Genomic DNA, 112519 nt, shown 5'->3' on the forward strand with positions numbered 1-112519 from the left:
AATATGCCTGGCGGCGATAGCGCGGCGGTCCCACCTGACCCCATGCCGAACTCAGCAGTGAAACGCCGTAGCGCCGATGGTAGTGTGGGGTCTCCCCATGTGAGAGTAGGGAACTGCCAGGCTTTAAATACAGTAGAAATCCTCAGCGAGAGCTGGGGGTTTTTGCGTTTTAAAAGGGATATCCTATGGATTTCAAGATGCACCGCGACGGCAAGGGAGCGAATCCGCAGGGGCATAGCGAACGATGTGACCGGGATGAGTGAGTGCAGCCAACAAAGAGGCAACTTGAAAGATAACGGGTATATTATTTATTTACTTATTCCCTTTAAGAAACAAATAGTTTATTTAGTAGTCTTAAATAATTAAAATATGTTGTAGTAATAGCAGGCATAAAAAAATAATTTAAATGGCTTTTTGAACTGATGGGAAAAAATGAATCATGTTATCCTAAGGTTAGTCGAGCATGACAAAAATCTCTATATATTCATAAACATCATTGAGCCGGTTATTAACAGACTTTAATGAGTTCGAATATCTGTTGAGTATTACCATGAAAGAGATCAGTTAATAACATCGATAGAGATCGCTATTTACCCCACTCATAGAACCTGCTAATAAACTATATTGACTGATCTCCATCAGTCAACGTTGAACACACTTTACGCATTGATTCACCCTTTAATTCGACTTTAATACTCCCGTGAACCAGTCTGTCCAGGATCGCATCAGCGTGTGTGGCATCACCTATCATTTGATACCATTTCTCAATAGGAAGTTGGCTTACCAGCAACACTGAGCCCCGTTGATAGAACTGATCGACTATCTCCAGTAGGTCACTGCGTTGATCTGAGGTCAGTACCTCCAGACCCCAGTCATCCAGGATTAACAACTGACTACGGCTCAGTTTATTTAACAGCCGGGGATAGCTTCCATCACCATGGCATTGTCTGCAAAGCTCCAGCAAGCCCTTTAAGCGGTAGTAATACACGACATATCCCTGGCGGCAGTAATGCCGCCCCAGCGCACAGGCAAGATACGTTTTCCCGCTTCCCGTTGCCCCTGTCAGCAGCAGATTCTGGCAGTGTTTTAACCAGTGCCCTTGTGACAAGCTTCTGACCTGCGATTTTTCCAGCCCCCGGCTGGCTCTGTAATCCAACGCTTCCAGTTCTCCCCGAAGCCGGAAGTGCGCCTGCTTGATGAGCCTGTCGGCTTTCTGGTTTTCACGGTGAGTCAGTTCCTCCTCAACAAGCAACAATAGACGTTCTTCGAAGCCCAGTTCGTTATACGAAGAAGGCAACGAAACTTGCTGGCGCAGGGCATCACGAAAACCGGAGAGCCTAAGACAAGTGAGATGTTCATAAAGGGTATTCATCAGGCATTTCCTTTATCAGTGGTAATAATGGCTGCCACGCACATTATCGTGGTCAAGTTCAGCAAGGGGATCCGAGGCCGGTGTTGGCACAATGGCGTGTTTATCCAGTCCTTTTTCGAGAATGGATTTGAGTCCTTTCAGCCGATAAATTCCCGTGGCCTGCGCACGCTGGCAGGCCTTGTCGAGACGGGCATAGCCATAACGTTTGTATAATCCTATCACGCCAAGCACATAACGATATCCTTGCTCCGGATGGGAGCGGGTCTCCAGAATATGGGTCACATAGGCTTTGACGTGCTCTCCTGCCATGGAAGCCCATTCAATCAGGCTTTCTGGCGTCCATTTCCCCTGATGGCGGTGGGCCGCTGGCATATGTTTTTCCTGGGTGCTGTAACCAGAGTGGCGTTGCCGGGGATGGATGGCGACGACCTCGCCATGATGATACAAAGTGACCAATTCGTTGCTGATATGCGCTTCCAGTTGTTCCCGCATCAGCTGATAGGGGACAGAGTAATAATGTCTATCGATATCAATATGATAATCAACATGTACCCGGACTTTTTTCACCTGCGTGTACTGATAAGATTGTTGGGGTAAAGGATTTAGCGCAGGTTTATCCAGTTGCTCGAACAATGCCTTGCGGGAGTCTTTGCGTTTTTGCATCGGCTTTTGGTTCAGGTTTTCAAGCAGTTCGGTGATGCGCTGGTTCAGTGCCTGAAGCGTGAAGAACGTCTCATAGCGAAGTTTGCCCATGATCCAACGCTCAACCACCTGAACCGCCGACTCCACTTTTGCTTTGTCTTTGGGTTTGGCCGGTCTGGCCGGTATCACCGCAACCTGATAGTGAGCCAGCATCTGCTGGTAAGTCGGATTGATATCCGGATCATAACGGCAAGCCCGGGAAGTACTGCTCTTCAGATTGTCAGGGACAACCATAACAGGTGTCCCCCCGAGGTAATCAAAGCAGCGAACGTGGCTCATGACCCAGTCTTCCAACGTCTGGCTCCAGGTGGCTTCCGCATAGGTGTAACTGGACGCCCCGAGTGTGGCGACAAAGACCTGGGCCTGACGATATTCGCCAGTGTCAGGGTTGATAACGGGCAGCGTAGGGCCGCAATAATCAATGAATAACTTTTCCCCGGCTTTATGCACCTGACGCATAGAGAGCGATAGGGTTTTTGTCCAGGCTTTATACAGTCGGCAATAGTGGTTATAGCTGTAATGCCCGCCCGGATGGCGTTCGGCATACTCTTCCCACAGGAGTTGCAGGGTGACGGTTTTGGCCGACAGCGCTTTATGCACCTCTGCCCAGTCCGGCAACGTGTACTTCCTGAGCTGGACTTTCGTTTTTAAAAACTCACGCTTGAGCGTGGCGTCATTCCAGTGCGCAGGTAACGGCCACTGGGTGATCCCCAGCTGAGCAGCGCGGTTGGCATAGCGTGAGACGACGGAAGGCGAAATAGCCAGGCTTGGTGCAATCTGCCGGTGAGTGAGTTCAGCACCGTATTTCAGGCGGAGTATCTCTTTCAGTTTTCTCATAGTGATAGTCGGCGTTGGCATAGTCATCCTGGAGGTCAGTTGAAATAGCCTCAGGATAGGTGAAAGACAACCTATGAGCAGGGAGAAAATCCCATTAATGGAGCTCACCCAATAACATTGGAGCACAAAAGTGATCTCCATCGATGTTATTAGGTGATCTCGTTGGATGGTATTAGATGATCTTGATGAATGTTATTGGGTGATCTGCTTGGATGAAAATACCCATCTGTTTTAGAGTCTGTAATTTGAATTGTGTAATTACCTATTTTTTCTCTTTCCATTCTTATTATTAGCATCTGATTCAAATTAGCTTCTTATTATAAGAAAAGTTCATATTCTAGTATTGAAGATAAATCTTATAACTCAATATTAATAATAAGAATATTTTATCAATTAGTCTTGTTGCTTTTTTAGAATGTATTGTTTTTAATATTGATAGCTTGTAATTTGACTTCTTATAATTTTGCCTTTTTGTTTTGGTTTTCCTCATTTCTACTGAAAATATCATTGATTTTTAATATGTTTCATTCCATTTTTAATTTAATTTACCTTATTGTTTTTTTATATAAAAAATATAATTTAAAGTATTTTCTGTTATAAATACTGAAAATTTATTAACTATTATCATGTTGAACATTGTTGTAAGACCAAAAATGAAATAATTTCAGCTTACTTGTAAATCCTCGACATTTTGTTAATACTTAGTTAGATTTAGCTATCTAGAAGTCTAAGCGTGTAAATGGATAAAAAATCGAGGTTATAGCATGCCAATTTGTATACCGGATGAATTACCCGCAGTGAATTTTTTACGAAACGAGAATGTGTTCGTGATGACATCTACTCGTGCAAATATTCAAAATATACGTCCACTAAAGGTATTGCTGCTTAACCTGATGCCAAAGAAAATTGAGACTGAAAATCAATTTTTAAGATTACTATCCAATACGCCTTTACAGGTAGATATCCAGCTATTGAGAATAGATAACCGAAAGTGCAGGAATACGCCTGCTGAACATTTGAATAACTTTTATTGTGATTTCGAGCAGATAAAACACCAAAACTTTGATGGTTTAATTGTCACTGGAGCGCCATTGGGATTAGTTGAATTCGAAGATGTGGCATATTGGAAACAGATTGAAAGAATAATTAGTTGGGCAAAGGAACATGTCACTTCTACCTTATTTATTTGTTGGGCTGTGCAAGCCGCTTTGAATATTTTGTACGGCTTACCGAAGCTTACCAGAGAAGTAAAACTATCAGGTGTTTATTATCATTCTACTTTGGAGCCTTTAGCATTATTGACTCGCGGCTTTGATGAATCTTTTTTTGCGCCTCATTCTCGCTATGCAGATTTTCCTGAGCAGGTTATTCGTGAACATACTGATCTGGATATTCTTTGCAGTTCTGAGGAGGCGGGTGTGTATTTACTGGCGAGTAAAGATAAGCGCATGGTATTTGTTACTGGTCACCCGGAATATGATGCTGGAACGTTGGCTAGTGAATATTTACGCGATTTGGCAGCAGGTTTGGAACCCAAGATCCCAATAAATTATTTTCCAGATAATAATCCAGAAAGAAAACCACTGGCATCATGGCGTAGTCACGGGCATTTATTATTTTCCAACTGGCTAAATTATTATGTGTACCAGATCACGCCATATGATCTTACCTACATGAATCCAACATTGGATTAATATCTTTATAAATGGCTGAAATTCAGCCATTTAACCCTTCTGATTTTTTCTACTTTCCTGTTATTAACACCTATCAAAATATCGCACTTTTTGTAGTTTATCTTATATAACAAAAACTTAACCAAATGATCTTATAATTTATGGAATTAATTTCTCTAATTTAAAATTGGTAATTTGCAATATAACTAATTGTTTTTCATAGAATAAAAATAAATTTTTTAAAAAATGGAAATCGTTTTTGATTTATTTTAAATTTCTATTACTCTTATTCAGGTGTGGTTTAAAATGAGGATGAATGAATGACGCAGCAAACTTTAGCGACTGAATTATCGTTTATTAAACGATTTGGAGCAGCAGAGCAGGAGGTTTTGATACCTGAGGCGGTAGATTTTCTGAAAGATCTGGTTGTTCGGTTTACTGATGTACGGAAAAAATTGTTAGTCGATCGGGATATTTGGCAGAAGAAAATTGATGATGGTGAATTGCCTGATTTTATTTCGGAAACCAGTTCCATTCGTGAAAGTGAATGGGAAATTCAAAATATTCCAGCGGATCTCCGTGATCGTAGAGTAGAAATCACTGGACCAGTAGAACGGAAAATGGTTATCAACGCTTTGAATGCTAATGTAAAAGTTTTCATGGCGGATTTCGAAGATTCCTTAGCGCCAGCTTGGGATAAGGTGATTGAAGGGCAAATCAACCTGCGTGATGCGGTTAATGGCACAATTTCTTACGTTAATGAGCAGGGTAAACAGTACCAGTTGCAATCAGATCCCGCTGTTCTGATCGCACGGGTAAGAGGGCTTCATTTACCGGAAAAACATGTTATCTATCAGAATGAGCCCATTGCCGGTGGATTGTTTGATTTTGCGCTCTATTTTTACCACAACTATAAGCAATTGCTGGCAAAGAGGAGCGGCCCCTATTTCTACTTGCCAAAGATTCAGTCTTACCACGAAGCTCAGTGGTGGAGTGATGTATTCAGTTTTGCAGAAGATCGTTTTGAGTTACCGAGAGGCACAATCAAAGCAACAGTATTGATTGAAACTCTGCCGGCTGTATTTCAGATGGATGAGATTCTTTATCATCTTCGGCATCATATCGTCGGCCTTAATTGTGGCCGTTGGGATTATATTTTCAGCTACATTAAAACACTGAAAAATCATAGTGATCGGGTTCTGCCTGATCGTCAGTCTGTCACAATGGATCAACTTTTCCTCAGTGCTTATTCCCGTTTGCTGATCAAAACCTGCCATAAGCGCGGAGCATTTGCGATGGGGGGAATGGCTGCTTTTATCCCCAGTAAAGATATTGAACGCAACAATTGGGTACTAGATAAAGTCCGGGCGGATAAAGAGCTGGAAGCACGCAATGGTCATGATGGTACATGGATTGCCCACCCAGGTCTTGCCGACACGGTAATGGAAGTTTTCGATAGGGTCTTGGCAGAGCGGCAAAACCAGTTAGATATTTTCCGTGAAGAAGATGCACCGATTACCGCAGCTCAATTACTGGAACCTTGCCCAGGCGATCGTACTGAAGAAGGTATGCGGGCCAATATCCGTGTAGCGGTTCAATACATTGAAGCGTGGATTTCAGGAAATGGCTGCGTTCCTATTTATGGTTTGATGGAAGATGCTGCGACAGCCGAAATTTCCCGGACATCCATTTGGCAATGGATTTATCACGAAAAATCATTATCTAACGGTAAAAAAGTGACAAAAAGTTTGTTCAAGCAGATGTTGGCAGAGGAAATGGAGGTTATTAAGCAAGAAGTTGGAGAAACACGTTTCAGTCAAGGGCGATTTAGCGATGCGGCCAAGTTGATGGAGCGCATTACAACTCAGGACGAGCTGATAGATTTCCTGACGTTGCCGGGATATCAATTGCTTGATTAGAGTCCATCCCATTAGGGCTACTGAGAGAAGTTTGAGCAACGAATAATAACAAAACACCATATCCGATTAATTTAATAAAGATAGGAAGTAGAAGTTATGACAATCTCCAGAACTCAACAAATCGCTCAGCTGGAACAAGAATGGAAAAGTGACCGTTGGAATGGAATTATCCGTCCGTACAGTGCGGAAGATGTGGTTAAATTACGTGGTTCGGTTAATCCAGAACATACATTGGCACAGCTTGGTGCTAAAAAACTGTGGGAATTGCTGCATGGCATGGCAAAGAAAGGCTATGTCAACTCATTAGGTGCATTGACGGGTGGGCAGGCATTACAGCAGGCAAAAGCGGGTATTGAGGCGGTTTATCTTTCTGGTTGGCAGGTTGCGGCTGATGCTAACACTGCATCCAGTATGTATCCTGATCAGTCCCTGTATCCGGTGGATTCAGTCCCGGCGGTGGTAAAACGCATTAATAACAGTTTCCGCCGGGCAGATCAGATTCAGTGGGCAAATGGTATTGGTACTGATCATCAGGAATATATCGATTATTTTCTGCCAATTGTGGCGGATGCGGAAGCAGGATTTGGTGGTGTTCTGAATGCTTTTGAATTGATGAAAGCTATGATTGAAGCGGGTGCTGCGGCTGTTCACTTTGAAGATCAACTGGCAGCGGTGAAAAAATGTGGTCATATGGGCGGTAAAGTTCTGGTTCCGACACAAGAGGCGATTCAAAAATTGGTTGCTGCGCGTTTGGCGGCGGATGTTTCTGGCGTACCTACCCTGTTGATTGCTCGTACCGATGCTGATGCAGCCGATCTGTTAACCTCTGACAGTGACACTTATGACAGTGAATTCATTACTGACGAACGGACTGTTGAAGGGTTCTTCCGCACCAAAGCGGGTATCGATCAAGCGATTAGTCGCGGTTTGGCTTATGCGCCGTATGCTGACTTGATATGGTGTGAAACATCAACACCTGATATTGAAATGGCCCGTCGTTTTGCTGAGGCGATTCATGCTAAATATCCCGGTAAATTGTTAGCTTACAACTGTTCTCCATCGTTCAATTGGAAAAAGAATCTGGATGATAAGACTATTGCGCGTTTCCAGGATGAACTGTCAGCAATGGGTTATAAATTCCAATTTATTACTCTGGCGGGTATCCACAGTATGTGGTTCAACATGTTCGACTTGGCGCATGCTTACGCGCAGGGTGAAGGGATGAAACATTATGTGGAGAAAGTACAGGAAAGAGAGTTTGAATCAATTAACCGTGGTTATACTTTCTCTTCTCATCAACAGGAGGTTGGCACAGGTTATTTCGATAAAGTCACAACGATTATTCAAGGGGGAACATCGTCAGTAACCGCATTGACAGGTTCCACAGAAGAGCAGCAGTTCTGATTGTTGTATTTCTGATCCTATTCAGCCTGCTTATTGCAGGCTGAATATATTGAGGAGTTGCGATGGAGATAGATTCAGCACATTTGATAGCACAAACCATTTTACAGGGATTCGATGCACAATATGGTCGCTTTCTGGAAGTGACTTCAGGCGCACAACAACGCTTTGAACAGGCCGACTGGCACGCTGTACAGAAAGCTATGAAAAAGCGTATCAATCTTTATGATCATCATGTTGGGCTGGTGGTTGAGCAGCTTAAATGTATACATGGTGCTTTTGGATATGATGAAGAGTACATTACCAAGGTAAAGGTTGTTTATACCGGTTTATTACCGGATTATCCCCGGTTTGAAATTGCCGAGAGTTTTTTTAATTCTGTTTATTGCCGTCTATTTGAGCATCGCAATTTGACACCGGATAAATTATTTATTTTTACCTCACAGCCTGCACGTAGATTTCGGGATATTCCTCGGCCATTATCGCGTGACTTTTTCCCTAATGATAATCTTGCGTTAATGTTACGGACAATTCTTAATGATCTGCCGCTGCGTTTACCTTGGGAAAATCTGGAAAGAGATATTTATTATATTACAGACTATCTACAACAGATATTTCCAGTCGGAGAATTATTACAGGCAACTTTTCAGATAGCTAATGAACTGTTTTATCGTAACAAAGCGGCTTGGTTAGTCGGTAAGATCCGCATGGGCGGTCAAGTTTATCCTTTCTTATTGCCGATCCATCATAACGAATCTGGGGGGATCTTTATCGATACCTGCCTGACTGATTATGCTGATGCTAGCATTGTATTTGGTTTCGCCCGTTCCTATTTTATGGTTTATGCGCCTTTGCCTGCGGCTTTGGTTGAATGGTTGAGAGAAATTCTGCCTGCCAAATCAACGTCTGAACTTTATATGGCAATCGGCTGCCAGAAGCATGGTAAGACAGAATATTATCGGGAATATCTAGCGTTTATTACCTTCTCCAAAGAGCAACTTATAATTGCTCCCGGTGTTAAAGGGATGGTGATGTTAGTGTTTACTTCGCCTTCATTTGATCGCGTCTTCAAGGTGATTAAAGATAGATTTGCGCCGCAGAAAGAGGTGACTCAGGAGCGGGTACAGGAGTGTTACCGTCTGGTCAAGGAGCATGATCGTGTGGGGAGGATGGCCGACACACAGGAGTTTGAAAATTTCGTTATTGATAAAGCCCGCATCAGTCCTGAACTAATGGCAGAGTTGCAGAAAGAAGTGCCAGAAAAGCTAGAAGATTTGGGTGATAAAATCCTGATTAAACATCTATATATGGAACGGCGGATGACACCGCTGAATATCTATATGGAACAGGTGGAAGAGCAGAAGCTGAAAGATGTCATCGAAGAGTACGGTAATGCGATTAAACAACTTGCAGCAGCGAATATTTTCCCTGGAGATATGCTGTTTAAAAACTTTGGTGTGACACGGCATGGACGAGTAGTGTTCTACGACTATGATGAAATCTGTTATATGACAGAAGTTAATTTTCGAGACATACCGCCACCGCGTTATCCAGAAGATGAGCTTGCCGGTGAACCGTGGTATAGCGTGGCGCCAAATGATGTTTTTCCTGAAGAATTCCGACATTTTCTTTGCACTGACAGTCGTATTCGCTGTTATTTTGAAGAGATGCATAGTGATTTATTTAAAGCAGACTATTGGCGGGCGTTACAGGAACGGATTAGAAGTGGTCATGTGGAAGATGTGTTTGCGTATCGCCGCAAACAGCGGTTCAGTCAACGTACTGAAATAGAAACTTACTCTATTGTCAAAGTTTCAGCCTGATTTTATTGGGAATTGGCGATTGCTGTCAGTAACCGCCATTTTCACCAATAGTTAATATTATTATCCTCATTAAATTATTTTTCTAAATTAAATATAAATTAATTCCTATTTGTTTTTATTGTGTGGGATGTGAATATTTCTAATAAAAATAAACCTGGGATTCTATATGAAATATATTTCTTATTAGGAAGGCATAATTGGAATGTGAGTTAAAAGCATATATTTAATAATTTCTTTAAGAAATAAAAATAGATCCACTTATTTGTGGAGGTTCTATAATTTTATAGAGTTTGGGAATCAAGGATTTTTAGCCACGGCTAGCGGTTGTAAAAAGAATTGATATTTTTGACTCTAAATTAAATACATGAAAATTCTCATATAACACACATATAACTTCTTGGAAGTATTTAAGGATATAATAATGGCTAGTGTAATTTTATACGGTGATAAAATCCATATTAAAAATAACTATCTTGGAAATGGTGGTTATCTGGATACTAATGGTTATGCAACCGCGCAAGGCGCAAAATATAACGTATACACGGCTACTTCGCCGACTCGTGCTCCGGGTACCGGTACGGGTACATGGCAAATTTTGTCTGCGAGCGGAAAAGGCGTAGGGGAAGAGATTTACAGTGGTGATATCGTGTTTCTTTTCAATCTTTACCAGAATAATGGGGGATATCTCGGTACTAATGGTTATGCGCCATCACCTGAACTCTATAATATTTATACATCGGATAAAGCAGCACGTCCGGTTGAGACCCTGACATGGTACATTTTTTCAGATACAACCAATGGATATGATGGTAAAGTTCGTGAAAGTGATGTTATCCGTTTTCTGAATGGTTATAATAGCGTACGTGGAGGATTTCTTGATACTTGTTTCAATGCTACTGCTGCTGGTGCATTATATAATGTATATACTTCACGTCTTTCTAATCGAGGTAACGGAACAGGCACTTGGAATTTATCAAAAGCGATTTAATCAGGATGATACTCATCGATTAGTGTTCTATTAACTAATTCTCCTATATATAAGAGTCCGGGAATATAATTATTTTCGGATTCTTTATCTCATTTTCTATTGATATTATGTCTAAACTAGTTAAATAATTTTGTTGCTATTCTATTATATTGCCGCTAATATTTTTAGCGGAATGGTAAATTAAATTTATTGGTCTGAAAAGACAGGGCACGAAAAAATCAATGCCCTGAGAATCATATGATAATTTAAGAAAAAGAATTAACGAATCCCGCCATATTCTTTACTGATCTCTTTTGCTGCCCGGATCACTAAAGCACCAAGTTCAGTGATGCGATCATCAGTGATCCGTGAGACTGGGCCAGAAATAGAAATAGCGGCAAAGGCTTGATGATGCTCATCATAAATACAGGCAGCAATACAGCGCAGACCTAAAGCATGTTCTTCATCATCGAACGAATACCCTTGTTTACGTGCCTGCTCCAGATTTTCTTTTAAACCCGAAGGAGTTGTCTTGGTATGTTGCGTATAAGAATGTAGCCCTTTTTTATGCAGTAATTGAACCAGTTGGTTATCTGATAATGTTGAAAGGAATGCTTTACCCGCTCCGGAAGCATGCATAGGCAACTTACCGCCGATAGGGGCGGACATTCTCATCAACGCATTACATTGTACTTGATCGACAATAACCGCTTCATATTCACTGTGATCAAGAATCGCCAAATTAACGGTTTCACCGGAATCTTCCATCAAACGGCGGAGGATCGGGTGAATGAGTGCCAATAAATTTCGGCTCTGTAAGAAACTGCTGCCGATAATAAAAGTGTGTGAACCGATAACCCACAGCCCTAAATCGCCAATCTGACGGACAAAACCGTGCTGTTGCAAGGTGGTCAGAAGACGGTGAGTGGTAGAATTTGGTAATCCGGCTTGTTGGGCTAAATCAGTCAGGGCGATACCGCCGGGTGAATCGGAAATATATTCCAAAAGAGTCAGACCGCGACTTAATGACTGTACTTGCCCATTAGCAACAGCATTATTCGCCGTAATCTTAGTTTTTTTTGTTTTTTTACTGGTAACGGCAGTGCTCATCGAAATACCCTCTGAATAATAAGATGGAATTCATTTTCATTTCTCATTATGGACGATAAACCTGAAAAACACTCATCCGATGTGTGGAAAATGCCACCTATCATTGAGATTTAAAGAAATTTCAAAATCTTGCCCAGAATCTATAGGTAACGCTGGCTTAGGACTTTTAGCAAATATGAGCCGGATGTACAGGAGTGGCGAATGGTCAGTAATCGCATACTTTAGTTACCTGTTGATCGCTACTTTTCCGGGTTTGCATTTCTTATCGCTTCGTGGGTTTATGTGTACTAGATCAAATTTTGACTTATATACCCGTTATCTTTCAAGTTGCCTCTTTGTTGGCTGCACTCGCTCACCCCGGTCACATAGTTCGCTATGCTCCCGGGGATTTACTCCCTTGCCGTCGCGATGCATCTTGAAATCCATAGGGTATACAGAGATATGTTACATCGCATCTACTCTTTTTATCATTTCTATTGCAACAGCCATAGGTATGAATAGTTTGTTCTTTGTCTGAGGAAATTCTTCAAAACCTACGTTCATATACAGTTTTTTGGCTATGTTGTTCTTAGCATCGACGATAATCATCGGGATGGGAATAGATTTTGACGACTCTATAGCTTTTCGAATTGCATCTATAAGCAAGATTTCACTAAATCCTTGGCGTTGAAATGGTTTATTTACAGCCAGTCGACCAATAAGTGCGCAATGTAGTGTTGAAGGGTACTTTTTCGATATTTTTTCTGGTAGTTCGTCTAGTTCTACCGTGCATAGAGCCAGGGAATAGTATCCCTTTATTTGAGATCCATTTTGACTACTTATAAGGACGAATGTTCTTGATAAGTCCTTTTTATCATGCTGTCCCGATACTGCTTTCAAGTAGTTGTTTAGCGCAGGTTCACCACAATCAAAATTACTTCTATCGTGTTTGTTTTTATTTAAACATTCTATCTTCATCTGTTATTGTTTCCTTATGTCTACGAGCAGCACGAAGGAAACGTTCATTTACCTTGACCGGTTTTTCCAATGCATGGACAAACGCCAATGCATCTTCTTGACACAATTGAATACGCATATTTTGTTCAATAAGTCTTTTTGCCTCTGCTACAGCAGCATTGGCAATAAAGCTATTCAAACTTGCATACCCTGATAATGATAACGCTCTTTCGAGTAACTCTTTGGTCTCTGAACTCACCCTTGTGGTGATTCTTTCATTTGCTAACGTGGCCATAAGCCTTACTCCTACCGCATTGCGGTTATTAGTTCTTTAGTTATTAGTTCACTATAGATATCCACTACTCGCTTACATTGTTTATTCGGAGCTAGGGGAACATATTATTTGGTGGAATGCTAAGCTTCCTCCATTGATGAATTTAATATCGATTTTAACAAAAGTCAATATGTGTGCCAAAATGATGTCACATTGTGAGACTAAACAAGCCATATCAATATAGAACAAAAATCATCAAAATTCGGGCATGCAGAGTTGTTAAAGAGTGGTACGAAACTACATTTAGCTGTTGTACTAGCTCAGACTTGAGCTAACAGCTATCAAGAATGGATGTCAGATTAAGTTTGGTCTGGTGTAGTTTATGATAGTTAATTCATTATAAATGCACAATATTATTAAAATAGAAATGGTTTCCTATCTGTAACTGACATTATTGGTTCAGTACGATATAAACTGGAATTTCTGTTATCTAGGTAATCTTCGTGGAGTAGAATAATAAAATATTTTTAGGAATTGACTCATTATATTAATGGTATTTTCTTGAAAAGAATATGTAAATAATACCTTGATGAATTTATAGGAAATATGATTTTTATCTAACTATTTTTTGATTATATAATTACAAAAGAGCGTCTGTTATTGTCAAAAATAATGTTTTATATTGTTTTAAATTAGTCTGAGTTATTTGGATTGATTTTCTATATTTTCATTTTAATTATAAAAATATGAGAAAATATTATTAATTATATCAAGAATAATATTTTGTTACTATTTTGTCGGAATGGGAGAGTTTAATGAAACGCATTTTTTTGATTATCTGTTTTTTGGCAACTTTAATTGTTGCGATTATTCAGGGTATCGGTTTGGTACTTCCTGATAAAGTCCCTGTTGAATATTTTAAAGAAAGTGGATTCAAGAATGTGATGAGAATGCTTGGTGTTATTGCTGCGGAACCTCATCCTGCGGCTTCAACACAGCAAGCGTTAGTTCGGGCTTACCTGATTAACGAAATGAATGATATGGGATATAGCGTCACTGAACAGACATTTTATTACACGGCGGATGATTTGGCCTCTCGGCAGAAGAGAATGTATTCAAACTTCAATAGTCAACAACGCCGAGCTTTTGATAAAGAGTTTGCCAGGATAAATACAGGCAACTTTGCAAAACAAGTGGGGGAACAATCAGAATTAACTGGAACGAATCTTATCGCAAAGTTGGAGGTTCCTTCGCCAGAAGGAACTTTATTATTCGTTTCACATTATGACAGTGTTAGAACTGCGCCAGGAGCCAGTGATAATGGTATAGCCGTCGCCTCGGTACTCCAATTAATGCGGGATCTTGCTAAAAGAACGGATATAAAAAATAACGTTATATTCTTATTCTCTGATGCTGAAGAGTTGGGATTACTCGGTGCGCATCACTTTGTTAAGAATATTAATGAGATCGCTACTCAACCAATAGATGTTGTTTTTAATTTTGATGCTCGGGGAAATAATGGCGTGCCACTCTTATTTGAGACATCGGCAAAAAATCTTGCTCTTGTTTCAGAATGGAATCGGAATGCTTATAAGCCAGTAGCTTTTTCATTTAGTCCCATCGTGTATCAAATGTTGCAGAATAACACAGATTTTAGTGTCTTTCTGAATAGAGGGTTTACCGGGATGAATTTTGCTACGATCTTGGGTTATGAGCATTACCACCGTATGAGTGATACTGTTGAGAATCTTAACCTTGGAACTTTGTGGCGATATCAGCGAACGATTCGGGATTTGGGAGCGCATTTCGCGGTAAAAGATGAGATTAACTTGTTTAAAGAAAGTGTAGATGCAGTTTACTTTCCTGTGCCCTATATTGGGCTTATTATCATATCTATATTTTCCGCTTTCGTTACAGGTATTTTAACATTTTTACTCTCTATCTCATTAGCGATAAGAAATATATGGTTTTCATCTTCACGCCGAACTGTATCAAATATCCAGAGCATTTTAAGGATACTTGCTGGATTATTTAGCCTTGTCGCAGCATTAGTTGTACCCACAGCATCTTATCTTATTACATTACCTGTTTTGCTGTTTTTATTAACGGATTTGATGTTGAGGGAGTTCAATAAATTTAGCGTTGCGTTGATTTTATTAATTATCTGTACTTACATTACATGTATTCTCTATGTTCCAATTATATACCTTGTTTCTGTCGGATTACATGCTCCTGTAGTGGGGAGTGCGCTCGCTATTCTGCCAATGCTTATTTTGGGATTTGGTATAGCCAGTCTTTGGAAGCGAATAACTTAATTCTATAAAATTAGTCGTTATAATTAAAGTTAATATAAAACCAGTCATAGAGTAAGAGAGCAGAATGGCTGGTTAATTTCATAAACTAAATAGTGGTAATGATATAATTCATTGGTATTAATAATTTTGCCATGTAAAGTATCTAAGGAAGTAATATAAATAGATTTGTGAAAATAATGTTGGTAAATAATTTTTTGAATATATTTTCAAATTGATTCATGAATAAATTTCATTTTTTTTATGTGTTATTTAAACTAAGATTATCTCTTATTACTATTAACTGTTTGTTGTTTTATGTGGTTATAGCTTTCTATCAATATTGTTTCATGTAAATTCAATACATTTAAAATTGATATTTTATTATTGATTTATAAATTATTTATTAATATTTAAATGGTATGATTTACATTTGAAACTAAATTTTTCTAATGTGTAAAATAATTTTTCCAGCAAATAATTTATAAAATAATATATGTTCCTTGCTTTATCTATAGCCTGTTACTAAGAAAGTATAAGGGGCTTTTATATTGGTTAATAAAAAATTAGAAAATCACTAATAACCCGGCGATATGGACAAGCATTTGACACTTATCGCATTGAAAATAAAACTTTTTTGGCGGATTTATCGCCAATGCCAGTCACCGGAGCGTGATGTAGTTATTGGGAGCATATAGATATGAAAAATAATATTAATGGTAATCATTTTAAAGTGGCTGGCAATTTTCTCTGTAATTATAAAGTTTATCAGGGAGATAGTAATGGCAGAGTTGTTATATTGTTACCTGCTATTGGTGTGGAAATCAGGAAATATGACGCTTTAATACAACAACTGGTAAAAGAGGGGTTTCAGGTTGTCACTGCTGATATGCCAGGTTATGGAGACAATCAACCTAAACCAAGTCGAAAAAATGACTATAACTATTCCGATCTGTTGCAGGATTATCTTCCGGCAATGTTAGACAAGGCTGTTGAATTAAATAGACATAAAATTCCTATTGTCTTTGGTCACAGTCTTGGAGGACATATTGCGACGCTCTTTGCCAGATCAACTAACAGGTCATTTTCTCTGTTTTGTGTGGCAACCGGGAACGTATGGTATAAGAATTGGCAGGGAATGGGGAGGGTACAGATAATAACAGCAGCTATTATTTTTAACATTCTGACTGCGTTATATGGTTATCTCCCTGGGAAAAAGATTGGTTTTGGCATAAGAGAAGCTAAGGGGTTAATGCGGGACTGGTCCAAAACTGCTTGTACGGGAAATTATGATCATGTCCGTGCTTATAAGGGGAAGGAGAATAAAAATTTATCCAAGGCTATTTATATCTGTTTTAAAGGAGATAATTGGGCTCCGTTAAAGTCTACTCAGGTATTAGCAAGTCTTATACCTAATGCAGAAGTTAGGGAAATAACTTTGTCTCTCAAAGGTAATCCTCACAGTGCCTGGATTAAACAGCCAGGAGACATTATTGCAATCATGAAAAGAGAAATAATGGAGAATAGCGATGATTAATACATTGAAAATTCTGCGTTGGGAATTTCTAGGATTGTTCTTTATCAGTTTATTTCTGACCTGGCAGCTTGAAAGTTATATAAATTGGTGGCAATTTATTTTGTTATTTTTTCTGATTGATATTATTGGCTACTACCCAGGGCGGATCTGGAGTTTACTGAATAAAAAAGAAATTCCTCCTGCTGCTTTTTATACCTTTTATAATATTTGCCATAATTTATTCACACTCAGTGTGATTAGTTTGCTCTGGATCTGGTTCTTTAAGGACAATTACAGCGTTATTGCACTGTTTGTTCATATCTGCCTGGATCGAGGTGTACTGGGAAATTTTCCTAAGTTATCTATTAATATATTTAAGCAGCCCACTGTTCATTGAAGTAAATCATTATAGAGAGATAACTTATTTGGGGAGGCATTTATATTATGAATTTAATTAAACAGGCATCGGAAGTAGAAATGCGGGCAAAAGATTGGGGCTTGGATGAATGGTTCACTGAACAGATAAATGTTGAACAAAGAAAAAGAACCCATTATGCCAATGATCCTAAATTAACCTATTTGCCGGGTGATTTACGGGAGTCTCTGATCAGGGAACTTTCTTTTAAATCGATTTCGGAATATGAAGCAACGAAAGCATTATTGTTACTTGCAGATAAGGCTCCTGACAATATCAACTTTGATTATATGCTGACTCAGATATTTGATGAAGGTAGACATGCTAAATTATTCAGAGAACATCTGGTCAGAATAGGCTTTGCGGATATCGACAATGTGGCCGGAAAAATGGAAAGCCTCTTACGAGGAAAAATGACTAATATGTTGGAAACATTGAGAACTTATTTCGATGAGTGGGTGGTGTTGAAAAATGACTACATTGCAGGCGTGTTAATCATTACGGTTGTTCTGGAAGGCGTGCTTGCGCCAACGTCAGAGCTCAGCGAAATCAAGTGGCGCCCTTTTGATATTGTCGCCGCCGAGACACAGGCCAGAGCCAATGCTGATGAATTAAGACATCTGACAGTGTGTGCAAATATCGTCAAGATGGCACTCGAAAATGATAGTTCTCTAAAGCAATCGGCTCTTGAGTGTATAGAAGAAGGGCTGGCGTTATGGAACCAGGTATCTGTTGATGACTTGTTTGTGGAGCGTGAAATGTTCTATCAACGGGGTATGCAGCACCACTTGCGCTTGATTGAAGGTTATGAATTAGTGCCTGGAATGTTGTTGTCCGATTCTACGGTGGAATCTCGTCTTGAGCTATCTCATTCCTTGGTTGAACAGATGCAGCAGTCACGCCTTAAATACATGGGCTTAGTGTAGATATTGGCCTTATTCAGCAGGTTGTTTGAATAGGTTAAGGAGAATTAAAAATGACAAATATTGTTGAAGAACTCAGGAAGAATAGCGGGAAATACCAACATTTGACACCAGATAGATTGAAAAGATTGTTATTGGGTTCTGAAGCCGCTTCACAATGCCTACGTTTGATGGCTCAATCCAATATGGATGGGCTTCATCAAGTCGGTAATACTATCCGTGAAGCCTCTGCATGGCTTCCCGCTGTTGGTATTGCCTTAACAATGCATAATCATATTGTACTGGCTTGCAGTAAATTTCCTGACATATTCGAAGACAGCAACGTATTATTGAATGAAGTTATGGCATCAAAAGCGTTGGTTGCTTCCGCTTTTGCAGAAGGTGTGCCTGGAACGAATATTTTTATACCATCGCTTAAAATGCATTCTAAAGAGGGAAAGTTGTTTGTTAATGGTTCTAAGAAACCTTGTTCCTTATCTTCGATTGCTGACTATTATGTGTTATCGGTCTGCGATACTGATAATAATAATGATATGAGGATAGTATTGGTTTCTAAATCGGATCAGAATTTTAAGGTTATTCCTTTCTGGCGACTGGGGATTATGGCTGAAAGTGATAATCAAGAAGTTAAATTTTCGGATACCGAAGTTTCATTAAAACGACTTTCTCATTATAAAGGGATTGAACAACAGATGCTGCTTTCCTGCGGTTTATCACTATTTAATTATTTTGCCGCAAATACTTATTCTGGAATTCTTGATGGGCTGACTCGTTTTATTCCTGAGAAAGTAGTAGAACAGCAACCAATTAAATATACCCTGACCCAAGCTGATTATAAGATTAATGTTATTCTCGGTCAGATGATGATTATTGCCTTTTATGCTAGCCAGGATGAAAATGCCGTCCATAAGATTCTCGCGTTACGTTATACCTTGGAAAAGATCCTTGAGGAAACTGCCAGTTTCATATTCCGATGTTGCGGTGGGATTAAGGTAATGACAACACCGGAAATTATGAATTTCTATTTGGCAGTACAGTTATTTAAATTTCATCCGATAGGAGAATTCCAAATGATTAACCAGATCATGCAGCAAACTTAATTACTTCTAGAATCACCTATTTATCACTCAAGGATTTTCCCATGCTGTTTACAGCATGACTTTGTGCACCTAAAAAAAGAGAGAAAACTATGTTTGTTAATCAATATCGTGAGAGTTTATTGAATTCTGTGGGCCTTGAATTGGATATCAAGTCTGCTCAAGATAACCAGCTTACATTATCGGATGGCCGGGTTGTTAAGGATTTTTTGGCTCAATATGGTGCTCTGCCATTTGGACATAATCCTGATTTCGCTATCGCTGAAATTGACAGATTCACTAAAGATAAAGAGCCTATTTTCTTTCAGCCCAATATTCACAAAAAGGTACGGCTATTGGCTGAAATGCTTGCAGAGCAAATAGATAAGGAAAAATATACCCACTGTACTTTTACTAACAGTGGTGCTGAAACAGTAGAAGCTGCGATTAAATTTACCCGTCTGTTTACTGGCAGAAAGCGTATTCTGAGTTTGCATCGCAGTTTTCACGGTAAAACCTATTCGGCATTATCCGCTACGGGATCAAATCGATTTAAAGCCGATTTCATTTACGATGATAAATTATATGAGCAGGTTGATAGCGAAGATTTAGATGAAATAAAAAGAAAGCTGGAGGGCCGGGAATTTGCTGCATTTATCATTGAACCGGTGCAAGGAGAAGGTGGAATGAAAGTGATTCCACCAGATACGTTGTCCAGTATTTTGGCACTGTGTAAAGACAATGGCACATTGTCAGTATTTGACGAAGTTCAGACGGGTATCGGTAGGCTTGGGGCATTTTGCGCGGCCACGCTCTATGCTTTGAAACCGGATGTTATCCTGTTTTCTAAAGCGCTGGGGGCAGGTATCTCGCCGATTGGTGCGATGTTGTATTCAGATGAGCTTTATTTATCCGAGTTCGACAGGAAACATAGCTCCACTTTTGCCAATAACGTTCTAGCCGCAACGATGGGGATTGCTGTTATCGAGCATCTGACTAAAGATGATGGTAAGGCGTTAACCCATATTCAAGAAGTCAGCCGTTATGTTGATGAATGTCTTGAACAATTGTCTGCTAAACACCCGGAGCATTTTTACTGGCAAGGGGCTGGGTTGATGCGTGGTCTTGAAATACAGGACAGCAAAGCGGCTTCCAACATATTTATCAATTTCAGTCAAAGAAGCGGGGGCCTGGCTTATATCATTTGTAGTTTCTTGTTGAAACATTATGGTCTTTTCACCATGCCGTTAATGTCTCGTCCTTGTTCTGTACGTTTTGAGCCACCGCTTAACGTTTCCAAAGAGGATATTAAGACGTTTTTCACGGCTTTTGATGAGATATGTCAACTGGTTGAGAATGGACGATATGACATTCTTTTTTCACACTTGATAGACATACCGGTTGCGGAGCTTCCACCCGCTTCGGTGAGTTATCCCATTTCAAAAAATAACAACTTGGCCCAGATTAAAGCGCCTATCCCTGGATTGATTGAGGGTAAGAAATTCGCTTTCTTGATTCATACCACTTCGGTCAATGAGCTCGCTCATTCTTATTGCTTGTCAATAAAGGAGAATTACACGCTGGAGCAGCAGAAACAGCTCGGTAATTGGATCACGCAGGTTTCCTCGATTGATTTTAATCCGGATATCGCGGTTGAGTTTGGTGTCGAGAGTTCAACGGCATATGCCAATGGCATGCTCCTTTTCTCCCCCATCAGTCCCGAAGATATGATGGCATTGTCGGCGAAAGAACGGGCGGTATTGATGAAGGAATATCTTGATGTGGCAGAGAAAAATGGCGCTGAAATTGTTGGCTTAGGTGCTTATACCTCGGTTATTACTAATGGTGGTAATAGCTTGGTGAATAATCGGCAGGGTCGGATATTGACTAATGGCAACTCTCTGACGGCGGTGGCGGTGATTGAGGGGATACGCTCAATGTTGACTGAGAATGCATCCCGGCAAACATTGGCGGTAGTGGGCGCCAGAGGCTCCGTAGGCAGGCTTTCAGTCATTGGTTTAGCTCATAACTTTGGCCGGATTATCTTGGTTAGCCGCCCCAATAAAGCACGCGTATTGCTCTCTGAACTGACCAAGGCGCTTCTCTCCGCAGTGTTAAGGACTCATGATGTTATCCAGCCAGATTCGGTCATGGATAAGATGAGAAAATGGCTTGTTAAACAAAATCCGGGGGTGACAGATGCACAAATATTACATCAGCAAGTTCTTGAAGTTGTTGGTACCTTTGGTTTGGAAGCGATAGAGAGTTATGAACATTCTTTGAGTCAGGCTGATTTTATTGTTTCGGCAACGAGTGAAGGTAAGCCTTTCTTGAATACACATTACTTGAAAGATTCTGCCATCGTTTTTGATGCGGCCAGACCTTTCGATTTCATTCGTGATGGCAACCGTCAAATTTACGAGGGGGGATTGGTCTATCAGCCTGAGAAAGTGGCTTATAGCGATTGCAACGTGATCGATGTACCTGCGGGGGTAAATCTCGCCTGTTTATCAGAAACTATCGCTGTAGCGCTTGAAGGGGTAAGTGTTCATCAAAGCATCGGTAAATCTATTGATTATAATGATGCATTGGCGATTCGGGATATTGCGAGGAAGCATGGGTTCATCCCTGTCCAGTATTCCCGAAATAATCAAGGTGAGCGTTATGAGCATGTTGCTTGATGCTCCCCAGATTATTGCTACCGGGAACGCTCAAGATGTTCTTGGCAACAGTCATCTTAGAAAAGTGCTTTGCTATGCAAAGCACCCGTTGAGTAGCCTGTTGTTCAATAGTGAAACATATTGGTTTATTAATCAAAAGGGGGCTATTGGTTTCTTTCAGGACAAAAATCTGCATATGTGTGTAGGCGGTATTTTGGCTCCTGGCGAAGAACGAGCTGCACTTTTGCACTCTTTTCTCAACTTCACCAGAGAAAAGCGGGCTTTCCCGGTTTTTCTGCACGGTGATGAGAGCGATTTTGTGTTGTTGAAAAATAATGGTTTTTCTGTGAACCAGCTTGGCGCGAGTTATTCATTGAGCCTTGATGGATATGATATGAAAGGTAAACGGTTTCAGCAGCTTAGAAATAAAATCAGTAAATCCAGAAGAGCGGGGATTTCCGTTCGAGAGATCTGCTCGCAAGAGGAATATTATCGATTTAAACCACAACTAGAACATATTAATCAGCTTTGGCTGAAAGAAAAACACGCGAAGGCCCTGAAAAAATTGGTGATTGATTTCAATACGGTGGAAGTGAGTTCAGGCCAGCACAGAGTCTATATTGCAACACAGGGAGAACAAATTCAGGCATATATTGTTTATAGCTACACTTGGGGGGAGACATCGGGATGGTTTCATAATCTATCTCGAAAAAAACCGGATATACCCGACGGCACTATGCAATTTATTAATGAAACGGCGATTAATGACTTCCTGAAAGAGGGCGTAGTTTCCTACCTTCATTTGGGCTTCACGCCTTTGGTGGAGTTCGGCGAGGAAGGATACTTCAATGACTCGGCAATCTTTTATAAAGTTGCCAAATGGTTGTCATCAAAAGGTGGAATTGTTTATCCTGCTGCTTCTCAACGTCAATATAAAATGAGTTGGCGTCCGTCGTTAATTGAACCGGAATATATTGCTTTCCCCAGAGGAAAGGCCATGAAAGCATTATGGTCAACATTGCGAACGACTAATAGTATCTAAATTATAGAAAGTCTTCTTTTAATGTTGGGCAACAGGTGATCAGTGGGGGATGAGAATACTGAGCTGATCACCTGTCATAGTTAATATCTCTTGATTATTGATATATTTTCTATGGTGAACCTATTTTTACTGAGCTTATATATCTAAAATTATTTTTTTCTTTATAGGTTGTTTATACCTTATTTTTCTTTCTATTTTCGGCTTTCCGTTAATTATTTTATAATTTCACATTCATTGTTATTATATATTGACAGTAAAGATTTTGTATCAACTTTACTGTTATTTGTGATTGGAAAATTATCAATATTGATGAATTCACTAGGTATCATATAAGAAGGTAAACTGTTTTTAAGCAGGTTAACTAAATTTTCCTTATCAAGGATTGTTTTGAATTTACAAAAAGCAACCAGGCGAACAATAGAACCATCTTCTTTTTTTAATGGCAAAACAACAGCACTATCAACAATGGTAAGATTCATCAGCCTTTCTTCAATTTCATGTAGTTCAATGCGATAGCCATTTAGTTTTATTTGGTTATCTTTCCTGCCAAAGCAATACCAGATATTGTCAATTAATTTGCCGATATCTCCAGTTCGGAAACTTCTCATTCCATGTTGATTAATTGTCAATCTATTATTATCTTCCGCTTTAGCGCCAATATATTTTCTCATAACATGAGTGCCAGAGATAACAATTTCGTCATTTTCTAATGTCAGAATAGAGCCTGATCTTGACTCGCCAATTGGCAATAATTCCATATCAGAATGGAGGTGTTGATCATTAATTTCAATTAATGTTGTTGCTACGGTAGCTTCCGTGGGACCATAAGTATTATAGATAATTGAAGATGGAAATCTTTTCCTTAAATGTTTAACGAGATTTTTACTTAGAATTTCCCCACAAAATAGAAAATGTTTTAAATTTTTTAAGAAGGAATAATTAAAATTCTGCGATAGTAATTGCTTATAGGAAAAAGAGGGGGTTGAAACCCACACCGTTGGCTGATAATGGTTTAAAACCGGATAAAATTTTTCAGAATCAGTCGTTGTTTCTTGAGAAATGCAAAGACATGTGCCGCCGTATACCAATGTACCAAATGTTTCATACATGGATAAATCAAAATTAAATAGCGCTTGATTCATGAAAACAGGTTTTTCACCAAGCTTGAAATCATTGTACATCCATCGCATAAGATCATAAACGCTTTCACGTCCAATAACGACGCCTTTAGGTTTTCCTGTGCTACCGGATGTGAACATGATATAGGCAACATTATCTTCATCAAACTCAATATAATCAACGTTTGTTGTTTTGAATTGATTGTTAATCACATCGTAGTAATAAGGAGTGTTGGATAGTGATGCAATTTCTAATAAGCGTTGTATTGGATAAATTATATCGATTGGAATAAATGGGATCTTATAGGTTATACATGCATAAATTGAAACTAAAAAATTAGCTTCTTTGTGTCCGTATAAGATCAAAGGGGTGTTGCGATTTAAATTTAATTCTAAATATTTGGAATGCCATTTTTTAATCTCATGATATAAATCACGCCAATATATGACTTGATCTGAACCCACTATGGCGGGATTGTTTGGATGAGAAGGCGATATTATTTTATCGTTGATTAATAAATCAAAATTTGATTCGCTATATTCGTCAAGATATTTCATTTTATAAAACTGTATCCACTAAATATATATAAAGAAAAACAAATTAAAGTTAACGTTGTCAGTCTGCCAAAGAAAGAGATGATCTTTGTATTTAGGATATTAGCGATATTTTCTTTATCTCTGGTGTAATTAATTAAGCAGTTATGCATTACTGAGTAAGAACCAAATAAAGCACCACTTATAATGTAATTAAGTTCTAGTCCATTCCAAATACCCATACAAAATAATGTGATAAAAATACTGATATTCTGGGCAAAAAGTCTATGATGTTTGAAAAAGTCTTTTTCCATTAGCATCTTATATAATGGCATAAAGATGACGTCTCTTAACCATTCAGATAAACTAATATGAAATCTACGCCAAAAGTCCTGTGGATTTTTGGCTAAAATTGGATAATGAAAATTAATAGGTAAGTTTATTCCAAATAGCTTGCCGGCGCCACAAGCCATATTGGTATAACCTGCAAAGTCAAAATATAAGTAAAAACTATAACTTATAGCAACTACTAAGTATGATTCAATAGTGTCTTTATTAATATAGTCAGATAAAAATACGTTATAGATAATGGCGGCGAATAAAAATTTCTGAACTACACCATATAATATTTGTCCAGCACCGGCAAACCATTTTTCTAAAGAGACTGGCACTTGTAATTCAAGTAAATCACGTTTGAAGCTGTTCCATCTATACATAGGGCCAGCCAGCCAAACTAATGGTAAGAATAAATAAGCAAAATATTCATAAATTACTATTTTCTGTTGCTTGCTAGAGAATAAAATGACATCAATAGCCCTAAATGTAAAAAAGGATAAACCGATAACACTGAGTAGATGACTAAATTCCAAATTTAATTTAACTAAAAATAAAGGTGAAATTATTAGCAGAGAAGATACTAATTTATTAATTATATTCTTTTTGAAAATTAAAGTTATTAAATAGAAATAAACAGATAATGCTATAGGTATATAAATTTTATATCTAAAAATAATACACCAGCAAATAATAGAAAGTACACTTAATGCAATTTTAGAGTTTATTTTTTTATTAAAAAATAGAAAAAATAAAGAAAAAACAAATGAGGCTGAAAATAGATAAATGAAAAAATTAAAATTTGCAAACATGTTTTCTTATGCCTTTTTTATTCTAAAATTGCTGATATTCATATTTTACTTTAACTTCACTGCTACCATTGACGATAGAATCAGAATGATAAAATAAGGTAAGCATTAGAAAAAGATATAATAAAAAAGCCTTTATAAAATATTTCATTTCGCAAAATGTTCCACAATAGCTTTATCAGTTAATAACCAACCATATTCCCCCATATGCATAATATCCGTTAATACTCCTGGCTGATATTGCTCTTCAATAAGATTTAAATATCCCATACCATGAGATTTTATTTTCTCTGATATAATATTTTCAACGGGTTTAAAATCGTTTGTATCTGTGTATACATAAGGGTTTAATGGCTGCATAATAAACAGAGCATCGACATTATATTTCGCTAATAAATTCAATATATTGTCAAAGGCGTTCATTTCTTTACTGTAATTGATGCCATTAGGAAATGCTTTTTTACTTTTTTTATCTTTTACATATTTTTCATAGTATTTTTTATTTACCCATTGCGTCTCCTTGCTCATATTGTTAAGTTCAATATTTTTAGCATCATTAGCTAGATCTAGCCATTGAACTTCGGTATTGGCAATTTTAAATTGTTTTTTCATTAAAGGATCTTTATGAAGGACATAAATATTGTCAGCTTTAATTTTATGATTGTCGGTTATTATATTTTTGATGTTTATTCTTGCCTCTGCTATATAGTTTAAAACATTTGCAACTGATGACACTATTATATTGTCTTTATGAATCAACTTTAATTGGGTAGCGTTTAAATTTTCAAAGTTATCTTTGTTTTCATTGAGATAGCTAGAAAATATATTTTTTGCATTTTCATCATTTGCGAGTTTATTTGCGATATAGGATGGAAAGTGATAATTGTATGCTTGTGGTAACAAGTCTGTTTTTTCAAACCATCCTGGCGACAGAATAATGACTATTCTGCTATCTTTATTTAAATATTCTTGATAAGCTGATAAATAACCGTAAATTGCTAATAATTCAAAATGTGCTTTACCAATACCTATTGTGGGAATATTTAAATTTTTTGTTAAGAAATTATATGGAATGAATTGATGCGCTCTGTTTGTTAATTCAGAAGATCCAAATAAAATCACATGATTATTTTTAAATCCATATTTAAGTGATTTTTCTTTTGAGAAATCAATAGTATTGTGTTGATCTGTAATCGTAGGTATATAATTATTCGATTTATTATCGTCTTTAATATATTTGTATTCTACTATTTTTGAAGTGAAATTATTAATAAATAATATAATAGATGAAAAAATAATTGCTGCGAATAATAACGCCGCGATATTAATGGATATCTTTTTTAACATCATTTTAAGTTGTTTAAATAGTGGATAATTGACTCAGGGGTTTCGAGAATAGATTCAGCATCAGTTGCTGATATGTAGCAATCGAATTCCTCTTGTAATGCCAGGATGAGATCGACTGTAGTAATTGAATCTATTAAATTTTGCTTCAAAAGTTCATCATCTAACTCAACATTTTTTCTGGCAATTTTGTTGACTATCGATAATACTTGCTGTTCAAGTTCCATATATTATCCTTTTATACCCGTCATCTTTCAAGCTGCCTCTTTGTTGGCTGCACTCGCTCACCCCGGTCACATAGTTATCTATGCTCCCAGGGATTCACTCCCTTGCCGTCGCGATGCATCTTGAAATCCATAGGGTATATACCAAGATTGTATTTGTATGATTTTTTATAATAGATACTGCCTGATGGCTAGAAAAAATAATAGCTACCGCACAAGCTAAAGTATATTTGCTTGCTAATGTAACTGTTATTCCTTCAGTTCATTTGATTGATTTTACATATGTTATTCAACAGTATGGGATATCAATACCTCAGTTTTAATCGTGATGCATACTAATTGATAGTCCTTTTTTTATCAAGATAATATGATTGTTCTGCGTACAATTTTCTAATAAGTGAGAAAATAATATTTTGTTAAAAAATATCCTATGATTTACTATCCCTCAATATAATTAAATATGTAATTAAAAATGTTAACTAATTCACACTAGAATTTTCAGCAGAAAGCTATTTAAAAATAAATAGTAAAATCAAAAGAAAATTTTTATGATTTTGCCAGCATGAAGTAAAAATAATAATGAAGAAAGCGGGAGTCTCGCTATTATGAAAAACAGATATTCCTACACAATGAATTTGTAAGTCAAATAATGGACTTATCGTAATATCCCCCTCAGCCTTTTAACTGAGAAGGATATCAAGTACCTGAAAAACTATACTTATTCAAACAAACGCTGATGAAGCGTTTGAACAATTTGTTCTGCATCTTTGCCTTGAACAAGCAAACACAGGTTATGGTTACTGGCACCATGACTGATCATACGAAGATTGAATCTTTCCAGCACACTAAAAACCTTTTTTCCTAATCCATTGGTTTGAGAAAGCTGATTACCAATAATTGCCACCAGCGCCAGATCTTCTTCCACTTCAACCCGACACAGCGTCGAAAGCTCCGTCATCAGTGCATTGGTCAGCAGGCTGCCATTTGTGCTAGTGGAGCCAGTGGTGTCGAGTGTTAATGCCACATTAACTTCGGAGGTGGTGATCAAATCCACTGAAATATTATGACGTGACAGAATGGTAAATATTTCAGCCAAAAATCCCTGTGCGTGGAGCATTTTCAGGCTGTGTAGTGTCAATAACGTCTGTTTCTGGCGCAGGGTAATAGCGCGGAACTGTGGTGGGGCTTCTGTGGTATCACAAACCAGCGTACCGCCGGCCTGTGGTTTTTTGCTAGAGCCGACAAATACTGGAATGCCACAGCGAATAGCAGGAAACAGTGTTGCCGGATGTAGGATTTTGGCGCCAAATGTTGCCATCTCCGCCGCTTCATCAAAGGCAATCTTATCAATTCGTTGGGCAGTTGGAACGACTCGCGGGTCAGTGGTATAAATGCCCGGAACATCTGTCCAGATATCAACGCGTTTCAGGCCAAGGGCTTCTCCCAAGAGTGCCGCAGTATAATCGCTGCCACCGCGCCCCAGTGTAGTGGTACGGCCGTTCTCTTCACGACCAATAAAACCTTGGGTGACAACCAGGCTATTTTTCAGATGTGGTAAGAGATGTTCCGTTGCCAACGATTGAAGTTGTTCATGGTTTGGTTCTGCATGGCCAAAACTATCGTCGGTATACATCACTTTGCGTATATCAAACCATTCGGCATTTTTCCCTCGCTGGCGAAGCAATTCGGTAAACAATCGTGTGGACATCAGTTCACCGTGGCTGACTAATTCATCTGTCAGAGCCGCAGAGGTTGCCAGAGATGCGGCTTTAGCAAGGGTTTTAATATTTTCCAGTAGACGATCAATCTCTTGACGAATCGTATCGGATTCATGCAAACGATCAATAATTGCGTATTGAATGGAGTGGATCTGTTTCAAGTAGTCAGCCCGCTTATCTGCATCGCAGCCTTCCGCTAATGTAACTAATAAGTTTGTTATACCGGCAGAAGCAGACAGCACAACCACACGTACTGCTTTATTTGCCAGTACGATATCTGCACTGTTATTCATGGCATCGAAATTTGCCACGCTGGTACCACCAAATTTTGCGACTACATGCCCGCCAATTTCTGGGCATTGGGATGAAACAGCACTCATTGCGATAACCTTCTGTTAACTGGATAGTCTTTTAGAAATATCGGGTTAACGGGTTTGAGTCAACGGAGTGAAGAGTGACATCAATATCTTTCATGACGCGATGAGAATCATAAAATAAATTGAGGATAGTAGAGAGAGGTGATTGTTTTTTGTACGCCCCGGTAGATGGAACTAGAAAAACTTAATCGTTTTGACCAATATCAGCGATTAAAGGAAAAGAGGCTCGAATCACAGAATTACAGGTTACAATCTTTCTTTAACTCCCAATTAATTACAGTCAGTTGATAGAGAGCATAGCTATGAAAAATATCAATCCTAGTCAAACCTCAGCTTGGAAAGCGTTAGAACAACATTTTGCGCAGATAAAGGATATTCACCTACGTGAATTGTTTGAACAGGAGCCAAATCGTTTTGCTAAGTTCTCAGCGACATTCGATGACCAGATCCTGGTAGATTTTTCAAAAAATCGCATCACAACGGAGACATTAGAAAAATTACAGGCACTTGCTAAAGAGACGGATGTTGCCGGGGCGATTCGCGGTATGTTTTCGGGTGAGAAAATTAACCGTACGGAAGATCGCGCTGTACTGCATATTGCGCTACGTAATCGTAGCAACACCCCGATTGTGGTTGATGGGGAAGATGTTATGCAGCAGGTCAACGCGGTGTTGGCAAAAATGAAAGATTTCAGTGAACGCGTAATTAATGGCGAATGGAAAGGTTATACCGGTAGGGTGATTACTGATGTTGTGAATATCGGTATCGGTGGTTCAGATCTTGGCCCTTATATGGTGACGGAAGCGCTGAAACCTTATAAGAATCACTTGAATATGCATTTTGTTTCTAATGTTGATGGAACCCATATTGCGGAAACCTTGAAAGTACTTAACCCGGAAACGACGCTGTTTCTCATTGCTTCCAAGACGTTCACTACTCAGGAAACGATGACCAATGCTCACTCTGCCCGTGACTGGTTCTTAAAAAGTGCGGGTGATGAAGGACATATTGCAAAGCATTTTGCGGCGCTTTCCACAAATGGACAGGAAGTTAAGCAATTTGGTATTGATACCAAAAATATGTTTGAGTTTTGGGATTGGGTTGGTGGTCGTTATTCGTTGTGGTCAGCGATTGGTTTGTCTATTGCACTCTCTGTTGGGTTTGAAAATTTTGAACAATTGCTTAGTGGTGCACATGCAATGGATCAGCATGTTGCCAATACCCCATTTGAGCAGAATATTCCTGTATTGCTGGCGTTAATTGGTATTTGGTACAACAATTTCTTTGGCGCAGAAACTGAAGCGATTCTGCCATACGATCAGTACATGCATCGCTTTGCTGCCTATTTTCAGCAAGGCAATATGGAATCCAATGGTAAATATGTCGATCGCAATGGTCATCCAGTGGATTACCAAACCGGCCCAATCATCTGGGGAGAACCTGGAACAAATGGTCAGCACGCGTTTTATCAGCTTATCCATCAGGGAACTAAACTGATCCCTTGCGATTTTATTGCGCCAGCCATCAGCCATAACCCATTGAGTGACCATCACAGCAAATTGTTATCTAACTTTTTTGCTCAGACAGAAGCATTAGCCTTTGGTAAATCTCGTGAGCAGGTGGATGCTGAATTTGTCGCCAGTGGTAAAACGGCGGTTGAAGTTGAACATGTTGCACCATTTAAAGTGTTTGAAGGAAATCGCCCGACTAATTCTATTCTGTTACGTGAAATGACCCCATTTAGCTTGGGGGTGTTGATTGCTATGTATGAACACAAAATATTTGTGCAAGGGGCGATTCTCAACATCTTTACTTTTGACCAGTGGGGAGTTGAATTGGGTAAACAATTGGCTAACCGTATTTTGCCAGAACTTAAGGATGATAATAGGGTTGTCAGCCACGATAGTTCAACAAATGGGTTGATTAATCATTTTAAAGCATGGCGTTAGTCACTTATTCTGAGTCAGAAAGTTAATTGATATGAGCGAATTATGTTCATCATAATTCGCTTATTTTTGGTCAACAATATTTATATACCTAATAGATTTCGAGTTGCAGCGAGGCGGCAAGTGAACGAATCCCCAGGAGCATAGATAACTATGTGACTGGGGTGAGTGAAAGTAGCCAACAAAGCAGCAGCTTGAAAGATGAAGGGTATAGAATTTGTTATAACTTTTTATTCTGTATACCTGCAACGTGGTATTCTCTGCGGTTATCAATTGTACTGTCGGATAAAAGAAATTTGTCCTAATGGAAAAGCGTATGTCAACTGACTCAATATTAACAACGGTGCCTATTCAGTGGCTTTCGGTGGATTCGCCCGTTTTGCCTGATGAGGTTTTAGACTGGTTGATGGAGTTGGGCTCAATGACCCGCCGTTTTGAGCAATACTGCAACTGTGTTCGTATCATACCATTCAGAGAATGTTTTATTACCGAGGAACAACTTTCTGATGAAAATGAGCGTTTGCTAACGGGTCAAAGATATTGGCTGCGTGAGATCGTACTGTGCGGTGATAATATCCCTTGGCTATTGGGGCGGACGTTAATCCCTGAAGCAACATTAACCGGTCCTGATGAAAGTTTGGTTGATTTAGGAACAGTCCCACTGGGGCGATATCTTTTTAGTGGTAATAAATTGACGCGGGACTATATTCATGTAGGGCAGCAGGGGAACCGTTGGGCAAGACGATCATTGCTGAGGTTATCAGGCAAGCCATTATTATTAACCGAAGTCTTTTTACCTGAATCACCTGTGTATAAAAGGTAAAATTTAAAAGGGGGAAACAGAAGTGGCGGGAAGTATGGCGCAAAGTAAATGGCAGGCCTATTGCCGTTTAGTGCGCATTGATAAACCTATAGGTGCATTATTGTTGTTGTGGCCGACTTTCTGGGCTTTATGGATAGCTGGGAAAGGGATTCCAGATATGCACATATTATTGGTCTTTACTGCCGGTGTGTTTCTGATGCGTGCGGCAGGGTGTGCAATCAATGATTTTGCTGACAGAAAATTTGATGGTTATGTTGAACGCACAAAAACACGTCCCCTGCCGAGTGGTGCTATTAGTGAGAAAGAGAGCAAGATCCTATTTGTCGTACTGGCGCTGGTTTCTTTCGGGTTGGTGCTGACCCTGAATAAAATGGCTATCTGGTTGTCAGTCGTTGGGTTGGCTCTGGCTTGGCTTTACCCCTTTGTTAAACGGTTTAGTCATCTTCCTCAGTTTGTACTGGGGGCCGCTTACGGTTGGGCTGTTCCTATGGGATTTGCGGCAGTTAGTGAGTCCTTACCACTAGAGTGTTGGTTGTTATTCCTGGTTAATATCTTCTGGTCGGTTATTTATGATACACAGTATGCGATGATCGATCGAAATGATGATCTAAAAATTGGCGTGAAGTCCACCGCCATTCTGTTTGGTCGTTTCGACAAGTTGATTATTGGGTTATTGCAACTCGCTATGTTACTGGTGCTGGTGCTGGTGGGTTATATGATGAATCTGGGCGGTATCTACTATTGGTCACTGTTGCTTGCGGGCACTTTATTTATTTATCAGCAGAAACTGATCGCTGGTCGGGAAAGAGAGCTTTGTTTCCAGGCATTCCTCAATAATAACTACGTTGGTCTGGTACTATTCCTTGGCATCTTCTTCAGCTATGTCTGAAACATCTGGTGATAATGTGAATAACAACCATTATCACCAGTATTTAAGAAGATTATCCTTCCTTAGCACTCTCGTCGGTATCGTTATGCTCTGGTGGCAAACTGACGCTCTCGATAGTAAGACGAATCTCAGGTGACATCAGTTCACCTAATACCTGATACAGCTCCTGGGTATTTGCTGTAATCGCATTACCACTGTCACTGATATAACCTTCTTCACGTAGTGTATGGACTGACGTAGTAAATACCGCCTTATCAAAGAATTCAGGTGCGTTGATGCCATGCAATACCGACAAACGTTGCGCTAACATCCGACTCTCTTTTTCCAGCACTCCCCGACTGATTACTGGATTGGCGTTCAGTAAAGAGAGTGTGATGGCGTAACGTTGCAATGTTTCACGGATGCCCGCTGCCAGCAATTGCAGGGGGCGGATACGTGCTGGATTAAGTACCAGCATGCCATGCTCCTTGTTACAGATAAGGCACTGGCGGGTCAGTTCGTTGATCAGCGTATTAACCACTTCTGGCAGCTCTGTTTTGCTATAACGCATAAATAGCTCGGCTTTAAGGAGTGGATAAATGATCGCGACCTGGCTTAACAGCGCTTCGCGGCTGATACGGCGATGATGAATAACGATGCAGGCAATCAGTGATGGCAGTACTAATAGATGTTGAATATTGTTGCGGTAGTAGGTCATCAAAACTGCACGATCACGTGGCAGAATGATAATGTCACCCATACTGTCTTTGTCTACCTCGAACTTATCCATTTGCAGAGCGTGTTCTAGCAACTCCTCCGCGGTTTTCTTTGGTACGGTGACATCAGCAGCGTAGGGTGCATTGTGCATGAGCTGTATATAACAATCCAGTTGCTCAAGCAGTTGCTCACGAGTAAGTGCTCGCTGACGTGACGAAAGCAGGGCAGTTGAACACAAATTAATTGCGTTAGCCGCCGCTGTGTTGTTGATGTTTACCATAATCTTCTCAGACAGTTGACTGACTGTCGGATTGAACCATTCGGGGCGATGGAATTCTATTGGATCAATAGAATCGCGCCAGTTAGGAACATGGTTGTTAAGGTATTGGATCAACGGGATGGGTTCGCCAAAGTTGACGTAGCCTTGCCCCAGATTACGAAGTTTGCGCAAACCACGTATCATCTGGAAAAAGCCCTCTTTCTCTTTGGTTGCACCACGCAGCTCTTTGGCATAGGTGGCAACTTCCATCACATGCTCGTAGCCGATATAAATCGGAATAATGGTAATTGGGCGTGATTCTCCTCTCAACAGCGCCTGTAACGTCATGGACAGCGTACCCGTTTTGGGATCGAGTAAGCGACCTGTCCTGGAGCGACCGCCTTCCATAAAGTATTCAACAGAATAACCTCGGGCAAATAACTCACCTAGATATTCCCGGAATATCGTGGCGTAGAGCTTATTACCCTTAAATGTGCGGCGGATAAAAAATGCACCAAGGCGGCGGAATATTGGCCCTGCTGGCCAAAAATTTAGGTTGATGCCAGCGGCAATATGGGGCGGTACCAAGCCCTGATGGTAGAGCACGTAGGAGAGCAGCAAATAATCCATGTGGCTACGGTGGCAGGGCGCATAAACCAGTTCGTGACCATCCTGTGCCAGACGGCGGATGCGTTCAGCATTGTGAACATTGATCCCTTGATACAGACGGTTCCAAGTCCAACCCAGTACACGACCTGACAGCCGTAACGTTTCATAAGAGAAATTCGCAGCAATCTCTTCCATCATGTTAATGGCATTCTGTCGGGCTTTCTCATGTGAGATTTTCTTGGTACGGGCCTCATCAGAGACTGACTTTTCTATTGCTTTTGAAGCCAGCAATTTGTTAAACAGCTCTTGCCGAACCGGCAGGCGTGGGCCAACGGCTGCTAAGCGTTGACGTGAATAGTGCATTCGTGCCACACGAGCCAGCTTATGGGCAATAGTCTTGTCAGTACCATGCTCAGTTGCCATATAGCGTAGAGATACTGTGTTTGAAAAGCGCACAAAACTATCTCGGCCTAGCCAGAGAATGGCAAAGAATTTTTGGATACCATTGAGTAGCCGCAAATGTGGTGTGCTCTGCCCTTCGCGCCCGGGGGAACGGCCGAACATGACAGAAACTGGCAGCATTTGAATATCCAGATTGGGATTATTGCGATGCAGATCCAGATAAGCATGGAAAATTTTTACGGATTCCTGCTTTGGTGCACAATAGCGGAATACACGTGGACCATTATCGATAAATACATAGCTGGGAAGTTCAGTGTCACCAATCTCCAGTAAATTTAATGGGTCCGGCAGATCCTGCTCAAGACATTGCTGACGTAATGCCAGTAAGTCTGCTTTGGAGTGATACGGTAGCACGTACAGAATCGGGCGTGTCGTATCGAGCCGCAATTCAGTAATCGGATCTGTAGGAATAAGTTTGCTCTTTACCAGTATTTTTAGTGGTAAATTCAATAATTTATAATATATTTTACGCCAACTTGACATAAATATCTTGAAGCCTCTTGTTAGCAACACGTTGCCAGCATATCAGAAACGGGTGTTGAGATCTGTTGTGTTAAGACAATAATAAGAGTGGAAAGTGTCAAATAACCTCATATTTGGTGTGAATAATTTATGGCGAATCAATCCAAGGGCTTGACCCGTATCATTAAAGCAATCGTATATTCGGTGAAGGGTATTAGGGCGACATGGCAAAATGAAGCGGCTTTCCGTCAGGAAATAATTTTAGCGATATTGGCTATGATGGTTGCATTTTATCTGGATATCGGCGCTATTGAACGCATTTTACTGATTGGTTCAGTGATGCTGGTGTTGATTATGGAAATCCTGAATAGTGCTATTGAAGCAGTTGTTGACCGTATTGGCAGTGAGTTCCATGAATTGTCCGGTCGGGCGAAAGATATGGGATCGGCGGCTGTCTTTCTGACAATGATGCTGTCGTTAATTGTCTGGGGGACCATCCTTTGGCGCTATTTTATGGTCTGATTTGGTTTAATAATTAGGTATTATATTATAATTGGCTAATTTTCTGCCTTAGTAGGTTCCCAATCGTTATTTAGCTGTATATACTTACATATTGACTGTATAAACAAACAGGGGACGAAATGAAAGCACTTACCGCAAGGCAGCAGCAAGTTTATGACTTGGTGCGTGACCATATTTCGCAAACAGGTATGCCGCCAACGCGTGCTGAAATTGCAGCACGTCTTGGCTTTCGTTCGCCTAACGCGGCTGAAGAGCATTTAAAAGCATTGGCTCGTAAAGGGGTGATAGAGATTGTTGCAGGGGCATCTAGGGGAATCCGTTTGCTGTTGGAAGAATCTGGTTTACCGTTAATTGGCCGTGTAGCCGCAGGTGAACCACTGTTAGCACAGGAGCATATTGAAAGTCATTATCAGGTTGATCCTGCATTGTTTAAGCCAAGTGCAGATTTCCTGTTGCGGGTCAGCGGAATGTCTATGAAAGATGTTGGGATTATGGATGGTGATCTGCTGGCTGTGCATAAAACACAAGATGTTCGTAATGGGCAGATTATTGTTGCCCGCATTGAAGATGAAGTGACGGTAAAACGTTTTAAACAGACTGGAAATAAAGTTGAATTGTTGGCAGAAAACCCAGAATTTAAGCCAATTGTGGTGGATTTGCGTGAGCAGAGCCTGACAATTGAAGGATTGGCGGTTGGGGTGATTCGTAACGCCAACTGGTCCTGATAGTAAAATATCAAATTGTTGTTTTTGGAATTGTTAAAGAATTGCAATATTCCGGCAGAATCATGTTGTTGAATTTATCGTTGTGATTATCTTAAACGTGATTCTGCGGTTGTTTATTTCAGTCTGACTCTGTACCAAAAGTAAGTATCTACTTACTATACCTCATGAATTTCAAAATGCTTCGCGACGGCAAGGGAGCGAATCCCCGGGAGCATAGCGAACGATGTGACCGGGGTGAATGAGTGCAGCCAACAAAGAGGCAACTTGAAAGATAACGGATATATCTATTTCTTTTTACTTCCTTCAATTCTGTGGTCATGCTGGCATTCATCTCGTTTAATACAGGATTCGATCTCTTCACAAGGTGAACATAAGCCATGCGCTTCGATGATGGTATGGCGTAAACTGAACCCGGCTGTTTTTGCTAACTGTTGGATGGCGGATTCAACGGTTCCACCATCTCGCTCTGTAACAGAACCACAACGGTCACAAATAAACATTGCTGAAGTGTGGCTTGGCTGTTCAATATGGTGACATAGGACATAACTGTTGGTGGATTCTATTTTATGAATAAACCCCTGTTCCAACAGAAATTCCAGTGCCCGATATACGGTAGGCGGTTTGGCCTGTGGTTCTGCTTCCCGTAGCAAATCCAGTAAATCATAAGCACTGATTGCCCCGGGTTGCTCTGAAATGAGACGCAGAACCTCAAGCCGCTGCGGAGTAAAGCGGACTCCACGAGCCTGGCAAATAACTTCGGCCTGTTCCAGTAACTTTTTTTGATTAATCAGTTTCATTACGCCTCTTACAACCAGTACGATGATAATATTGTGATGTTATCATGTTTCTTCAATAGAAAATATTATCCAGAAAAGTTCATTGTGATTGTCCCCTGATGGAGTTAATTTGGCTAAATTGGTACTCAGTAGCAAAAATAATGTTTTCTTGAAGTTTATGATAATACAGACAAGAATTATCGTATATGACAGATAATTTTCGGAAAGGAAGCATTTGTGATGAAAGAGCTTTTACAAAATCAGCCTCATTATAGACAGTTCCCCGTTAAAGGCTATCAGGTAATGAGGCATATTATCTCTGAAAAAAGAAAGTTGCCTTTTCTAAGTGCATTATATGCGTTGATTAATATTTTATTTGTAATGGCAGTATGTACGGGTATTGTATTATCTGTAGCAATTGTTTTATTTATAATAGGTAATGTATCTGTCCCTGATACGGACTATTTACTTCTGGCACAAGTAGGCGGTATAGCATTATTTGGCGTAATGTTACTCTCGGTTATTATTTATCGCATTGTTAAGCGCCCAGAATGGGAACAACGGCGTTATTATCAACAAGCAGGTTTATCTCTTTTACCAGAAGATAAGCGTCAGGTATTACGACTAAATATTGTTAGTGACTATTGGCTAGGTTTTTGGAGTGAAACTCTAGAGCATTATCCTCTACAGTCACGGGTTGCCCATGATAGCTATCGTTACTGTCTACTTCCATTATCTCCGACTCAGGAACATCAATCCCAACTATACAGCGACTGGGGAATTATTGATGAAGAAGGGTATATGAAAATGCTAACAGGTTTGTGGGAGGGGATACATTCAAAACATTTTGCTATTGATGCTGCTCTTAGTGATGGGAAAATGTTTAAAGTGCTTGCCAAATTAGTTGAAGTAACACCTGACTATATTCATAAATGTGCCAAACCTATTAATAAACGCCCACCGGCATTAGTGTGGGGATTTGATTTGTGGCTTGCAATTGTTTTAAGTCGTAACTGTTTTTGTGCCGGTTATATCAGTGAAGAAGTAGCATGGAAAAATATGCTGAAAACTGCTGATTATATTTATGAAATCTTCGGTAGTTTTGATGAGTTTTATACAAATTTTCGGCTAGGCAATGCTTACTGGAGTAATGATTTTGATCGGTCTAAAGAGCGGCTGGAACAATTTAATTATTATAAGTCACATTGTGACTGGCCAATTGCTAGTTTGCCGTGGCCTGAACCAAAAGGCGTTATTATGGAAAGGCAGATGATGACAGGTTTTTCTGCATTGGTAGAAGATGTTTTACGCAGTAACATGGAAGAACAACAAAGTTATGAATTTGATATTACTGAGCTGTCAGCGTCTCGTGTACTCCATTAATATTTACATGAAACATTTCCCCTTGAAGAACATTTCAAGGGGAAGCAAATAATTAATAATAGGAAATAATGGTGTAAAGTGAGAGAACGGATTTTTTCATTATGGTATCTATTATTTCTAAAGGTAACATAATTTACCCCGTTTCCTGAAATCACCTGTTTCAAATGAAACGGGGCCAATATTTGCTTTATTAGTTAATGGGTTAAATCAAACTAATAAATTTTCTCTCTATATCCTTAATGGCTGCACATCCTGCCAGCTTCATGCTAAGTTTCAGCTCATCCTTCAGTAGGTTTAAAATAGAAGTTACGCCTGGTGCTCCACCCAATGCCAGCGCATACAAAATGGGCCTACCGATAGCGACAGCTTTGGCACCCAATGCGAGCGCTTTAAACACATGGGTACCACGGCGGATGCCTCCGTCTAGATAGACTGGAATTTTAGATCCAACAGCTTCAACAATGTGTGGTAATGAAGCAATTGCTGCCGGGACAGTATCCAACTGCCGGCCACCGTGATTAGAAACTTGAATCGCTGCGGCACCGTGGTTAACACACTCTTTAGCATTTTCGGCAGATTGAATACCTTTCACGATGATTGGAAGGCCTGATTCTTTAGCGAGAAACTCCAAATCATTGAAATTAAGATCCCGTTTAAATAGCGCTGTAATCTCTGATAAGGTTGCCCCTGCGGGAACGCCTGGAATATTAGGAAATGGTAATGAATGTGGGAAAACAAATTTATTACGTTTATCGGTTTCTCTATTACCACTCCACTCTAAATCGACCGTAAAGACGATTGCGGTTGCCCCCATCGCTTTGGCTCGGCGTATCATTTCGCGGTTAATGCCCATATCTTTGGTAAAATAAATTTGGAACCATTTGGGGCCATTACTCACTTTCGCTATCTCTTCAAGAGGTGAATTAGCTAGAGTTTGTGCAGTAAACAGGGTACCGGCAGCGGCAGCGCCTCTCGCTGTTCCCAATTCAGCGGTAGTATGAGATAGCCCATGTGCTGCCATTGGGGGAATGAAAATAGGCATATCCACTTTACTGCCGAGCAATTCGGTTGTTGTGTCAGGCTCTTTTACTCCTGCGAGATAGCGGGGAATAATTTGGAAATCGTCAAAGGCTCTGGTGTTTTCACGTAGAGTCCATTCATCACCTGAACCGCTGCTGATATAGCCAAATTGGGGCGCTGGAATCAATTTACGTGCTTCTTCTTCCAAGTCATAAAGATTAATAATATCAAGGGATTTTTCTGCACTATTTGTTTTATAGGCTCTTGTCGGTTTTATGTTAGCAGTTGCGGCGTTGGCTGAGGATGCAGCGGATAGTGTACTGGCAGCAGCAAGACTTAATCCTCCAACTATGACGTCTCTTCTTGATGGCATATAATTTTCCCTTACTTAGTAGGTTTAATAAGTATTGACAATAGAATTTGTCCACATATTAAGAATAGACCTATTTTGAATAATTCAAGCTAATAAATCCTCAATAATGTTTTTATAAGCTGATCGATCCTATTGGAACTGTCGGTTTTTTGTTGTGAGAGGAGCATCACAAAACTCAGATTAAAATATGATGGCTTATTTTCTCTGCTTACCTGAATTTTTGGGGAATGGTTCAAATAGAGGGACTTTCGGATGCTGAATGTAAATGAATAGTTTAGGTATAAATTTGGCTTCAGGCATTGATCTATTAACGACATCAACTATAATAAAATAATTAATTTCTCTAAGTTATAAAAATATTTCATCATTCTTTATCAGAAAAAGACTATTATTGAAATGCGATCTGAAAATTATATACGATGATCAAGTAGATATTTTGATTTTCATTAATTCAAAGTTTTATTTAATGAAAAAATAAGTTTTTTCCTTAAGGAGAACTCATGAGTAATAAAAATGACTTTAAAGCTTTTTCTATTAGTCAGGATGCTAATGTTGTTTCTCAAGGAGAATATGAAGAAAGTCAGGAATTGAATACGGGAATTCCCCCTAATATTATTTCCATTGGTTTATTAAATAAGGTTTTGCGTCAGTCGTCAACGATATCATCGGTGGTGGCTAATTTTATCTCTACACAATGTAGTGATGATGTTTTGGATGATGGCGATATAGACAAGCTCACCACCCAATTAAATATCGCTTTAGAGCAAAAAGCTTTAACAGAGATTCCAAGTGCTTCATTAACACAAAAAGGTGTTATTCAACTTACAGATGTACTTGGTGATAGTAATACTCTGGCAGTCACGCAAAAGCTTGTCCAGGAAATGATAACTTCGTTAAGTGAAAGTATTAATAGCAGAGTACCTAATATCCGGCAGGTGAATGGTAAGGAGTTGTCTGAGGATATTGATTTGGATGCCGTGGATATCGGGGTATACACAAAAGAAGAAGTAGACAATGAAGTTAATGCCAAAGGTAATAGGAATAGTGCCAGTAAAGCGATTAATGGTTGGTGGAGATGTGGAGATACAGGCGTTATCTATCAATGGGGGCGTACTAAGGTCATTGATGCTGGCTATATAGAACGTATTCAATTACCAATTAGTTTTTCCAATACGCATTACGCCGTCAATATTAATGCTATTCAAAGTAAAATGGGTTTTATGGGGGCATCTGTTGGCTATGTAAATGTAATTGATAATTCATCTTTCGATTTATTAAATTCTTGGGTAAATGCCAAATGGGATAGCCCATTCTTTTGGATAGCGATAGGATATTAATTATGTATTATTATAGTGCAAAAACAAATGCTTTCTATCCGGTAGAATTGGAACAAAATTATATTGCTGCTGGTTCACTGCCGGATGATATTATAGAAGTCAGTAATGATATTTATCAGGAATATGCTGCTAATAATGCGCCAGAAGGAAAACACCGTGTAGCAAATAAAAACGGTTTGCCGGAATGGACAGATATTCCTCCGCCAACGAAAGATGAATTACGGCAATATGCTAAACTCCAAAAACAACAACTCATCGCTGAGGCAACAAATCAAATTGCACCATTGCAAGATGCTGTTGATTTAGGTATTGCGACTGAGGAAGAGAAAATAGCTTTATTGGCATGGAAAGAATATAGGGTCATGATCAATCGGATAGATGTTTCGCAGGCAGCGGATATTGATTGGCCGGAGAAACCTGAGGAATAAATAAACGCAATTTTTTAATCTACTCTCCCCAAAAAATTGACTTGTTTGATTTTTTTGGGGATATCCGGTTTTAAACTTAATTCTTAATTATCTTCTGTAAATTAACTTTATTTTGGTTGTTTAATGATTTTTTATTATGTTATTTCATGTGAAATTATAATCTATACCCTATGGATTTCAAGATGCATCGCGGCGGCAAGGGAGCGAATCCCCGGGAGCATAGATAGCTATGTGACCGGGGTGAGTGAGTGCAGCTAACAAAGAGGCAACTTGAAAGATGACGGGTATAGTCATGATTATATTCCCTCAGTCTGTTGTTTTATTGGAACAGGCAGTAATTCTGTCATCCATGCACATCCACTCTTTTATTTCTCTTTTAGAATAATTTTTATTTTTTAAATATTATTTCTTTTATAATATAATTTCCTTAATAGAGGAAAATAAATGTATACTATACTCGCTCATGAAGCCGCTGCTACTGAACTGGCTACATTGCCATCTCAGCTACGTGGTAGGATGTTTAGGTTGATAGAACGCCTGGCAATTGAAGGTAATACTCTCAGGATGCCACATAGCCGAGTTATCGGCGGTGGTATATTTGAACTAAGGGTAGGAGATAAAGACATTGCCCGGTCACTGTATGCGTTTGTAAGAGGTCAGAATATCTATCTGCTACATGCATTCGTGAAGAAGACTGAGAAAACCCCGGCAGCAGCCATCAAGACAGCCCATGCGAGGCTTAAGGAGTTCAAATGAAACCAGTATCACTGAACGAATTGAAGGAGTTGATGTTGAATGACGCGGAGTCTATCGCTGCGTATAAGGAAGCCGACAAGGAATTAGAACTGATACAGATATTGTTTGAGATGCGTGAACGTTCTGGCATGTCAAAGACTGAGCTGGCAGAGAAAATCGGTATCAAACCATCAGGTATCAATAGGCTTGAAAAAAATCCTCTTGGCGCAAGTATGAAGACTTTGGAGCGTTATGCAGCAGCGTGTGGCGCGGTTATTAACTTCAACGTTCAATATCAGTAAAAAGAATGGGACTTTGGTCCCGTTTATCCCTTAAAGCCGAAATAATTATACTAAAGTAGTAAACGTACTCTGGGCTTTCCCCAAAATATTCCTGATAGCAAATTGTACGGTTCTACCTTAAATCACCTGCGATACTTCTTAACGTCAATTGTCAACGATACTTAATAGTGTCATCAGTACGGGGACGTTTCTCTATGCTATAGTAGGCCATAATTTAATATCATTCTCCGCATTATATCTCCCTATTTATGGGGTACTGAGAATGTCAAAATAATCTAAAAAGTATAGCAATGCACCAAAGTAAAGAAATTCAAAAAACGTTTAAATTCAGCGAGAAAGATAAAGAAACGGTTAAATATAGTTCTAACCGTTTCTCTGTAGCTCCCATGTTAGACTGGACAGATCGTCACTGCCGTTATTTCCATCGTTTATTAAGTCAGCAAACGCTGTTATATACCGAAATGGTGACGACCGGGGCGATTATTCATGGTAAAGGCGATTACCTGGCATACAGCGAACAAGAACATCCGATAGCATTACAACTGGGTGGTAGTGATCCGCAGGCGTTGGCGCATTGTGCGAAGATTGCACAGGAACGTGGCTATGATGAAATTAATCTAAACGTCGGTTGTCCCTCTGATCGGGTGCAAAATGGTCGTTTTGGTGCTTGTCTGATGGGGGAAGCTGAACTGGTCGCTGATTGCGTTAAAGCCATGCAGGATGTGGTAAATGTGCCAGTGACAGTTAAAACCCGTATCGGTATTGATGAACAGGACAGTTACCAATTCCTATGTGATTTTATTGATGTTGTTGTGCAACGCAGTGGTTGCAATATATTTACCATTCATGCCCGTAAAGCTTGGCTTTCTGGTTTGAGCCCAAAAGAAAACCGTGAGATTCCACCGCTGGATTACCCACGAGTTTATCAATTGAAAAAGGATTTCCCTCAATTAACGATTGCTATTAATGGCGGTATTAAATCGTTGGAAGAAGCGAAACAGCATCTACAACATGTAGATGGAATTATGATTGGGCGTGAGGCTTATCAAAACCCGTCTATTCTGGCACAGGTTGATCATGAATTATTTGATACTTCAATTCCAGTGGTTGATACCGTTTCAGTGGTCAGAGCACTTTATCCTTATATAGAGCAAGAATTATCAAAAGGAACATATCTGGGGCATATTACCCGCCATATTTTAGGTATTTTTCAGGGGATTCCGGGAGCGCGTCAGTGGCGTCGTCATCTTAGTGAGAATGCACATAAACCGGGCGCTGATATTTCTGTTGTGGAACAAGCGTTAACTATGGTGACTGAGCGGATGTAATACCCGCTCGTTTTACGGTTAAAGGCACAGTCATATATGAGAATTGAGCACTAAAATATTTATGGATACTGCGTGATTTTTTGCCGTGCTTTAATCTGTTTTTTCGGGTTAGCTTTCCATTATCGGACAAAAACAGATATCCATATATTTTTTCAAAATATTGTGATGCTGTTCGAATAAATTAAATTTGCCATATTGGAGTCTGAGATACGGTTTTCCAGTAATAATATCCTAATTTCTGTGACTCTTGCTGATAGTAAGTACATAACAACGAGTGTGTTAGGTGTTATCCAACGCAAAATGTGTGCACATTAGCCATTCCTATTTTTCCGATAATGATATATTGTGATCATTAATGGTAGGCAAGAACTAAGATATTCAACAGTTATTGATTGCTTAATAGATATTAAATAACTATCGAATAGTAAGGTAACTAACAATAACCTGTAAAGAAGAGGCGTTATTCAAGATGAAGTTTGTATGTTTGGGTAATGTTAGAATACAAACAAGAGAACACTGGTGTTAGTGAAACCATTGAGTCGTTACACCAGAGCGGAGAACTACCCTTGTGGAGGTTAGGTGTTTATGGATAGTTTAAGATATGAGAAATTCAGTCATTTCGATCATGATGACACCTTTTTTGACTCATTAAGAGAAAGTTATATTGAATTTCCAGATTGGTTAAATAAGAAAGCTAGAAATAATGAATCAGCTTATGTATTGTATGATGATACGGATAAAATATACCCGTTATCTTTCAAGTTGCCTCTTTGTTGGCTGCACTCACTCACCCCGGTCACATCGTTATCTATGCTCCCGGGGATTCGCTCCCTTGCCGTCGCGATCCATCTTGAAATCCATTGGGTATAGAAGGATTTCTTTATTTAAAACTTGAAGATAATGTTTCAGATATCGATCCTATTTTACCTGGTAATACTCATCTTAAAATAGGTACATTTAAGTTTGAATCAAAAGGAACGTTGCATGGACAGCGTTTTATAAAAAAGGCATTCGATACAGCAATAGCGTCTAAGGTTGATAACATCTATGTGACTGTTTTTGAAAAACATGAATACCTTATCCGTTGATAGTTAATAAAGCAAAAAATAAATATTTATTATCTATATATCCAGAATTTCATACGCGACTTTTTCCTGATTCACGGCTTTTAACCGAGTCGCCTAATATTGTTCAGGATGTTTCACACACTAATAGCATTCATAAAATATATATATGTGCAATGCAAGATGTCCTTCATATGAAGAGAGGGGATATTATTGTTATATATAGAACGGCTGATAAACAAGGGCCAGCACGATATAGATCTGTGATTAATTCACTTTGCATTGTTGAAGAAGTCAGGGTTATTAATGAGTTCTCAACGCTAGAAACCTTAGTTAATAACCCGCTTATTTTACCGTTAAGGGATCAGTAAACTTGATCCTTGCGTTGCCCGGCTTTCTAGAATCTGATGTGCCCTTGTCGCTTCACTTAGCGGGAACTTCTGATCTTCTGGTACGTCCACATTAATTTTGCCGCTGGCAATCAGATCAAATAATTCTTTGCTCGCTTCACCCAACTCTTCACGTGTTGAAATATAGCCGGCGATAGAAGGGCGGGTAACAAACAGTGAGCCTTTCTGATTTAAAATCCCCAAATCGACACCGGTAACTGGTCCGGATGCATTGCCAAAGCTCACCATTAACCCGTGGCGTTTCAGGCAATCCAGTGAATTCAGCCAGGTCGATTTACCAACAGAATCATAAACTACACCGACTTTTTCACCGTTGGTGATTTCGTAAATTCGTTCGACAATATTTTCACGGTTATAGTTAATAACCTGCCATGCACCGGCATCTTTAGCGCGTTGTGCTTTCTCATCAGAGCCGACTGTTCCAATCAGTTTTGCACCCAAAGCTTTTGCCCATTGGCAGGCAATTAGCCCAACGCCACCCGCGGCGGCATGAAATAAAAAGGGTTCGCCTGACTGGATTTTGTAGGTACGGCGTAGAAGATAGTAGACTGTTAGACCTTTCAGAAAAGAAGCAGCAGCTTGTTCGAAGGAGATTCTATCCGGCAGAACAGCGACTTTGTTTTCCGCGACATTGTGCACTTCACTGTAAGCGCCTAAAGTTGATTGCGCATAAACTACACGGTCATCCACTTTTATGGTAGTCACAGCGGAACCCACTTTGGTCACTACGCCTGCGGCCTCAGTGCCTAGGCCGCTTGGTAATTGTGCCGGTGGGTATAGCCCGCTACGAATATAAGTGTCGATGTAATTGATTCCAATCGCTCTATTTTCTACTTGTACTTCATCGTCAGCAGGAGCTCTGGGGGTGAATTCACAATATTGCAGGACTTCGGGACCGCCAATAGAGGAAAATTCGATATGTTTTGCCATGACTCAACCTCATCAATGTAAGGGAAATGTGTGCACGTAGTAGTTGAACTCATTGTGAACAGGCTTTAGTGTGCTAGAAATAATTACAAACTATATGTAATTACTCAAGGCACTTCATAGCGTATACTCATGCGCTGTTGCAGATTTATCAGTAGATTATTGCGGGATTCATGGCGGGAAAAAAATCAACTCACAACAAAATGGCTGAACCAAAAGATCGCCAAATGGAAGGGCTGAAACTTCCGCCACACTCTTTGGAAGCAGAGCAGTCTGTGTTAGGTGGCTTAATGCTAGATAACGAACGGTGGGATAATGTTTCCGAACGTGTTACTAGCAATGATTTTTTCAGCCGCCCACATCGGCGCATTTTTGCTGAAATGCAGCGGTTGCTGGAGATGGGCAACCCCATCGACCTGATTACATTATCGGAATCCCTTGAGCAGAGTGGGGAACTGAATAATGTAGGGGGTTTTGCTTATCTGGCCGAATTGTCCAAAAATACGCCAAGCGCGGCTAACATTAATGCTTATGCGAATATTGTCCGCGAACGTGCTGTTGTCCGCGAGATGATCGCTGTCGCAAACGAAATTGCAGATGCGGGTTATGATCCCCAAGGCAGGAGCAGTGAAGAATTATTGGATCTAGCCGAATCGCGGGTGTTCCAGATCGCTGAAAATCGTGCCAGTAAAGATGAAGGGCCGAAAGGAATAGAACAGATCCTTGAAGAAACCGTCGAGCGGATTGAGCAACTCTATCAACGCCCTCATGATGGTGTAACCGGTGTTTCAACCGGTTATCAGGATCTGGATAAGAAAACCGCAGGCTTACAAAAATCAGACTTGATTATTGTGGCTGCTCGTCCTTCGATGGGTAAAACCACTTTTGCCATGAACCTGTGTGAAAACGCAGCCATGATGCAGGATAAGCCGGTTTTGATTTTTAGTCTTGAGATGCCCGGTAACCAGATCATGATGCGTATGCTGGCATCCCTTTCACGGGTGGATCAAACCCGTATTCGTACCGGTCAGCTTGATGATGAAGATTGGGCGCGGATCTCCAGTACAATGGGCATATTGCTGGAAAAACGCAATATGTATATTGATGATTCGTCTGGCCTGACACCTACCGAAGTCCGTTCCCGGGCTCGGCGCGTCTTTCGCGAAAATGGTGGATTGAGCCTGATCATGATCGACTACCTGCAATTAATGCGGGTTCCGGCCTTATCCGATAATCGTACTTTGGAAATTGCGGAGATTTCCCGTTCATTAAAAGCCTTGGCTAAAGAGCTTCAAGTGCCGGTGGTTGCACTTTCTCAGCTCAACCGTAGCCTTGAACAACGGGCAGATAAGCGCCCGGTTAACTCTGACTTACGTGAATCCGGCTCTATTGAGCAGGATGCCGACCTCATTATGTTTATCTATCGTGACGAGGTTTACCATGAGAATAGCGACATGAAAGGTGTGGCTGAAATCATTCTGGGTAAGCAACGTAACGGCCCAATCGGTACAGTTCGCCTCACGTTTAATGGTCAGTGGTCGCGGTTTGATAACTATGCCGGGCCAAGTTATGACGACGAATAAGTATTAACTACCAAAGAATAATAAATTTAAGGAATAGAATGAAAGCGGCAACCGCAGTTATTGACCGCCGCGCTCTGCGACATAACTTGCAACGGGTAAGGGAGCTTGCTCCTAAAAGCAATCTGATTGCAGTTGTGAAAGCAAACGCTTATGGCCACGGTTTACTGGAGACAGCACATACGCTGGACGATGCCGATTGTTTCGGTGTAGCGCGAATTGGTGAAGCATTGACGTTGCGTCATGGTGGTATCGTCAAACCGATTCTGTTATTGGAAGGATGCTTTGATGCGACTGACCTGCCAGTATTGGTTGCTAACCATATTGAAACTGTGGTTCACAGTGTTGAACAGTTGGAAGCACTGGAACAAGCTAAGTTATCTCATCCGGTAAAAGTATGGATGAAACTGGATAGCGGGATGCATCGCTTAGGTGTAAGGCCGGAAGATGCGGAAGAATTTTATCAACGGCTAAGTCGTTGTCAAAATGTACAGCAGCCTGTCAATATTGTCAGCCATTTTGGCCGGGCTGATGAGCCAACGGTAGATACCACTTGCCAGCAGATAGCCTGTTTTCAGGCTTTCTGTGCTGGCAAACCGGGAGAAAAATCTATTGATGCATCGGGAGGTATCCTGTTGTGGCCGGAAGTCCATCAAGATTGGGTGCGTCCTGGGCTGATGATGTATGGTGTGTCGCCATTGTCTGATAAAACGGCCGTGGATTTTAACTTGATCCCAGCAATGACTTTAAAGTCGAGCTTAATTGCTGTTCGTAAGCATAAAGCTGGCGAGTCGGTTGGCTATGGAGGGACCTGGGTCAGTGAACGTGATACTTGTCTTGGCGTTGTGGCTATCGGTTATGGTGATGGTTATCCGCGCAGTGCGCCTTCAGGAACGCCAATACATATTAATGGCCGTGAAGTGCCGATTGCTGGCCGTGTTTCAATGGATATGATCTCTGTTGATTTGGGGCCAGATGCGACAGATAAAGTGGGTGATGAAGCGGTCCTCTGGGGAGATGTGCTGCCGGTGGAGCGGATTGCTGAACGCACCGGTATCATTACTTATGAGCTGGTGACTAAACTCACTTCCAGAGTGGTAATGGAATACCTGGACGAATGATGTTGTAGGTTATATTGTTTATTAACTAACTGACTGATAAGGAGTAGAGCCTGATGTTCCAGAATGTTGATGTTTATGCTGGTGATCCTATTCTTTCGATGGCTGAAAAGTTTACAAAAGATCCTCGTGCGGAAAAAATTAATCTGAGTATTGGGCTGTATTACGATGAGCAGGGTGTGACTCCGCAATTGCAGGCAGTGGCTACCGCAGAAGAACAGCTTAGAGCGTTGTCACAGACGGCTTCTCTTTATCTGCCGATGGAGGGATTGGAATCATATCGTCTTGCGGTTCAGGAACTGTTATTTGGTAAAGATCATCCGGTGTTGAAACAGCGGATAGTGGCAACGATTCAATCATTGGGCGGTTCTGGCGCCCTTAAAATTGGTGCTGATTTTCTGCGTCGTTATTTCCCTGATTCAGAAGTGTGGTGCAGTGATCCAACTTGGGAAAACCACGCCGCTATTTTTGCGGGAGCTGGTATCAAGGTGAACTATTACCCTTATTTTGATACACAGACTAAAGGGGTAAAATTCAATGAAATGCTGGAAACATTCAGGAAGTTGCCGGCAAAAAGCATTATTGTGATGCACCCTTGTTGCCATAACCCAACCGGATCGGATCTGACCTATGATCAATGGGATCAGGTTGTTCAGATTGTTAAAGAGAGAGAACTCTTGCCATTCCTTGATATTGCTTATCAGGGGTTTGGGGATGGTATGGAAAAAGATGCTTATGCCATTCGTGCTATGGCGACAGCCGGTTTGCCTTGTCTGGTGAGTAACTCTTTCTCCAAGATATTTTCTATGTATGGTGAGCGTGTGGGTGGTTTGTCTGTTATTTGTGATGATGAACAGACCAAAGAGCGGGTATTGGGGCAGTTAAAAGCGGGTGTACGTCGCGTCTACTCTACCCCACCGAATTTTGGTGCGCAGGTTGTGGCGAAAGTACTGACTGATCCTGCTTTGAAAGCGCAATGGTTGACAGAAGTTGAACACATGCGCTTGCGTATTTTGGAAATGCGTACGGTGCTGGTGGATGCTCTGAAAACGGCATTACCAGAGAAAAACTTTGAGTATTTTATGAAACAGCGCGGAATGTTCAGTTATACCGGTTTTAGCCAGAAACAGGTGGATCGCTTGCGTCAAGAATTTGCTGTTTATCTGGTTGGTAATGGTCGAGTCTGCATGGCGGGTGTTAACCATCGTAATGTTGCACGTATTGCTGAGACATTTGCGGCAGTAAATAAGTAATAAATTCTAATATAAATAATCTGCTATTGATGATAATGATCGACAATTTTGTAGAATAACAGTCATCCCTTCTTAGAAGCGCACCATAATATGGTGCGCTTGCTTTTTGCTTCAACTAATTGAATTTTAATATTTTTATTCTTATGTTTTTTCAGCTCGCAATTATTAGTGAAACTAGTAACTGATATCACTAATCTTAAATAGCGTTTACTATTACATAAATAATGATAATCATTATTACTTGAGATAAATCTGTTTTTGCTCTAATTTTCTGTTTGCATATACAGTGATTCTGTGTGCTTTTTATTTGATAAAAGAGGAGAATACGATGGGTGAGGGAGATAGAAAGGACCATGACCATAATATGCAGATGGTAAGTAGTAAAGGAGGGGACGGAGAGGCTCTAGCTAATCATGACACAATGACTGTGACATCAGGTCGCAGTTCTGATCGAGGATGGGGAGGTGGCGGTGGAAACTCAGGAAATAATGAACGGGTTGACCGTACAGGAAAAAATAAGGGGGTGAATCTATCCTTGTTTCCAGAGGCACAGGTATCAGCGGCTATCGGTGCTCAGCCGATGAATATTGCTCTAATTGATGGGCTGTGGGGATTTACATTATTCCAAAAGCAGATAGCTGGCACTGTGAGTTCAATATTAGCACGATTGGCAAGTGTTGCATTGGACGCTGCACCCTATGCAGGACGTTTTGCTGGTGTGGCAGTAGGAGCTATGTGGCCGAAGAGTTTAGACGTACCTGAAGATGCAAAGTTTAAGGCAGAACGGCAGAGGATGATTATTCAGGCAATGCAAGCTAGTCAGGTTACAAAAATGCCAGTATCTAAGCTAGCTACAATGTCCAGTGTAGTCACTGATATTCAAGTACAGGATGTCATTGAGAAAGATAAGCAGACATTGGCAATTGTTATACCTTATGGATTTCAAGATGCATCGCGACGGCAAGGGAGCGAGTCCCCGGGAGCATAGCAAACTATGTGACCGGGGTGAGTGAGTGCAGCCAACAAAGAGGCAACTTGAAAGATGACGGGTATAGAACACCGACTAAAGCTGTGAATGTGCCTGTAGTTAAAGCGGAAAAAACTAAACGACAGAATGTTTTTACCGCAAAAGTGGTTCCGGGTATGCCTCCAGTGCATATCAGAATAAGTGATCCCCCAAGAAAAAATATATTTAGTAGAAAAGAAGTGACACCTGTAGCTAATGTGCCAGTCACATCATATACACCCACGCCGGTTAAAAATACGGTAGATGCAATTGTCCATTTTCCGGTGGGTTCAAATGCAGAGCCAGTGTATGTTTCAGTGACGACAGTACTGAAACCGGAAGAAATGAAAAAACAGGCCGCAGAAGCGAAGCGGCAGCAGGAAAAGTGGGAGAAAGAACATCCTGTTGAAGCGGCGGAACGGCGACTATATGAAGCAGAGCAGGTATTAAAACCACTTGATAAAATTTATCAGGAAAAGCTGAAGATATTAAATCAAGTAAAAAATACTCCGGAAGGAAAAGCGTTGGCAGATCCTGTAAAAAATCCACTTGTTTATACAAAGGATATTGAGATAGATGGGAAGAAACTTAAAGTAGAGATAAAAACGGATGACAAAAAAGGTTTGGATATTCTTTTAAAAGAAGGAGTAAAAGCATACATATCTGCTATGACGCTTTCAGATTTTAAGAAATTACAGGATATTAAAGATCCTAAAGAATCTCTAATACAAACGAGTGCAGCACTTTTAAAAGCAATATACTATGAACGTTTTGGTCGTCGGTTGCTAGACGCTTGGAAGAAAATAAATCCAGTGCAAAGGGAATTTAACATTGCAATGGAAAACCGTAAAAAAGCGGAACAAGCAAAAAGTGAGGCAGAAAAGAACCTGGATAAGGCCAGAAAGGAAGATAAGGACAGGAAAAGTAAAATAACTAAAGAGTATAGACATCGTTATCATGATGCTCCAGAAACGGAAGATATTAAAGGATTTAGTGATTTAAAGGAAACTCGTCCCAAAACACCACGGCAAGGAGGGGGAGGGCTAAGAAAGCGCTGGATCGGAGAAAAGGGCCGCAAGATTTATGAATGGGACTATCAAGAAGGTGAATTGGAAGGTTATAGAGCCAGTGATGGGCAGCACATCGGTTCTTTTGATCCCAATACGGGGAAACCATTAAAATCAGCTAATCCAAAACGAAACATAAAGAAATATTTGTGAGGTAGAAAAATGGGATTAAAGTTAAGACTTGAGTGGTTTGATAAAAAAACAGATTATCTTGTAGGGAAAGAAAACTCAAAGGATTTTGATGATGATGGTTCTATTATTGAAAAACTGGGTTTAGAGATTGATAAGACAATTAATCAAGGAGTTTTTGAGGTACGAGATGGATGGATTCAAGTTATTCAGCCTTATTTTGTTCATCATATTGACTTAAAAAAATATGATTATTTTGTTGGATTTGCTTACCGAGATAAATGGTAGTTATTTGTTCTGACTTAAACCTTACTAACGTAAGATGTCCAAAAAATCAGATAGATACCAAGAGCTGAGTTCTATATTTCACAGAACTCAGTTTTTTTAGTTTATTTTAATTTCGCGAAAGGAGCAATTTGGATATTAACGGATAATCATCAAGATAATAGAATGCTAGATAAATTAGGCTGTAACTATATCAATTCATTAATTAACTATAAATGAGAGGTTAATATATGCAGAGAACAATTCATCGTGTTAATATACAGATATAAATTACAGACTCGATAATCAAGCTTTGGTGAATTTAGCACTTTGCCAAAAATATTATCATCTGAGTGGGGTTCAGCTCTTGTTATTTATTGTGAAATAAATCAAATTTTCATGAAACGTGTTTCAAATGGTAAAAAACGATCCTGACTATTTCAAGGTATACCCAAACATTTGTTAGCTTCCAATAAGATTTTTCTTATTTCTTTGTTTTATTAAATCTATTTCTAGTATAAAACACTAGCCGATTCTTAATATGCTGGAGGAAGGGTTATTCCAGTAGAATTTAACTTGATGGTTATCACATAAAATAGGGTTGGTAATCCAGTCATATACTCTTACGATCGTTATCCCAACTTCATTGTAAAATAAAAAATCCTGCTTTACTGTTTTGCTTTTAACACATAAAACAAACGTGTGTTTAAGAACAAACAAGTGTCCAAAAATGACGAATCGGGAAAAACAAATATTGCAACTTCTGAGACGAGATCCATTAATTCCTCAGCAGGAAATTGCCGATATTTTAGGTATAAGTCGCTCGGGTGTTGCTGGTCATATTATGAATTTAATGAATAAGGGATATATAAAAGGGAAAGGTTATATTTTATCTGACCACAATTATGTGGTAGCGGTTGGCTCCATTAATATGGATGTTTGCGGTTATGCATCGAATAAACTCATTTATCAAGATTCTAACCCAGGAAAAATAAAATGTACCCCTGGTGGTGTAGGCAGAAATATTGCCCAAAATATCACGTTATTAGGTAAAGAATGTCATCTTATTTCTGTTGTTGGCGATGATTTCTATGGTAGCACTTTACTGGATCAGGCCAGATGCGCAGGCGTTAATATCGACTACTGCTATAAGCTTTATGGTGAAAATACCTCGACATATGTCTCCTTATTAGATGACAGTGGTGAGATGTTAGTCGCCATCAATGACATGCATATTTTGGAAAAACTGACGCCGTCATTGTTAGCGAATCATTGTGATCTTATTCAGCACGCCGGCGTACTGGTTATTGATTGCAATTTATCTGAAGAAACTTTGGTTTGGTTGTTGACTAATGCCGGAACAGTGCCGGTATTTGTGGATACAGTATCCGCATTTAAAGCACCTAAGATTAAAAACTGGCTTTCCTATATCCACACCTTAAAACCTAATTGTCTGGAAGCGGAAGCGCTGAGTGGAATGAAAATTACCCAACCTACCGATGTCCCGGCAGTGGCGCGGTGGTTTCACGATCAAGGTGTGCAGCGGTTAGTACTCAGCATGGGCGTAGAGGGTGTCTACTTTAGTGAAAGCGATGGTGTGGCCGGCTGGTCACTTCCCATCAATATCAAGATTGTCAATGTAACAGGTGCCGGAGATGCCATGATGGCTGGACTGGTGAACTGCTGGCTAGAAAATATGACGTTGGCGGAAAGTGTTCGCTTTGCTCAAGGATGCTCTGCACTCACACTTTCTTGCGAATTTACCAATAATCCAAATCTGTCAAATGGCAGTGTCCAAAAACTGTTGGAATTACAATTTTATGAAAAATCATGCTATTACCAATGAATATTTGGATATTTCCCCGGAAGTTACAGAGGCCTTAGAGAATAACCGGCCAGTTGTGGCGCTGGAATCTACCATTATTGCTCATGGAATGCCTTATCCACAAAATGTAAAGACTGCGCTACAAGTTGAGCAGAAAATTAGGGAAAATGGTGCTGTTCCTGCAACAATTGCTATTATCAATGGGATTATGAAAGCGGGTCTGTCGCATGAAGAAATAGAGTTTTTAGCTAGAGAAGGTGACAAGATAACTAAAGTCAGTCGTCGTGATTTACCCTTTGTTATCGCGGCAGGAAAAAATGGCGCGACGACGGTTGCTTCTACCATGATTATTGCTGCTATGGCCGGGATTAGAATCTTCGCTACTGGCGGTATTGGTGGTGTGCACCGTGGAGCGGAACAGACTTTTGATATTTCTGCCGATTTACAGGAATTAGCGAAAACCAGTGTCGCGGTAGTCTGTGCTGGCGCTAAATCTATTTTGGATCTTGGCCTGACAACAGAATATCTTGAAACTCACGGTGTACCATTAATTGGCTATCAGACTCATGTTTTGCCGGCGTTTTTCTGTCGTACCAGTCCATTTCCCGTCAATATTCGTTTGGATTCTCCAGAACAGATAGCTCAGGCGATGGCAGTAAAATGGGATACTGGATTACAGGGCGGTTTGGTGATTGCCAATCCTATCCCTGAGCCATACGCCATGCCGGAAGCGGAGATCAACGCTGCTATCGAACAGGCAGTACGCGAATCCATAGAACAGAGAGTAAATGGAAAAGCGTGTACGCCGTTTTTGTTATCCAGAGTGGCTGAATTAACTGGGGGTGATAGCCTGTCTGCCAATATGCAGTTGGTACTTAATAACGCTGAATTGGCAGCGAAAATTGCTTGTTGTTATTGGGAAAACCGTGGGTAAAACAACGGTGTTATGCTTTAAGTTCCATCCTCAAGTTGGTTAAATGGGGTCTACCTTGAAGGCTTGAGGAGTCGTCGCCAGAAGGAATAAAGGGGCTTAAATCGCCCCTGTTTGCAAATTATTTTTCTTTCTTCAATATAGGTTTCAGGAAACGCGCAGTATGTGATGTCTCACATTCGGCGACCTCTTCTGGTGTACCAGAAATTAGAATCTCACCACCACCGCTACCTCCTTCTGGGCCAAGATCCACGATCCAGTCAGCGGTTTTAATCACATCAAGGTTATGTTCAATAACCACAATGGTGTTCCCTTGATCGCGTAACTGATGCAGAACGGCTAATAGCTGCTGAATATCAGCAAAATGCAAACCTGTTGTTGGCTCATCGAGAATATATAACGTCTGCCCAGTTCCGCGTTTGGATAGTTCGCGTGCCAGTTTTACTCGCTGCGCTTCACCACCTGATAACGTTGTTGCTGACTGACCCAGACGGATGTAAGAAAGGCCAACGTCCATGAGGGTTTGCAGTTTACGGGCCAGAGCAGGAACTGCATCAAAGAATTCACGCGCTTCTTCGATCGTCATATTCAATACTTCATTGATATTCTTGCCCTTATATTTGACTTCCAGTGTTTCACGGTTATAACGTTTACCTTTGCACTGATCACAAGGGACATAAATATCAGGCAAGAAGTGCATTTCTACCTTAATAACGCCATCACCTTGGCAAGCTTCACAGCGTCCACCTTTAACGTTAAAACTGAATCGTCCAGGTGTATAACCACGGGTGCGTGATTCAGGTACGCCAGCGAATAGTTCCCGGACTGGTGTAAATATGCCGGTATAAGTTGCCGGGTTAGAGCGGGGAGTTCGGCCAATCGGGCTTTGGTCAATATCAATCACTTTATCGAAGTGCTCTAGCCCTTGAATATCGATATAAGGCGCAGGGGTGATATTGGTTGCGCCATTTAACTGGCGTTGGGCAATTGGAAACAGCGTATCATTGATTAACGTCGATTTACCGGAACCAGAAACCCCGGTAATACAAGTAAATAACCCAACTGGCAGATTGAACGTTACATTTTTCAGGTTATTACCTTTCGCTCCGATCAGTTTCAGCACCTTTTTCGGATCTGCCGGGATACGCTTCTCTGGGATGGTAATTTCACGCTCTCCACTCAGGAATTGACCTGTTAGTGAATCTTTGCTCACCATAATGTCTTTAACTGTGCCTTCCGCGACGATTTCACCGCCATGAACACCTGCACCGGGGCCGATATCAATGATATGGTCGGCAGCCCGGATGGCATCCTCATCATGTTCAACCACAATCACGGTATTTCCCAGATTGCGCAAGTGGATTAGCGTTTCCAGCAGGCGTTCATTATCCCGCTGGTGCAACCCGATAGAAGGTTCGTCAAGTACATACATTACTCCCACTAAACCTGCGCCAATCTGGCTGGCAAGGCGGATACGCTGAGCTTCGCCGCCGGACAGAGTTTCGGCAGAACGAGAGAGAGTCAGATAATTCAGACCGACATTAACCAAAAATTTCAGGCGGTCGCGGATCTCTTTCAATACTTTTTCAGCAATTTGTGCACGTTGACCGCTGAGTTTAATATTTTGAAAAAAATCCATCGCATGGCCGATACTAAAATCTGAGATCTCCGGCAGAGTGGTATTCTCAATAAATACGTAACGGGCTTCTTTACGTAAGCGGGTTCCGTGGCAGGAAATACACGAGCGATTACTAATATATTTCGCCAGTTCCTCGCGAACAGCGGTGGATTCCGTCTCTTTATAACGGCGTTCCATATTATACAGTACACCTTCGAACGGATGGTTACGCACTGTGGTATCACCACGGTCATTGGTGTATTTAAATTCGATGGATTGTTTACCGGAACCGTACAATACCACTTTCTGAATATTGGCGCTAAGGGAATTGAAGGGAGATTCGATATCGAATTTATAATGTTCCGCCAATGAACATAGCATCTGGAAATAGTAGAAATTACGGCGATCCCAGCCACGAATTGCTCCACCGGCTAGAGAGATATCACCATTCTGAATGACTCTATCAGGATCAAAAAATTGCTGAATACCTAAACCATCACAAGTTGGGCAAGCACCGGCTGGATTATTAAAAGAGAACAGGCGAGGTTCCAGCTCACTCATGCTGTAGCCACATGCAGGACACGCAAAGTTAGCGGAGAAAATCAGCTCTTCGGCTGTATTATCATCTATATTGGCGACAATAGCGGTGCCGCCTGAAAGTTCCAGCGCTGTTTCAAAAGATTCAGCGAGGCGTTGTGCCAGATCGGCACGAACTTTAAAGCGATCAATGACCACGTCAATGGTGTGTTTCTTCTGTAATTCTAATTTCGGCGGATCGGATAGATCACAGACTTCACCATCAATACGGGCGCGGATATAACCTTGTGCTGCCAGATTATCCAACAATTTAGTATGCTCGCCTTTTCGCTCTTTGACGATAGGCGCCAGCAACATCAGGCGATGACCTTCTGGCAGTGTTAGCACATTATCTACCATCTGACTAACAGTTTGTGCCGTCAATGGAATATTGTGGTCTGGGCAACGAGGTTCACCTACGCGGGCAAACAGCAAACGCAGATAATCATGAATTTCGGTAATAGTCCCTACGGTTGAGCGTGGGTTATGGGACGTGGATTTCTGCTCAATAGAAATGGCCGGGGATAATCCTTCAATATGGTCAACATCGGGTTTCTCCATCAGTGACAGAAACTGGCGCGCATAAGCTGAAAGCGATTCCACATAGCGACGTTGCCCCTCGGCATAAAGCGTATCAAATGCCAGAGAAGACTTACCTGAGCCGGACAAACCGGTGATAACGATCAGCTTGTCTCGGGGAATTATCAGATTGATATTTTTGAGATTGTGGGTACGTGCGCCCCGAACTTCGATGTTATCCATGAATCATTTCCCGGATTATTCATACGTGCATAATTAAATAAGTGAGTTATTATTACACAGAGTTGACTGATTAGATATACAGTGTTTAAGTGAAATAATGTAATAAGTACGGAATTAAATTACGGTGAGCTTCGCAAAGTCTGCTTTAAAGCGGTTGCGTTTCATTTTTAGCGTCGCATGTTAAACTGTGTTGCTTAATAATTGTAGAAATTCATTTCATCAGGAGTATTCCCAATGGCCAGCAGAGGCATAAACAAAGTTATTTTAATCGGTAACCTGGGGCAAGACCCGGAAGTCCGCTATATGCCAAACGGCGGTGCAGTGACTAACATTACTCTGGCGACTTCTGAAAGCTGGCGAGATAAACAGACCGGCGAGATGAAAGAGAAGACTGAATGGCACCGGGTTGTTTTATTTGGCAAACTGGCGGAAGTCGCGGGTGAATACCTGCGTAAAGGTTCACAGGTTTATATTGAAGGTTCTCTGCAAACCCGTAAATGGCAGGACCAGAACGGTCAGGAGCGTTACACCACGGAGGTGGTGGTAAACATGGGTGGTACCATGCAGATGTTGGGAAGTCGTGCTGGTGGTAGTTTCCAGGATAGCCAACCACAAGGCAGCGGTTGGGGACAGCCACAGCAACAATCTCAGCAGTTCAGCGGCGGCGGCGCTCCTTCGCGTCCTGCTCAATCCTCTGCTCCACAAAGCAATGAGCCACCAATGGATTTTGATGATGATATTCCGTTTTGAATGACATAAAGTAATTATTGTTAAGTAATTCTTGATCTAGTCTAATTAACTGATTGGTTTTACGAGCTATAAATGAGAAATAAAGCCCTTTAAGTGTGTAAACATTTGAAGGGCTTTTTTGTTTTATGTGACTTTGTACTTTTATAAAATCGTATAATTTGAAAAGTTGTAAAGATGGAAGTTTGTAGCTACTCTTATTTTGTCAATAAGGGTGGTGCAATGAAAATAGAGCTAGTCACATACAAAACGGGCGAGCAGATACCAATGATGCTGGATGCTTCTGGTATGCCAGTTGTCTTACCTAATGAGTTTATTCTTGCCAGACGATCCCTTAGTACAAATACATTAGTTCGGAATTTGAGAGAACTATCAGTGCTCTATCGTTGGCTGGATAAATCGAATTGTGACCTATCTGCGAAATTACTGGCTCAGAACTCATTCAACGAAGCAGAATTAAAAGGTGGCTTGGTCGAAGCGTTAAGAATTGATCAGGCCAATGAACGTATAAGTGTAGTAGCGCCTAATACCTTCAATCAACGGTTAACAACTATCCGACAATTTATTAGTTGGTGCATGGACGTACTGACAAGTCAGTTGCCTTTGTCTTCCCTGGACTATGAACGTTTGAGAGAGCGAAAGTCATTTTTTCTAAAAATGCTGGATGGTAGCTTTATGTCTGCCACACCAATGAAAAAAAGCCTTCGTAAGGGTTTAAATGAGGTAGAAGTTGACTTCCTGCTTGCCGTGTTGCATCCCGATGCCAAGCAAGGATTTGGACGAGATACAGCTGTAAAGTTCAGAAATTATGTATCTGTTGGGCTGATGCTATTTTGTGGTTTAAGGCCAGGTGAGCTGCTTAGCCTCAGGGTAGAAGATGTCCAGGTTGGTGCGATTTCGGCGATAAAGGTTGAGCGTAGACCAGCAGACCCATTGGATGTGAGGCGGCCGAGGCCTCAAATAAAACGTAATGGTAGACTTATTCCGATTGAGAGTAGGCAGTTTGCTTTTGCATTAAATGAGTACATTGTTACCTGGCGTGAAGTGCTTGAAAGCAAAAGTAACCATGAATCAGACTATTTAATCTTGAGTGATGAGGGAGCGCCCTTGTCACAATCCTCAATTACACAGTTTTTCCAGTTATTGCGATCGCAATATGCTGACCATCTTCCCGAAAACTTAACGGCCAAGTCTCTTAGACACACATTCTCATCCCGGCTTGAGAGGGTTCTTAGGGCTTCAGGAATGGATGAGCAGCGCAGACGAGAAGCGCTGGCCTTTCTGCGTGGCGATAGTAGTTTGGAGTCACAAGACACTTATATCGCCCAAGAAGTGGAGGAGCTGGCAGTTAAGTCATTGAGGCGGTATCAGGCTGATATGATGTCTGAGAGGTAGCCAAAGTGAACACAAAATTATCGAAAGCACAAGCTGTAGAACAGTCTTGGTCTGAGATGCAGATCCTGGTTACCCGAGAAGGGAAAAAAGTTAATATATCAGGCGATAAATGGGTGCTCCCCATAGTGATTCGCCACCACTCAACGCTCGATTTTGGCAAGATTTCAAATTTACAGCTGAGAAATGCTTTGAAGCACTATGTGTCTGACCAGATGAGGCGTATTTCAACATCTGCTGGATACAAAGTGTTTCATGAGGTATGGAGGCAAGTTCTTAGGAATTGGGAAAAGGATATTCAATCGTCAATTATTAAAGATCATCTTATTGATTTATTTGAAAAATTTATCAATTCTCAGCGTTCTCGGCACAAGCTTTGGATGATGTACGAGCCAATTAGGTGGTATATCTGGTGCTCTGAGAACATTTCAGACAGTACATTTTCAGATGCGTATGCCGCTGAGCTTGAGGCAATGGTTATACCCGGTGGTCCAAAGGGAGAGGCAGTTAGGATGTCCGATCCCGATATGGGACCATTACATAAATCATTAGAGCTCCCTCTTTTGATTGCTGCGCTAAAAGAGGACAAAAGTCTAGAGTTTGAGCATCTCCAGCAGAAGGCTGTTATGGCTTTGTCACTAGCTTTCGGTCGAAACCCCGCAAACCTGACATACCTCAGGGAAGGCGATCTCGTTAAGCTTGATCCGTCGAACGAAGACCCCTGTTATCTCATTCGGATGCCGCGTATTAAGAAGAGATTTGTTAATCCTCGTGACGACCTGATGGATGAATATTTAGATCCCCATTTCGGAAGAATTCTAGAAAATCTTGTTGAGCAAAATAACTCAGTGCCTCTTAGCTTTAAAGGTAGAGACTTCTCTACCCCTGAGAATCGACCACTTCTAATAAGAACAGGTGGTAACCGCGTTGCCATGTTTTCTCTAGATGCAGAGAATATTTTCAATATGACGAGCGGGGATATATCTCGTTTAATTACAGCCTTTATAAAGCGCCATAACATAATTTCCCCTCTTACTGGTGAACTCATGCATGTCACACCAAGGAGGTTACGATACACCTTGGCTACAGGTCTAGCAGCTGAGGGAATTAGCAGACGTGAACTGGCTAGAATATTGGATCATACGGATACCCAGCATGTGGGGGTATATTTTGATGTTGCGGGAAAAGTTGTTGAGCATCTCGACAAGTCAATGGTAAAAGGATTCTCGAAGTACCTCAACTTCTTCAAAGGTAAGCTTGTTGATAGTGATGAAGACGCTATCAATGGTGAGCGAGATGACAAGCACTTGACGTTTGTCGATGAGCAAAATCCAGCTGATCAGTCTGATATTGGTGTGTGTGGCGAATCCAGTGTATGCCACCTTGATCCTCCTTATTCCTGTTATTTGTGTCCTAAATTTCAGCCTTATCGGCATTCTGATCATGAGCATGTTCTGGAATGTCTGCTTGCTGGACGAGAGGAACGCTTAAAGAAATATGAGAATGCACGGCTGGGTATACAGCTTGATGAGGTGATAGCTGCCGTCGCACAAGTGGCTCAGCTTTGTGGGCAGGAGCATCAGAATGTCTGACGGCCGTTCTAATCGCAAAGCCAAGGTTATTCCCTTTATTGATCGTATTGAGCGCGATAGAAAGGTAAATCTTAAGACTTTAGTCAGAAAAGCAAAGCTGATGAAGTTGGAAGGTTTTGAGGCGATTACATGGGGTGATGATATTTGGCAGGTCAAGGCTGGCCGCCTAGTTAAGCTTACTGGCAAGAACGCAAAATCCGTATCTCTCCATTTTTCGCTTCCTCCGAAACTGGGCTCTGATGCTTTAGATAGTGATTGGCAGGAGGTTGCCAAAGCGTTATTAATTCTTCGGTTTCATAGGAAAAACCAGGCAAGCCCTAATCAACGCAACTTCATTACAGCAATAGGTTACATCCATTATTCAGCTTCAAAACTGGGGCTGGTGTTAGTAAGTTTAACGCCAGAAGCTCTTGATAATGCATGTTCTTTAATCTTAAAGCATTACAGTCAAAGCTCGGCCTATAACCTTCACAAGCATGTTGCAGAGTTCGCTGCACACTGTGATGCTAATGGTTTGTGCAGGGTGCTGTTGCAGTACAAATATTCCAAGATGGTACGCCCAGTGAATACAGGAGGTCTGAATCATAAAAGGCTGGATGATCCTGAAGTTCTGGAGACCAAATCCGAGAAGCTTGTTGCTCCTGCCGTGTTTCGAGTTATAGGCGAGCTTTATTTAAATGTTTCCAAAGACCATAAGTACCGGTTCTATATCCTGATTTTGACTCTGCTTGCTTGTACTGGCCGCCGCTTTAGTGAGATTTCATTGCTTCCGCTTCAAGAAGTTACGTTAGACGAAGACCAAAAAGCCTTTATACAATACTTCCCTCGAAAGGCTAGTCTCGGTGATCTATTTACACCTAAAAGAAACCTCTACTTACCGTCAGAGGTTGTAACAATAGTTAGAGATGTACTTGATGAGGTACGTGCGGCAACAGACTCGGTGAGAATTACCGCAGAGGAAATGCATCGTTCTCGCGGCCCAGATCTTCGTTTTTTGAATAAAATTCCAGAGAAAAGAAAGTTATACATCGATGACCTGCTAAAGATTGGGGTAAGTAGCAATACAATTTGTTCTACTGGATGGATTCGAAAGATTGGTCTTGTTTGGCAGGACCATGAGCGACTTACCAAGCAAGGAAAAAAGCCTAATAACCCTATTTGCTACACAAATAAGGATGCTGTCAAAGCGTATTGTTTTCGAGACTTTTCTGAAAAATTACTACGACCATTCCATATCGATCAATTTGGTAAAGAATACTATCTAAAAGATCTTTTATTTATTCGCCCATTGGGACTTTCTACTGGGAGCTACGCTCACTGGTTGGCTACAAGCTGTAGTCAGTCTATGTTCTCTACATTTCTCCGTTATTTACCCGCTCTTGCAGATGAATACGCTTCCAGTAGTATCGAGGTAGATTTTACCAGTCACCACTTCCGCCACACGCTCAATACTTTACTTGATGAAGGTGGGTTAAGTGATCTTCTGCAAACCGAATGGTTTGGTCGAACCAATCCCAGAGACACCAAAGCCTATCAGCATACATCCCGCGAAAAACGTGCGCTGATGCTCCGCGAAGACATCAAAAAAGGCTTGGTCGGTGGCCTGTTGGCTGAGCAAATCAAAGTAGTTCCGGTAGAAGTACAGGATGCCATTCTTAAAGCACGAATTCAGGCTGTGCATGATGTCGGTACGGGTATCTGCGTTCACAACTTTTCTCAAACGCCCTGCGAGCGCCATTTACAATGTTCGGCAGACTGCAAAGACTACGTGTGGGTCAAGGATGATAAGGGTAGGCTGGATGAGCAGAAGCGCCAATATGCCCTTACCGCACTGGCCCGAAAAAATGCTGAGAAACAGTTAAGTAGCAACAAGCCCAAAAAGAGCGCTGACTGGTTAGCTCATAACGATAAAAAACTCAAAACGCTGGCTGTGCAACTGGCCGACAACGGGGTGGAGCACTTTGATCCCGAACAATATTTAAACGAGGTAGAGCATGGTTAAGCGCTTCAGACGTATGTCCGACAGTGACATCAATACAATCGTTGCCGATTTGGACCGCTGGGCGCTGGGCGAGCTTGGATCAAAACTCACCTGGGCTGTTCTAGAAGAACGCTTTGGCTTTAGTCGTCAGTCACTCCAAGCCAAGTCTGAAATTAAAGCCGCTTATGACAATGCCAAACAAGCACTGTCGGGTGGTCTCGTGAAAACCAAAGCGCAGGCAACCAAAGAATCGGAGGAGCTTCAGGTAGAGGTGGATCGCCTCAAAGCGGAGCTAGAGGCCTACAAGCGAAAAGAAGCTCAATGGCTGCGCCGCTGGCAGCAAATCGCCTTCCACGTGCGGCAGAAAGGCATACAGATGGCTAGCGTTGATAAAACTCCGCCAAAAGGGGCAGACCTGCCTTCAAATACTGAGGTAGCTCGAATATTACGGCCTTTTGACAAAGAAATGCCTCCTTCAGGAAGAGCATAATGTTAACTGTTGATGAGGTGTACTTTTGGGGTGGAGAGGATGATTTATTGAATAAGGAGTGTTTTCGAGTCTTATGAAAGTTAAAAATTCTGCGATTATCTATACAGGCTATGATTATCAGACTTTGCAAGGAGTAAAACTACTTGCTGAATGGCTTCATAGTCCGACTAAGTATGTCAGGGTGGCATTTGAAGCCGATACGGATAGTAATGAAACGCCTGAAGGAATAGATGATGTTGTCTGTGAGCGACCAGATGGTGTTAGAGATTATTGGCAAGTAAAATTCACCCCCTCCCCAGAGAAGGATGAAAACCGCCTTACGTGGGATTGGCTGTTGAAGATCTCAGGCAAAACAGCTAGGTCTCGTTCCATTCTTAAAAAGCTCTATGATGCTATTAGTGTTGTGCCTGCTGAAAAACTCGGGGATGTTATTCTTTTGACCAACAAACGGCCGGACAGGTCGATGGAGTCCTGCCTGCACGGTTCGAAAGTAGACTTTAGTCAAATTGATGATGACTCACAGCTTGAGATTACTCGCCAACTAGGAAATAAAGAAGCTGCCATTTTTCTTTTTTCGAAATTGACTGTCCAGCATAGTGATGGTGACTATCTTGCGATAAAACGTAGTCTTCGAGCTGAGCTTCTGAAATTTTCCGACGATACAGGCGTCGAACGGCTTGTAGCAAGAGCACGTGAATGGGCAATGTTTAAGGATAATCCACCAGAGCATGGTTGGATTTATCTTCATCATGTTAGAGAAGTCTTATCACCCAAAAGACCAGAGCCTATACCTGAAATATTCTCTGTGCCTGATGACTACTGCCTCCCCGACTCAGACTTTCACAATGAGTTACTTGCTCAAATTAACCGCTCCAATGGTGAAGTCATAACTCTAACGGGCAAGCCTGGTGTTGGAAAAAGTACGTATCTATCGTTTTTATGCCAAGAACTGGAAGATCAGGAGGTTCCGTTAATACGTCACCACTATTTCTTGTCGTTGGGAGACACAACTGAAGACAGGCTAAGCCCAAGGGTTGTTGCTGAATCTCTGTTACATCAAATCGATAGCTTTCATAAAGAGTCAAATGCTAGTACATCCCAACCGGAAAATTTGCGTGATGCATTGTTAACCTGCGCAAATTACTACAAAGGTAAGGGAAAACCATTTGTTGTATTGATTGATGGGCTGGATCATGTTTGGCGAGATAATGCTAAAAATAAAAATCCATTGGATGAAACCTTCAGGCAATTGCTTCCTACAACAGACAACTTAGTGGTACTTGTCGGAACGCAACCAGTTGATGATGAATTGCTTCCTTACACATTGCTTACTTACTCTCCTAAGAATGAATGGCATTGGTTGCCTGAGATGTCTGGAAATTCGATATACGAATTTTTAAAACTTCATATTGAATCTGGTCGATTGTTCTTAAACTGTCATGAAAATCAAGTTGATGAAGAGATTCAGAACAGTGCTGGCGCTTTATTAGAAATAACAAATGGCTACCCTCTGCATGTAATTTACTCATCTGAGTATCTGTCTCATCATGGATTAGCACTTTCTTCTTGGCAAATTGAGAAGCTTCCTCCGTGCTCCGATGGCAATATTACTACTTACTATTCTGAGCTTTGGCGTAACCTTAACTATAGACAAAAAGATGTTCTTCACCTATGCAGTGGCTTTCAGTTTGCGTGGCCGAGACAGGCGATTGGTGCCGTTGTAAAAGACAATCATGAATATGCACCGAGTGTAGATGCGGTTGCACATATGCTCTCGGAGGGAATTTGTGGCGTAAGACCTTTCCACGAAAGCCTAGTTGTATTTGTTCGAAATAAGGAAGAGCACCAAGAGCGAATAAATGCGTTGTTACCACCTGTATGTGAATGGCTTAGTTCTAGCGCCCCAACACATCTCAAAGATAATTGGCTTTGGTCTAGTTTGGCTCGAGGTGGCGACTCTTCCAAGTTGCGACAGGGGGTTACTCGAGATTGGGTGCTTGATAGGCTTATAATTGGCATGCCTGTTAGATCATGTATTCGACTGTTATCTGAGGCTGAAACTTATGCTTTCCAGGCGCTTGATTATGCGGAGGCATATCGACATAGAGCTCTAAAAACTAGGCTTATCAATGGCCCTGAATTTCAGACATGGGACTCCACTAACTTGGAGATGCTCTCGCTACTGATCGCTGATGAGCAGTCTCTGAACGAAATAATCTCAGGACAAAACGAGTATTCACCAACCAAGTTATCTATATTGGCAATTGCATTATGGTATAGAGGGGCGGTTGCTCAAGCAGAGCTATTATCGCAGAAGGCAATTGATCGATATCGGGCTAAAACCAAACTCTTGTCTTCACGACACTCTCAAGATAATGAAGCTGAAGCAACTGCATTGATAAAAGCAGGAGTATTAACTGACAGTCTTAACTGTGATGCGATTTTTGAAGAAGGAAAATTCTCTAATTGGCCTGATGGATATGTGGCTAGCTTTAGACGTGCATGCCGCACAAAAAAAGAACTTGGCCTGCTCTTTAGGGCACGGCAGTGCTTGCCCCCTGATTCAAATCATATTGGTCAAATCGAACTTGATGCAATTAGATTAAGCATAGTAGAGGGGGCTGATATTGCCTATAGGCCAGAATATGGCTCTTTTTCCTCGCAGCAGCTATCTCAGTTCATAGATATTTTTTCTAAGAAAATCTTCACCAATATTGAGACTCATTATTTTCATGGTCAGTCGTCGAAAGCCTTCAAAGTTGAAGCTGCGGGCAGCTACCATTGCTGGTTTTTTTCTTCACTTTGTGTCAGGTTAAATGCAGAAGGTGACTATTCTTGGTTACCAGTAAGTGCAACCTCAGATAGAGCGAATGTGTCAGCTCATTATGATTTACTCAATGAGTTGGCAGATTTAGTCGCAAATGAACTTATCGCAGGAAATACACTGAACTTTGACGTAGTTTGTGCGATGTTTCCGCGTGTTCCAATATTAGATGAGATCCAATGGGAAACACGGAGAGCCGACATAGCTTTAAAGCGTGATTGGATTGAAATTGCAGCCGATTGTCACCTGATAACAACCAAATCTGAAATTTCGCGTGATGAACTAAAGCAAACAGTTAACGATGGTTTATTTAGAGTTGACTGGCTAAGGCTATGGTATAAGGACGCAGGTCTTAAGTTATTAGACGATGATGCCGCTGAGCTACTTATCGAGCTTGAAGATAATCGACAATTAAATGAGTTAGAGCAAACAATTGAAAATTCTAATGCTTATCTTGAGCTAGCTCAAATAGCATTTCAACATGATAAATTAGCTCTTTTTGAAAAATGTTTGAGAAAGACATGGGACTTTGTGCTTGGTTACGGACATCACAAAGACCCCACCATCTTTGATGTATTGAAAGCTGTGGAATACCTTTCTGAATCTGATCCAAGTTCTGCCTTGGAAATATTAGAACGAATATCACCGATAGTTTTCAATATATCCGACTTTACTGATGGGGATGAAACTAGGCACTCTAAGCATTCAATATCTTCATTATTAGCAAAATTAAACCCGCAAACAGCTGCTTCAGTTTATGAGCAGGAGCTCAGCGATGGCGAATGGTATTATGCTGAAGAGACAATTTCTAGGTTGCTTAAAAGGTGTGATTTTGCTTCGCCGATTACAAAATATTTATATCTTACAGGTTTGCACTCTAGCTGCTACCAAGTGCTCAGAGAAAAGATTGAGAAAGGAGAACCTCATGCCATTTGTATTGCCGATGAAATAGAGAACCTTCTTGATATTAATGTTCAAAATATGGTTGAAGAAAAGCAACCGTCAGCTAATGAACTTGATGAAAAAATTTCGTTGCAGCCATCGGATTATCCGCCTGAAAAGTTCGAAGAACTGACTGTATTGCTCAAAGAAAAATATAGTACCAGTGAATTTTGGAAAACCTGGTACACATATTGGTGTACCCAAGGTAAGGAACCTGATTTATTACAACTGCTAATTCCACAGGTGTCGAAGTTTATTGATCGTTTTGATGATAAACGATACTTGTTAGATCTTCTTTTTTTCAGTGTTAAAAAATTAGACGGTAAAACGAAAGCCTTTGATCTTTTGGTTGCGGCTCACAAGGCAATGGGAGGGTGGTCTGATTGGTATGAGCGTTCAGAAAATAGCCTCAATCGGCTTAAGATGGTTGCAGAGCAATACCCTAAAAAAATTGACGAATTTATTAAATTAACAACATCACAACCGGATAATTGGAAAGATAAGTTTGGCAACTTAATTATTCCGAATGATAAGCTGGTTTTTTTGCTTTCTCATGGTGGCAGGAAAGATGAGGCGCTTAAGCTCACGTTAGAGATGGTTACAAGCTTAGAAGAAAGCGTCCGCAATCTTCAACTTGCAAGACCGGTCTGGGATTGGCGTCAAGATGACTCTCTCGAGGAAGCAATGCTCAAGACGTTAGTTTCAAGGCTTAAGCTGCCTATACCCTCTGTAAAGTTGTGGGTAGTAGATCAGCTTTCACTACTTTTAATAGCTCAGCATCCAAGAGTTGAAGAATTATTAAAGGAAGACTTAGCAGGTAGGAAGCAAGAGTCTGAGTGTGTAGAAGTATTGTGTGTATTTTTTATTGCGAAGTCTAAGGGTTATGTCTGCCCAAATGATCTGGGGCACTACATAAGGGCAAGGTCCGTACTGTCAGATCTAATACTATCGGAATTGCTATCGACCTCAGTAGAATTCGGGGAGTATGCTTATCCATTTTCTCCTTTTATTATTTTGGGTCATGACAATAATAGATTCGAGTATTATCAGGGCAGCCATGTTCCTCGTGTGTACTATTCTTGGCTGAAAAAAGAAACAAAAAGAACCCGTTTACCCTTTACAGATCATTATCAAACTGAGTGGAACAATACATTCGAATATCAACCATCAACAGCAACAACCATTGATTACTTTTTTAGCAGCGATAGGCAAAGATCTACTGGGCAATTCTATACGCAAGCAAGTCATCGAGGCCGTTCTGCATATCTTAGGACAATAGACCTAGCCAAAGAATTTTACGGCATGCCGGATTCTTACGCGAAATATTTATCCATACCAGCACTACCTATCGAACCTGCGTATATGGAGCTTCGCCCTCAAAAACCTAAATGGTTACCGGTTTGGAATGGTAATAATTCCCCGAATGAAGCTAATTTAATCAGCTATGTTAAAGAAGGATTAGCCAACTTTACACAAACAGATGACAGTAATGACCTTTTAGCATTTTCATTACCCATAAAGATTGATGACAATAACTGGATTGATCTGACTGTTGTAAAGGTGAGCACTGAAATTGAGCTGACGCCTGACATGCAGGTAAAAGAGCGTTCCGGTTGTTTGGCCGTTGGTAATCTTTTGGATAAGGAGCTGTCTTATGAGTTTGGTGATAGTCAGATGCCCAAAGCTCCTACAATGGCTGGCACTTCGTATCCATTTATGAGATATGGACACTGGCACTCCGATCTCGAATCACGAGGGTTCTACATTCCCAAATGTACCATTGATGGTAAAAAGATTGTCGGTTCATCTTCCGATGGTTTGTTTATTTACTCTGTCGATGGTTCTAAAGTTGGTTTTTCATCGTTCTGGTACAACTATTGGCAACCTATTCATCCCAGAGGGATTCGTTCTTTTTGTGGCTCTTATACCGCAGTAAGCAAGGAAAGAATTGAAGAATGGCATAGCTCAAGTGAAACAGAGCATAAGAGCTGTTACTTATGTAAAGCCATTCTGCTTACAGCTGGAGATAACTTTAGGGAATTTAATGAACAAGAGATTGAGTTTTTTATATGTTGATTTATATGACTCACATCGCATCATAGAGTAAGTAACTCTTTAGCCCTATGCTGAGTTTGCACTGCTATATCGGCAAAGTTGTCGAAGCCTTGGCCGAAGTCAGGTGATAACCAGATCTGTACACTTTGTCGGATTTAGGAAGCAACGCCAGCTTGACTGGTGCTTAAACTAGAGAAGTATTAACTTTCACATGTGAAAGTTATAGAGTCACAGCTTAAAACCCTGATGCGAGCTAGTACATGTGAGCCGCATGGTAGGTCATCAGAAAGGTGGAGTTTGCCTCCACCTGTTCTAACAAACTGCTTTGACGCAATAGCCTAGGCAGAGTCGACGATATCTTGAGGTTGCTCTGCAATGATGTCTTCTCAAACTTTGGACATGTTCTCTAATTGTTGGGGGTTATTAAATTTTTTAGCAGGGTTCATTTGTTATACGGGGAAAAAACCTAACCGGCCAGGGACACCTTTGGGACCAACAAATTCAGTAAAATTCAATGTATTTAAGGTCTCTAAATTCGGCTCTTCATTCTCTAAAATGAGAATTTGTCCCGGTTCGGTGCGGTTCGCTAACCAAGTATAAAAGCGGTCTTTAACACTTTCATCAAGAAGTTCTTCACCGTCACTGTTAGTTCCATGCTTGGGATCTTTATACGTCACCACTGGAGAGTCAATAATGGTAAAACCCAGATGCGGATGTCCGTTCACAGTAGCTCTCTCCATTAATGCAACCATATAAGCTGTTAGAAAAATACCTCTCTTTCCTTTTCCATAAGATGTACGCTTACGCTGATTAATATCAATGTCAGAAATGCTATCATCAAAATAAACAGAATCCACGCTAGGGACTCCCCAAGTATCTAATAGTGCTTTTACTCTTTTGCATAACACAGTCGAACTTTCTGACATATCCCTGTTAACAGTTTGCTTTTTTCGCTTACTTTTTTCTTTCATCTCAGCCAATCGAATCTTAAGGTTTTCCACCCTTAATAAATCAGCAACCGCCATGGACAGTGTTACTTTACGATCGGAAAGAGTCTCTAAGCCGTACTTTATATTGATACTTTGTGGCGATAGAAGTGCTTCTTGCTTTTGCTCATTCTCTAGAGCTTCTCTCGCATTTTTTTTCAGTGCGTTAGATATTTCATCAAGGCTAATGAGAACATCATTTAAAGCCTCCTTCAATCCTTCACGTAATCCTGAGATTTTTTCATTCTCAGCATGTGCAGCCAAGCGAAGCATAGGTGTTTGAGTATCTTGATCTTTGTGACGTAACTGGTGTTGGATATCTGTATAGCAAAGAGGACATGGTCGAATTTCAAAACTATCAGCGATTGAAGCGGCTGTAGATATAGCTTGCAGTCGTTGTTGATCGCTTACATATTTTTTATCAAGCAACTGGAATCTATTTTCTGCCTCTTTTAATGCCGCTAACTCTTGAGATAGTTGTCGCCTTTCTTTATCAATTATCAAGCGGGTATTTCTAAGCTCTGCAAGTTCGGAGGCATGACTTCTTATATGACGGTTGATGATCTCAATCTCAGCTGTCACTTTAAGTAAACTTTCCTGAGCATCTTTCAGTGATAGGCCATCAGGTATGTCTGCAAGTAAGCTGTTGATCTGTTCATTAATTGCCTCTGTATGTCCTTTTGCAATATTCCGATCGTTTGTTGATGCAGGAAGAACCATTTCGGAATCATCTGAACCGCTTAGGATCATAGCTAGGGCAGACTTATTTCGAGTTTTTAGATTGGTATCTTTACCTTCAAATGAAACATTGTCCAATGTTTCAATCTCATCAAATATGCTAACGCGACGAAGATCCCCGGCCGTCAAATTGCCAAGCTTTCCTGACTTAGTCAGTATCTTTACTCCCGCAGCCCCACACCATGTCTGAAGCAGCTCACTTATATTTTTTTCAAGTGCAATCTCACTTTGAGGAGGATTCTCATGAAAGCCCTCATACACAGCTTCTTCACCATTAAGTAGGTCTCGAAATAATGTGAAACAGTCGCCATTGGAGAGTGAAATTTGAACGGCTGCCCGAGTATATCCATCCGAGAAGCCAACACCTTTAGGCTTTTGACCTCCACCAAAGCAGTATCTAAAACACTCGACAATGTACGATTTCCCGGTATCAGTGGGACCAAAAACTAAATGGGATTTTCCATTTAGTGTAAGTTTTGCTGGAACTTTACCCGGCCCAGTCACCACCAGTTCATGAATACTAATTGTCATAGAGCAGTTCCTGTGTTTGTTGCCGGAAGGAACTCTGCTCCCCATAAGGTACCGCGCATTCCAAATACTTTTTCGAGATTTTTTTCATCCATATCACCTAGCGCAGAAGCTACCCATTCACAGCGCTTGTATAATTCTCGCGAGTATTCTCCACCAATCAGACCAACTAAGGCTGGACCATTCTCACCAAGCTGGAAACTAATACCACCATTATCAGCCTGGACATCAATGAATGAGCGTTGCGCCATCAAATATAACCCTGCTTCAATTATCTCTCTCCTGCTGGCATATTCTCCACCTCGCAGGGGGACTGGCGTATGTAGGCTTTCTGGACCGTTTAGATCTGCCGAGTAGATAGCGGCATAATCGAAATAAACTAGGCGTTGTAAATCAACTTTTCTAGGATAAAGAGCCATCAACAAATGAACCATTCTGAGTCCAAGCTCAAATGGAGTATTAAATACATCACTCATCTTCATCCACCCATTTTACTCTACCCTGATTCGCAAGATGATGGCAGGTTCCTCCGAGGTCGCCTGCTTGTAATCGTCCACTTAAAGGGTTAGCGGTTACCTGTAATACGTTTGCAGTATCTAAAACTTCTTTTAGTCTTGTGAGGCCATTTGCATGGGGATAATTTAAGGAGCTACCTATCCCTACCTCGACTTGATTCTTCAAATCATCAAATGCTCCTGGAAGCTTGTCTCTGCTAAAACGGTTAAGACCTTCCGCGCTGTAAAAAAGCATTCGCTGTGCTTTAAAATGTTTTTGATATTTTTTAGGAATGTCAGTCAGATGGGAGAGTTCAATTTGATCTAACTCCTGATAAACATCAAGAAGTGCTTTGACGAATTGATGCTCATTGGTGTCAGGATTTTCTGGCATAATTGGATCGGGCTGTCGCGCGGGTAACACGCCAAACATCTCCCAGTGCTTGCATGATCGAGAGTGTATTTCTAACAGATCAGCTGAAGGCTTGACCTTGATAACCTCAAAAGGGAAGTTTTGGATAAATTTATTTAATTCTGGTGTGAGCTCTTTTTTAAATGTTACGAAATTTCCGGACTTATCTTTCCATTCCTTAAGCATCCAAGCTTTAAACCTTTCAGGATTTAGCGTGTAATCAAGCAGTGAGGGGCCTACTTTGAGTGCACATATATAGTAATTTAAAGGGCGCGTGTACTCCTCCGAGAAGACGTACCATAAGAATTTTGCAAGATCAGGTGCAAAAGCGCTTGGAGATAGCGTTCCTGCATAGTATTTCCCCTGATATAGGTCCCAAGTAGACTCCTCAGGCAATGGATGTAAATAGCCGCACACGTCTCTGCCTTTATCACCCGCACCACCAAGTCGATGCACATGAGTATATTTTCCCTCTACTTGCAACTGTCTAGCGCACTGTTCTATAAACATCTCCCACTTCTCATCATTGAATAAAAGTAGTCGTTGTTCCGGTGTCGGCTGCTCTGGTCCAGGGTGATAAACAGGTGTGCTCATTAGTTTCCATCTATAAGCGCTAATAACGAATTGAGACTAAAACAAAAAATGCTCAATGTGAATAGTTACGAAAGATTTGGAAGCCTGAGATTACTTGGTTGGGCTATAGCACGCATTACTGCTCCTAAGTACAACTAGAATTGAAGTCCGAGAAAAGAAGTAGCTTCCCAAGTTTCTTGTTTTAAAGTGGTACTCTTGAGTATTCAGGTCACAGCTTAAAACCGTGATGTGAGCCGTCTGGTAGGTCAACATGAAGGCGAAGTTTTCCTCCACCTGATTCAACAAGCTGCTTTAATCGCTGTAAGCTATCGATTGTGCAGTTATCAATGTGGCAACCTGCATCAGTCCCGATATGTTCTAGTAACTGGATTAAATGGATATGGATTAGCTGTTTTGAAGCTATTTCCTTAGCAGAATCAACGAGATTTTGAGGTTGATCTGCAATAATATCTTCTAGTTTTCTGCCCATCTTTTGCACCTTTTGGGTTGAGCCGAAAAACTTTCACATGTGAAAGTTTTTCCTAGATCCTTATGTTTGGATAGTTTAACCCACTCACAAGTGAATCATCATACTTCTCATCCTATCCCTCGCTCAGGAGAACTGTAGTGGTCAACTTTTTCTTTTGCACCTCAAAAGGGCAATTACAGAGTTTTACCCTTTTCGGCGCCTGTCATACTCTTTACTCATTGTCAGCGCTCGCTGGCTATAGCGGTAGCTGGCCCCAAACAGCAATACCTTACCCTCGGGAGGCTATCTCTCAAGGTACTCCTCCATAATCACAGGAGATAAGCATGACCAACTGGGTATTCCAAGATCCGGTCGGCGTTTTGTTGATTAGGTGCTGTCGCTGAAAGTGTCAAGATGCTATCTTTACGCTTAGCGGCTAACACCTCCATAGTTCTTGCCCAAATCGTTGACAATATTTGGGATTAACTTAACAAGTTTGGCTTTTGTTACAATAAAAACCAATACTTTTAATAGATTGAATGGCTTTTTGCATACTTTATGTGAACTGCCGTTCTAAGTTCGACACTTTTCTTTGTAAAACAATTGGTTATCATGTTTAGATGTGATAATCATAGGCTGTTGGAGCACCTATTACAAGCCTGACTAATCCTTATCCAGTAATGGGTTTGAACCTCGAAAGAGGGAAGAATGTGTGGCATGTCAGGAAAAGGCTGGTTGCGGGGAAATAACCTACTTTGCGCCAGCCACTCTTGTTTTACCTAAACATATGCTCTTCTGCAACAGGTTGACGTCTACGCTATCGACAAGAGTTCAGACATGGGAGACGGTTGCTTGCTGGACACTTACATTCAAAATGTGGAAGGCCCATTTTTAACCCATTATTGACATTCATAGTTAACATCTCTGTTTAGGTGACGAAATGCAGGGTGCTACACAACAAAGGGTGTTAATTTTTAATGAGGCCGCAGCCACAGTTTGGGATCGCGTGGCGTTATGATTGCCACCCGAGACATAAGCGCCTGCATTGCACCGGCCATTAATAAGGTAACTTTCTCTCTACGATTAGTTTTTTGTCTGCACTTCCAGGCTTGTGCTTCTGCTTGCTGTACTTTAATGCCGATTTTACGATAGATACCATGAGCAGAAGCTATGACCCAGGCTGAACGCAAAGGTAAACCAGCAAGCCCTGTCAGAGCAGAGGTATAATAAGACTCCGCTTCCACAATCAATCGGGATGCCACCCGAGCTAGCGCAGGATGGTTTTCGGTATAAATAATTGTGTCCGGCATTAGCCCTTCTTGGTAAAGCCATTCTAGCGGAAGGTAGCAACGCCCGGTCTTCGCGTCCTCAATAATATCCCGAGCAATGTTAGTTAACTGAAAAGCAATTCCTAGATCGCAGGCCCGATCCAGCACACTCGCCTCGCGAACCCCCATCACCTTTGCCATCATCAGCCCAACCACTCCCGCGACATGGTAACAATATCTCAGAGTATCATCTAACGTTCTGCAAGGGTCACCGCGTACATCCATCGCGAATCCCTCCAGATGTTCGAAGGCCTGTTGCTGAGGGATTTCATTACTCAGAGCAACTATCTGAAAGGCTGCAAAAGCAGGCTCGGTCATCGGCAAGCCGTCATAAGCCTGCCTCGTCAAGTATTGCAGCATTTGAAGTTTCTCGTGGGCGTCATACTTATCAACATTGCTTATTTGTCTCCCCAACTCTTGCCCGTCGATTATATCATCACAATAACGGCACCAGGCGTACAGCATCATTGTGTTGTGCTGTGTTGCCGTATCGAAAAGTCGGGTGACACTGGCAAAACTTTTTGAGCCTTGTTCCATTATCTGAGTAACGTGTTTAAGTAGCGCGGGATTCATCTGGCTATATTCTCTAACATCAATGTGGCTGTGGTTTTTGCTGATCCAATTACGCCGGGAATACCCGCTCCAGGATGCGTTCCTGCGCCGACAAGGTACAGATTATCAATACGGCTGTCCCGATTGTGTGGTCGGAACCAGGCGCTTTGTGTCAGCAACGGTTCAAAGGAGAAGGCCGAACCTAGATGGGCATTTAGCTGGTCACGAAAATCAAATGGGGTGAAGATACGATGAACGACTAACTGCTTGAGTAGACCGGGCATATAGTATTTTTCCAGATACGCAAAAATACGGTCACGCAGGCGTGGCCCCTCGATATCCCAGTTAAGATTAGCTGTCCCCAGGTGTGGTACAGGGGCCAGAACGTAGTAACTTGCGCACCCTGGGGGAGCAAGGGATGGGTCAGTAACACAGGGGGCATGGAGATAGAGCGAAAAATCCTCCGCCAGTCGGTCATGATAAAAAATATCTTCGATGAGTTCCTTATAGCGTGGACCAAAGCAAACGGTATGATGGGCTAATTGGGCATGGTGGTGGTTCAGACCAAAATAAAGCACGAACAGTGAGTTGCTCATTCGTTTACGTACCAGTGTTCGGGCGCGGGCCATTCCGACCGGATGCTGACCCAACAGATGTTTATAGGTATGAATAACATCGGCATTTGAGGCCACAACGTCACATGTCATATTTCGTCCATCAGTCAATTGTACGCCTGTGACCCGATTACCATGAGTGGTGAGGCGTTTTACTTTTGCATTAAGCTCAATTTTTCCACCAATGTCAGTAAACAATTTCACCATTGCCTCGACCAAGGCGCTGGTTCCTCCACGCGGAAACCAGACTCCCCATTCTCGTTCCAGTGCGTGGATCAAAGTATAGATAGAAGATACAGCAAAGGGGTTACCTCCTATCAGTAGCGAGTGAAATGAAAATGCCTGGCGCAGACTCTCATCCTTGATATAGTGTGCCACCTGGCGATAAACACTACGCCATGCGTGTAGACGTACCAACTGTGGAGCTGCACTCAGCATGTCGCGAAAAGAGAGGAAGGGCACTGTTCCAAGTTTCAGGTAGCCTTCATCAAAGGTCTTCCGAGAATAGTCCAGAAAGCGTCGATACCCGTTAACATCACCTGGATTGAACGTATGGATTTGTGTTTCCAGATGTTGCTGATCATTGTCGTAATCAAACATCTTGCCCGACTCCCAACAGAGCCGATAAAAAGGGCGTACGGGAAGTAAATCGACGTAATCAGCCATACGTTTACCAGCCTGTGTGAACAATTCTTCAATGACATTGGGAGCGGTGATTACGGTGGGGCCAGCATCAAAGGTGAACCCCTGTTCCTTATAAAAATAAGCGCGTCCACCTGGTTTATCCCGTTGTTCCAAAATACATGTCGGAATTCCCGCAGACTGGAGCCTTATTGCCAGCGCCAGCCCACCAAAACCAGCACCAATTACCAGCGCTTTAATCATGATAAAAACCCTGAAGCTTCTTGTGTTGTTTAAACATTGCCTTTAGGGCACCCTTTATCGGCACCGGCGGTTTACCTATGAGAATCCGGGCCTTATCGACGAAATTAAGTTGCTCTGCATAAAAACGTGCAATCAGATCTGGGGAAAGTTGATAAAAACGTTGCATCACTTTCCAACGTTGTTGTGGATCCCCAGCGAGGAAGAGCATGCGATTTAGAAGACGGAAAAAGCGCTGGTTTTGCCACTGCTGCCGTGCGTAATCCCTGAGGGTAATGAATAAGGAGGTATCGGTAAGCTCTGGCAGAGTAACAATACGATCTGCCAACCGAACAGCGTGTGGCAGAGAGTAGCCTGTTGTGGGGTGAAACAAAGCTGCACGTAATCCACTGGTGGGCTGGCCTGCTAGTTGTGCCCAGAAAGAGGTAAAATCCCCCGTAAGTGTAATCGGGAGACAACCACTCTCTTCTCGAACTAGTTTACCCAGTTTCCAACCATGCCTCTTCGCGTACTCTGCGATAGTTGCCTGTGACAAGGTCTTATCCGGTGGTTCCCGATCGACGTAATGAGTATCCTCTATCAGCAGACGAGTTGAGGAAAACGGTAGGACATAGATAAATCGATAACCTGTATTCTGTCCCACACTGGTATCCATTAAAATCGGGCGGGTTAAAGAGTGCGATTCTTCCAGTTCCCATTCCTGACCAAAAAATGCCTGGGTACCACTCCCCATAAATGGTCCTGGTCGCCAGCCTCTCCCATCAATGACTGCGCCTGCACTTAGAACCGAACCGTCCTGTAAGTAAACCTTCTGTGGAGTTAGCTCCTTTACTAATAAACGAGTCTGTATACGCTCGTCCAAATATGCTTGGAGTATGTTTGCAAAGTGTTGGGATGTGACACTGAAATATGAATGTGGCAATGTGCGCTGAAATGCTGGAAAAATTACGTCGTAACCTGACCAGCGATAGGTGATCAGCGGTGCTATCCACCCATGTTCCGCCTCAGTAAGATCATGTTGATGAAATGACCACGTGTGATTGCCTCCTATTGTTTCTGTGTTTTCAATCATCAACACTCGGAGATGTGGTTTACACTGCTGGAGACGCATCGCGATCAGTCCGTTAGCCAATCCTCCCCCCACCAAAATCAGATCCCAGTCGTACATCATTTTGTTGATCCTCCGGCAATCACAAAGTTACTAACCTCATCAAGAGTCATATACATCACGGAAATTTGTGTTTGTTGAAAGAGATTAAAGATATGCAATCATAGCGGAAAAGCTCATGTTGGTAGCAGAACAGCTGTACGCAGCGCAGCAATATCAGTGCTTCCTGTGCAAAAGCAGGCGACTTTTATCTGCTCAATAATTAATTGGAAATGTTCTATAACTGCATCTGTGGAGAGGGCTGCACTATGTATGACGGCAGCGGCTTGGCCGACCAATTGTGCCCCCATGCAATAAGCTTTGGCAGCATCAACACCATTTCTGATACCACCAGAGGCGATCAGTGGCATATTTGGAAGTGCCTCGCGTATTTCACGCAGTGCTGTCGTGGTTGGGATCCCCCAGTCAGCAAATGCCATAGCCAATGCGCGGTGATACGGTGTGGATGCTCGTTCTGCTTCAATCGCTGCCCAACTGGTTCCTCCAGCTCCGGCTATATCCAGCATACTGACTCCAGCTTCTGCCAATTGGTGCGCGACAGGCAGCGATAAACCTGAACCTACTTCTTTAACAATTATGGGAACCCCAAGTTTTGTTACGAGTTGTTCAATAGCATATAGAATATGGCGCCAGTTACGATCTCCCCCCTGTTGCAGCGCCTCCTGTAGCGGATTCAGATGGATAATTAGAGCATCGGCTTCAATCATCTGTACTGCTCGCAGAGCATAATTAAACCCGTGTTCGCCACGAATTTGGGCTGCCCCTAAATTAGCGAAAAGGAGAATATCAGGAGCTATCTGACGTAGTGAGCGACTAAGCCCATCGTTTGCTTCATTTTCAAGAGCAACACGTTGCGACCCGACCCCCATTGAAATTCCCAATATTTGAGCTGCTTCTGCAAGATGGTGATTAATCGCATGAGCACGATGAACCCCTCCAGTCATCGAGCTTATGAGCAATGGTGCCTGCAAAATTTTTCCAAAGAGGGAACACTTAAGATCTATTCTGTCCAGATCCAATTCTGGCAGAGCACAATGCTGAAATCGCCACTCAGCAAACCCTGTTTTTACTTGGGTCTCAGTTTGAGGAGAATGGAATATAATATCCAGATGCTCATTTTTACGTTGAGTGTGATCGATCTTTTTCATTTTTTTGGCCAAGGTTGAAATTAATTAAACATCGCAATATTTTTATCAAACCAATATCGTATAAAATATCGTGAGGCTAAATTTCTGCGACACGCTACCGCCAAATATTTATCAATGTATCTGATGTGCCTGCGTAAATGCTCATGCACTTTAGATTTTCCGAGCAGTGTAACCATTGTTAACTTTTCCTTATCCTGAGACATATCTTTCCCTGTATTATTTAGATCATCGCTCAAGTCATCCAGTAATTGAAATGCCTGCCCCAAATGTTGTGATACATGACGTAATGCCTGACGAGTTATATCAGGTGCATTCACAGCAATTGCCGCTAACTGAAATGTTGCGTCGAAAAGCAAACCGGTTTTTAAATCGTTGGTGGCCGCAATGGTGTGATAATTACCTGTACATAATGTATTGTTCAGATCGCGAAACTGCCCCTGGACAAGACCGTTTAAACCAACTGCATGAGAAAGTATGGCGACAGAAGCAGATTTATCGTATTCAGAAAGATTTGTTTCTACAATGAGACCAAAAGCCCGGCTCAGCAAGGCTACAGCCGCCAGGATCGCTACACTTTCACCATACTGCCGATGAATAGCTGGGCGTCCGCGCCGATGCTCAGCATTATCCATACAGGGAAGATCGTCTAGAATTAATGAGGCTGCATGTACTATTTCAATTGCAGATGCCAGCTGTAGAAAGTCAGTCTTCCAGGGGTTTTCTCCAAGATCCAGGACTATGAGCAATAATAAGAGGGGGCGGATACGTTTTCCAGACACTAGTGTACTTTCTCGCATGGCTGCGCAGACTTTGTCATCCGGGGCTCCTGAAGGAAGTACCAGTTCTAGGTGCTGTTGTAGTGCACTCTGTAACTCCAGTAATGTCTCTTCGTAATTCATAACTCGTGCAGTACTAACGTTCATAAATATTTCCCGAATCACGTAAATAATTTCACTAAACTATTTGAAAAACAATGATAAGTTTATATTACTACTACAGGCTTTAGGCTTTAGGCTTTAGGCTTTAGGCTTTAGGCTTTAGGCTTCCAGCATAACTTCATTTATCCAGCAGTGATGCATTCCCATTGGAATATGGTGCGGCAAACGCAATCTGCACACCATTGAGAGATCATCAGCATTTAAAACCACGACATCTGTACAGTGCAATTTTTCGACATAAACCTTAAAAATAAGCCAACCATCATCTTCTTTAACAGAACCCTTTTTGGCTACAAAAACAGGTTCTTCAGGCAAATCATTATCAAAACTGTGGCTTATTACACTCTTGTCAAAAAAATCAAATTTAGTTATTGATTTCTCTTCACTTTCAGAATCCCCCCAGCAAACGAACCAGGCATATCTGTGCTTTCTACCACAAACTGTAGGGTTTATGGCTGGAAAATCAGTATTCCCCCTGAATAAAATTTCTTTATCGACATTCCCGGATGCAGTGCATAAAGTAAAACGACAAAGTTCTGAACTATTATTTTTAAATATATTCTGTGTAAATACTGGGAATGACCGCCAAAATGAGGCATCAAAAATCACATTCCCATCGGCATCTTCATAGCCATTTGTGAAATGAAAAATAAATCCAGGAGCTGCATCATAGAATTTCGCATCATGGCATTCTCTGGAAACTAAAAGAACCCTGCCATCTTCATTTTCACGTGAATTCATAGATGCAAGTATGCTTTCATTGCCAATTACGTTCCTCAACTTAAGATTTATATGCGGCCCACCTAAAAAAAATAAAAAGTAATTTTTTGTCACTATGAAGTCGTGAATTAAGTACCTTTTCTTAAGCGGAATGTTGCATATAACAGTCATGTCACCGGTATTGTCTATTTTGTATAGCGTCAACTTAGATCCAATACCATATGTCACACCAAATCCATATAAATTATCATTATCTGGTATTTTTTTAGGATGTGCTGTAAAGGGTACTTCACGAAGGTTAAGTTTGGGGAGGAAAGAAAATCGTGCTCTTAGCTTTCCAGAAAAGTCATATTTTGAGATTGTTTCAAGAGTTACCGGATTAATTAAATGTGGCATCCCTCCTTCCCACAACGCCAGAAGTTTATGAGAATGATACACAATATTTGTATTTGCCGGATTTTTAATAATAAAAAATCTCATCCTGAGTTTTAGTTTTTTGGGGACGGTTCCAACTGAGCGATACAGTAATCTTTGAGCTTCTTCTTCTCTTAAGTATTCCTTTGTTAACACATGTCTGTTTCTATAGAATACCCCATTATCACTGAACGTTACTTTAAATATCATCCCATCCCCATCAAATGGATGATTATAATATTCGTTTCCCCTGTGCAGGCGACCGGGACCAATTCTAAAGAAAGTACCTTTTAACTTTGAAGGAACATCTCCCTCAATAGGAACTAATTTTGAATCAAGTTCCTCCAACTGAGATTGAAAGGGATTCAGATGGTTTTTCGAGAATACAAAATTGCTCAAGCCTTCACCTCTATATTTCCAACTGAATAATAGGTAATGATTTAATACAGAAGCTCTACAAGAAGATACAATAATACTAAAATAACAGTACTGTGCTGAAGGTGAACAGAACTATTTTTTTTCAAATGGATTTTTATAACTGAAATCACAAAAAAGAATTCTGCCACTAACTCATATACAGGATCTTAAGCAGTAACCGTATATTTTAGATAGCAAAAAGGCTTCATTTATGATCTGATAATCGTCGCCAAACTCATATCAAAATCAAGGATGAAACCTGTGACAATTATCGCTATAAAACATCAGTTAATGCAATTCTTTAGTGACGTTTCTTTGCAAAAAATTGCCTTCCAGTGTGGGTTTATTCAGCGCGTGAGAAATATCGAGCCTCGCGTGTTGATCCTCAGCCTTATTGCCGCGCTTAGCACGGGTAACGTGACGTCGATTGCCCAATTACATCAAAAATTTAATGGCCTGTGCCCCGATAAAAAACAACAGGTCAGTTATCGCCCTTTTTATAATCAACTCTGTAAAGCCGCCTTCATCGAATTTGTCAAAATATTGGTGAGATTTGCCATGGCACAATGGGTAGAAAAGCCTGTCGCTGTGCCCAAAAAACTGACAAAATTTCAAAATGTTATTTTACAGGATGGCAGTTCATTCAAAGTTCATCCGGCACTGGCTGACGTTTTCCCTTGTCGGTTCAAGACCACTGCCGCTGCCGTGGAATGTCATCTGACGCTGTCCCTGTTCACCCAGTCTCCGGTCAAGGTGTTGGATCTGATTTGTCGGCGTAATGGCTATGAGTTTCGCCTTATTCGTCGGTGGTTTGCCGAAGAAAAACGCTTCTGCGTGTGGCTGACTAATTTGCCTGTGGAAGAGTTTACAGCCAGTGACATCATGGATATTTATCGTTGCCGCTGGCAAGCTGGCAAATAGAACTGTTGTTCAAAGAACTCAAATCGCATACCAATTGGCGCGGGTTTACCACACGGAAAGAAACGTTAGCCACGGGGCTTATCTGGCTCAGCTTACTGGCTTTGTTGCTCAGGCGCTTGCTGGCAAGACGATTATTCCCTGCGGTCTCATTGCTTAAAGCAGCCCAAAATACAGAGAGCTGGCTTAGGCCAATAATAGAAAACCTGCTCCAAAGGGCGTGGTCGGAAACGTGTTTTTGGCTGGAAAAGGCGCAAATATATTTATGCCAAAACGCGTTCAAAACACCACAGAGAAAATCGTGTAAAGACAAGACATTAGATGCATGCTTTGAAAGGCTTAATTCTTAAGATCCTGTATATGTATTACGAGACATCAATCAAGCCAAGATCATTGCTTAATGTCGTACCACTGATATCGTAGCTGGCAAGCACTTGGCTTCCTTTTTTGTATAAAAAAGCTTTACGGGCTTCATTATCATTTCCCCATACTACAAACACATGCATAAAAACTGTTGATCCATCAGGAACCCCAAGATCGCCCGGATCAACAGTATCTGTTAATCCAAGAGTAATATCATTACCTTGCTTACTTAAATGTTTTTCACCGTCGCCATCCATATAACTAAATTGGATTCTAGCAACAAATCCGCCTGAATTTTTAAGACTCATCTTGCCAATTTCTTGCAATGTCATCACAGTCTCCTTTTGAGAAAAAACTAATAACATTTAGTTATTCAACTATATAAGTCATCTAAGGTGTGTTAAATAAAAATAAATCTTAACGAGTAAAATAAATAACACATTAAAATTGCTATAAAAATAATTATCATATGTATTCTATGAAAAAGCAAAAATTATCTTGATAAGTACCAATAATAAATAATTTCCTTTCGTTAGATATTTAATCTGGTTACTATTTTCTTTATAATACAATGAGATATTTGTTTTATATAATAACGGCTTTATTGTTTTAATTAGTAATAATTCAATTTATCATATTCGATGGTTTATCATAGTAATTTCGATATAATTACACTGTGAGTAAACAATTTCGTATTGATTTAATAATTCATTAAATTTTTTGGTATCCTGATTTTTCCTCAATCGATTATCTAATTAGTTTATGATAATAATTTATCTCTGGTAGATTCACATAATAAGTGCAAATGACTTTATCTAAAATTATAAGATAATTTTTTAATTTAAAAATAATTCATTAGGTGTTTTGTATTCCAATATCTAGCATGGGCGATTATTCAGTTTTTCATAACGAACCTTATTTTCCATTTTGTTACCGATGAAAAGTCTGTTTCCTAAATATCTTCTGCCCTTTTAAGCTGTTCAAGTAACTCTTCATAAAGTTGTTGCAGGGGGGATGGGATGCCGCTGGAGAACTCACTTCAAACCAGCGGCCTACTCTACAGGATTGACCCAAGGTAAATATGGTAAAAAATTTCTTAATGCCCCTAGTGTGGAACTTTTTGTCTGAACTCGTATTAAATTGACTAAATAATCACTGGCATATTGGTTTTTGGGCGCCCTTTATTGTAAAAATATTAATGGACTCGTATCTAATTTATTGATTATCAGAACAAGTTCCCTTCAATACCTTGGCATGATATGCGATATGTTCGCCGATAAAACTGGTGACAAAATAGTAACTATGATCATAACCAGTGCGTAGGTTCAGTGTGTAGGAATGCCCAGTGTCTTCGCATACATCTTTTAGCAGTTCAGGACGTAGCTGTTCTTCAAGAAACGGATCATCGGTACCGATGTCAATTAACATATGCAATGGCTCGGCGTTATTAGCCAACAGCTCGACTGTATCATAGGCTTTCCATATGTCACGATCTTCACCCAGATAAGCGCGAAAAGCTTTTTCTCCCCAAGGAACTTGAAAAGGAGCAATAATCGGTGAAAAGGCCGATACGCTGTGGTAACGATCTGGATTGCGTAGCGCGATCATCAGTGCGCCATGACCGCCCATAGAGTGACCACTAATGGCCCGAGCGGCTGTTACCGGGAAGTGTGTTTCGATCAGTACTGGTAGCTCTGACACCACATAATCATACATGCGATAGTGCGGTGCCCAAGGTTCTTGTGTTGCGTTGAGGTAAAAACCGGCGCCCTGACCTAAATCATAAGCGTCATCATCTGCAACTTTCTCACCACGAGGGCTGGTATCTGGGGCGACAAGGATAATACCCTGTTCGGCAGCGTAGCGTTGAGCTCCCGCTTTAGTGATGAAATTCTGCTCATTACATGTTAGGCCTGAGAGCCAATACAGCACCGGTAATTTCTGATGTTCAGCCTGAGGAGGAAGGTAGACTGCAAAATTCATGGTGCAGCCAAGTACGGCCGATTCATGCTGATAAACATCTTGCCATCCCCCAAAACAAGCGTGGCGTTCAATTCTCTCCATTCTTTTTCCTCTCTGTAAAACATACAGGTTCACTCATTTCACGGTGAACTTGGGGCTATCGTTTCCTGTTTTATTAAAAACCGCCTATTACAGCACGGTTTTTAACTCCCTCAGAACAGCTTAGTAATGGATGACTGTGCGAATCGATTTGCCCTTATGCATCAGTTCGAATGCTTCATTAATGTGTTCGAGCGGAAAGGTGTGAGTCACAAAAGGCTTTAATTCAATTTCACCTTTCATTGCCTCTTCCACCATTTTAGGCAACTGACTGCGGCCTTTAACACCGCCAAAGGCGGTGCCTCGCCACGAACGACCAGTGACCAGTTGGAATGGTCGGGTTGATATTTCCTGTCCCGCACCAGCTACACCAATGATCACTGATTGCCCCCAGCCACGGTGTGCGCTTTCGAGCGCGGCACGCATCACATTGACATTACCAATACACTCAAAGGTATGATCCACTCCCCATTCAGTCATCTCGATAATGACTTGCTGAATAGGTTTGTCATAATCATTTGGGTTCAGGCAGTCGGTTGCACCGAACTGTCTTGCCAGCGCAAATTTTACCGGATTTGTATCGATGGCAATGATCCTGCCAGCTTTTGCCTGACGAGCGCCTTGGATTACGGCAAGGCCAATGCCGCCGAGCCCAAAGACGGCGACAGAGTCACCAGATTGTACTTTAGCGGTATTGTGCACTGCACCGATGCCAGTAGTGACACCGCAGCCCAGTAGGCACACTTCTTCATGATTTGCTTCCGGGTGGATTTTTGCCAGTGATACTTCGGCTACCACTGTGTATTCGCTGAATGTGGAGCACCCCATATAATGATAAATAGGCTGCCCTTTGTAGGAAAAACGGGTTGTGCCATCCGGCATTACGCCTTTTCCTTGAGTTGCCCGCACAGCTACACACAGGTTGGTTTTTCCTGATTGGCAGAACAGGCACTCTCCGCATTCTGCGGTATAAAGAGGGATAACGTGGTCACCGGGTTTGACGCTAGTGACGCCTTCACCAACCTCAACGACGACGCCTGCGCCTTCATGTCCGAGTATGACAGGAAAAACGCCCTCTGGATCATTCCCTGATAGGGTGAAGGCATCTGTATGACACACACCGGTATGGCTGATTTTGACCAGTACTTCACCGGCTTGAGGTGGGGCTACATCGATTTCAACGACTTCAAGGGGGCGGCCCGGCCCGAATGCAACAGCGGCTTTTGATTTCATAAGCTCTCCTTCTGAATAGACAGTGCGACGCGTTTGTGAATACAGATTAATAAAGTCAATCGTATTGTCCGCGAAGATATCTTTGTAATAGTTTATTAAGAATATGATTTCGCATCTGTAGAAATGGTACAAAAATTCTAACATTAATACGTGTTTTTAAGATAATTTATCATAAATAATTGGGAAAACTATGATTTGTTATAGTTATAGAGGTACTCCAATTCTTCCTAAGGGTTAAATCTCTAGTTTTATCGGGTGTGTCGTAATTGAGGAGATAAGGTGTGAAATATAATTAATTTGTAAAAAGCCCTCGTAAATGGAGGGCAATATGTATTACGAAACATCGATCAAGCCGAGATCATTATTTAATGTCGTGCCACTAATAACATAACTCGCAGTCGATTGATTTCCTTTTTTGTATAAAAAAGTTTGACGAGCTTCATTATCATTTCCCCATACTACAGACACATGCATAAAAATCATTGCGCCATCAGAAACACCAAGATCGCCTGGGTCAGCAGTTTTTGTTGCTCCAAGATTAATATCATTACCTTTATTACTTAAATGCTTTTCACCGTCGCCATCCATATAACTAAATTGGATTCTAGCAATAAATCCGCCTGAGTTTTTAAGACTCATATTTCCAATTTATTATAATGCTATAACAGTCTCCTATTGATATTTTGAGAAAGATAACAATAACATTCTGTTATTCAAATACATAAAGTAGTTCAAGATGTGTTAGAGAAAAAATAAATCTTAACAAGTGAAAATAAATAACACATTAAAATCACTAGGGAAAATAATTATTATTTGTATTTTGGAGAAAACAAAAATCATTTTGATTAGCAAAAAAATAAGTAATTTTTTCGTTAAGTGTTTAATATAACCACTATTTTTTCTTTATAATGCCAATTTAATGAGATATTTTTTATATAATAATATTTTTTTTGATTGGGTAATAATTCCAATTGGTAGATTCACATAATAAGTACAACATCGTTAATCTGGGAGTAAACATGTTCGTATTTCCTTAAAGAATTTATTCGGTGTTTTCCCTCCCCTAATTTTTCGCGGGTGATGATTTAATCGGTTTGCCACAAATATTATTTCCTGATCAGAGATTTAATTAAAATCGGTTCCCTTTGGAAAGCATTGTCTGATTGGCTTAACAATTTTATGGCTGTGACTTTTTAAACCTAGACTGACAATTTTATGTATACTTAGTATATATTAATTGGGATTAATATGAACAAGAAAGAAGAATAGGAAATTAGAAGAAAGCTAAAAATATTGGTTTATGCTCAAGAGAACAATAATGTCAGTAAGACTTGCCGTTACCGGAGAATATATTGAGAATACTTTTTATCGTTGGAAAAGAGAGTATGCAGCAGGGGACAAAAAGGGCTAATTAATAGCAAACTGTTCCCCGAAAATCCAATTGTTCGTTTTGCTATGGCCCATAGGACACAAGATATTCAGCCAGTTGTGTATAAAAATAAGATCCATCTCACAGGTTACGCGGATGGTATAAAGATTTGGTTAAAAATAAACCTGGCTGTAGCAGTATGAGAATCAGCTAGTTAGTAAAAGTTTCTAAAGCTAAGACTTAAAACTGGCGTATTTCAAGGAGAGAGCGAATTCAATCCCTTTCCTTACACTCCCACAGCTACTGTTTGGACAAATTTGTTGAGCTGAACCTCCTACGCCCATCAATGTAAAAATATTTCGTTTTTTAACGTAAAAAAAGATACTATGCGCTTAAAAATACGTAATTTATTACGTAAATTCGATACTAAGTTAGCTAGGAAGCAAGCATGGTATATTTTGATACTGACTATTTTTATTCATTCCCCGCAGTGCGTGGCATCCAGGCTGGACGACCATTCTACATCGCCACCTGCCCGATGCGAATCATACCTAAGATTTTCAGTTTTGATGAGAATGAAGTGCCTCCTGAGTTACGAGCACAACGTATACTGAACAAAGCACGTATCCCTGAGATGGTTCGTTACTTGCTTGAAAATCCGAGGGACTATGTATTCTCGGCCTTAACTGCATCTATAGCTGTTGATGTACAGTTTGATGAATTTCCGAGGTCTAATAACCTCGGGACATTGCGTGTTCCCATGGAAGCACAGATTTTAATCAATGATGGACAGCACCGCCGTAAAGCGATTGAAGATGCATTGGAAGAGCGCCCTGAGTTAGGACAGGATAATATTCCGGTCCTGTTTTTTGTGGATGAAGGGCTTAAACGAAGCCAACAAATGTTTGCTGATCTAAATAAATACGCCATCAGACCAAGCCCTTCACTTTCAACACTTTACAATCACCGGGATATTAGCTCAAACCTAGCTCGTTATCTGGCAATGTCTGTAGAGCCTTTTATTGGATTAACAGAGCTGGAAAAGTCCAGCATAAGCACATTATCTAATAAATTATTTACATTAAGTAGCATTAAACAAGCTACCCGGGCTCTGTTAGGGCGAGACCCCAAAGATAGTGATATTGAAGAGAGCACCCGTATTGCGACTTTGTATTGGCAGACCATTTTTCAGGTTATGCCTGACTGGCAACTTGCTGCTAAAAAAGAGGTGTCTCCAGCACAGCTACGCCAGGAGTTTGTTCATGCGCATGGGATAGGCCTGCAAGCTCTGGGGTTATTGGGACGTAGTTTACTACTTGAAGCGTCGGAGGATTGGCAACAAAAAATCACCAGTCTTAAATTATTTGACTGGCGTAAAAGTAATCCCGAACTAATCAAGCGTGCGATGCAACACGGAAAGCTAAGTAAAACCAATACCGCTATTCAGCTAACCTGTAATGCGCTGAAAACTGCACTGTCACTTCCTCTTACTCCCGAAGAGCAAGAGCTCGAAGCTCAAATGGTTGTCTCATGAGTAAACTGATTCAGGCCCACGATCTGGGTGATTTCGAAGATTTTATTAACAACGAAAAATTTGCCGGACGACCTCTAGCAGAATATGTTTCCGAAGTGCAACGCATCTATTGTACAGACAAGCGTCCATGGGTAATTGGTTATAGCGGTGGGAAAGACTCCAGCGCAGTTATAACACTGGTTTATCTGGCATTGTTGGGGCTTCCATCAGAAATGCGCAATAAAGATGTTTTTGTTGTGTCATCCGATACACTGGTGGAAACACCTGTTGTAGTCGATTTGATCAAGAAAACTATGCAACAAATAGAGTCGGGAGCAAGACGAGATGGACTACCGATAACGCAACATCCAGTCACGCCAAAAACTAATGAAACATTCTGGGTTAACCTACTTGGTAAAGGCTATCCAGCACCGACTCGCAGTTTCCGTTGGTGTACTGAGCGTATGAAAATTAATCCAGTAAGTGATTTTATTAAGGAGAAAGTCAGCCAATTTGATGAGGTTATCGTTGTCTTGGGGTCTCGTAGTAGTGAGAGTGCATCGCGTGCACAGGTTATCGCAAAACACAAAATTGATGGTTCTCGCCTTGCTCGGCATACTACGTTGTCTAATGCATTCATCTATACGCCTATCGACATCTGGGATGTGGAAGATGTATGGAAATTACTGCGAGGCGCATACCGCTATGCGCCGGACGACATTGAAGAGTGGGAAAGCCCGTGGGGGGGGAACAATCGTCCTTTGTGGACTTTATACATGGATTCTTCCGCGCAGGGTGAGTGCCCCTTAGTGATTGATGATAGTACTCCTTCATGCGGGAACTCTCGCTTTGGCTGTTGGACATGCACAGTTGTAACAAAAGATAAAGCAATGGAAAGCCTAATCCAAAATGGAGAAGATTGGATGATGCCCTTGCTCAAATTCCGCGATTTATTGGCTTTTACTACCAATCCTGAGCAAAAGGATACTTTCCGCAACTATAAGCGTCGAACAGGTAAAGTTAGTTATCAGTACGCAAAGGAAGGTGAGGATTCTAGTGCGGAGCGCAAACATGTACCTGGGCCTTACTGGTTGAAATACCGGCAACAGTGGTTGAAAGAACTATTGGGAATTGAGCGTGATTTAAACGCTAAGGGATATCAAATTACCCTAATCACAGAACCTGAACTTCATGCCATTCGACAAGAATGGTTGAAAGATCCCAATGAGCCTGACTGGTACGATTCGCTACCGGGTATCTATCGCCATGTATATCAACGTGATTTAGATTGGGTTATTGATGACCAATCTCGTTTTGATGCCAGCGATGCTGATTTGTTGGTACAAATAGCACAGGGGTTTGATGTTGTGCCTGAGATGGTAATGAAGCTGATTGAGCTGGAAGTTTCAATGGAAGGGTTAAGCCGACGTCAGGGGATTTTTGATAAATTAGGCAACATTTTGAAGCAGGACTGGGGAAGCTTGGAAGAAATACAACAGAAGCAGGCAACATTACAGAAACGCAATGAACGTGATATTCATCAGGAAGAAGTACAAAAACTTGAGGCTGAACTTCAAGTTTTGCAGCGCAGAATTATAGCTGCTGGAGAATTATCTATGCACACTAATGAGGTAAAATAGAGTGTTAATTAAGCAATTGGTGCTGCATAATTTCCGGGTATTCAATGGTACTCATATTATCGATTTGGCTCCCAGAAAGCGTCCTAACGACAGTAATAATCGCCCTATTGTGTTGTTTGGCGGTTTAAATGGTGCAGGGAAAACATCAATCCTGACAGCTATCAGGTTAGCCTTGTATGGCCGACTGGCGTTTGGCTATGCGGCTCAGCAACAAGAATATATCGAACAGCTTAGTGCCTTGATTCATAAGGGGGCTGACTATATTCAAAACCCAGAAGATGCATCAGTAGAGCTGACTTTTACTTATAATAAAGGTGGTAAAGAAGCTGAATTTACTGTAACTCGTACATGGCAAAAAGGTAAAAAAGATCGCCTTGTTCTACAACAAGATGGAAATACGCTCAATGAGATGAATTACGAACAATGCCAAGGGTTTTTGAACGAATTAATCCCTCATGGTATTGCCGATCTTTTCTTTTTTGACGGAGAGAAAATTGCAGAATTGGCAGAAGATGAATCTGGCAACATCTTACGTACTGCCGTGCGCCGCCTGCTGGGGCTAGATCTCATTGCTAAACTTCGTAATGATTTAGTTATATTTGTAAAGCGTCAACAGTCCAATCAATTAGATGGTACTGAGCAACAGCAACTTATGGAATTGGAAACTCAAATTAAAGAGTTATCCCTCCGGACGGAAAAATATCTGGAAAATGCAGATTTTGTTAAGGCTCGTCTTGACTTACTAACCAAAGATATCACTCGATATGAAGGTTTGCTAAATGCACAAGGCGGTGCTTTCGCACAAACTAAGACACAGGAAAAACATAAAGTTGAAACATTGTTAAAAGAAAAAGATCGCCTTGAGAAAGTCTTACGTCAGGAATGCGACGGCTTGCTGCCCTATGCTTTAGCACCACGAATATTGTCTAGATTACTTAAACAAATTTCTGATGAAGCAAAAATCAAGCAGTCGAAGAGTTTCGAAAAAGAGCTTGTTAAGTTTCTGGCGCAACTTAAGCAAGATATTGCCTTACGATCCCGTACTACTAGTAAAATTGCCGTTGAAGCTATCACAGATAATCTGCACGATTACATGTCTGCCAAACCTAAAGGCGATTTATTGTTCGATATCTCTGAACGTGAAGCAGGCATGTTACAGCTGTCTATTGAACAAGGTAGCAAAAAGGCATGGAAAAGGTTTGATCTTTATAGAAACCAACTGGCCGATATTGAGCAGCAACTGGAACAAGCAGCGGCTAATATTGCCCGGGCACCAGAAGATGATCAATTGATTGATATTTTTCAGAAACTGCGCGAATTTGATCAGCAACGTGAAGCTCAACGTCAAAAATATTGTTCGTTACTGGAAGAAGCTAAAAGAACAAAACAGCAACAGCTGGATTATGTCCGTCGAGTACAAAAAGTACATGACACTGCCCGTGCTCAACATGGTCTTTCCAGTGCATTTAAAAATGCGCAAGAAACGATTAATTTACTTAATTGCTACAGTGACGTGTTGATACAAGCACGGGTAAAAACACTCACAAAAAACTTCGAAGTTGCTTATCAAAAACTAGCTCGTAAAGAGGACTTACAGCTTCATGCGTACATCAATTCCGATACCTTTGATGTCGAGTTAGTGGATGAGAATAAGTCAATGATTAACCGTAAATCTCTTTCTGCTGGTGAAAAACAAATCTATGCGATTGCAATCCTCGAAGCTCTGGCTAAAACGTCCGGACGAGACTTGCCTGTAATTATAGATACCCCACTTGGGCGTCTCGATTCTAAGCACAGGGACAAATTGATTAATCACTACGTCCCCTATGCCAGTCACCAAGTTGTGTTATTGTCCACCGATACAGAGGTTGATGAGCGTTATTTTGTCGATCAACTACGCGACGATATTTCTCATGCGTATGAGATCATATTTAATGTCCATACTAAATCATCTTCTCTAAAACCAGGCTATTTTTGGGAATTGACTAAGGAGGTTATCTGATGCTTCCTAATCGAATGCAGCTGAGCCGTCAAACTGAAGAACAACTTAAGCGGTTGAAAATTCATACTGGTTTAACACCCAATGTATCTGCTCGTCTGGCTTTTTTCCGTTCAGTGGAAGGGGAGTTCCGCTACTTTCCAGCAGGAGATAGTAAAAAATTAGACGGTACGTTAGTGCTAGATAAAATTACTTGGTTAGGTGAAACACTCCAAGTCACTGAGCTGGTGTTGAAAATGTTTTATCCTCATCTGGAACAGAAAGAGTTAATTAAGGCATGGGCCGCACACGTTGAGGATGGGATTGCTGCATTACGAAATTATCGTAGTCTAAAGGATTTTTCTCAGGGGATTTCTGCTTAAATGTAGTAAAAGTGCCTCTATCTGTATGGGTAGATGGTACTTTATTGCAACTTATTAATATCTGGCGGATTCGGCTAATATAAGTGCATTTTTCAGGAAAGGCGGTCAGTTGTAGTGGTCAACTAATTCCGGACAGTAAATTAGAGAGAGCTTCAGCTTTTGCCGGTGGCACACCCTCGTTGAACTGATGTGGCCGGCTCCAGTTGTCATAATCCATCAGGTAAAAACTCATATCCCGCTGGGCTTCGCTCTGGTCATATAACCGGTTACAGGCACCTATTCTGATTTCAAGCTTCTGAACAGCCTTTCCATTGGGGCATTATCCCAGCAATTGGCACGGCGGCTCATACTTTGCGTCATGCGATACGCCATAGCCTTTGCCGGAATGAACGGCTGGCATATTGGCTACCTTGGTCTGAATGGAACATCACGTTTTGCGGTCTGCCGCGTTGCTTGTATGCCATGTCCAGTGCTTTAACCACTAAATCCGCATCCGGCTTTGCCGATAATGCCCAGCTAACAACTCGACGACAGTATAAATCCTGTACCACAGCCAGATAATGCCAGCCGCCTTCTGCCCAGATATAGGTAATATCACCGCACCGGACGCTATCTGGTGCGCTAACGTCAAATTCCCTATTGAGATGATTCGGGATATCTAACCGTTCAATCCGGGCTGTTTTATAACGGTGTGGGCTAGGCTGCTTGCTGATTATCCCGGCTTCTTTCATCAGGCTCCTGACCTTGAAACGCCTCATCTGATACCCCAGAGCACGCATCATGCCCAGTAACGTTCTGCTGTCCGCTGAGTGGCGGCTTGCTTTAAATAACGCGTTGATTTTACTGCGCTGCTCTAACCGTTCAACATTAATCAGCCTGCTGCAATGCTTGTGTTCGTAATAACTGCTGGCGGCAACATCAAACACATCATAGACCAATTCCACCGCTTCATGCTCTCTTAACGGGTCTATCAGCGTGTATGTTCGAGTTCGTCCGACATCAAGAGAGGGGTAGCTTTTTTAGTATAGCTTTCTCCCGCTCCAACCGATTGACTCTGGCCTCCAGCTCTTGAATACGCTGCTGCTCTGGCGTCAGGGCTTTAGCCTTCGGTGTCACACCGCCTCGTTCTTGCTCAAGTTGCTTAACCCAGCGCCGCAGTACCGATTCACCCACACCAAGTGACTTAACGGTTTCTGCAAGGCGGTAGCCTTGGTCAAGTACCCAGGGCAAGAGCATGAATGTTCATTTCTTGCCCAATGCCTGAAAACCTGCAATTAAAACTTTATCCAAATACTCACTGCTCATATTGGCCATGTTTGCTTTGCGTCGCATGCTGGCTTTTACACTGGTTTCCGCACGTAGCATATTAAGCGAGAAGTGCCGCATACCCGCTAATATCTCAGCAGCATTGCCGCGACGAATGGCACATGCATCTTCATTCATTGATACGTCAAGCACCCAATGGGCGCGATTTTCAATACCCCAATGACCCCGTACCGCCTCCCTAAAACGGTCTAATTCAAGTTCGGCAGAGCTGATATAATAATGATAATCCAGTGATTCTTTTTTTCTCGCTTTATCAAGGCGATATCGTATTGCCACACCCATGCTTTTTAAGCCTTTCCATTCCGGAAATTGCGAGGCAAGTTCTCCCGCCGGTAATACATGATATTCACGTAATTCAATTCGCCCATGCCCTTGTTCTATACAGATATTTTCTGATTTTCTGGCGGCAGTGACTTGCGCTGACAGTGTTTGTTTAACCGCGCGATATAACATCTCCTGATTATTTTTTACGGCCAGCAGATAATCACCGCCCTGGGCGATAATTTTTTTAGCCATTTTAGTCTGGCATCCCATCGCATCAAGGGTGACCAAACAACTTTTGATGTCCAGTAAATCAAGTAACTTCGGGATCGCAGTGATTTCATTAGATTTTTTTTCAGTTTTTAACTGACCCATGACAACGCCATTGGTCGTAGCAAATGCGCTCACCATATGGATAGCCGATAATCGTTTATGCCAATGCCCAGTTCCCCGTAATGTCTTACCATCAATCGCGATGATTTCACCCTCGGTACGCTTGCTTACCGCCTGAGTCCAGCGAATAAAGCAGTGTTGAAACTGGACAGGGTCAAGGCGGGAAATGATGCGCGCAATTGTATCATGTACAGGTAAGCCGGTTTGAAAAAATCCCTTTTCCTGAAGCCAGTTGATGCGCATATTCCCAAAGTCTTCGATATCTTCCCAACCTTCAGCGCCCGTCAAGACGGCACACATTGTCAGAAAAAGCACATCAAACAGGGGATAGCTGATTTTGGCAGACTGGCGAGGATCGTTGATTTCACCGAAATGCTGAGAAAAAGCATCGAGTTCCATTAGGGTACTCCCGAAAAAAGGAGTATAAGATCACAACTGAATTCGTGGGTCAAATGGATTAATATTGATTAAATAACGTTCGTGATCTCACCCTGGTCAAGTACCAGACTGGCAGCATCACGCTTAAATTCTGTAGAAAACGTACGACGTTGTCTTGTCATTGAACACCTCTTTTAACTAACGTGGTAATCTTACCACCTAAATGGGTGTCCGGTTTTATTAGGCCACTACAGGTTGCTATACTTCAGCATCTTACTCTCCAAGGGAAAATGCATTATGAAATGCAAACAACTGGTTTGTGAAGAACAACATCGGATTTACGTTTTAAAAAAACAATAAATCCGTAAAAGATATCGCTATTTTGTTACAACATAGCTCTTTAACAACTCTCTACCAGGAATTAAAGCGAAATTCAGATATTGCAGGATATCAGCCTGTTGATGCACATCAAAAAGCATTAAGACGATGACACCACGCCGAAAGATTTTGCTAGTGCCAGAGTGCTGAAAAGCCTGGAAGATAATCTGTTTTCAGCTATCGACAAGCGTAATATCGCGGAGCTTAAAACTTGAGATTTACTTGCCCCTACCACGTCGGGGATACTGAAATAGCTGTTTTTTTACAGTAATGCAATCATGCGCTATGCCGTATAGAGTGGATTAATCGACTATAACCTGGCACAGGAAATGGCAAGTGTGGTTGCTATTGCTAAACGTATCACCGTCCTGCGTTAAGTTTCGAATGTTTCCCTAGGTTGTTGTAACGTATCGACAGTTATACTGGCAGGCCATTAACTTGCTTGGTCATTTGGTTCTCCTTGATAAGTGTTCATCAGCTTAAGTGAACTGAGTTTTGCTCGTTGGTCAGAAATCGATTTCGACACAGAATGTAGACTATTTTAGTGGAATGTGAATCCTTGTAAGGAATTACCGTGGGGCCAAGATGCATACTTGTCATCTAGTCCTGCTGAGTTGCCAGACTCTTGAGATGCTGCGTGAGATCCAGAGATTTAGTGGTAACTGAGAACTAGTTTTTATCGGTTATTATCCCCGTAACCTAATGAATGAGAACACGGCCAGCAAGGCTCTAAGGGCGATGGATTATGACACGATTAAAGTGATGTGTGGGCATGGTTTTAGAGCTATGGCTTATAGTGCTTTGATTGAGTCGGGATTGTGGTCTAAGGATGCGGTAGATAAGTCGTCAAGAGCATAACTTTGTGCGTGTGCATATATCCATAAGGTTGCATATTTGGAAGAGCGAATATTGATGCAGCAGTTGTGGGCGAATTATCTGGATGCGAGTAGATAGAGGACTATAGTCCGTTTGGTTTTATAAAACTTGGTGTAGGAACTGGCTGGCACCTGTTAACTTTTGATATAGTGATTGAATATGTAAATAATCTTGTACATAATCTCTAGTAAAAATCTACTGAAGCCTGCTGATCAAGAGCGATTGCAAGTTAGAGATATTATGTTTCAACTAAATTATAGGCTTTAGGAACTAAGATTTTGTACGTAATTGATTATTTTAAATGAGCGTACCTTATGAAAATAGAAAATAGAAGATAGAAGATAGAAGATAGAAGATAGAAGATAGAAGATAGAAGATAGAAGATAGAAGATAGAAGATAGAAAAGATAAAGTAATAAATTTATATAACGATATAAACTCCGGCGAGATTAATACACGTCCGGATTTTCAGCGAGGAGAGGTATGGTCTTCTACTAAGAAAAAAATGCTTATTGATACCATTTTAAGAAAGTGGCCAATTCCTCCAATACATTTAGTTAAGATTGATGATGCGACTTTTGAAGTTCTTGATGGGCAACAAAGGTTAACTGCTATAAGAGATTTTATTGATAATAAATTTTCTATAGATGGAAATATTCAGCCCTTAGACGATGAAATACAAGTATTACATGGTAAAAAATATAAGCAATTAAATGAAGATATAAAAAGAGAGTTCAACACTTATCGTTTTATTATCTATGAAATGATGGATTACACTGCTGGGGAGCCTGGTGAAATATTTCATAGATTAAATCAATCAGTGAAACTTACTTCGTCTGAGCAACGTAATTCTCTTTATGGTGAATTACGTAGCCAAACTGCTGACTTTGTTAATTTGATGCTGTCGCAGGGAGTAAATAAGGAGCTCCTTGGATTTACTAATTCAAGGTTAGCTTATAATGACTTAATTGCTAAGGTTGGTTATCTATTAGAACAGGAATCTTTGCGCTCTACATTAAATGATAAGATACTAAATTATAGATTCAGAGATGAGTCAGGGTTTGATGAAAATGTAATTGAGAAATTAAAATTTTCAATTTCTATTCTTGCTGAAATAAGAAAGGAATTAGATTATAATAATTTTGAAATCAATCTAACAAAAGCATCTTCCCTCAATTGGATTTATTTTATTTCAGATAATAAGGATAATTTAAATTGGTGTAAAGATGGTTTGTTTAGAGCATTTTTTAATCTAGAAAGAGCCAAGAATGCAGTAAAAAATAACGAGCCGATTCCATCAGAAATCAATGTTTTTTTTAACGCTAAAGAAAATAACTTAAAAGAACTCTTATTGATTTATATAGAAAGGTCTTCGTCAAGAGTTATGACTACGGCATCTATACTTATTAGAGATATAATTATTAGTTTCTCGCTGTTTAAATCTAATATAGACATCTTTGATGCTGAGGAGATAGAGGATCTTCAGAAACTTTCTGATAAAATAAATTCAGTAGAGTTTGATGTTAAAGAATTTATTGAGAATCTTTCTGATAAATGGAAGGTGTAGAATGCGCAGTGCTAAAGTAAATGATATTTGGCGTCATGTTGGTGAAGTCGAAAAGTATAAAACCAGAATAGTAGATATCGCTATAAGTAATCTATCAGGTTTTGAGGATATTAATATAACGCTTCAGAGTGCTATAACCGCTATTTGTGGCAAAAATGGTGTTGGTAAAACGACGCTGCTAAAATTCATTTATAATGCGCTAAAGAACCAGAAAAAATATCTACCAATAGGTAGATTTGGTAACTATGATTTCATTATAAATTTAAATTATAATAATAATAATTTTATAACCTTAACTGAAAAAAGCGAACATAAATTAGATAATGTCTATTATTTAGAGCCGAGTCAAGAATGTTCTAGGATATTAGAATATATAAAGAAAACTCGTAATTTTAATGAGATTATTGAAGGTGAAGGTGAGAATATTGCTTTTAATGATGATAGAGTGAAACCTGAAATTGAACGTATAATAGGTAAGCAATATGAAAAAATTGTTTTTCGGGAAATTACTGGTGTTATTGAAGATGATTATACATTTCCTTATTTTCAGGTGGAATTAAGTAATGGTATAAAATATTCAAATGTTGATATGGGGATGGGGGAATTTTCGGTTTTTTATATATTGTGGTTTATTCGTAATTGTGAAAGGAATTCAATTGTTTTTATTGAAGAACCAGAGAATTTTATCTCTGCAAATACGCAAACATATTTGATGGATAGAATCGCCGAGCAAGCAAATAGTAATAAACTATGGATTATGCTTTCTACTCATTCCGAACATATATTATCAAAAATTAGCATTGATAACACAAAAGTGCTTCAAAAACGACTCATTGATATAACTCATTTAGTTGAGCCAAGATATAGAGAGAAATATCTTACTGCTTTGGGATTGACACCTCAGCTTGATGGTGTAATATTTGTAGAAGATAATTTTTCTGCTGATTTTTTGAGTTTTCTTCTCTCAAAATTTGCTCCCGCATTTTTGAAAAGTCATAAGATATTGCCGATAAGATGTGACTCTAATATAGAAAAAATAGTTTTACATTATGAGCCTTTGCGTAAATTCTCTATAAGTTATATTGGGATATTTGATGCAGATCAGCAGAAGAAAATTTCCAAATATATTGGTAAGGATGTTTATGTTGGAGCTTTGCCAGGAAAAGAGGCTTGTCCACCCGAAATACTTGTTTGGGAAACATTGGTTAATAAACTAGATAATATTGCTTCACAATTGCAGATTGATCCGGATAGTATCCAATGTTCTGTAGTAAATAACAATACAGAGAATTATCACGATAGGTATCTTAATATTTCCAAAGAGCTCAATATATCTATTGCAGTATTATTGAGGGCGATTTTTGAACAATGGGTAAAAGACGAAGTTAATAGTAAGCTTTCTCATTTATTTATTTTGTCGTTGATAAATTATAATAAGAAACATACATCACGAATAAATAATGTTTCAGAGGACAGAATTTATTTAAATGTCGAGGGTGAGGATATTTATTTAGAAAAAAATAAAGTGATTAGACCTCCTGAATGTTCTTTGGTTATTGGGATGAATGTAAAATTTGGCCTTTATTTTGATAGCAATGGATTTATTGCTAAAATGACAGCAGATTAATCTGCTGTCAACGGTCTGAGAAGCCACTTATAGTGGCTTCTAGTATTATAAATCAAAAAAATTCCTATCTATTTCATAAAGTTCATAAGTACTGACCTTTGCTACACCCATACCATTTTGTACCAAATATTCACATAACTGTTCACCATCAATTAGAGTAATATTCATTCCTTGAGCTTTTTTTGCACTACTAATAGCTTGTTCTGTAAAACTTGATGATGAAAAAAACACTCCTTTATGTGCACCATTCTGATTCATAGAACCGATAAACTCACGGATCTCACTCGGAGGGACCTTCTTATTATTATATCTTTTTGCCTGAATATAAATTTTTTCCAGACCTAACTTATCTTCATTAATAATTCCATCAATTCCTTCATCCCCTGCACCACCAACAACTTTTCCCGCTTGAGACTCATGCCATCCATATCCCATTTTTAATAAAAGATTTACTACCAATTGTTCAAAAAAGGCAGGATCGGAAGAATTAATAGCATCGAGGAGTTGACTTTTAATACTATCTCTATGTTCAATATATTTGTTATGTATAATTTCTTCGGGCAATTGATCTTTTGTTATTTTTTCATTTTTAGCTGGCTCAACTTTAGATGGTTGTCTGCTCCATAAATCATACAATGGCTTAGATTGCCCAGAAGATTTAATCTCAACAAATATTTTTCGTGGAGAAGCGCTGGGAAAATCAATTCCATAACAATGTTTTCTGATTTCACCTCTGACTACAGCCACAGGATCTTTTGCACCAAAAGAGTAATAATTTTTGCTGATAATCCGATCGTAAATGTCTTTATGAGATAATGCTTTCCCATATTCACGTAAAACATTAATTATGGCCTCGATAATCGTCATTTAACTAACTCCCAAAATGCCTTATCCCGCATTTTTTTAACTTGCTTATCTCCATCAATATACAAGCTAAAATGTTTTTCAAGCTGACGTACCTGTCCCATCAGTGATTCTTGCTCGCTTTTATCATCAACGTTAAAAACGGCTTTGATATCAGTATTCTTGATCTCTGATACACGGTGGATTACCCAAGTCAGAATGTAAGAGGCGTAATTATTATCTCCCGTCTTAAAGTGAGTAATCTCTTGGGTTGATAAGATTGCTCCAACACCATATTCACGCCCTTCTTTCAGAATTTTGCGCAAGCTAGGGAAATCCTGCCTCATAAAGTTGTCAGCTTCATCTACTAGAACCATTTTTGTTAATTGACGGTAATCTCCTTGCACAACAGGCTTACCACGTTTTTGCATTTGGGCATAAAACAGATCTAATGTTAGTGCAACAACCAAGTTCTGTATTTCTGTCGGATACCCCGCAAGCTCAATAACAGTCACACCATCAACCAGATCATACAGACTGGTCATTTTCTGTGGGTTAGTTTCAAATATCTGGAAACCGGCAAGATTATAAAGAGCGGCATAGAGTGAATCCTCTTCCACTTTCTCCTGAGCCAGATAACATTGCCAGACGTCTTCAATTGTGGGGGCAACATTATTCCAGGTTGAACGATCATGTGCAATGATGCCTGCCGCCTCATAACAGTCCATAATTAGAGTGACAAGTTTCATGCGTTGTTTTACGCCAAGGTTATAAGCACGCCCCATGGTTTCAGAAAAGGCCATCGCAGTATGCCGTGGCAACATCGGCATATCACCAAACAATGACAACGGGTTATAAGGCAGTAAAGACAACTGGTATTTTTTTGCTCCTGTCGCAGCTAAAAACTCCTCATCGACATAGTCCGATTTGTAATCGAAGATAAGTAAACCAATCGGAGCTCCATTAACATTGTTCGCCTGATTACGTACAAGTTGCGTCACTAGCGATTTCGTGAACTGGGTTTTCCCTGTCCCCATAGTACCGATGATGCCAGTGTTAGTATTCATAAATTTAGCAGTGTTCGTTGGTTCCCAGTAAAACGGGATTTGACGAACAGCATCATGACCAAATAATACTTTGAGGGGCTCTTCGCTTATGACTGAAGTTACAACCGGCACCAATTGTTTATCCTTTGCTGGTTCGGAATCAGGACATTCTTCAATGAAAGAAACATTACTTTTTGCCTGAATTGTTTCCTGTGTTGTTACAGTATCATTGAGAGGTTTAAGTTGATATGTCTCTGGTACACGATAACGTTCAGCCAGAGGTTGTTCACTGCTACTTGCAGCAATAAGAGAAGGTAATAAAGAATAGGGAACTTCAATTTGTAGTATGTTATCTGACGTCTTTTTATAAGAGAGATCAAAGCAGCTGTCGTTATCTACGTGAGCAAGTATAAAACCATCCACATAGTCAGAAAGTTCACCCAGTTGATACTCCCCGGTTAACCACCATTCGCGTTGTTCCAGTAATGGAGACAGTTTATTATTCTCCAGTACACTATATAGGTGCAGTTTTTCTACTTGCATAAGCACCTGGCGGATAAACAACGCACGATAAAGTTGCGAGGCTAACGTCTGTGGCCCCAGAATATCTCTCTGCAAATAACGTTTTAGTTCACTGGCTTGCTGTCCTGCATAACTGTAGTCAGGTCTGGCACCCGTTTTTACCTCCAGTGGCAGAAGATAAAGCTTGCCATCTTTAAATCCAACAAATAGCACATCATCGGAGATAGCGCCTTTACGATAGCCATGCGACTGTCGGGAAAATTCACTTTCCTTCATTTTCAGACCCACATTACCGGAGACCCTAATCATTTCGGCTACTGAAAGAGGAACCCAGCAGATATCAGACTGACGTAACATCGATTGCACAAACTTGTATGCACCAATAATACCGTGTTTTTCTTTGCGTTCTTTTTCACCAGAACGCAACATTTTGAGCAGCCATTCACCATTGAAAGCGTTAAATTCAGCAAGCAAATGTTGGCTATCTACAGTAGAGTTTTGTCCTATCTGTTTTTCTGTTTCAAGCAGACGCAAAAAAAGGTCAACTTGTTTGGTTACAGTAACAGCATCATATCCTGCACAACTAGTGTACTGATCTGAGTAATGGATTAATACCACATCTTTCTGGCTGGTAAAGAAATCCAATGTTACTTTAGGGTCAATAATTGTTGTCCAAAGTGCACTGTTGTAAGAGCGAGTAAGTAATTTTTTAAAATTGCCACTCACAGCAAGTCCAATCCCCTGCCCAAGATACAGACTGTTGCTCTGACGTGCAGGTAGCCATAAGCACCCTAACAATCTGGCAAGACGTAACGCTATGTATGGTTTAGTGTTAACATGACGCAGACCAAAGGCGGTAAAATAAGCATCTTCCTGGGTTTCAGCCCCTTCGCCCGCAATTAAGCCACTACATAACACGCCACTTGAGGTGTCATCGATACTTACCGGGCGGCAATCTACAGGAGCTGTATTAGTAAAAAATGCCAGATGTGCATAAGCCAGGTTGTCGCTTTCCGGAGGCAGGGTAAATTTACTGAATGTCAGACGGCTACGCATCAAATCAATCAGCATATCGGCTTCAGCACGCCACGTACCACTGTTTAAACCAAGATCATTCTTGAGTTGTTCGTAACTGGCGCTTTCAGCAAAACGATCAAACTCGTTTGGCACCAGATAATCGTCATAACAGTTTACATGTACCGAGATAGCGTGTTCTTTTTCCTGTTTAAAATATTCAACTAGTCCCAGAAACACTTCTTTAGCTGAGCCTTGATTGATAGCATTAATAATCAGCGCGTTATTATTGGTGCTCTGGAATAACCGAGCATAAGCGTCAGTAAATTCGTTGAGCTTGTCTTTAACTAGACGTTTAACATAATCACGGCTCATTTGACGCTGTGGTACAACGTCAATCCAGAAACGATTATCAGCTACAGGCTGTAGCTGCGCGTATTCATATTCACTGTGATACACAAACGGCATTAAGCCAGATGCGACAAGACGCTCAAGAGTAATCTGTGGTAATGTGGCAAATGAAGTGGACGAATACTGTTCTGATTCAGCAACAATAGCTTCAGCCAGTTGCAGATGATAGGCCAAAACTAAAGGATGCAATGGCGAAAGGCGCTCATGGGTTTCACTATGATAAATCCCTAAATGCAACAACGATTTTTCTTGCATTGTTAGGGCTTTATTTAGCCCAATTTGCTTTAATGCTTTCTCAAAAGTATCCAGAACATGTTTAACCAATACTCGATAATCCTCCGACCATGAGACCAGACTCGGCAGTGAATTATGGCGTTGGTAATAGTCAAAAAGCTGTCTGTAAGCATTATGTAAATCGGGGTAGCTGGCGCGTATATCATCCAGAGCGAAGACATTGCTGTCCCTGCGTGCTCCCAGCAAATTTTGCTCAATCAATGATGATTCTATTTCCAGTAGGCGTTGACGGATGATGCCTACAACCTTATGTTCGGTATTTTCCAGAATTACACGTCGTTTAGCTTTATTGTATTCCGCATTTCCTTCCTCTTTAAACAGTTTGTTAAAACGGCTCTGATCAAAAAGTAAAGGTAAGGTTAATCCTTCTTCAGCTCCAGAACCTTCAATATTAAGCAGCAATTGGTCATCACCTGAAATCAGCGTAAACCGGACCAGATCACTTTGATTTGCCAGTGTTTCAAAATTTACTAATGCATATTGCTGGCAATTCACTTCATAGACATCTTCATTCAGGGAACAAACCTTTTCTCCAACTTCAGCTATACGCAACTGGTTATCTTCCAGTTGCAAAGTTAGTTGTCCTTTAGCAGGCTCAATGCGATAGCAATTCTTGATTTCATCAAGCCAAAATCGTCCTTTTTCCACCAGCAACAAGCGGAATTTATATTCTTCAGCCGAATTACCTCGATTAACTAATTCAAGGCTAAAAAAGCGTGGGTGTCCATTAAAAGGTATGAAAGCAATAATACGGGAAGATCGACCACCAACTCTGCTTGTGTGCCAAAATTGACTTTTTTTTAACTCATTATGATGTTTAATTTTAATGTTTTCATCACGGAGATCATTACCCAGAAAACTAAATTCCATTGCAACATGTGACTGTTCCGGTTGAACCTGTACCAGCAGACTGATTTCGCGCTTACCTGCTTTAGTTGAACTTTTAGATCGCTGCCAGATTTCGCCATTTTCAATAGTAGCTTTGTCAAAAATAAGTTTTTGCTCGGTATTTGCCTTTATCTCTTCCAGATAATCATAGTAATCAAGCAAACGCCAGTCATCATTATCGACAAAATGAGTTTGAATGAATTTTGAACTAAACTCGGTCAGGATGTTTTCCAGTTGTCCACTATAACGCTCAATACTATCCTCAATCTGACGATAGAGTTTTCGGTTATCATTAAGCCGAGCACGCAATTGTTTCTTGCTATAATTCAATAACAAATCGTCTTTGAATAATTTTAATTCAGAAAAATCCAAATTGCCGTCATCCAGTAAGCGATACAACGACGAAAACCCGAAAACTGTCGCTCCTTCCTCCAATACCATAGCAAGCTGATCTTCTAGCAAACAGCAGGATAACTCATATTTTTCACTATTAGATGAAATTAGTTTTTCAAGTTGACGACTGAAAGTAGATGGATACCAGATTGCATCTGGTGCAGCGACATCCTTTGTGCTGTTAATCAGCGTATCTAGCATGCTATTGTGAATAATCAACAGAGCCGTTTTATTAAAGACATCATCACGGCTTGCGACCTGATCGCGGAGATGAGAAATATAATTTTCTGTAAATGCTGGTGCTTCAGTACCATGTAACACAGGAATAAGTTGAATTCCGTTACATGGGATGCTGGTAATATACTCACCGGAAGTGAGTTCCAGTTGATGGCTGTTAGACAGCGAAACGAAAGCTTGCCAGAGTTTCAATGCATTGTCGGGATCGGGAGATTTAAACTGATAGCGTTCACCAGCTTGAATAATTGCGCTAACCCACTCAATAAATGTTTCCGCCAGATACGTTTCATACTGTTTTACGGACATATACGGCATCTCCACTATCACTCATTCTTTCTATATTTCCTATGCGCTCATAAAACGCAACCAGTGTTTGTACTGACTGATTATCCAGATAAAAACCACGTTGCTCAAAACCACGTAATAACTCATGAAGCCTGAGCCTTTTATTTTTGCCAATTGTGAGATTTGTCAGCAACAATAGCCGGTCCTGACTTAATACTAGTACCTTACCTGCTCTGCCACGTATCTGAATAAAATCATTACAAATCTGACTTTCCAGCTCATTGATATAGTTGCGATTCACCGATGCGCGATCCGATTTTTTATCCTGGAATTGTTCTAGTGCAACTGATAATAATTGTTTAAATGCGTCATCCAGGTTTTCTGCTTGTTCTCGATTAGAAAGTTCACGCTTACGAATAAAATCCTGTAAATAGTTATTAATTTCATGTAATACCTGAGGATCAGAATAGCTCAAGGCATCATGATACACCTGCCATAGTGGGCGTTTTTTCCCATCCTCCCATTGCAACACATCTAGTGCGGAAAGAATGGGAAACAGTTTTACACTTTTACTGGAAAAGAACTTATAACCATAACGACTAATTTTTTCTCTTTCTGAACTGGCTTTTTCTGTATCAAGAATGAAGAACAACGCCCTACTTTTAGGCAAGCCTTCCTGCCAGTGTTCCAGGTTTAGCGCGAGTTGTGCACACCAAGTAAATGCGTACAGACGTAAAGTATTGCTTAACTCTTGTAAAAGGTATTGGGGATATTCAGCCAAAAATGCTAAATCATCCTGGAAACAACTTACTAGATAGGGAAGATAGGTTTGTTCTTCGTCAAAGGGTTTTCCGAGAGGTCGTATTTTTTCGTTAAGCTTAGACAATATTTTCTGTTCTAAAAAATTCAACTTATCCTTTATGGGATATTGTAGACTAAAATCTCCCACCAGATTGGCAAAAAAAGTACCTAATCGTTTGTTTGCAACACTAGAATTGATCTTTCCTGCATTAGAAAATTGCGCGTGAAATAGTAAAAAAAGTGGAGATACTCGAAAAATATCTTGACTCGAAAAATACATGCGTTCCAGAATATTCCAGAAATCCGGTTCATCAAGTTGGGCGAGTAGGTGTACCTTGCAGTCATTGCGAAATTGATGAAAATCATACGCATCTATTTTTCTTTTCAGAGCATAGCTTAATACCAGTCCGGTGACAAATTCCCAATCGAAATCATTATTTTTATTACGAACTGGCAGATAACAACTATCTATCTGATTATTGCGTACCTTTGGCTTTAACGCGATAGGGTATTTTTTTTCATTGGTATGTATCATGCTACTCCATCCATACTGCTGACTGTAATCATATCGTCATCTGTTCTTACAGTATAAATTCGATGATTGCTGTCATAAAATCGAAGCTCTGTACTGGATTTTGCCTGTTCTGTCATCAACTCAACAATTTCATCCAGCAATACAATAGCATTTTTGTCGTATTTATTTGGTCGATAGCCATTATTCAGCTTTCCGAGCAATTCAAATAAATTAAGGCCGATACGGACAGGTAATAGTGAATTTGCTCCCACCTTCAAATGAACTTCAAAACAGGTAGGATGGACAGTATTTCTCTTTAAGATAGCACCCCAATCAGGTTTTAATGCCATCGGCGCTGTTATTTTTACCCCGTCATATTCCCCTAAAAAGAACTCCTCTTTTTGAGTGCTTAATTCTGGGGCTTTGCGATTAGCATAACGCTGAATCCCTGCAATCAATTCTGAAGCATAGAAACGATGTAATGTTTTTTTCTGCTCTGCCTCGGCTGTGTAATTTCTGTGCAAATGCCAAATCTGTGCATAACGTTCGAATGATTTTTCATCAAAGAAGAGATTAAATTGTTGGTGATAATTATTACCTAATGACTCATTACGAAATAACCAGAAAAGGCGAATAAGAGAGGATGCATTTGCATTATGACGTTCAAAATAAATATGCTGTTGTGCCAATACAGTCAAAAACTCATCCAAATCAGGATCATTTAACCCTAATTCATAGCGCAATATAAACTGATCAAGCTCATGTGTATGTAATCTTACAGGATCAAACCCTGAAATCTTTTTCACCAGCTCATTTTCTTCACTGCTAAAAAGATTATCAAATAAATAGCCTGGCCCCAGTAATAAATGGTGAAGTAAATCCAACAACGCACGAGTAGTAACAAACTGCTCTTTCATCAACCGGGATTTAAATAATTGAGTAATCAAAACATCCTGCACACCTGGCTTACTAAGCATTTTAAAGTTAGCAACAACCTGTAAATCATGTCCTGCTAATTCATCTTTCTGTGCAATAACATGAAAAAGATTTTTATCATCTTCTTTAGTTAAATTCTTAATCAGCGATTTGATAAAAGGGGAGTAATTTTTTGACTCATCAAACTGGAACTTAGGATAGTGTTCAAAATCAAAAAAACAGCATGAATTATTAACCCACGCTCCCCGTTCTCTTTGATTATCAGACAAATAAGCATCAATGATAGAACGAATGTCCTGGTGCTGCTCCGCACCTTCCATCGCATAATTGGCCAACATACCAGTATTGATGCCTAGTAATAAAGGGCGCTCCCCTGCCTTATGCTTATCAAACAACTCGTTCAGAGCATCAATTGCAGATTGTCGGGGGGAGAAGCTATGGGTTGCATCCAGATGGAAATCAAACTTCTGTTGATAATAGGGGGTAGTACGGCAACGAGTAAGAATTTCAGATTTACCATCACCACTGCTACCACAAAGAAAAATGATTTCACCTGATTTCGCTGTGTGCAGATATTGTTGTAGATCAACTTCAATCTCTTGTTTTACAAAGAGTTGATGCTTTAACTCGTCGAACACATCCTTTTGTCGATGAGTAATCGTCGCTACAGAAAATGAAGATGACTTAGCAAGTACACCTAACGCTTTACGTAATGTGATTGGACTCATAACTTCATGTTCTCTAAGGTAAGAATCAGATCATTCTATACAAGCTAGCCCCTGATCTCTATATGCTTATTTACTGATTTAGGTTAAAACTATACAGGTAATTTAGACACAAAAATCATCATTTATCATTAAATCATATTGTTATAGGCATATTTCTGTAATTGACCACGGATTCACGTTCATCAAAATCAAGTAAGGTCAGCGAGAATATGAGGGAATAAAGAAGAATTCAGTAGAGGTCAGTTGAACTAAAAATGGCGCACCCTACAGGATTCGAACCTGTGACCTACGGCTTAGAAGGGCGCCACCATATGATTTCTATCGCTTTCCTGCTATTTCAAAATATTTCATTCATATGATTTTAAACGAATTTATTATGTTGAATGATTTCACGCCATATCATAGTATTTCATCACTAAGACACCCGTTAGAGCACCTATTTTATGGCAGGAATATTATTCACTGATAGCAAAATCAAAGGCATCAAACCGAAGGATCAGGCTTACTATGTGTGGCAAGCGGCAGCAACACGAGGAACTGGTAGGCTGGGTATTAAGATCTATCCGTCCGGCCGTAAAGTGTTCGTGTATAAATACCATAAAGACGGCACTCGCAAGTTTTTAACATTGGGGGATTATCCTTCCCTATCATTAGCCGAAGCAACTGCAAAATCACAGGAAGCATCAGTTAATGTCTTTGCGCCTGAAGAAGTCGTCTTAGAGCACGCGACTATTAAACAACTCTTTGATGATTATATTGCAGATCAAAAGAAAAGGGGGAAACGTTCATATGAAAAGACAGAGAATAGGCTTAACCAAGTTTTAGCCAGCAAGCACATAAACCAAGATACACCCGTGAAAGATATTACCCCCGATCACATTAAACGGGTACTAGCCGAATTCATTTCACGCGGTGCTGTAGCTGGCTCGAATAAAGTACGAGCTAATTTACATGCCGTATTCAACTTTGGTCTGTTTGCTGACAATGATCCCGCAAAGCTTAATGAAAAAATTATCTATGGGTTAGATAGAAATCCCGTTGGGGTGGTTCCGCGTCAAGAAGGAGCAGATAAAGCATTAGACCGCTTTCTTTCTTGGGATGAACTTCACAATCTATTTGAACTTATTCAGGTACACCCTGCTGCATGTCCGATGAACCATGATTACGCGCAATTGCTTCTCTTGTGTATTTTCAGTGCTGGTCAACGCCCTTGGGAAATAATGACAAATACACGTGATAATTGGGATAAAAACAACAACACACTAACCGTTCCACCCCGCATTTCTAAAAATGGAGACTATCACGTAATACCATTAAGCGAATCAGCTATAAAAGTTTTAGACCGCCAAGAAAAGCAATATCCAGAATCATCTTTTCTTTTTCCTAGCAACACGAAAGAAGGCCATCTTCTGCCTGCCGAATATGCCAAGCAATTACGAAAATTTTGTTCACGTAATGATTTTGCAAGTTTTACACCCAGAGATATTCGACGAACATTTAAAACGCTTGCTGGGGAAATGGGGATAAGTTCGGAAATGAGGGATAGATTGCAGAATCACAAGAAACCCGGCGTTTCAACCAAACACTATGATCGCTACGACTATCTAAAAGAAAAGAAAGAAATCATTGAGCTGTGGGAAAGTAAGCTGCTATCGCTGTGAACAATAAGGGCCATTGCTGGCCCCTTTCCTTACTTCGGCACCTCTGGCCATTCCACATCAGGCGCTTGATTCACATCTACACGCGTAAGCAATACTCTGTACTTTTTCCATTCCAGCAAAGCGGCTTTCTCTGAGTCTGTAGCGACTTCTAAATCAACAGAGTCTTGTAGCAATGAGAGTGTTTCATTTGCTTGTTGTAACAGTGCTGCTTGTTGTTGCTTAGCTTCATTAATCTGATGGGATTTGAGAAGGTCTTTATCAACTACCCATTCTTTGCCGT

The 112519-nt window shown here is 40.7% G+C and carries 79 protein-coding genes, 1 rRNA gene and 5 pseudogenes; 48 read left to right on the plus strand and 37 right to left on the minus strand.

What is annotated here, in order from left to right; genetic code table 11:
* The first annotated feature begins 6 nt into the window (after positions 1-6).
* Positions 7-122, plus strand: a 5S ribosomal RNA gene (rrf, locus tag AACQ83_RS09950).
* A 497-nt stretch (positions 123-619) separates the two neighbouring features.
* On the opposite strand, the gene istB is transcribed toward rrf, so the two are convergent.
* Both istB and istA read right to left on the minus strand, forming a co-directional pair.
* Positions 620-1372 carry an IS21-like element helper ATPase IstB gene (gene istB, locus AACQ83_RS09955; protein WP_112877349.1) on the minus strand — a complete coding sequence of 251 codons (753 nt, stop codon included), beginning with the start codon at positions 1370-1372 and terminating at the stop codon, positions 620-622.
* A gap of 15 nt (positions 1373-1387) precedes the next feature.
* The gene (gene istA, locus AACQ83_RS09960) at positions 1388-2932 is read right to left on the minus strand and encodes an IS21 family transposase (protein ID WP_112877351.1); all 1545 of its coding nucleotides are present in this window, start codon (positions 2930-2932) and stop codon (positions 1388-1390) included.
* 743 nt (positions 2933-3675) lie between these two features.
* Between istA and metA the strand changes: the two genes are divergently transcribed.
* The 5 genes from metA (at position 3676) to AACQ83_RS09985 (ending at position 10715) form a co-directional block, all read left to right on the plus strand.
* Positions 3676-4605: a homoserine O-acetyltransferase MetA gene (gene metA / locus AACQ83_RS09965; RefSeq protein WP_112877353.1), complete on the plus strand. Its 930-nt coding sequence runs from the start codon at positions 3676-3678 to the stop codon at positions 4603-4605.
* A 299-nt stretch (positions 4606-4904) separates the two neighbouring features.
* The gene (gene aceB, locus AACQ83_RS09970) at positions 4905-6503 is read left to right on the plus strand and encodes a malate synthase A (protein ID WP_112877355.1); all 1599 of its coding nucleotides are present in this window, start codon (positions 4905-4907) and stop codon (positions 6501-6503) included.
* Positions 6504-6599: 96 nt separating this feature from the next.
* Entirely contained in the window at positions 6600-7907 is a 1308-nt protein-coding gene (gene aceA, locus AACQ83_RS09975) for an isocitrate lyase (RefSeq protein WP_112877356.1), read from the plus strand.
* A 62-nt stretch (positions 7908-7969) separates the two neighbouring features.
* Positions 7970-9727: a bifunctional isocitrate dehydrogenase kinase/phosphatase gene (gene aceK, locus AACQ83_RS09980; protein WP_112877358.1), complete on the plus strand. Its 1758-nt coding sequence runs from the start codon at positions 7970-7972 to the stop codon at positions 9725-9727.
* A 421-nt stretch (positions 9728-10148) separates the two neighbouring features.
* Entirely contained in the window at positions 10149-10715 is a 567-nt protein-coding gene (locus AACQ83_RS09985; RefSeq protein WP_049583005.1) for a hypothetical protein, read from the plus strand.
* Positions 10716-10973: 258 nt separating this feature from the next.
* Here AACQ83_RS09985 and iclR read toward each other — a convergent pair whose 3' ends face one another.
* The 3 genes from iclR to AACQ83_RS10000 form a co-directional block, all read right to left on the minus strand.
* A complete protein-coding gene (iclR, locus tag AACQ83_RS09990) occupies positions 10974-11804 on the minus strand; it encodes a glyoxylate bypass operon transcriptional repressor IclR (protein WP_112877360.1) in 831 nt (276 codons plus the stop codon).
* Between the two features lie 444 nt (positions 11805-12248).
* Positions 12249-12761 (minus strand): GNAT family N-acetyltransferase, encoded by a 513-nt coding sequence (locus AACQ83_RS09995; protein ID WP_112877362.1) that lies wholly within the window; start codon positions 12759-12761, stop codon positions 12249-12251.
* Positions 12739-13035, minus strand: a complete 297-nt coding sequence (locus tag AACQ83_RS10000) for a type II toxin-antitoxin system TacA family antitoxin (RefSeq protein WP_112877364.1) — start codon at positions 13033-13035, stop codon at positions 12739-12741. Before AACQ83_RS10000 ends, AACQ83_RS09995 begins: the two co-directional genes overlap by 23 nt.
* Before the next feature lie 794 nt (positions 13036-13829).
* On the opposite strand from AACQ83_RS10000, the gene AACQ83_RS10005 reads away from it, so the two are divergent.
* The 7 genes from AACQ83_RS10005 to AACQ83_RS10035 all read left to right on the plus strand — a co-directional run bounded on the left by AACQ83_RS10005 (position 13830) and on the right by AACQ83_RS10035 (position 22937).
* A complete protein-coding gene (locus AACQ83_RS10005; RefSeq protein WP_112877366.1) occupies positions 13830-15329 on the plus strand; it encodes a M28 family metallopeptidase in 1500 nt (499 codons plus the stop codon).
* A gap of 676 nt (positions 15330-16005) precedes the next feature.
* On the plus strand, positions 16006-16842 hold the full coding sequence (locus AACQ83_RS10010) for an alpha/beta fold hydrolase (protein ID WP_112877368.1): 837 nt from the start codon (positions 16006-16008) through the stop codon (positions 16840-16842).
* Positions 16835-17218, plus strand: coding sequence for a hypothetical protein (locus tag AACQ83_RS10015; protein ID WP_049583001.1), 384 nt, complete (start codon positions 16835-16837; stop codon positions 17216-17218). Before AACQ83_RS10010 ends, AACQ83_RS10015 begins: the two co-directional genes overlap by 8 nt.
* Before the next feature lie 47 nt (positions 17219-17265).
* Positions 17266-18162 (plus strand): hypothetical protein, encoded by an 897-nt coding sequence (locus AACQ83_RS10020; RefSeq protein WP_112877370.1) that lies wholly within the window; start codon positions 17266-17268, stop codon positions 18160-18162.
* Between the two features lie 50 nt (positions 18163-18212).
* Positions 18213-19259 carry an acyl-CoA/acyl-ACP dehydrogenase gene (locus tag AACQ83_RS10025; RefSeq protein ID WP_112877371.1) on the plus strand — a complete coding sequence of 349 codons (1047 nt, stop codon included), beginning with the start codon at positions 18213-18215 and terminating at the stop codon, positions 19257-19259.
* 89 nt (positions 19260-19348) lie between these two features.
* A complete protein-coding gene (locus tag AACQ83_RS10030) occupies positions 19349-21916 on the plus strand; it encodes an aminotransferase class III-fold pyridoxal phosphate-dependent enzyme (RefSeq protein WP_112877373.1) in 2568 nt (855 codons plus the stop codon).
* A complete protein-coding gene (locus AACQ83_RS10035) occupies positions 21900-22937 on the plus strand; it encodes a DUF2156 domain-containing protein (RefSeq protein ID WP_112877375.1) in 1038 nt (345 codons plus the stop codon). Before AACQ83_RS10030 ends, AACQ83_RS10035 begins: the two co-directional genes overlap by 17 nt.
* 212 nt (positions 22938-23149) lie before the next feature.
* Here the strand turns inward: AACQ83_RS10035 and AACQ83_RS10040 are convergent, their stop codons facing one another.
* From AACQ83_RS10040 to lysC, 5 genes are all read right to left on the minus strand, one after another.
* Positions 23150-24613 carry an AMP-binding protein gene (locus AACQ83_RS10040; RefSeq protein WP_112877377.1) on the minus strand — a complete coding sequence of 488 codons (1464 nt, stop codon included), beginning with the start codon at positions 24611-24613 and terminating at the stop codon, positions 23150-23152.
* Positions 24610-25734: an MBOAT family O-acyltransferase gene (locus tag AACQ83_RS10045; protein ID WP_112877379.1), complete on the minus strand. Its 1125-nt coding sequence runs from the start codon at positions 25732-25734 to the stop codon at positions 24610-24612. Before AACQ83_RS10045 ends, AACQ83_RS10040 begins: the two co-directional genes overlap by 4 nt.
* Positions 25735-25878: 144 nt before the next feature.
* A complete protein-coding gene (locus AACQ83_RS10050) occupies positions 25879-27081 on the minus strand; it encodes a D-alanyl-lipoteichoic acid biosynthesis protein DltD (protein WP_112877381.1) in 1203 nt (400 codons plus the stop codon).
* Positions 27078-27302 (minus strand): acyl carrier protein, encoded by a 225-nt coding sequence (locus AACQ83_RS10055; protein WP_112877383.1) that lies wholly within the window; start codon positions 27300-27302, stop codon positions 27078-27080. The genes AACQ83_RS10050 and AACQ83_RS10055 overlap by 4 nt, the downstream gene beginning before the upstream one ends.
* A 715-nt stretch (positions 27303-28017) precedes the next feature.
* Positions 28018-29397, minus strand: a complete 1380-nt coding sequence (lysC, locus tag AACQ83_RS10060) for a lysine-sensitive aspartokinase 3 (protein WP_112877385.1) — start codon at positions 29395-29397, stop codon at positions 28018-28020.
* Positions 29398-29696: 299 nt separating this feature from the next.
* On the opposite strand from lysC, the gene pgi reads away from it, so the two are divergent.
* The 3 genes from pgi to ubiA all read left to right on the plus strand — a co-directional run bounded on the left by pgi (position 29697) and on the right by ubiA (position 33052).
* Positions 29697-31343, plus strand: a complete 1647-nt coding sequence (gene pgi / locus AACQ83_RS10065; RefSeq protein ID WP_112877387.1) for a glucose-6-phosphate isomerase — start codon at positions 29697-29699, stop codon at positions 31341-31343.
* Positions 31344-31656: 313 nt separating this feature from the next.
* Positions 31657-32163, plus strand: a complete 507-nt coding sequence (ubiC, locus tag AACQ83_RS10070) for a chorismate lyase (protein WP_112877389.1) — start codon at positions 31657-31659, stop codon at positions 32161-32163.
* Positions 32164-32197: 34 nt separating this feature from the next.
* Positions 32198-33052, plus strand: a complete 855-nt coding sequence (ubiA, locus tag AACQ83_RS10075) for a 4-hydroxybenzoate octaprenyltransferase (RefSeq protein WP_167405302.1) — start codon at positions 32198-32200, stop codon at positions 33050-33052.
* 52 nt (positions 33053-33104) lie between these two features.
* Here the strand turns inward: ubiA and plsB are convergent, their stop codons facing one another.
* Complete coding sequence (plsB, locus tag AACQ83_RS10080) at positions 33105-35561, minus strand: glycerol-3-phosphate 1-O-acyltransferase PlsB (protein WP_112877392.1); 2457 nt, start codon at positions 35559-35561, stop codon at positions 33105-33107.
* Positions 35562-35690: 129 nt separating this feature from the next.
* On the opposite strand from plsB, the gene AACQ83_RS10085 reads away from it, so the two are divergent.
* Together AACQ83_RS10085 and lexA are read left to right on the plus strand one after the other, a co-directional pair.
* Positions 35691-36062: a diacylglycerol kinase gene (locus AACQ83_RS10085; protein WP_112877394.1), complete on the plus strand. Its 372-nt coding sequence runs from the start codon at positions 35691-35693 to the stop codon at positions 36060-36062.
* Between the two features lie 119 nt (positions 36063-36181).
* Positions 36182-36787, plus strand: a complete 606-nt coding sequence (lexA, locus tag AACQ83_RS10090) for a transcriptional repressor LexA (protein ID WP_112877396.1) — start codon at positions 36182-36184, stop codon at positions 36785-36787.
* A 284-nt stretch (positions 36788-37071) separates the two neighbouring features.
* Here lexA and zur read toward each other — a convergent pair whose 3' ends face one another.
* Positions 37072-37584 (minus strand): zinc uptake transcriptional repressor Zur, encoded by a 513-nt coding sequence (zur, locus tag AACQ83_RS10095; RefSeq protein WP_112877398.1) that lies wholly within the window; start codon positions 37582-37584, stop codon positions 37072-37074.
* A 219-nt stretch (positions 37585-37803) separates the two neighbouring features.
* Here zur and AACQ83_RS10100 point away from each other — a divergent pair, with 219 nt between their 5' ends.
* The gene (locus AACQ83_RS10100; protein WP_112877399.1) at positions 37804-38946 is read left to right on the plus strand and encodes a DUF1266 domain-containing protein; all 1143 of its coding nucleotides are present in this window, start codon (positions 37804-37806) and stop codon (positions 38944-38946) included.
* A gap of 202 nt (positions 38947-39148) precedes the next feature.
* On the opposite strand, the gene AACQ83_RS10105 is transcribed toward AACQ83_RS10100, so the two are convergent.
* Positions 39149-40339: a lactate oxidase gene (locus AACQ83_RS10105; RefSeq protein WP_112877401.1), complete on the minus strand. Its 1191-nt coding sequence runs from the start codon at positions 40337-40339 to the stop codon at positions 39149-39151.
* 500 nt (positions 40340-40839) lie between these two features.
* Between AACQ83_RS10105 and AACQ83_RS10110 the strand changes: the two genes are divergently transcribed.
* The 6 genes and pseudogenes from AACQ83_RS10110 to AACQ83_RS10140 form a co-directional block, all read left to right on the plus strand.
* Positions 40840-41676 (plus strand): gp53-like domain-containing protein, encoded by an 837-nt coding sequence (locus AACQ83_RS10110; RefSeq protein ID WP_112877403.1) that lies wholly within the window; start codon positions 40840-40842, stop codon positions 41674-41676.
* Between the two features lie 2 nt (positions 41677-41678).
* Positions 41679-42104 (plus strand): tail fiber assembly protein, encoded by a 426-nt coding sequence (locus AACQ83_RS10115; RefSeq protein WP_112877405.1) that lies wholly within the window; start codon positions 41679-41681, stop codon positions 42102-42104.
* A 444-nt stretch (positions 42105-42548) separates the two neighbouring features.
* Entirely contained in the window at positions 42549-42860 is a 312-nt protein-coding gene (locus AACQ83_RS10120) for a type II toxin-antitoxin system RelE/ParE family toxin (RefSeq protein ID WP_112877407.1), read from the plus strand.
* Entirely contained in the window at positions 42857-43141 is a 285-nt protein-coding gene (locus tag AACQ83_RS10125) for a helix-turn-helix domain-containing protein (protein ID WP_049582975.1), read from the plus strand. Before AACQ83_RS10120 ends, AACQ83_RS10125 begins: the two co-directional genes overlap by 4 nt.
* A 290-nt stretch (positions 43142-43431) precedes the next feature.
* The gene (gene dusA, locus AACQ83_RS10130; protein ID WP_192881007.1) at positions 43432-44469 is read left to right on the plus strand and encodes a tRNA dihydrouridine(20/20a) synthase DusA; all 1038 of its coding nucleotides are present in this window, start codon (positions 43432-43434) and stop codon (positions 44467-44469) included.
* A gap of 810 nt (positions 44470-45279) precedes the next feature.
* Positions 45280-45871, plus strand: a pseudogene (locus AACQ83_RS10140) (N-acetyltransferase); the annotation flags it as partial.
* An 18-nt stretch (positions 45872-45889) separates the two neighbouring features.
* On the opposite strand, the gene AACQ83_RS10145 reads toward AACQ83_RS10140, so the two are convergent.
* The gene (locus tag AACQ83_RS10145) at positions 45890-46873 is read right to left on the minus strand and encodes a quinone oxidoreductase (RefSeq protein ID WP_112877413.1); all 984 of its coding nucleotides are present in this window, start codon (positions 46871-46873) and stop codon (positions 45890-45892) included.
* Positions 46874-47043: 170 nt separating this feature from the next.
* Between AACQ83_RS10145 and dnaB the strand changes: the two genes are divergently transcribed.
* The 8 genes from dnaB to AACQ83_RS10185 all read left to right on the plus strand — a co-directional run bounded on the left by dnaB (position 47044) and on the right by AACQ83_RS10185 (position 56046).
* Complete coding sequence (dnaB, locus tag AACQ83_RS10150; RefSeq protein WP_112877415.1) at positions 47044-48453, plus strand: replicative DNA helicase; 1410 nt, start codon at positions 47044-47046, stop codon at positions 48451-48453.
* A gap of 38 nt (positions 48454-48491) precedes the next feature.
* On the plus strand, positions 48492-49571 hold the full coding sequence (gene alr / locus AACQ83_RS10155) for an alanine racemase (RefSeq protein WP_112877417.1): 1080 nt from the start codon (positions 48492-48494) through the stop codon (positions 49569-49571).
* A gap of 53 nt (positions 49572-49624) precedes the next feature.
* Complete coding sequence (locus tag AACQ83_RS10160) at positions 49625-50821, plus strand: amino acid aminotransferase (protein ID WP_112877418.1); 1197 nt, start codon at positions 49625-49627, stop codon at positions 50819-50821.
* Between the two features lie 328 nt (positions 50822-51149).
* On the plus strand, positions 51150-51809 hold the full coding sequence (locus AACQ83_RS10165; RefSeq protein WP_112877420.1) for a colicin-like bacteriocin tRNase domain-containing protein: 660 nt from the start codon (positions 51150-51152) through the stop codon (positions 51807-51809).
* Between the two features lie 17 nt (positions 51810-51826).
* Positions 51827-53047, plus strand: coding sequence for a colicin E3/pyocin S6 family cytotoxin (locus AACQ83_RS10170; RefSeq protein ID WP_370446055.1), 1221 nt, complete (start codon positions 51827-51829; stop codon positions 53045-53047).
* A gap of 9 nt (positions 53048-53056) precedes the next feature.
* Positions 53057-53311 carry a colicin E3-like toxin immunity protein gene (locus AACQ83_RS10175; protein WP_112877424.1) on the plus strand — a complete coding sequence of 85 codons (255 nt, stop codon included), beginning with the start codon at positions 53057-53059 and terminating at the stop codon, positions 53309-53311.
* A 706-nt stretch (positions 53312-54017) separates the two neighbouring features.
* Positions 54018-55133 carry a PfkB family carbohydrate kinase gene (locus AACQ83_RS10180; protein ID WP_112877425.1) on the plus strand — a complete coding sequence of 372 codons (1116 nt, stop codon included), beginning with the start codon at positions 54018-54020 and terminating at the stop codon, positions 55131-55133.
* Positions 55108-56046, plus strand: coding sequence for a pseudouridine-5'-phosphate glycosidase (locus AACQ83_RS10185; RefSeq protein ID WP_112877427.1), 939 nt, complete (start codon positions 55108-55110; stop codon positions 56044-56046). The genes AACQ83_RS10180 and AACQ83_RS10185 overlap by 26 nt, the downstream gene beginning before the upstream one ends.
* 118 nt (positions 56047-56164) lie before the next feature.
* On the opposite strand, the gene uvrA is transcribed toward AACQ83_RS10185, so the two are convergent.
* A complete protein-coding gene (uvrA, locus tag AACQ83_RS10190) occupies positions 56165-58999 on the minus strand; it encodes an excinuclease ABC subunit UvrA (protein WP_112877429.1) in 2835 nt (944 codons plus the stop codon).
* Positions 59000-59233: 234 nt separating this feature from the next.
* Here uvrA and AACQ83_RS10195 point away from each other — a divergent pair, with 234 nt between their 5' ends.
* The 6 genes from AACQ83_RS10195 to AACQ83_RS10220 all read left to right on the plus strand — a co-directional run bounded on the left by AACQ83_RS10195 (position 59234) and on the right by AACQ83_RS10220 (position 71043).
* Complete coding sequence (locus AACQ83_RS10195) at positions 59234-59749, plus strand: single-stranded DNA-binding protein (RefSeq protein ID WP_112877431.1); 516 nt, start codon at positions 59234-59236, stop codon at positions 59747-59749.
* 219 nt (positions 59750-59968) lie between these two features.
* Positions 59969-61141 (plus strand): tyrosine-type recombinase/integrase, encoded by a 1173-nt coding sequence (locus AACQ83_RS10200; protein ID WP_112877433.1) that lies wholly within the window; start codon positions 59969-59971, stop codon positions 61139-61141.
* Positions 61142-61146: 5 nt separating this feature from the next.
* A complete protein-coding gene (locus AACQ83_RS10205) occupies positions 61147-62730 on the plus strand; it encodes a tyrosine-type recombinase/integrase (protein WP_112877435.1) in 1584 nt (527 codons plus the stop codon).
* The gene (locus AACQ83_RS10210) at positions 62723-64732 is read left to right on the plus strand and encodes an integrase (RefSeq protein WP_112877437.1); all 2010 of its coding nucleotides are present in this window, start codon (positions 62723-62725) and stop codon (positions 64730-64732) included. The genes AACQ83_RS10205 and AACQ83_RS10210 overlap by 8 nt, the downstream gene beginning before the upstream one ends.
* Positions 64725-65201 carry a hypothetical protein gene (locus AACQ83_RS10215; protein WP_049582951.1) on the plus strand — a complete coding sequence of 159 codons (477 nt, stop codon included), beginning with the start codon at positions 64725-64727 and terminating at the stop codon, positions 65199-65201. Before AACQ83_RS10210 ends, AACQ83_RS10215 begins: the two co-directional genes overlap by 8 nt.
* A gap of 73 nt (positions 65202-65274) precedes the next feature.
* The gene (locus AACQ83_RS10220) at positions 65275-71043 is read left to right on the plus strand and encodes an ATP-binding protein (RefSeq protein WP_112877439.1); all 5769 of its coding nucleotides are present in this window, start codon (positions 65275-65277) and stop codon (positions 71041-71043) included.
* Between the two features lie 428 nt (positions 71044-71471).
* Here AACQ83_RS10220 and AACQ83_RS10225 read toward each other — a convergent pair whose 3' ends face one another.
* The 10 genes from AACQ83_RS10225 to AACQ83_RS10270 all read right to left on the minus strand — a co-directional run bounded on the left by AACQ83_RS10225 (position 71472) and on the right by AACQ83_RS10270 (position 83385).
* The gene (locus tag AACQ83_RS10225; protein ID WP_049582949.1) at positions 71472-73277 is read right to left on the minus strand and encodes a hypothetical protein; all 1806 of its coding nucleotides are present in this window, start codon (positions 73275-73277) and stop codon (positions 71472-71474) included.
* On the minus strand, positions 73274-73750 hold the full coding sequence (locus tag AACQ83_RS10230) for an ABC-three component system middle component 2 (RefSeq protein ID WP_049582948.1): 477 nt from the start codon (positions 73748-73750) through the stop codon (positions 73274-73276). Before AACQ83_RS10230 ends, AACQ83_RS10225 begins: the two co-directional genes overlap by 4 nt.
* Entirely contained in the window at positions 73743-74774 is a 1032-nt protein-coding gene (locus AACQ83_RS10235; RefSeq protein WP_049582947.1) for an ABC-three component system protein, read from the minus strand. Before AACQ83_RS10235 ends, AACQ83_RS10230 begins: the two co-directional genes overlap by 8 nt.
* Positions 74775-74982: 208 nt before the next feature.
* Positions 74983-75243 carry a hypothetical protein gene (locus AACQ83_RS10240; protein ID WP_049582946.1) on the minus strand — a complete coding sequence of 87 codons (261 nt, stop codon included), beginning with the start codon at positions 75241-75243 and terminating at the stop codon, positions 74983-74985.
* A 953-nt stretch (positions 75244-76196) separates the two neighbouring features.
* Positions 76197-77123, minus strand: coding sequence for a 15-cis-phytoene synthase CrtB (crtB, locus tag AACQ83_RS10245; RefSeq protein ID WP_112877441.1), 927 nt, complete (start codon positions 77121-77123; stop codon positions 76197-76199).
* Positions 77120-78601, minus strand: a complete 1482-nt coding sequence (locus AACQ83_RS10250; protein ID WP_112877443.1) for a phytoene desaturase — start codon at positions 78599-78601, stop codon at positions 77120-77122. Before AACQ83_RS10250 ends, crtB begins: the two co-directional genes overlap by 4 nt.
* Entirely contained in the window at positions 78594-79769 is a 1176-nt protein-coding gene (crtY, locus tag AACQ83_RS10255; RefSeq protein WP_112877445.1) for a lycopene beta-cyclase CrtY, read from the minus strand. The genes AACQ83_RS10250 and crtY overlap by 8 nt, the downstream gene beginning before the upstream one ends.
* Before the next feature lie 113 nt (positions 79770-79882).
* A complete protein-coding gene (gene fni, locus AACQ83_RS10260) occupies positions 79883-80914 on the minus strand; it encodes a type 2 isopentenyl-diphosphate Delta-isomerase (RefSeq protein ID WP_112877447.1) in 1032 nt (343 codons plus the stop codon).
* 20 nt (positions 80915-80934) lie between these two features.
* Positions 80935-81837, minus strand: coding sequence for a polyprenyl synthetase family protein (locus AACQ83_RS10265; protein ID WP_112877449.1), 903 nt, complete (start codon positions 81835-81837; stop codon positions 80935-80937).
* Positions 81838-81951: 114 nt separating this feature from the next.
* Positions 81952-83385: a carotenoid oxygenase family protein gene (locus tag AACQ83_RS10270; RefSeq protein ID WP_158537766.1), complete on the minus strand. Its 1434-nt coding sequence runs from the start codon at positions 83383-83385 to the stop codon at positions 81952-81954.
* A gap of 309 nt (positions 83386-83694) precedes the next feature.
* Here AACQ83_RS10270 and AACQ83_RS10275 point away from each other — a divergent pair.
* Positions 83695-84671 (plus strand): annotated as a pseudogene (locus AACQ83_RS10275) (transposase).
* Positions 84672-84686: 15 nt separating this feature from the next.
* Here AACQ83_RS10275 and AACQ83_RS10280 read toward each other — a convergent pair.
* The 5 genes and pseudogenes from AACQ83_RS10280 to AACQ83_RS10300 form a co-directional block, all read right to left on the minus strand.
* Complete coding sequence (locus tag AACQ83_RS10280; RefSeq protein WP_112877453.1) at positions 84687-85016, minus strand: hypothetical protein; 330 nt, start codon at positions 85014-85016, stop codon at positions 84687-84689.
* Between the two features lie 883 nt (positions 85017-85899).
* Positions 85900-86748, minus strand: coding sequence for an S-formylglutathione hydrolase (fghA, locus tag AACQ83_RS10285; protein WP_112877455.1), 849 nt, complete (start codon positions 86746-86748; stop codon positions 85900-85902).
* 120 nt (positions 86749-86868) lie between these two features.
* Positions 86869-87978, minus strand: a complete 1110-nt coding sequence (locus tag AACQ83_RS10290) for an S-(hydroxymethyl)glutathione dehydrogenase/class III alcohol dehydrogenase (protein ID WP_112877457.1) — start codon at positions 87976-87978, stop codon at positions 86869-86871.
* Positions 87979-88311: 333 nt separating this feature from the next.
* Complete coding sequence (locus tag AACQ83_RS10295) at positions 88312-88617, minus strand: hypothetical protein (protein ID WP_112877459.1); 306 nt, start codon at positions 88615-88617, stop codon at positions 88312-88314.
* A gap of 363 nt (positions 88618-88980) precedes the next feature.
* Positions 88981-89142, minus strand: a pseudogene (locus AACQ83_RS10300) (IS30 family transposase); the annotation flags it as partial.
* A 653-nt stretch (positions 89143-89795) separates the two neighbouring features.
* Here AACQ83_RS10300 and dndB point away from each other — a divergent pair.
* Genes dndB through dndE form a run of 4 tightly spaced genes read left to right on the plus strand, consistent with a single transcriptional unit; the run spans position 89796 to position 94861 of the window.
* Positions 89796-90881 carry a DNA sulfur modification protein DndB gene (gene dndB, locus AACQ83_RS10305; protein WP_112877462.1) on the plus strand — a complete coding sequence of 362 codons (1086 nt, stop codon included), beginning with the start codon at positions 89796-89798 and terminating at the stop codon, positions 90879-90881.
* Complete coding sequence (gene dndC / locus AACQ83_RS10310; RefSeq protein ID WP_112877463.1) at positions 90878-92500, plus strand: DNA phosphorothioation system sulfurtransferase DndC; 1623 nt, start codon at positions 90878-90880, stop codon at positions 92498-92500. The genes dndB and dndC overlap by 4 nt, the downstream gene beginning before the upstream one ends.
* Before the next feature lies 1 nt (position 92501).
* Entirely contained in the window at positions 92502-94502 is a 2001-nt protein-coding gene (gene dndD, locus AACQ83_RS10315; RefSeq protein ID WP_112877465.1) for a DNA sulfur modification protein DndD, read from the plus strand.
* Positions 94502-94861 (plus strand): DNA sulfur modification protein DndE, encoded by a 360-nt coding sequence (dndE, locus tag AACQ83_RS10320; RefSeq protein ID WP_112877467.1) that lies wholly within the window; start codon positions 94502-94504, stop codon positions 94859-94861. Before dndD ends, dndE begins: the two co-directional genes overlap by 1 nt.
* 118 nt (positions 94862-94979) lie before the next feature.
* On the opposite strand, the pseudogene AACQ83_RS10325 reads toward dndE, so the two are convergent.
* Positions 94980-96097: pseudogene (locus AACQ83_RS10325) on the minus strand (IS3 family transposase).
* 6 nt (positions 96098-96103) lie between these two features.
* Positions 96104-97240: an ISAs1 family transposase gene (locus tag AACQ83_RS10330; RefSeq protein WP_112877469.1), complete on the minus strand. Its 1137-nt coding sequence runs from the start codon at positions 97238-97240 to the stop codon at positions 96104-96106.
* A gap of 491 nt (positions 97241-97731) precedes the next feature.
* Here AACQ83_RS10330 and AACQ83_RS24615 point away from each other — a divergent pair.
* The 3 genes and pseudogenes from AACQ83_RS24615 to AACQ83_RS10345 form a co-directional block, all read left to right on the plus strand.
* Positions 97732-98661: pseudogene (locus AACQ83_RS24615) on the plus strand (tyrosine-type recombinase/integrase); the annotation flags it as partial.
* A gap of 226 nt (positions 98662-98887) precedes the next feature.
* Positions 98888-100039 (plus strand): DUF262 domain-containing protein, encoded by a 1152-nt coding sequence (locus AACQ83_RS10340; RefSeq protein ID WP_339366766.1) that lies wholly within the window; start codon positions 98888-98890, stop codon positions 100037-100039.
* A 1-nt stretch (position 100040) separates the two neighbouring features.
* Positions 100041-101666, plus strand: a complete 1626-nt coding sequence (locus AACQ83_RS10345) for an ATP-dependent nuclease (RefSeq protein WP_158537767.1) — start codon at positions 100041-100043, stop codon at positions 101664-101666.
* Between the two features lie 45 nt (positions 101667-101711).
* Here the strand turns inward: AACQ83_RS10345 and AACQ83_RS10350 are convergent, their stop codons facing one another.
* Genes AACQ83_RS10350 through dptF form a run of 4 tightly spaced genes read right to left on the minus strand, consistent with a single transcriptional unit; the run spans position 101712 to position 110578 of the window.
* Positions 101712-102533, minus strand: coding sequence for a restriction endonuclease (locus AACQ83_RS10350; protein WP_112877475.1), 822 nt, complete (start codon positions 102531-102533; stop codon positions 101712-101714).
* Positions 102530-107620, minus strand: coding sequence for a DNA phosphorothioation-dependent restriction protein DptH (dptH, locus tag AACQ83_RS10355; protein ID WP_112877477.1), 5091 nt, complete (start codon positions 107618-107620; stop codon positions 102530-102532). The genes AACQ83_RS10350 and dptH overlap by 4 nt, the downstream gene beginning before the upstream one ends.
* Positions 107601-108935 carry a DNA phosphorothioation-dependent restriction protein DptG gene (gene dptG, locus AACQ83_RS10360; protein ID WP_112877478.1) on the minus strand — a complete coding sequence of 445 codons (1335 nt, stop codon included), beginning with the start codon at positions 108933-108935 and terminating at the stop codon, positions 107601-107603. The genes dptH and dptG overlap by 20 nt, the downstream gene beginning before the upstream one ends.
* Positions 108932-110578 (minus strand): DNA phosphorothioation-dependent restriction protein DptF, encoded by a 1647-nt coding sequence (gene dptF / locus AACQ83_RS10365; protein ID WP_112877481.1) that lies wholly within the window; start codon positions 110576-110578, stop codon positions 108932-108934. Before dptF ends, dptG begins: the two co-directional genes overlap by 4 nt.
* Before the next feature lie 443 nt (positions 110579-111021).
* Here dptF and AACQ83_RS10370 point away from each other — a divergent pair, with 443 nt between their 5' ends.
* On the plus strand, positions 111022-112239 hold the full coding sequence (locus AACQ83_RS10370; RefSeq protein WP_112877483.1) for a tyrosine-type recombinase/integrase: 1218 nt from the start codon (positions 111022-111024) through the stop codon (positions 112237-112239).
* Positions 112240-112268: 29 nt separating this feature from the next.
* Here the strand turns inward: AACQ83_RS10370 and AACQ83_RS10375 are convergent.
* A partial coding sequence (locus AACQ83_RS10375) for a tail fiber assembly protein (protein ID WP_146747893.1) occupies positions 112269-112519 on the minus strand: 251 nt, incomplete at its 5' end.

This window comes from Photorhabdus sp. S10-54, from assembly GCF_963878145.1.
Classification (GTDB): domain Bacteria; phylum Pseudomonadota; class Gammaproteobacteria; order Enterobacterales; family Enterobacteriaceae; genus Photorhabdus; species Photorhabdus kayaii.

Bases quoted from the DNA above. Each gene is read 5' to 3' on its own strand.
- istB (WP_112877349.1), bottom strand. From the start codon at position 1,372: ATGAATACCCTTTATGAACATCTCACTTGTCTTAGGCTCTCCGGTTTT.
- istA (WP_112877351.1), bottom strand. From the start codon at position 2,932: ATGCCAACGCCGACTATCACTATGAGAAAACTGAAAGAGATACTCCGC.
- metA (WP_112877353.1), top strand. From the start codon at position 3,676: ATGCCAATTTGTATACCGGATGAATTACCCGCAGTGAATTTTTTACGA.
- aceB (WP_112877355.1), top strand. From the start codon at position 4,905: ATGACGCAGCAAACTTTAGCGACTGAATTATCGTTTATTAAACGATTT.
- aceA (WP_112877356.1), top strand. From the start codon at position 6,600: ATGACAATCTCCAGAACTCAACAAATCGCTCAGCTGGAACAAGAATGG.
- aceK (WP_112877358.1), top strand. From the start codon at position 7,970: ATGGAGATAGATTCAGCACATTTGATAGCACAAACCATTTTACAGGGA.
- AACQ83_RS09985 (WP_049583005.1), top strand. From the start codon at position 10,149: ATGGCTAGTGTAATTTTATACGGTGATAAAATCCATATTAAAAATAAC.
- iclR (WP_112877360.1), bottom strand. From the start codon at position 11,804: ATGAGCACTGCCGTTACCAGTAAAAAAACAAAAAAAACTAAGATTACG.
- AACQ83_RS09995 (WP_112877362.1), bottom strand. From the start codon at position 12,761: ATGAAGATAGAATGTTTAAATAAAAACAAACACGATAGAAGTAATTTT.
- AACQ83_RS10000 (WP_112877364.1), bottom strand. From the start codon at position 13,035: ATGGCCACGTTAGCAAATGAAAGAATCACCACAAGGGTGAGTTCAGAG.
- AACQ83_RS10005 (WP_112877366.1), top strand. From the start codon at position 13,830: ATGAAACGCATTTTTTTGATTATCTGTTTTTTGGCAACTTTAATTGTT.
- AACQ83_RS10010 (WP_112877368.1), top strand. From the start codon at position 16,006: ATGAAAAATAATATTAATGGTAATCATTTTAAAGTGGCTGGCAATTTT.
- AACQ83_RS10015 (WP_049583001.1), top strand. From the start codon at position 16,835: ATGATTAATACATTGAAAATTCTGCGTTGGGAATTTCTAGGATTGTTC.
- AACQ83_RS10020 (WP_112877370.1), top strand. From the start codon at position 17,266: ATGAATTTAATTAAACAGGCATCGGAAGTAGAAATGCGGGCAAAAGAT.
- AACQ83_RS10025 (WP_112877371.1), top strand. From the start codon at position 18,213: ATGACAAATATTGTTGAAGAACTCAGGAAGAATAGCGGGAAATACCAA.
- AACQ83_RS10030 (WP_112877373.1), top strand. From the start codon at position 19,349: ATGTTTGTTAATCAATATCGTGAGAGTTTATTGAATTCTGTGGGCCTT.
- AACQ83_RS10035 (WP_112877375.1), top strand. From the start codon at position 21,900: ATGAGCATGTTGCTTGATGCTCCCCAGATTATTGCTACCGGGAACGCT.
- AACQ83_RS10040 (WP_112877377.1), bottom strand. From the start codon at position 24,613: ATGAAATATCTTGACGAATATAGCGAATCAAATTTTGATTTATTAATC.
- AACQ83_RS10045 (WP_112877379.1), bottom strand. From the start codon at position 25,734: ATGTTTGCAAATTTTAATTTTTTCATTTATCTATTTTCAGCCTCATTT.
- AACQ83_RS10050 (WP_112877381.1), bottom strand. From the start codon at position 27,081: ATGATGTTAAAAAAGATATCCATTAATATCGCGGCGTTATTATTCGCA.
- AACQ83_RS10055 (WP_112877383.1), bottom strand. From the start codon at position 27,302: ATGGAACTTGAACAGCAAGTATTATCGATAGTCAACAAAATTGCCAGA.
- lysC (WP_112877385.1), bottom strand. From the start codon at position 29,397: ATGAGTGCTGTTTCATCCCAATGCCCAGAAATTGGCGGGCATGTAGTC.
- pgi (WP_112877387.1), top strand. From the start codon at position 29,697: ATGAAAAATATCAATCCTAGTCAAACCTCAGCTTGGAAAGCGTTAGAA.
- ubiC (WP_112877389.1), top strand. From the start codon at position 31,657: ATGTCAACTGACTCAATATTAACAACGGTGCCTATTCAGTGGCTTTCG.
- ubiA (WP_167405302.1), top strand. From the start codon at position 32,198: ATGGCGCAAAGTAAATGGCAGGCCTATTGCCGTTTAGTGCGCATTGAT.
- plsB (WP_112877392.1), bottom strand. From the start codon at position 35,561: ATGTCAAGTTGGCGTAAAATATATTATAAATTATTGAATTTACCACTA.
- AACQ83_RS10085 (WP_112877394.1), top strand. From the start codon at position 35,691: ATGGCGAATCAATCCAAGGGCTTGACCCGTATCATTAAAGCAATCGTA.
- lexA (WP_112877396.1), top strand. From the start codon at position 36,182: ATGAAAGCACTTACCGCAAGGCAGCAGCAAGTTTATGACTTGGTGCGT.
- zur (WP_112877398.1), bottom strand. From the start codon at position 37,584: ATGAAACTGATTAATCAAAAAAAGTTACTGGAACAGGCCGAAGTTATT.
- AACQ83_RS10100 (WP_112877399.1), top strand. From the start codon at position 37,804: ATGAAAGAGCTTTTACAAAATCAGCCTCATTATAGACAGTTCCCCGTT.
- AACQ83_RS10105 (WP_112877401.1), bottom strand. From the start codon at position 40,339: ATGCCATCAAGAAGAGACGTCATAGTTGGAGGATTAAGTCTTGCTGCT.
- AACQ83_RS10110 (WP_112877403.1), top strand. From the start codon at position 40,840: ATGAGTAATAAAAATGACTTTAAAGCTTTTTCTATTAGTCAGGATGCT.
- AACQ83_RS10115 (WP_112877405.1), top strand. From the start codon at position 41,679: ATGTATTATTATAGTGCAAAAACAAATGCTTTCTATCCGGTAGAATTG.
- AACQ83_RS10120 (WP_112877407.1), top strand. From the start codon at position 42,549: ATGTATACTATACTCGCTCATGAAGCCGCTGCTACTGAACTGGCTACA.
- AACQ83_RS10125 (WP_049582975.1), top strand. From the start codon at position 42,857: ATGAAACCAGTATCACTGAACGAATTGAAGGAGTTGATGTTGAATGAC.
- dusA (WP_192881007.1), top strand. From the start codon at position 43,432: ATGCACCAAAGTAAAGAAATTCAAAAAACGTTTAAATTCAGCGAGAAA.
- AACQ83_RS10145 (WP_112877413.1), bottom strand. From the start codon at position 46,873: ATGGCAAAACATATCGAATTTTCCTCTATTGGCGGTCCCGAAGTCCTG.
- dnaB (WP_112877415.1), top strand. From the start codon at position 47,044: ATGGCGGGAAAAAAATCAACTCACAACAAAATGGCTGAACCAAAAGAT.
- alr (WP_112877417.1), top strand. From the start codon at position 48,492: ATGAAAGCGGCAACCGCAGTTATTGACCGCCGCGCTCTGCGACATAAC.
- AACQ83_RS10160 (WP_112877418.1), top strand. From the start codon at position 49,625: ATGTTCCAGAATGTTGATGTTTATGCTGGTGATCCTATTCTTTCGATG.
- AACQ83_RS10165 (WP_112877420.1), top strand. From the start codon at position 51,150: ATGGGTGAGGGAGATAGAAAGGACCATGACCATAATATGCAGATGGTA.
- AACQ83_RS10175 (WP_112877424.1), top strand. From the start codon at position 53,057: ATGGGATTAAAGTTAAGACTTGAGTGGTTTGATAAAAAAACAGATTAT.
- AACQ83_RS10180 (WP_112877425.1), top strand. From the start codon at position 54,018: ATGACGAATCGGGAAAAACAAATATTGCAACTTCTGAGACGAGATCCA.
- AACQ83_RS10185 (WP_112877427.1), top strand. From the start codon at position 55,108: ATGAAAAATCATGCTATTACCAATGAATATTTGGATATTTCCCCGGAA.
- uvrA (WP_112877429.1), bottom strand. From the start codon at position 58,999: ATGGATAACATCGAAGTTCGGGGCGCACGTACCCACAATCTCAAAAAT.
- AACQ83_RS10195 (WP_112877431.1), top strand. From the start codon at position 59,234: ATGGCCAGCAGAGGCATAAACAAAGTTATTTTAATCGGTAACCTGGGG.
- AACQ83_RS10200 (WP_112877433.1), top strand. From the start codon at position 59,969: ATGAAAATAGAGCTAGTCACATACAAAACGGGCGAGCAGATACCAATG.
- AACQ83_RS10210 (WP_112877437.1), top strand. From the start codon at position 62,723: ATGTCTGACGGCCGTTCTAATCGCAAAGCCAAGGTTATTCCCTTTATT.
- AACQ83_RS10215 (WP_049582951.1), top strand. From the start codon at position 64,725: ATGGTTAAGCGCTTCAGACGTATGTCCGACAGTGACATCAATACAATC.
- AACQ83_RS10220 (WP_112877439.1), top strand. From the start codon at position 65,275: ATGAAAGTTAAAAATTCTGCGATTATCTATACAGGCTATGATTATCAG.
- AACQ83_RS10225 (WP_049582949.1), bottom strand. From the start codon at position 73,277: ATGACAATTAGTATTCATGAACTGGTGGTGACTGGGCCGGGTAAAGTT.
- AACQ83_RS10230 (WP_049582948.1), bottom strand. From the start codon at position 73,750: ATGAGTGATGTATTTAATACTCCATTTGAGCTTGGACTCAGAATGGTT.
- AACQ83_RS10235 (WP_049582947.1), bottom strand. From the start codon at position 74,774: ATGAGCACACCTGTTTATCACCCTGGACCAGAGCAGCCGACACCGGAA.
- AACQ83_RS10240 (WP_049582946.1), bottom strand. From the start codon at position 75,243: ATGGGCAGAAAACTAGAAGATATTATTGCAGATCAACCTCAAAATCTC.
- crtB (WP_112877441.1), bottom strand. From the start codon at position 77,123: ATGAATCCCGCGCTACTTAAACACGTTACTCAGATAATGGAACAAGGC.
- AACQ83_RS10250 (WP_112877443.1), bottom strand. From the start codon at position 78,601: ATGATTAAAGCGCTGGTAATTGGTGCTGGTTTTGGTGGGCTGGCGCTG.
- crtY (WP_112877445.1), bottom strand. From the start codon at position 79,769: ATGATGTACGACTGGGATCTGATTTTGGTGGGGGGAGGATTGGCTAAC.
- fni (WP_112877447.1), bottom strand. From the start codon at position 80,914: ATGAAAAAGATCGATCACACTCAACGTAAAAATGAGCATCTGGATATT.
- AACQ83_RS10265 (WP_112877449.1), bottom strand. From the start codon at position 81,837: ATGAACGTTAGTACTGCACGAGTTATGAATTACGAAGAGACATTACTG.
- AACQ83_RS10280 (WP_112877453.1), bottom strand. From the start codon at position 85,016: ATGACATTGCAAGAAATTGGCAAGATGAGTCTTAAAAATTCAGGCGGA.
- fghA (WP_112877455.1), bottom strand. From the start codon at position 86,748: ATGGAGAGAATTGAACGCCACGCTTGTTTTGGGGGATGGCAAGATGTT.
- AACQ83_RS10290 (WP_112877457.1), bottom strand. From the start codon at position 87,978: ATGAAATCAAAAGCCGCTGTTGCATTCGGGCCGGGCCGCCCCCTTGAA.
- AACQ83_RS10295 (WP_112877459.1), bottom strand. From the start codon at position 88,617: ATGAGTCTTAAAAACTCAGGCGGATTTATTGCTAGAATCCAATTTAGT.
- dndB (WP_112877462.1), top strand. From the start codon at position 89,796: ATGGTATATTTTGATACTGACTATTTTTATTCATTCCCCGCAGTGCGT.
- dndC (WP_112877463.1), top strand. From the start codon at position 90,878: ATGAGTAAACTGATTCAGGCCCACGATCTGGGTGATTTCGAAGATTTT.
- dndE (WP_112877467.1), top strand. From the start codon at position 94,502: ATGCTTCCTAATCGAATGCAGCTGAGCCGTCAAACTGAAGAACAACTT.
- AACQ83_RS10330 (WP_112877469.1), bottom strand. From the start codon at position 97,240: ATGGAACTCGATGCTTTTTCTCAGCATTTCGGTGAAATCAACGATCCT.
- AACQ83_RS10345 (WP_158537767.1), top strand. From the start codon at position 100,041: ATGCGCAGTGCTAAAGTAAATGATATTTGGCGTCATGTTGGTGAAGTC.
- AACQ83_RS10350 (WP_112877475.1), bottom strand. From the start codon at position 102,533: ATGACGATTATCGAGGCCATAATTAATGTTTTACGTGAATATGGGAAA.
- dptH (WP_112877477.1), bottom strand. From the start codon at position 107,620: ATGTCCGTAAAACAGTATGAAACGTATCTGGCGGAAACATTTATTGAG.
- dptG (WP_112877478.1), bottom strand. From the start codon at position 108,935: ATGATACATACCAATGAAAAAAAATACCCTATCGCGTTAAAGCCAAAG.
- dptF (WP_112877481.1), bottom strand. From the start codon at position 110,578: ATGAGTCCAATCACATTACGTAAAGCGTTAGGTGTACTTGCTAAGTCA.
- AACQ83_RS10370 (WP_112877483.1), top strand. From the start codon at position 111,022: ATGGCAGGAATATTATTCACTGATAGCAAAATCAAAGGCATCAAACCG.